At 67.9% G+C, this 108448-nt stretch carries 106 protein-coding genes, 1 tRNA gene and 3 pseudogenes; 64 read left to right on the top strand and 46 right to left on the bottom strand.

The window, feature by feature from the left end:
• Window positions 1-210 precede the first annotated feature (210 nt).
• The gene (locus tag ACTJJX_RS11470; protein ID WP_003103761.1) at window positions 211-1905 is read left to right on the top strand and encodes an NAD-dependent malic enzyme; all 1695 of its coding nucleotides are present in this window, start codon (window positions 211-213) and stop codon (window positions 1903-1905) included.
• A 117-nt stretch (window positions 1906-2022) separates the two neighbouring features.
• On the opposite strand, the gene ACTJJX_RS11465 is transcribed toward ACTJJX_RS11470, so the two are convergent.
• From ACTJJX_RS11465 to ACTJJX_RS11450, 4 genes are all read right to left on the bottom strand, one after another.
• Complete coding sequence (locus tag ACTJJX_RS11465) at window positions 2023-2481, bottom strand: NUDIX hydrolase (protein ID WP_003113894.1); 459 nt, start codon at window positions 2479-2481, stop codon at window positions 2023-2025.
• Window positions 2478-3020 (bottom strand): dihydrofolate reductase family protein, encoded by a 543-nt coding sequence (locus ACTJJX_RS11460; RefSeq protein ID WP_003119560.1) that lies wholly within the window; start codon window positions 3018-3020, stop codon window positions 2478-2480. Before ACTJJX_RS11460 ends, ACTJJX_RS11465 begins: the two co-directional genes overlap by 4 nt.
• 19 nt (window positions 3021-3039) lie before the next feature.
• On the bottom strand, window positions 3040-4368 hold the full coding sequence (locus ACTJJX_RS11455; RefSeq protein ID WP_003103754.1) for a mechanosensitive ion channel family protein: 1329 nt from the start codon (window positions 4366-4368) through the stop codon (window positions 3040-3042).
• A 167-nt stretch (window positions 4369-4535) separates the two neighbouring features.
• Entirely contained in the window at window positions 4536-5903 is a 1368-nt protein-coding gene (locus tag ACTJJX_RS11450; RefSeq protein WP_016852585.1) for an MFS transporter, read from the bottom strand.
• Between the two features lie 185 nt (window positions 5904-6088).
• On the opposite strand from ACTJJX_RS11450, the gene ACTJJX_RS11445 reads away from it, so the two are divergent.
• The gene (locus ACTJJX_RS11445) at window positions 6089-7429 is read left to right on the top strand and encodes a DEAD/DEAH box helicase (protein ID WP_016852586.1); all 1341 of its coding nucleotides are present in this window, start codon (window positions 6089-6091) and stop codon (window positions 7427-7429) included.
• 121 nt (window positions 7430-7550) lie between these two features.
• Here the strand turns inward: ACTJJX_RS11445 and ACTJJX_RS11440 are convergent, their stop codons facing one another.
• Window positions 7551-9266, bottom strand: coding sequence for an MFS transporter (locus tag ACTJJX_RS11440; protein WP_003103747.1), 1716 nt, complete (start codon window positions 9264-9266; stop codon window positions 7551-7553).
• A 216-nt stretch (window positions 9267-9482) separates the two neighbouring features.
• Here ACTJJX_RS11440 and ACTJJX_RS11435 point away from each other — a divergent pair, with 216 nt between their 5' ends.
• On the top strand, window positions 9483-10808 hold the full coding sequence (locus tag ACTJJX_RS11435) for a phospholipase (protein ID WP_003117534.1): 1326 nt from the start codon (window positions 9483-9485) through the stop codon (window positions 10806-10808).
• Window positions 10809-11395: 587 nt separating this feature from the next.
• On the opposite strand, the gene ACTJJX_RS11430 is transcribed toward ACTJJX_RS11435, so the two are convergent.
• The 5 genes from ACTJJX_RS11430 to ACTJJX_RS11410 form a co-directional block, all read right to left on the bottom strand.
• Entirely contained in the window at window positions 11396-11626 is a 231-nt protein-coding gene (locus tag ACTJJX_RS11430; protein WP_003091959.1) for a YheU family protein, read from the bottom strand.
• A gap of 51 nt (window positions 11627-11677) precedes the next feature.
• Window positions 11678-14434 carry a hybrid sensor histidine kinase/response regulator gene (locus tag ACTJJX_RS11425; RefSeq protein WP_016852587.1) on the bottom strand — a complete coding sequence of 919 codons (2757 nt, stop codon included), beginning with the start codon at window positions 14432-14434 and terminating at the stop codon, window positions 11678-11680.
• A 139-nt stretch (window positions 14435-14573) separates the two neighbouring features.
• A complete protein-coding gene (locus ACTJJX_RS11420) occupies window positions 14574-15770 on the bottom strand; it encodes an osmoprotectant NAGGN system M42 family peptidase (protein ID WP_003111432.1) in 1197 nt (398 codons plus the stop codon).
• Window positions 15767-17524 (bottom strand): N-acetylglutaminylglutamine synthetase, encoded by a 1758-nt coding sequence (ngg, locus tag ACTJJX_RS11415; protein ID WP_003111433.1) that lies wholly within the window; start codon window positions 17522-17524, stop codon window positions 15767-15769. Before ngg ends, ACTJJX_RS11420 begins: the two co-directional genes overlap by 4 nt.
• Window positions 17525-17564: 40 nt before the next feature.
• Window positions 17565-19334, bottom strand: coding sequence for an N-acetylglutaminylglutamine amidotransferase (locus ACTJJX_RS11410; protein ID WP_003106635.1), 1770 nt, complete (start codon window positions 19332-19334; stop codon window positions 17565-17567).
• A gap of 142 nt (window positions 19335-19476) precedes the next feature.
• Here ACTJJX_RS11410 and ACTJJX_RS11405 point away from each other — a divergent pair, with 142 nt between their 5' ends.
• A complete protein-coding gene (locus tag ACTJJX_RS11405) occupies window positions 19477-19950 on the top strand; it encodes a MarR family winged helix-turn-helix transcriptional regulator (protein WP_003091943.1) in 474 nt (157 codons plus the stop codon).
• Between the two features lie 154 nt (window positions 19951-20104).
• Here ACTJJX_RS11405 and ACTJJX_RS11400 read toward each other — a convergent pair whose 3' ends face one another.
• Together ACTJJX_RS11400 and mnmC are read right to left on the bottom strand one after the other, a co-directional pair.
• Entirely contained in the window at window positions 20105-20857 is a 753-nt protein-coding gene (locus ACTJJX_RS11400; protein WP_003117537.1) for a sulfite exporter TauE/SafE family protein, read from the bottom strand.
• Between the two features lie 100 nt (window positions 20858-20957).
• Window positions 20958-22911, bottom strand: a pseudogene (mnmC, locus tag ACTJJX_RS11395) (bifunctional tRNA (5-methylaminomethyl-2-thiouridine)(34)-methyltransferase MnmD/FAD-dependent 5-carboxymethylaminomethyl-2-thiouridine(34) oxidoreductase MnmC).
• Between mnmC and ACTJJX_RS11390 the strand changes: the two are divergent.
• From ACTJJX_RS11390 to ACTJJX_RS11375, 4 genes are all read left to right on the top strand, one after another.
• Window positions 22910-23029 (top strand): hypothetical protein, encoded by a 120-nt coding sequence (locus tag ACTJJX_RS11390; protein ID WP_003091936.1) that lies wholly within the window; start codon window positions 22910-22912, stop codon window positions 23027-23029. The pseudogene mnmC and the gene ACTJJX_RS11390 overlap by 2 nt on opposite strands.
• A gap of 25 nt (window positions 23030-23054) precedes the next feature.
• Window positions 23055-24545, top strand: coding sequence for a polyphosphate:AMP phosphotransferase (pap, locus tag ACTJJX_RS11385; protein WP_003102298.1), 1491 nt, complete (start codon window positions 23055-23057; stop codon window positions 24543-24545).
• Between the two features lie 152 nt (window positions 24546-24697).
• Window positions 24698-25882, top strand: a complete 1185-nt coding sequence (locus tag ACTJJX_RS11380; RefSeq protein WP_003114496.1) for a thiolase family protein — start codon at window positions 24698-24700, stop codon at window positions 25880-25882.
• A 128-nt stretch (window positions 25883-26010) separates the two neighbouring features.
• Window positions 26011-26676 carry a YceH family protein gene (locus ACTJJX_RS11375; protein WP_016852589.1) on the top strand — a complete coding sequence of 222 codons (666 nt, stop codon included), beginning with the start codon at window positions 26011-26013 and terminating at the stop codon, window positions 26674-26676.
• 209 nt (window positions 26677-26885) lie between these two features.
• On the opposite strand, the gene ACTJJX_RS11370 is transcribed toward ACTJJX_RS11375, so the two are convergent.
• Window positions 26886-28457, bottom strand: coding sequence for a malate:quinone oxidoreductase (locus tag ACTJJX_RS11370; RefSeq protein WP_003102300.1), 1572 nt, complete (start codon window positions 28455-28457; stop codon window positions 26886-26888).
• 202 nt (window positions 28458-28659) lie between these two features.
• On the bottom strand, window positions 28660-28869 hold the full coding sequence (locus ACTJJX_RS11365) for a DUF6316 family protein (RefSeq protein ID WP_003102301.1): 210 nt from the start codon (window positions 28867-28869) through the stop codon (window positions 28660-28662).
• Between the two features lie 205 nt (window positions 28870-29074).
• On the opposite strand from ACTJJX_RS11365, the gene ACTJJX_RS11360 reads away from it, so the two are divergent.
• The 10 genes from ACTJJX_RS11360 to ACTJJX_RS11315 all read left to right on the top strand — a co-directional run bounded on the left by ACTJJX_RS11360 (window position 29075) and on the right by ACTJJX_RS11315 (window position 37488).
• Entirely contained in the window at window positions 29075-29713 is a 639-nt protein-coding gene (locus tag ACTJJX_RS11360; RefSeq protein ID WP_003102302.1) for a peroxiredoxin, read from the top strand.
• Window positions 29714-29963: 250 nt separating this feature from the next.
• Window positions 29964-30965, top strand: coding sequence for an aliphatic sulfonate ABC transporter substrate-binding protein (locus ACTJJX_RS11355; protein WP_016852590.1), 1002 nt, complete (start codon window positions 29964-29966; stop codon window positions 30963-30965).
• A gap of 3 nt (window positions 30966-30968) precedes the next feature.
• The gene (locus ACTJJX_RS11350) at window positions 30969-31793 is read left to right on the top strand and encodes an ABC transporter permease (protein WP_003102304.1); all 825 of its coding nucleotides are present in this window, start codon (window positions 30969-30971) and stop codon (window positions 31791-31793) included.
• The gene (locus tag ACTJJX_RS11345; protein ID WP_003091922.1) at window positions 31790-32539 is read left to right on the top strand and encodes an ABC transporter ATP-binding protein; all 750 of its coding nucleotides are present in this window, start codon (window positions 31790-31792) and stop codon (window positions 32537-32539) included. The genes ACTJJX_RS11350 and ACTJJX_RS11345 overlap by 4 nt, the downstream gene beginning before the upstream one ends.
• Before the next feature lie 153 nt (window positions 32540-32692).
• Window positions 32693-33286, top strand: coding sequence for an NADPH-dependent FMN reductase (gene ssuE / locus ACTJJX_RS11340; protein ID WP_003091915.1), 594 nt, complete (start codon window positions 32693-32695; stop codon window positions 33284-33286).
• Between the two features lie 118 nt (window positions 33287-33404).
• On the top strand, window positions 33405-34376 hold the full coding sequence (locus ACTJJX_RS11335; protein WP_003091913.1) for a sulfonate ABC transporter substrate-binding protein: 972 nt from the start codon (window positions 33405-33407) through the stop codon (window positions 34374-34376).
• A 77-nt stretch (window positions 34377-34453) separates the two neighbouring features.
• Window positions 34454-35602, top strand: a complete 1149-nt coding sequence (gene ssuD / locus ACTJJX_RS11330) for an FMNH2-dependent alkanesulfonate monooxygenase (protein WP_003091910.1) — start codon at window positions 34454-34456, stop codon at window positions 35600-35602.
• A gap of 20 nt (window positions 35603-35622) precedes the next feature.
• On the top strand, window positions 35623-36411 hold the full coding sequence (gene ssuC, locus ACTJJX_RS11325) for an aliphatic sulfonate ABC transporter permease SsuC (RefSeq protein ID WP_003102309.1): 789 nt from the start codon (window positions 35623-35625) through the stop codon (window positions 36409-36411).
• The gene (ssuB, locus tag ACTJJX_RS11320) at window positions 36408-37232 is read left to right on the top strand and encodes an aliphatic sulfonates ABC transporter ATP-binding protein (protein WP_003102311.1); all 825 of its coding nucleotides are present in this window, start codon (window positions 36408-36410) and stop codon (window positions 37230-37232) included. Before ssuC ends, ssuB begins: the two co-directional genes overlap by 4 nt.
• Before the next feature lie 40 nt (window positions 37233-37272).
• Window positions 37273-37488, top strand: a complete 216-nt coding sequence (locus ACTJJX_RS11315; RefSeq protein WP_003091900.1) for a TOBE domain-containing protein — start codon at window positions 37273-37275, stop codon at window positions 37486-37488.
• Window positions 37489-37667: 179 nt separating this feature from the next.
• Here ACTJJX_RS11315 and ACTJJX_RS11310 read toward each other — a convergent pair whose 3' ends face one another.
• The 6 genes from ACTJJX_RS11310 to ACTJJX_RS11285 form a co-directional block, all read right to left on the bottom strand.
• Window positions 37668-38006 carry a HopJ type III effector protein gene (locus ACTJJX_RS11310; protein WP_003091899.1) on the bottom strand — a complete coding sequence of 113 codons (339 nt, stop codon included), beginning with the start codon at window positions 38004-38006 and terminating at the stop codon, window positions 37668-37670.
• Window positions 38007-38057: 51 nt separating this feature from the next.
• Window positions 38058-38369: a DUF1244 domain-containing protein gene (locus ACTJJX_RS11305; RefSeq protein WP_003091898.1), complete on the bottom strand. Its 312-nt coding sequence runs from the start codon at window positions 38367-38369 to the stop codon at window positions 38058-38060.
• A 128-nt stretch (window positions 38370-38497) separates the two neighbouring features.
• Window positions 38498-38869, bottom strand: a complete 372-nt coding sequence (gene folX / locus ACTJJX_RS11300) for a dihydroneopterin triphosphate 2'-epimerase (RefSeq protein WP_003091897.1) — start codon at window positions 38867-38869, stop codon at window positions 38498-38500.
• A 1-nt stretch (window position 38870) separates the two neighbouring features.
• A complete protein-coding gene (folE, locus tag ACTJJX_RS11295; protein ID WP_003091896.1) occupies window positions 38871-39431 on the bottom strand; it encodes a GTP cyclohydrolase I FolE in 561 nt (186 codons plus the stop codon).
• A gap of 17 nt (window positions 39432-39448) precedes the next feature.
• Window positions 39449-40153: a dihydromonapterin reductase gene (gene folM, locus ACTJJX_RS11290; protein WP_003091895.1), complete on the bottom strand. Its 705-nt coding sequence runs from the start codon at window positions 40151-40153 to the stop codon at window positions 39449-39451.
• Window positions 40154-40263: 110 nt separating this feature from the next.
• Complete coding sequence (locus tag ACTJJX_RS11285) at window positions 40264-40821, bottom strand: antibiotic biosynthesis monooxygenase (protein WP_003102317.1); 558 nt, start codon at window positions 40819-40821, stop codon at window positions 40264-40266.
• A 279-nt stretch (window positions 40822-41100) separates the two neighbouring features.
• On the opposite strand from ACTJJX_RS11285, the gene ACTJJX_RS11280 reads away from it, so the two are divergent.
• On the top strand, window positions 41101-41553 hold the full coding sequence (locus tag ACTJJX_RS11280) for a flavodoxin (RefSeq protein WP_003102319.1): 453 nt from the start codon (window positions 41101-41103) through the stop codon (window positions 41551-41553).
• 139 nt (window positions 41554-41692) lie between these two features.
• On the opposite strand, the gene ACTJJX_RS11275 is transcribed toward ACTJJX_RS11280, so the two are convergent.
• Window positions 41693-42586: a LysR family transcriptional regulator gene (locus ACTJJX_RS11275; protein WP_003114492.1), complete on the bottom strand. Its 894-nt coding sequence runs from the start codon at window positions 42584-42586 to the stop codon at window positions 41693-41695.
• Window positions 42587-42681: 95 nt separating this feature from the next.
• On the opposite strand from ACTJJX_RS11275, the gene ACTJJX_RS11270 reads away from it, so the two are divergent.
• From ACTJJX_RS11270 to ACTJJX_RS11240, 7 genes are all read left to right on the top strand, one after another.
• The gene (locus ACTJJX_RS11270; RefSeq protein ID WP_003091885.1) at window positions 42682-43071 is read left to right on the top strand and encodes a CidA/LrgA family protein; all 390 of its coding nucleotides are present in this window, start codon (window positions 42682-42684) and stop codon (window positions 43069-43071) included.
• The gene (locus ACTJJX_RS11265) at window positions 43058-43744 is read left to right on the top strand and encodes an LrgB family protein (RefSeq protein ID WP_003102323.1); all 687 of its coding nucleotides are present in this window, start codon (window positions 43058-43060) and stop codon (window positions 43742-43744) included. Before ACTJJX_RS11270 ends, ACTJJX_RS11265 begins: the two co-directional genes overlap by 14 nt.
• A 128-nt stretch (window positions 43745-43872) precedes the next feature.
• A complete protein-coding gene (locus ACTJJX_RS11260; protein WP_003114490.1) occupies window positions 43873-44652 on the top strand; it encodes a class II aldolase/adducin family protein in 780 nt (259 codons plus the stop codon).
• Window positions 44649-45545, top strand: a complete 897-nt coding sequence (locus tag ACTJJX_RS11255; protein WP_016852591.1) for an alpha/beta fold hydrolase — start codon at window positions 44649-44651, stop codon at window positions 45543-45545. The genes ACTJJX_RS11260 and ACTJJX_RS11255 overlap by 4 nt, the downstream gene beginning before the upstream one ends.
• 98 nt (window positions 45546-45643) lie before the next feature.
• Entirely contained in the window at window positions 45644-45937 is a 294-nt protein-coding gene (locus ACTJJX_RS11250; RefSeq protein WP_003111018.1) for a hypothetical protein, read from the top strand.
• Between the two features lie 115 nt (window positions 45938-46052).
• Window positions 46053-46964 carry an SDR family oxidoreductase gene (locus tag ACTJJX_RS11245; RefSeq protein WP_003102332.1) on the top strand — a complete coding sequence of 304 codons (912 nt, stop codon included), beginning with the start codon at window positions 46053-46055 and terminating at the stop codon, window positions 46962-46964.
• A gap of 116 nt (window positions 46965-47080) precedes the next feature.
• Window positions 47081-47851, top strand: coding sequence for a crotonase/enoyl-CoA hydratase family protein (locus ACTJJX_RS11240; protein ID WP_003091874.1), 771 nt, complete (start codon window positions 47081-47083; stop codon window positions 47849-47851).
• Between the two features lie 19 nt (window positions 47852-47870).
• Here the strand turns inward: ACTJJX_RS11240 and ACTJJX_RS11235 are convergent, their stop codons facing one another.
• The 3 genes from ACTJJX_RS11235 to ACTJJX_RS11225 all read right to left on the bottom strand — a co-directional run bounded on the left by ACTJJX_RS11235 (window position 47871) and on the right by ACTJJX_RS11225 (window position 50490).
• Window positions 47871-48215 carry a cupin domain-containing protein gene (locus tag ACTJJX_RS11235; RefSeq protein WP_003091873.1) on the bottom strand — a complete coding sequence of 115 codons (345 nt, stop codon included), beginning with the start codon at window positions 48213-48215 and terminating at the stop codon, window positions 47871-47873.
• Between the two features lie 34 nt (window positions 48216-48249).
• The gene (locus ACTJJX_RS11230) at window positions 48250-49656 is read right to left on the bottom strand and encodes an NAD(P)/FAD-dependent oxidoreductase (RefSeq protein WP_003102335.1); all 1407 of its coding nucleotides are present in this window, start codon (window positions 49654-49656) and stop codon (window positions 48250-48252) included.
• 90 nt (window positions 49657-49746) lie between these two features.
• A complete protein-coding gene (locus ACTJJX_RS11225; RefSeq protein WP_003119583.1) occupies window positions 49747-50490 on the bottom strand; it encodes an AraC family transcriptional regulator in 744 nt (247 codons plus the stop codon).
• A gap of 284 nt (window positions 50491-50774) precedes the next feature.
• On the opposite strand from ACTJJX_RS11225, the gene ACTJJX_RS11220 reads away from it, so the two are divergent.
• The 3 genes from ACTJJX_RS11220 (at window position 50775) to ACTJJX_RS11210 (ending at window position 56592) form a co-directional block, all read left to right on the top strand.
• On the top strand, window positions 50775-52532 hold the full coding sequence (locus tag ACTJJX_RS11220; protein ID WP_003102337.1) for a DUF1302 domain-containing protein: 1758 nt from the start codon (window positions 50775-50777) through the stop codon (window positions 52530-52532).
• A gap of 56 nt (window positions 52533-52588) precedes the next feature.
• On the top strand, window positions 52589-53959 hold the full coding sequence (locus ACTJJX_RS11215) for a DUF1329 domain-containing protein (protein ID WP_003102338.1): 1371 nt from the start codon (window positions 52589-52591) through the stop codon (window positions 53957-53959).
• A 149-nt stretch (window positions 53960-54108) separates the two neighbouring features.
• Window positions 54109-56592 (top strand): LuxR C-terminal-related transcriptional regulator, encoded by a 2484-nt coding sequence (locus ACTJJX_RS11210; protein WP_016852592.1) that lies wholly within the window; start codon window positions 54109-54111, stop codon window positions 56590-56592.
• Between the two features lie 6 nt (window positions 56593-56598).
• Here ACTJJX_RS11210 and ACTJJX_RS11205 read toward each other — a convergent pair whose 3' ends face one another.
• Window positions 56599-57411, bottom strand: a complete 813-nt coding sequence (locus ACTJJX_RS11205; RefSeq protein WP_003091860.1) for a SirB1 family protein — start codon at window positions 57409-57411, stop codon at window positions 56599-56601.
• 245 nt (window positions 57412-57656) lie between these two features.
• Here ACTJJX_RS11205 and ACTJJX_RS11200 point away from each other — a divergent pair, with 245 nt between their 5' ends.
• The 4 genes from ACTJJX_RS11200 to ACTJJX_RS11185 all read left to right on the top strand — a co-directional run bounded on the left by ACTJJX_RS11200 (window position 57657) and on the right by ACTJJX_RS11185 (window position 62045).
• Window positions 57657-58682: a Leu/Phe/Val dehydrogenase gene (locus ACTJJX_RS11200; protein ID WP_003091859.1), complete on the top strand. Its 1026-nt coding sequence runs from the start codon at window positions 57657-57659 to the stop codon at window positions 58680-58682.
• A gap of 141 nt (window positions 58683-58823) precedes the next feature.
• A complete protein-coding gene (gene pdhA, locus ACTJJX_RS11195) occupies window positions 58824-59921 on the top strand; it encodes a pyruvate dehydrogenase (acetyl-transferring) E1 component subunit alpha (protein WP_003106978.1) in 1098 nt (365 codons plus the stop codon).
• Entirely contained in the window at window positions 59914-60915 is a 1002-nt protein-coding gene (locus ACTJJX_RS11190) for an alpha-ketoacid dehydrogenase subunit beta (RefSeq protein WP_003106981.1), read from the top strand. Before pdhA ends, ACTJJX_RS11190 begins: the two co-directional genes overlap by 8 nt.
• A 17-nt stretch (window positions 60916-60932) precedes the next feature.
• On the top strand, window positions 60933-62045 hold the full coding sequence (locus ACTJJX_RS11185) for a dihydrolipoamide acetyltransferase family protein (protein ID WP_003138213.1): 1113 nt from the start codon (window positions 60933-60935) through the stop codon (window positions 62043-62045).
• Here the strand turns inward: ACTJJX_RS11185 and ACTJJX_RS11180 are convergent, their stop codons facing one another.
• The 3 genes from ACTJJX_RS11180 to ACTJJX_RS11170 all read right to left on the bottom strand — a co-directional run bounded on the left by ACTJJX_RS11180 (window position 62046) and on the right by ACTJJX_RS11170 (window position 63424).
• A complete protein-coding gene (locus tag ACTJJX_RS11180; protein ID WP_016852593.1) occupies window positions 62046-62444 on the bottom strand; it encodes a DUF2809 domain-containing protein in 399 nt (132 codons plus the stop codon). It abuts the gene before it with no gap.
• 93 nt (window positions 62445-62537) lie between these two features.
• Window positions 62538-63122 (bottom strand): hypothetical protein, encoded by a 585-nt coding sequence (locus ACTJJX_RS11175; protein ID WP_003122204.1) that lies wholly within the window; start codon window positions 63120-63122, stop codon window positions 62538-62540.
• 35 nt (window positions 63123-63157) lie between these two features.
• Complete coding sequence (locus ACTJJX_RS11170) at window positions 63158-63424, bottom strand: YebG family protein (RefSeq protein WP_003091854.1); 267 nt, start codon at window positions 63422-63424, stop codon at window positions 63158-63160.
• Between the two features lie 209 nt (window positions 63425-63633).
• On the opposite strand from ACTJJX_RS11170, the gene ACTJJX_RS11165 reads away from it, so the two are divergent.
• The 9 genes and pseudogenes from ACTJJX_RS11165 to ACTJJX_RS11125 all read left to right on the top strand — a co-directional run bounded on the left by ACTJJX_RS11165 (window position 63634) and on the right by ACTJJX_RS11125 (window position 74161).
• Window positions 63634-63903 carry a DUF2790 domain-containing protein gene (locus ACTJJX_RS11165; protein ID WP_003091850.1) on the top strand — a complete coding sequence of 90 codons (270 nt, stop codon included), beginning with the start codon at window positions 63634-63636 and terminating at the stop codon, window positions 63901-63903.
• Window positions 63904-64022: 119 nt separating this feature from the next.
• Window positions 64023-64242: pseudogene (locus tag ACTJJX_RS11160) on the top strand (hypothetical protein).
• A 76-nt stretch (window positions 64243-64318) separates the two neighbouring features.
• Window positions 64319-64834 carry an RNA polymerase sigma factor gene (locus ACTJJX_RS11155; RefSeq protein ID WP_016852594.1) on the top strand — a complete coding sequence of 172 codons (516 nt, stop codon included), beginning with the start codon at window positions 64319-64321 and terminating at the stop codon, window positions 64832-64834.
• Between the two features lie 64 nt (window positions 64835-64898).
• Window positions 64899-65885, top strand: coding sequence for a FecR family protein (locus ACTJJX_RS11150; RefSeq protein WP_003117553.1), 987 nt, complete (start codon window positions 64899-64901; stop codon window positions 65883-65885).
• A gap of 209 nt (window positions 65886-66094) precedes the next feature.
• On the top strand, window positions 66095-68770 hold the full coding sequence (hasR, locus tag ACTJJX_RS11145; protein WP_016852595.1) for a heme uptake receptor HasR: 2676 nt from the start codon (window positions 66095-66097) through the stop codon (window positions 68768-68770).
• 85 nt (window positions 68771-68855) lie between these two features.
• Entirely contained in the window at window positions 68856-69473 is a 618-nt protein-coding gene (hasA, locus tag ACTJJX_RS11140) for a heme acquisition protein HasA (protein ID WP_003091842.1), read from the top strand.
• Window positions 69474-69690: 217 nt separating this feature from the next.
• The gene (locus ACTJJX_RS11135) at window positions 69691-71481 is read left to right on the top strand and encodes a type I secretion system permease/ATPase (protein ID WP_016852596.1); all 1791 of its coding nucleotides are present in this window, start codon (window positions 69691-69693) and stop codon (window positions 71479-71481) included.
• Window positions 71478-72809, top strand: a complete 1332-nt coding sequence (locus ACTJJX_RS11130) for an HlyD family type I secretion periplasmic adaptor subunit (protein WP_003098666.1) — start codon at window positions 71478-71480, stop codon at window positions 72807-72809. The genes ACTJJX_RS11135 and ACTJJX_RS11130 overlap by 4 nt, the downstream gene beginning before the upstream one ends.
• The gene (locus ACTJJX_RS11125; RefSeq protein ID WP_003098667.1) at window positions 72806-74161 is read left to right on the top strand and encodes a TolC family outer membrane protein; all 1356 of its coding nucleotides are present in this window, start codon (window positions 72806-72808) and stop codon (window positions 74159-74161) included. The genes ACTJJX_RS11130 and ACTJJX_RS11125 overlap by 4 nt, the downstream gene beginning before the upstream one ends.
• Here ACTJJX_RS11125 and ACTJJX_RS11120 read toward each other — a convergent pair.
• On the bottom strand, window positions 74154-74441 hold the full coding sequence (locus tag ACTJJX_RS11120) for a DUF3509 domain-containing protein (protein WP_003098669.1): 288 nt from the start codon (window positions 74439-74441) through the stop codon (window positions 74154-74156). The genes ACTJJX_RS11125 and ACTJJX_RS11120 overlap by 8 nt on opposite strands.
• Before the next feature lie 174 nt (window positions 74442-74615).
• Between ACTJJX_RS11120 and ACTJJX_RS11115 the strand changes: the two are divergent.
• From ACTJJX_RS11115 to ACTJJX_RS11095, 5 genes and pseudogenes are all read left to right on the top strand, one after another.
• Window positions 74616-75092 (top strand): annotated as a pseudogene (locus ACTJJX_RS11115) (phosphate-starvation-inducible protein PsiE); the annotation flags it as partial.
• Between the two features lie 86 nt (window positions 75093-75178).
• A complete protein-coding gene (locus ACTJJX_RS11110; RefSeq protein ID WP_003091837.1) occupies window positions 75179-76150 on the top strand; it encodes an HlyD family secretion protein in 972 nt (323 codons plus the stop codon).
• 3 nt (window positions 76151-76153) lie between these two features.
• A complete protein-coding gene (locus tag ACTJJX_RS11105) occupies window positions 76154-77326 on the top strand; it encodes an ABC transporter permease (RefSeq protein ID WP_003098671.1) in 1173 nt (390 codons plus the stop codon).
• On the top strand, window positions 77323-78456 hold the full coding sequence (locus ACTJJX_RS11100) for an ABC transporter permease (protein WP_003098675.1): 1134 nt from the start codon (window positions 77323-77325) through the stop codon (window positions 78454-78456). Before ACTJJX_RS11105 ends, ACTJJX_RS11100 begins: the two co-directional genes overlap by 4 nt.
• Window positions 78457-78509: 53 nt before the next feature.
• On the top strand, window positions 78510-78851 hold the full coding sequence (locus tag ACTJJX_RS11095) for a YceK/YidQ family lipoprotein (protein WP_003098676.1): 342 nt from the start codon (window positions 78510-78512) through the stop codon (window positions 78849-78851).
• 1 nt (window position 78852) lies between these two features.
• Here ACTJJX_RS11095 and ACTJJX_RS11090 read toward each other — a convergent pair whose 3' ends face one another.
• A complete protein-coding gene (locus ACTJJX_RS11090) occupies window positions 78853-79779 on the bottom strand; it encodes a LysR family transcriptional regulator (protein ID WP_023082211.1) in 927 nt (308 codons plus the stop codon).
• A gap of 273 nt (window positions 79780-80052) precedes the next feature.
• On the opposite strand from ACTJJX_RS11090, the gene fpr reads away from it, so the two are divergent.
• Entirely contained in the window at window positions 80053-80829 is a 777-nt protein-coding gene (gene fpr / locus ACTJJX_RS11085) for a ferredoxin-NADP reductase (protein WP_003091832.1), read from the top strand.
• Window positions 80830-80911: 82 nt separating this feature from the next.
• On the opposite strand, the gene ACTJJX_RS11080 is transcribed toward fpr, so the two are convergent.
• The 7 genes from ACTJJX_RS11080 to ACTJJX_RS11050 all read right to left on the bottom strand — a co-directional run bounded on the left by ACTJJX_RS11080 (window position 80912) and on the right by ACTJJX_RS11050 (window position 89209).
• Entirely contained in the window at window positions 80912-81448 is a 537-nt protein-coding gene (locus ACTJJX_RS11080; RefSeq protein ID WP_003091829.1) for a nitrous oxide reductase accessory protein NosL, read from the bottom strand.
• 16 nt (window positions 81449-81464) lie between these two features.
• Entirely contained in the window at window positions 81465-82292 is an 828-nt protein-coding gene (locus ACTJJX_RS11075; RefSeq protein WP_003113110.1) for an ABC transporter permease, read from the bottom strand.
• Window positions 82283-83197 (bottom strand): ABC transporter ATP-binding protein, encoded by a 915-nt coding sequence (locus tag ACTJJX_RS11070; protein ID WP_003453169.1) that lies wholly within the window; start codon window positions 83195-83197, stop codon window positions 82283-82285. Before ACTJJX_RS11070 ends, ACTJJX_RS11075 begins: the two co-directional genes overlap by 10 nt.
• The gene (locus ACTJJX_RS11065; RefSeq protein ID WP_016852597.1) at window positions 83194-84480 is read right to left on the bottom strand and encodes a nitrous oxide reductase family maturation protein NosD; all 1287 of its coding nucleotides are present in this window, start codon (window positions 84478-84480) and stop codon (window positions 83194-83196) included. Before ACTJJX_RS11065 ends, ACTJJX_RS11070 begins: the two co-directional genes overlap by 4 nt.
• Window positions 84477-86387, bottom strand: a complete 1911-nt coding sequence (nosZ, locus tag ACTJJX_RS11060; protein WP_003098686.1) for a TAT-dependent nitrous-oxide reductase — start codon at window positions 86385-86387, stop codon at window positions 84477-84479. The genes ACTJJX_RS11065 and nosZ overlap by 4 nt, the downstream gene beginning before the upstream one ends.
• A 42-nt stretch (window positions 86388-86429) precedes the next feature.
• Window positions 86430-88577: a transcriptional regulator NosR gene (nosR, locus tag ACTJJX_RS11055; protein ID WP_016852598.1), complete on the bottom strand. Its 2148-nt coding sequence runs from the start codon at window positions 88575-88577 to the stop codon at window positions 86430-86432.
• 227 nt (window positions 88578-88804) lie between these two features.
• Window positions 88805-89209, bottom strand: coding sequence for a VOC family protein (locus ACTJJX_RS11050; protein ID WP_016852599.1), 405 nt, complete (start codon window positions 89207-89209; stop codon window positions 88805-88807).
• 60 nt (window positions 89210-89269) lie between these two features.
• Between ACTJJX_RS11050 and ACTJJX_RS11045 the strand changes: the two genes are divergently transcribed.
• Entirely contained in the window at window positions 89270-89572 is a 303-nt protein-coding gene (locus ACTJJX_RS11045; protein WP_003098690.1) for a putative quinol monooxygenase, read from the top strand.
• Window positions 89573-89578: 6 nt separating this feature from the next.
• On the opposite strand, the gene tsaA is transcribed toward ACTJJX_RS11045, so the two are convergent.
• From tsaA to amrZ, 4 genes are all read right to left on the bottom strand, one after another.
• Window positions 89579-90274 carry a tRNA (N6-threonylcarbamoyladenosine(37)-N6)-methyltransferase TrmO gene (tsaA, locus tag ACTJJX_RS11040; RefSeq protein WP_003113115.1) on the bottom strand — a complete coding sequence of 232 codons (696 nt, stop codon included), beginning with the start codon at window positions 90272-90274 and terminating at the stop codon, window positions 89579-89581.
• A 52-nt stretch (window positions 90275-90326) separates the two neighbouring features.
• Window positions 90327-91097 (bottom strand): 3-oxoacyl-ACP reductase RhlG, encoded by a 771-nt coding sequence (rhlG, locus tag ACTJJX_RS11035; protein ID WP_003117561.1) that lies wholly within the window; start codon window positions 91095-91097, stop codon window positions 90327-90329.
• A 97-nt stretch (window positions 91098-91194) separates the two neighbouring features.
• Entirely contained in the window at window positions 91195-91560 is a 366-nt protein-coding gene (locus ACTJJX_RS11030) for a DUF2784 domain-containing protein (RefSeq protein WP_004365945.1), read from the bottom strand.
• A 153-nt stretch (window positions 91561-91713) separates the two neighbouring features.
• Window positions 91714-92040, bottom strand: a complete 327-nt coding sequence (gene amrZ, locus ACTJJX_RS11025) for a transcriptional regulator AmrZ (RefSeq protein ID WP_003091802.1) — start codon at window positions 92038-92040, stop codon at window positions 91714-91716.
• A 360-nt stretch (window positions 92041-92400) separates the two neighbouring features.
• Here amrZ and phnC point away from each other — a divergent pair, with 360 nt between their 5' ends.
• The 13 genes from phnC (at window position 92401) to phnP (ending at window position 103025) form a co-directional block, all read left to right on the top strand.
• Window positions 92401-93237 (top strand): phosphonate ABC transporter ATP-binding protein, encoded by an 837-nt coding sequence (gene phnC / locus ACTJJX_RS11020; RefSeq protein WP_016852600.1) that lies wholly within the window; start codon window positions 92401-92403, stop codon window positions 93235-93237.
• Window positions 93238-93289: 52 nt separating this feature from the next.
• Complete coding sequence (gene phnD / locus ACTJJX_RS11015) at window positions 93290-94294, top strand: phosphonate ABC transporter substrate-binding protein (RefSeq protein WP_003113119.1); 1005 nt, start codon at window positions 93290-93292, stop codon at window positions 94292-94294.
• A 66-nt stretch (window positions 94295-94360) separates the two neighbouring features.
• Window positions 94361-95155, top strand: coding sequence for a phosphonate ABC transporter, permease protein PhnE (gene phnE / locus ACTJJX_RS11010; protein WP_003091793.1), 795 nt, complete (start codon window positions 94361-94363; stop codon window positions 95153-95155).
• A 20-nt stretch (window positions 95156-95175) separates the two neighbouring features.
• On the top strand, window positions 95176-95898 hold the full coding sequence (gene phnF, locus ACTJJX_RS11005; RefSeq protein ID WP_003091792.1) for a phosphonate metabolism transcriptional regulator PhnF: 723 nt from the start codon (window positions 95176-95178) through the stop codon (window positions 95896-95898).
• Between the two features lie 9 nt (window positions 95899-95907).
• Entirely contained in the window at window positions 95908-96366 is a 459-nt protein-coding gene (gene phnG, locus ACTJJX_RS11000; protein ID WP_003098697.1) for a phosphonate C-P lyase system protein PhnG, read from the top strand.
• The gene (gene phnH / locus ACTJJX_RS10995; RefSeq protein ID WP_016852601.1) at window positions 96366-96995 is read left to right on the top strand and encodes a phosphonate C-P lyase system protein PhnH; all 630 of its coding nucleotides are present in this window, start codon (window positions 96366-96368) and stop codon (window positions 96993-96995) included. Before phnG ends, phnH begins: the two co-directional genes overlap by 1 nt.
• On the top strand, window positions 96995-98095 hold the full coding sequence (locus ACTJJX_RS10990) for a carbon-phosphorus lyase complex subunit PhnI (protein WP_003098699.1): 1101 nt from the start codon (window positions 96995-96997) through the stop codon (window positions 98093-98095). Before phnH ends, ACTJJX_RS10990 begins: the two co-directional genes overlap by 1 nt.
• Entirely contained in the window at window positions 98092-98976 is an 885-nt protein-coding gene (locus tag ACTJJX_RS10985) for an alpha-D-ribose 1-methylphosphonate 5-phosphate C-P-lyase PhnJ (protein WP_003098700.1), read from the top strand. Before ACTJJX_RS10990 ends, ACTJJX_RS10985 begins: the two co-directional genes overlap by 4 nt.
• The gene (phnK, locus tag ACTJJX_RS10980) at window positions 98973-99788 is read left to right on the top strand and encodes a phosphonate C-P lyase system protein PhnK (RefSeq protein ID WP_003098701.1); all 816 of its coding nucleotides are present in this window, start codon (window positions 98973-98975) and stop codon (window positions 99786-99788) included. Before ACTJJX_RS10985 ends, phnK begins: the two co-directional genes overlap by 4 nt.
• 49 nt (window positions 99789-99837) lie before the next feature.
• Window positions 99838-100554, top strand: a complete 717-nt coding sequence (gene phnL, locus ACTJJX_RS10975; RefSeq protein ID WP_003098702.1) for a phosphonate C-P lyase system protein PhnL — start codon at window positions 99838-99840, stop codon at window positions 100552-100554.
• Entirely contained in the window at window positions 100544-101707 is a 1164-nt protein-coding gene (locus tag ACTJJX_RS10970; protein ID WP_003091776.1) for an alpha-D-ribose 1-methylphosphonate 5-triphosphate diphosphatase, read from the top strand. The genes phnL and ACTJJX_RS10970 overlap by 11 nt, the downstream gene beginning before the upstream one ends.
• Complete coding sequence (phnN, locus tag ACTJJX_RS10965; RefSeq protein ID WP_003098703.1) at window positions 101707-102264, top strand: phosphonate metabolism protein/1,5-bisphosphokinase (PRPP-forming) PhnN; 558 nt, start codon at window positions 101707-101709, stop codon at window positions 102262-102264. Before ACTJJX_RS10970 ends, phnN begins: the two co-directional genes overlap by 1 nt.
• Window positions 102255-103025, top strand: a complete 771-nt coding sequence (gene phnP / locus ACTJJX_RS10960) for a phosphonate metabolism protein PhnP (protein WP_003122225.1) — start codon at window positions 102255-102257, stop codon at window positions 103023-103025. The genes phnN and phnP overlap by 10 nt, the downstream gene beginning before the upstream one ends.
• 38 nt (window positions 103026-103063) lie before the next feature.
• On the opposite strand, the gene ACTJJX_RS10955 is transcribed toward phnP, so the two are convergent.
• From ACTJJX_RS10955 to ACTJJX_RS10940, 4 genes are all read right to left on the bottom strand, one after another.
• Window positions 103064-103249 carry a PA3371 family protein gene (locus tag ACTJJX_RS10955; RefSeq protein WP_003098706.1) on the bottom strand — a complete coding sequence of 62 codons (186 nt, stop codon included), beginning with the start codon at window positions 103247-103249 and terminating at the stop codon, window positions 103064-103066.
• 51 nt (window positions 103250-103300) lie between these two features.
• Window positions 103301-103447: a hypothetical protein gene (locus tag ACTJJX_RS10950; protein ID WP_003091766.1), complete on the bottom strand. Its 147-nt coding sequence runs from the start codon at window positions 103445-103447 to the stop codon at window positions 103301-103303.
• An 89-nt stretch (window positions 103448-103536) separates the two neighbouring features.
• Window positions 103537-103815, bottom strand: coding sequence for a hypothetical protein (locus ACTJJX_RS10945; RefSeq protein WP_003113127.1), 279 nt, complete (start codon window positions 103813-103815; stop codon window positions 103537-103539).
• Window positions 103816-104007: 192 nt separating this feature from the next.
• The gene (locus ACTJJX_RS10940; protein WP_016852602.1) at window positions 104008-104526 is read right to left on the bottom strand and encodes a GNAT family N-acetyltransferase; all 519 of its coding nucleotides are present in this window, start codon (window positions 104524-104526) and stop codon (window positions 104008-104010) included.
• A gap of 119 nt (window positions 104527-104645) precedes the next feature.
• Between ACTJJX_RS10940 and ACTJJX_RS10935 the strand changes: the two genes are divergently transcribed.
• Window positions 104646-104722 (top strand) — tRNA-Arg (locus ACTJJX_RS10935).
• A gap of 1285 nt (window positions 104723-106007) precedes the next feature.
• Window positions 106008-106829 carry a DUF6531 domain-containing protein gene (locus ACTJJX_RS10930; RefSeq protein WP_440781970.1) on the top strand — a complete coding sequence of 274 codons (822 nt, stop codon included), beginning with the start codon at window positions 106008-106010 and terminating at the stop codon, window positions 106827-106829.
• Between the two features lie 224 nt (window positions 106830-107053).
• On the opposite strand, the gene ACTJJX_RS10925 is transcribed toward ACTJJX_RS10930, so the two are convergent.
• On the bottom strand, window positions 107054-108325 hold the full coding sequence (locus tag ACTJJX_RS10925; RefSeq protein WP_004423958.1) for an IS4-like element ISPa1635 family transposase: 1272 nt from the start codon (window positions 108323-108325) through the stop codon (window positions 107054-107056).
• Window positions 108326-108448 lie beyond the last annotated feature (123 nt).

Below are 108448 nucleotides of genomic sequence, written 5' to 3'. Positions count from 1 at the left end.
GCGGCTATTGTGACCTATTTTGACGCCGGCCTTCTGACCATTCGTCGAATGATCGGTTCCGGATGTGACGCGCCGGTTTCGCCGTGCAAGTGGCGATACTTGCGGGTCCGGCAATGACCTGTTGTTCGCCGTGGCCTTGGAAAGCCTCTGCGCCGGGGGTATGTTCGTGTTCCCCGTACCCGAGTGAAGCCCGTAGAAGCGAGTCCAGATATGACCGAAACAGCCAAGCGTCCCTTGTACGTTCCCCATGCCGGCCCATCGCTGCTGGAGATGCCGCTGCTGAACAAAGGCAGCGCGTTCAGTACCCAGGAACGCATCGATTTCAACCTGCAGGGCCTGCTGCCGCACAACATCGAGACCATCGAGGAGCAGACCGAGCGCGCCTACAGCCAGTACAACCTGTGCAACACCGATCTGGACCGCCACATCTTCCTGCGCTCGATCCAGGACAACAACGAGACCCTGTTCTTCCGCCTGCTCGAGGAGCACCTGGAAGAAATGATGCCGATCATCTACACCCCCACGGTCGGCCAGGCCTGCCAGGAGTTCTCGAAGATCTACCGGACCCACCGCGGCCTGTTCATCTCCTACCCGGACCGCGAGCGGATCGACGACATCCTGCGCAGCGCCACCAAGAACAACGTGAAGATCGTGGTGGTCACCGACAGCGAGCGGATCCTCGGCCTGGGCGACCAGGGCATCGGCGGGATGGGCATCCCGATCGGCAAGCTGTCCCTGTACACCGCCTGCGGCGGTATCAGCCCGGCCTACACCCTGCCGGTGGTGCTGGACGTAGGCACCAACAACCCGGACCTGCTCAACGACCCGATGTACATGGGCTGGCGCCACGAGCGGGTGAGCGGGGCGCAGTACGAGGAGTTCGTCGACCTGTTCATCCAGGCGATCAAGCGCCGCTGGCCCAACGTCCTGCTGCAATTCGAGGACTTCGCCCAGACCAATGCCATGCCGTTGCTGGAGCGCTACAAGGACGAGCTGTGCTGCTTCAACGACGACATCCAGGGCACCGCCGCGGTGGCCGTGGGCACCCTGCTGGCGGCTTGCAAGGCCAAGGGCGAGAAGCTCAGCGAGCAGACCGTGACCTTCGTCGGCGCCGGCTCCGCCGGTTGCGGCATCGCCGAACAGATCATCGCCGCCATGCAACTGGAGGGCCTGGACGAGGCCCAGGCGCGTCGGCGCATCTTCATGGTCGACCGCTGGGGCCTGCTCACCGACGACATGAGCAACCTGCTCGACTTCCAGCACCGCCTGGCGCAGAAACGCGCCGATCTCGGTGCCTGGGGCGGCCAGCAGGGCGACGACCTGGCGTTGCTGGAAGTGATCCGCAATGCCCGGCCGACGGTGCTGATCGGCGTCTCCGGGCAGCGCGGGCTGTTTTCCGAAGAGGTCATCCGTGAGCTGCACAGCCATTGCAAGCAGCCGCTGGTGATGCCGCTGTCCAACCCGACCTCGCGGGTCGAGGCGACTCCGCAGGAAATCCTCAACTGGACCGACGGCCAGGCGCTGGTCGCCACCGGTAGCCCGTTCCAACCGGTGCAGGTGGGCGACAAGCGGATTCCCATCGCCCAGTGCAACAACGCCTATATCTTCCCCGGCATCGGCCTGGGGGTGATCGCCGCGCGGGCCAACCGGGTCACCGAAGGCATGCTGATGGCCGCGGCCAACGCCCTGGCCAACTGCTCGCCGATCGTTACCCAGGGCGAGGGCGCCGTGTTGCCGGCGCTGGGCGACATCCGCGAGGTCAGCAAGCGCATCGCCGTCGCCGTGGCCAAGCAGGCCCAGGCCGAGGGCAAGGCCCTGCATACCAGCGACGAGGTACTGAACGACGCCATCGAGGCGAACTTCTGGTTCCCGCGCTACCGTGCCTACCGCCGGACTTCGTTCTGAGGCTCAGCCGCAGGCTGCGCACGGGGGAGAGGCGTTAACCGCCGATATTCCGCGCGATCGGTGCGAGAACGCGAAAAGGCCACGAGGTGGCCTTTTTCGTTGACGGTAGCGCTAGCGCTAGCGCACATGATCGGGGCGCGTCCGGTGTTCGGCCTGGGTTTCCGGGTTTTCCGCCGCGCGCCGCGCCAGGGCCGGCAGGACATGATCGCGCAGCAGCGGCGCGAGATTGTCCGGCTGCGCTTGGCCGGGGACCAGCCAGGCCAGTTCCTCCAGCTCCGCCTGCGCACAGACGGCGTGGGGCAAGCGGGCGACGTAGATATCGGCATCGACGCGGGTGTTCGCCTCGTTGGCCGCCGGGGCCTGGAAGCTGCCGAGGTGCTCGAAGGTCGAGGCGCCCATCGGCAGGCGCAGTTCCTCCAGCAGTTCGCGCTGTAGCGCGGCGAGGGGCGTTTCGCCCGGCTCGCGCTTGCCGCCCGGGAGCATGAAGGCCTGGGTGCCGCGCTTGCGCACCAGCAACAGGTTGCCCTGGTCGTCGAACAGGCAGGCGGCGGAAATGCTCAGCAGGTTGTCGGTCATTGCGGGTCGTCCTCGGCGATCACCTGGTAGCGCATCTGTACGATGCCGCTGTTGTAGCCATGTTGTTCCAGCAGTTGCAGGCGCCGCTCGCGGCCGCCGGCGAACAGCGGGATGCCGGCGCCGAGCAGCTGCGGAATGACGCTGACGATCACCTCGTCGAGCAGCCCGGCCGCCAGGCAACTACCGGCGAGGCTGCCGCCGCCGGCCAGCCAGACCCGCCGGCAGCCCTGTTCGCCGAGGCGTGCGAGGCCTTCCTGGGGCGTGCCATGGCGCAACTCGACGCCTTCCACCGCGCTCTCCCGGGGATTGCGGGTGAGCACCTGGCAGGGCTTGCCCGGATACGGCCAGTCGCCGAAGCCGCGCACGATATCGTAGGTGCCGCGGCCCATCAGCAGCCCGTCGATGCCCTGGTAGAAGCCGTTGTAGCCATGGTCGTTGCCGCCCTCGGCGAAACGGTCGAGCCAGTCGACGCTACCGTCGGGACGGGCGATGAAGCCGTCCAGGCTGGTGGCGACGTAGTAGATCAGGTGCGGTTTCATGGACGGCGCTCCCCTCGCTTCAGACAGTGGCTTCGTCGCTGCGGCTCGGTGCGGCCAACGCCTCGAACGAACGGGCCTCGGCGTCACGCCCTTCGAGCATGCCCTGCAGTCCCTGGCGCAGGTCCTGGCCGCTGGGTTGCTGGTAGGCGCCGAGGCCGAACTCCGGCATCACCGCCAGCAGGTAGTCGAACACGTCGCCCTGGATGCGCTCGTAGTCGACCCAGGCGGTGGTGCGGGTGAAGCAGTATATCTCCAGCGGGATGCCCTGGGCGGTCGGCTGCAACTGGCGGACCATGCAGGTCATGTGCGGATGGATGTCCGGATGGTTCTGCAGGTAGGCGAGGGCGTAGGCGCGGAACGTACCGATGTTGGTCAGCCGGCGGCGGTTGGCGGCCAGCGGGGCGACCCCGCCGTTGGCGGCATTCCACTCCTGCAACTCGGTCTGCTTGCGGGCCATGTATTCGGTGAGCAGGCGCACCTGGCTCAGGCGCCGCTCTTCCTTCTCGTCGAGGAAACGCACCTGGCTGGAGTCGACGTAGATCGCCCGCTTGATCCGCCGTCCGCCGGACTGCTGCATGCCGCGCCAGTTCTTGAACGACTCCGACATCAGGCGCCAGGTCGGCACCGAGACGATGGTCTTGTCGAAGTTCTGCACCTTCACGGTGTACAGGGTGATGTCCACCACGTCGCCGTCGGCGCCGACCTGCGGCATCTCGATCCAGTCGCCGACTCGCAGCATGTCGTTGCTGGTGAGCTGCACGCTGGCGACGAAGGACATCAGGGTGTCCTTGTAGACCAGCAGGAGGACCGCCGACATCGCGCCGAGGCCGGACAGCAGCAGGAGCGGCGAGCGGTCGATGATGATCGAGACGATGATGATCGCGCCGAACACGAACACGGCGATCTTCGCCAGTTGCACGTAGCCCTTGATCGAGCGGGTGCGGGCGTGCTCGGTACGCGCGTAGATGTCCAGCAGGGCATTCAGCAGCGCGGTGAGGGCGAGGATCAGGAACAGCACGGTGAAGGCCAGTGCCAGGTTGCCGAGGAAGTGCGCGGCCTTGTCCGGCATCTCCGGGATCCATGGCAGGCCGAATTGCACCAGCAGCGAGGGCGTGGTCTGCGCCAGGCGCTGGAACACCTTGTTGCGGATCAGGTCGCCGAGCCAGTGCAGCGCGGGCTGGCGGGCGAGCAGGTTGGCGGCGTAGAGGACGATGTAGCGGGCCACCCGGCCGAGGATCAGGGCGCCCACCAGCAGCAGGCCGAAGGCCAGGCCGGCGTGCAGGATAGGGTGTTGGTCGAGCGCCGACCAGTACCCGGAGAGCTGGTCGAGAAGGGATGTGGAGTCCATGGACAGGCGACTTCCTTTGTTGCGGGCGGGGGGGACGGGCCGGCCCCGCGGTTGAACGGACATCCCGACGCGGGGGCCGGGAACGCACAAAGGAACCAAGAGTGCCCCATCGGGCGCCGGATCGCATCCCCGACGTGTCTACAAAGGTTTTCCGCCGACGCGCGGGCTCAGCCGGCAAGCTCCTCCAGGGTGCGCCCGCGGGTCTCGATGCCGAAGGCCCAGACCACCAGGGCGGCGACGCCGAAACAGAGGGCGCCGAGGGTGAACACCCCGCCCTGGCCGGTGAGCGGCAGGACCAGCCCGGTGACCAGCGGGCCGAGCAGCGAGCCGATCCGCCCGACCGCCGAGGCGAAGCCCGAGCCGGTGGCGCGCGCGGAGGTCGGATAGAGTTCCGGGGTATAGGTGTAGAGCACCGCCCACATGCCGAACAGGAAGAACTGCATGGCCAGGCCGAAGCCGATCAGCAGTGCCAGGCTGCCGCCGAACACCGCGGTCTGGCCGTAGGCGTAGGCCATCGCGCCGCCGCCGAGGAGCATCAGCACGCAGCTCGGCTTGCGGCCCCAGCTTTCCACCAGCCAGGCCGCGCAGAGGAAGCCGGGTATCCCGGCCAGCGAAATCAGCACCGTGTAGTACACCGACTGGGTGACGGCGAAGCCGGATTGCTGGAGCAGCGTGCTGAGCCAGGAGGTCAGGCCGTAGAAACCGAGCAGGGCGAAGAACCACAGGCCCCAGACGGTCAGGGTGCGGCGCCGGTAGGCTGGCGACCAGAGTTCGGCGAAGGCGCTGAAGAAGCCCGGACGGCTGCGTTCCCGCTGCGGCTGGCGCAGCGGCGGCGGCAGTTCGGACAGGCCCAGCGAACGCATCACCCGTGTTTCTATGTCGCGCAATACCCGGTCCGCCTGTTCGCGCCGGCCGGCCTGCTCCAGCCAGCGCGGCGACTCGGGAATCAGGAAGCGGATGGCGAGGACGAACACCGCCGGCAGCGCCAGCACCAGGAAAATGCTGCGCCAGCCGGTCAGCGGCAGCAGGAAGTAGGACAGGCAGCCGGCAGCGACGAAGCCCAGCGGCCAGAAGCCGTCCATCAGCGCAATGTACTTGCCGCGGCGGCTGGCCGGGATCATCTCCGACAGCAGCGACTGGGCGATGGGAAACTCCATCCCCATGCCGATCCCCAGCAATACCCGGTAGAAGGTCAGGCTGTCGAGGTCGCCGGCGGTGGAGCACAGGTAGCTGGCCAGGCCCCAGAGCACGATGCTGGCCTGGAATACCGGCTTGCGCCCGAAGCGGTCGGCGAGCATGCCCGACAGGGCCGCGCCGATCACCATGCCGAAGAAGCTCGAGCTGGCCAGCAGCCCGGCCTGCGCCGAGTCGAGCCCGAACTCGGCTTTGATCGAGCCGAGCAGGAAGGTCATCATCGCCAGGTCCATCGAGTCGAAGAAGAACGCCAGCGCGATGATCACGAAGACCAGTCGGTGATACGGACTCAGCGGCAGCCGTTCGAGGCGTTCGGCGGCGGATGCGGGCGCGTCGGGCATGACCTGGTTCCTCTGGGCGGCGGGCGTCGAACGAGTCTGCGATCGCCGCCCGCGCCGTGCTTGCCTGGCGGCGACCCGGCGTCGAGCCGATTGCGACGCCGGCGCTGGCCGTCGCGCCGCGCGAATAAAGCCTGCGCGCCGGCGCGGCAACCGTTAGGCTATGCACCTGTCCATTTTCACGTGCAATGCCGAGGTTTCCCTTGTTCAGCCAATTTCCCCTCCACGAACGCCTGCTGAAGGCACTGGAAAGCCTGTCCTTCAGCGAGCCGACGCCGGTCCAGGCCGCGGCCATTCCCAAGGCGCTGGAGGGGCACGACCTGCGGGTCACGGCGCAGACCGGCAGCGGCAAGACCGCGGCCTTCCTGCTGCCGCTGCTGCACCGCCTGCTGGCCGAGGACAAGCCGCGCTCCCTGGCGCGCGCGCTGATCCTCCTGCCGACCCGCGAGCTGGCCCAGCAGACCCTCAAGGAAGTCGAGCGCTTCGCCCAGTTCACCTTCATCAAGGCCTGCCTGATCACTGGCGGCGAGGACTTCAAGGTGCAGGGCGCGCGCCTGCGCAAGAACCCGGAGATCATCATCGGCACCCCCGGCCGCCTGCTCGAGCAGCGCAACGCCGGCAACCTGCCGTTGCAGGACATCGAGGTGCTGGTGCTGGACGAGGCCGACCGCATGCTCGACATGGGCTTCGCCGACGACGTGCTGGCCCTGGCCAATGCCTGCCCGGCCGAGCGCCAGACCCTGCTGTTCTCCGCCACCCACAGCGGCGCCGGGTTGAACAAGGTGATCGCCGAGGTGCTGCGCGAGCCGCAAGTGCTGCGCCTGAACCAGGTCGGCGAGCTGAACGAGAATGTCCGCCAGCAGGTCATCACCGCCGACGACGTGGCGCACAAGGAACAGTTGCTGCAATGGCTGCTGAGCAACGAGACCTACACCAAGGCCATCGTCTTCACCAATACCCGGGTCTCCGCCGATCGCCTGACCGGGCGGCTGATCGCCAACCAGCACAAGGTCTTCGTCCTGCATGGCGAGAAGGACCAGAAGGACCGCAAGCTGGCCATCGAGCGCCTGAAGCAGGGCGCGGTGAAGATCCTCGTCGCCACCGACGTCGCCGCACGCGGCCTGGACGTCGAAGGCCTGGACCTGGTGATCAACTTCGACATGCCGCGCAGCGGCGACGAGTACGTGCACCGCATCGGCCGGACCGGTCGCGCCGGCGCCGAGGGCCTGGCGATCTCGCTGATCTGCCATGGCGACTGGAACCTGATGTCGAGCGTCGAACGCTACCTCAAGCAGAACTTCGAACGACGCAACATCAAGGAACTGAAGGCCGCCTACCAGGGGCCGAAGAAACTCAAGGCGTCGGGCAAGGCCGCCGGCAGCAAGAAGAAAAAGCAGGACAGGAAGGGCGCCGCCGCCAAGCCCGCGGCCAAGCGCAAGCCCGCCGCGCGGCCGAAGGCCGGGCCGTCGGCGGTGGTCAGCGCCGACGGCATGGCGCCGCTCAAGCGCAAGAAGCCGACGGCGGAGTGATCGCGCGCCGCCGACCGCTTCGGAGGGCGGATAACCGTTTGCGGTTATCCGCCGCGCCGGCGTTGGATGGCGGATAACGCCGCTGGCGCTGTCCGCCCCGGGGGACTGCCTGGCCCCGTTCTCAGCTCCCCGCCGTCGCGCCCGCCTCGTCGTTGGCCGGCGGCGTGGCACTCTTCACCAGCGGCGTATCGTAGCTGCTCGCCTCGTAGCTCACGCAATGGCGGATCTGCGGCGGACCGTCGCCGGCATGCAGGGCGGTGACGTTGTCGATGACGATCTTGTCGGCCAGGGTCATGCGGTCGAGCATGCGCAGGTGCTGGATCCAGTTGTCCACCAGGAACAGTTCCTGCCAGACCTCCGGGTTGCTCACGTCGCGGAACAGCGACCAGCGCTCCGCGCCGTTGCGCAGGCGCAGGCGGCGCAGCGGCTGGGCGGCGCGAACGAAGTCGCGGGTGCGCTCGGCGGGAATCCGGTATTCGATGGAGACCAGCACCATGCCCCGCCGCGTGTTGAAGACGAAGCTCGGCTGCCCGGGCATGCTCGCCGGCGCGCGGGAAATACTGGCGGCGTCCATTTCCGGCAGGCGCGAGTTGTACAGGAGGATCACCGAGGCCAGCAGCAGGCAGCCGGCGGCCAGCAGCGCGCCGTGCACGGTCATGGTCTCGGCGAGATGGCCCCAGAGGAACGAACCCAGCGCCAGGCCACCGTACAGCGCGGTCTGGTACAGCGCCAGGGCGCGCGCCTTGATCCAGTCGGGGACGAGGATCTGCACCGCCGAGTTGTAGGTGGCGAGGGCGCCGATCCAGCAGCCGCCACCGAGGATCAGCACCGGGAACAGGACCCAGAGGTTGTCCACCAGGCCGAGGGTCAGCAGGATCAGCGCCAGGGTGAAGCCGGCCAGGCTGATCAGCCGGCTGCTGCCGATCCGCTGGCGCAGACGCGAGACCTGGGTGCTGCCGAGGATCGCGCCGAGGCCGAGGGCGCCGAGCATGTAGCCGTAGATCGCCGCGTCGCCGTCCGGGTTGCGGTGCGCCAGCAGCGGCAGCAGGGCCCAGACCGCGCTGGCGGAGAGGCCGAAGGCGAAGGAGCGCATCATCACCAGGCGGGTGACGGTTGAGTACTGGGTGAAGCGCAGCGCCGCGGTGACGCCTTCGAGGATGCCTTCCGGCGGCAGGCTGCGCTTGGGCACGTCGCGCCGCCACTGCCAGATCGCCCAGATCAGGGCCATGTAGCAGAAGCTGTTGAACAGGAACACCCAGGCCGGTCCCACCGCGCTCAGCAGCAGGCCGCCGAGGGCCGGGCCGGCGGCGCGGGCGACGTTGTAGTTGACGCTGTTGAGCAGCACCGCGTCGCTGACCATGCGCGCCGGCACCTGCTCGTTGACCGCCGCCTGCCAGGCCGGGATGGTCACCGAGCCGCCGAGGGAGATCCAGAGGATGGAGATGATCAGCAGCACCGGGTCGAGGTAGCCGAGGAAGGCCAGCAGGGTGGCGAACATCGCTCCGGTCATCTCGAAGCTGAGCCCCCAGAGCATGATCTTGCGCCGGTCGTGGTTGTCGGCGATGACCCCGGAGAGGATCGACAGCAGCACCAGCGGCAGTGCCGCGGCGACCTGGATCATCGCCACCATCAGCGGGCTGGCGTGGGCGTCGGTGACCACCCAGGCGGCGGCCACCGACTGGGCCCAGGTGCCGAGGTTGGCGAACAGGTTGCAGATCCAGATGATGCGGAAGGCCTGGATCGAGAACGGCGCCCAGGTGCCGGTGCGTTCTGGCTTGGCCGCTTGGCCTTCGGGTTTGAGGGGCAGGTCGTGCTTGGGCGAAACGGACTGGAGCATCAGATGGGTGCCTTGTATCAGCGTGCCTGATGTCGGGAAAGTCTAGCCGCCTGGCGCCTGGGCGCCATTGATGGCGGTCATGGGGCCGGCCCGGCGTGGATAGACATTGGTCCGATGGCGCTATCGGAGAGTTCCGATGTCCAGGCAGGACAGTGCCCTGGGTGTCCCGCATTGGTAGGCTTGCCGGCACCGAGTCGAGACAAGAGCGAAAAGCCGATGAAGTTGCTGTTGCGTTGCCTGCTGCTGGGGGCGTGGGTCGTCTCGCCGAGCCTGTGGGCCTGGTCCAACCATACGGTGGGCAGCTACCTGGCATTGCGCGAGCTGGCGGCCATCCGCGAGGCGCCGGAAGTCGAGGTGGAGCCGCTGGAGGCGTTCCTCGCCGCCGAGCGCGGCGGACTGGCCGCCCTGCTGGACGAGCAGGAAGCCTACGCCCGAGCGCATATCGGCAACTACCCGGCGCGTCCGGACGCCCTGCGCTTCGCTGCCGAGGGCGAGGCCGGCGACTTGCGTCAGGCGTTCCTCGCGGCGCTGCGGGTCAACCCGGAGATCCGCCTGGCGCTGGCGCTCCAGCCGCTTCCCGGGCAGGACCAGCCGCAGCGCCCGCACCTCAAGCCACAGGAGGTGCTGGTGTTCCAGAACCTCTCGCCGTGGACCGCCTGGCGTTTCATCCGCCTGGAGCCCGGCGAGCGAGTCGCGCCCCTGGCAGTGCTGGCCACCGCCGCCGACGAACCGGACTACGGCCACGACATCAACCTGTTCAGCGACAACCCCGGCGAAGCCGGCCAGCGCTACGGCTTCGGCACCCAGCCATTCGGCGACCCGCGCTTCGAGTTCAGCTCCCAGGCGCCGTTCCACATGGGCTTCTATCACGAGGCGGCGGTGATCTACAGCGGCGCGCCGTTCCTCGCCCGGGCCTGGCCGGAATGGCGTGCCTACCAGTACTTCGGCCTGTCCCGCTTCGCCTTCGCCAACGGTCATCCCTACTGGGGCTACCGGTTCCTTGGCTGGGGCATGCACTACATCCAGGACATCACCCAGCCCTACCACTCCACGCCGCTGCCCGGTGCCAGCCTGGCGGCGATGCTACAGATGGAGGGCAAGGCATTGCTCGGCTACCCGGAGGAAAAGCAGGCGGCCATCGAGCGTGTCGCGAACCGCCATACCGCGGTGGAGAAATACCAGTTCGACTGGCTGCGCCAACTGCTCCGCGACGGCCGCCCGCAGCCGATGCTCGACGCCTACGCCGACACCCGCCGCGACGGTGCCTATCCGGCCTATTCGCCGACCTACTTGCGCGAGGTGGTGGCCGCCGAGTCGAACGCCCACGCCGCGGCCTTCGACGCCGCCATCGGCGAATGGCTGGCCGCCCGCCCGGCCTCCGCCGCGCAGGACTTCAGCGAGAGCAACCAGCCACGCCCCGAGGCCCACGACAATGCGGGGCTGAACGCGCAACTGATCGAGCTGATCGGGCATTTCGGCGCGCATAGCCGGAACATCGTCAGGGCGGCGTTGGAGACGGAGGAGGGTGGGGCGAAGGAGTGAGGGGGCGGCGGATAAGCGGCGGATAACCGCGAGCGGTTATTCGCCCTACGGAGCGGGGGCACTGTCCGGCGTTTCCGGGGCGTGTAGGGCGAATAACGCCATGGGCGTTATCCGCCGATGTCGCGGATAAGCGGCGGATAACCGCGAGCGGTTATTCGCCCTACGGAGCGGGGACGCTGTCCGGCGTTTCCGGGGTGTGCAGGGCGAATAACGCCATGGGCGATATCCGCCGATGTCGCGGATGAGCGGCGGATGACCGCGAGCGGTTATTCGCCCTACGGAGCTGGGGCGCAGTCCGGCTTTTTCGGGGTGTGTAGGGCGAATAACGCCATGGGCGTTATCCGCCGATGTCGCGGATGAGCGGCGGATGACCGCGAGCGGTTATTCGCCCTACGGAGCGGGGACGCTGTCCGGCGTTTCCGGGGTGTGTAGGGCGAATAACGCCATGGGCGTTATCCGCCGATGTCGCGGATGAGCGGCGGATGACCGCGAGCGGCTATTCGCCCTGCGGAGCAGGGGCGCTGTCCGGCGTTTCCGGGGTGTGCAGGGCGGCGAACCCGCCCCGCCAGGCGGGTCGATGCCGCGACTCAGTCGCGCAACAGCTCCGCAGGCACCTCGCTGCGCAACATCAACTGGCACTGCTGGCTCTCCGGGTCGAACAGGATCACCGCCTCGCCCCGCCGCAAGGCATGCCGGGCGCGTTCTACACGCACGTCCAGCGGGGTCTCGTCGCCATTGTCGGTGCCTTCGCGGGTGACGAAGTCTTCCAGCAGGTTGTTCAGGGTGTCGGCTTCGAGCAGGTCGTGGGGGATCAGCATTGGCGGTACTCCGGGATGGCGGCGAATGCTAGCGCGACGCATCGCGCACTGTCATGCCTGTCGCGAAGGCTGGCCGAGCAGGCGTTCGAGGGTGGCATAGAGTTCCGCCCGGTCCACCGGCTTGCCGAGGTAGGCGTCCATGCCAGCCTCGATTCCGGCCCGGCGGTGTTCGTCGAGGATGTGCGCGGTCAGGGCGACGATCGGTACGCGTGGCCAGCCCTGGGCACGCTCCTCCCGGCGGATCAGGCGGGTCGCCTCGAAGCCGTCCATTTCCGGCATCTCGCCATCCATCAGGATCAACTGGATGCCGTTCGGATCGCGCAGGTACTCGTCCAGCGCGAGCCGTCCGTTGCCGGCCAGGCGCACCGCGTAGCCGCGCTTGGCGAGGAAGCCGCGCACCACCAGCTGGTTCACCGGGTTGTCCTCGGCGACCAGGATGCATGGGGCGTCCAGGCGTTCGTCCGGGGCCGCCTCGCTGCTCCGCCCTGGCTGTCGGCGCCGCTCCCGGTACAGTTCCAGCAGGGCTTCGCGCAGGGCCTTCACCGCCACCGGCTGGGCCAGGGCCAGCAGGCGCAGGCCTTCGTGCGGCGGCAGGTCCTGGCAGTGCTGCGGCGGGCATAGCAGGAGGATGCGCTGGCCTTGCTCCAGTTGCGCATAGAGGGTGTCCAGCCAGATCGACGGCGGCCCCGGCCAGGGCGCCGCCAGGACCAGCAGGGGCGGTGCGCTGAAGTCCTCCAGGTAGGCGTTCAGCCGTCTCGGCTGCAGGCAGCGTTCGACCCGCAGCCCCCAACGCTCCAGCAATGCCTGCAGGCAGTCCAGGGTCAGGTTGTCCTCGCTGGCCAGCAGGGCCGGGCGGTGTTGCAGCAGTTGCGCCAGTTCATCCGCTTCGCCGGCGTCGAGGGCGGGGCTGAGCGGCAGGTCGACGCTGAACCGGGTGCCCTTGCCCGGCTCGCTGCTCACCTCGATGCGCCCGCCCATCATCTGCACCAGCTCCCGGCTGATCGCCAGGCCCAGGCCGCTGCCGCCGTAGCGGCGGGTGGTGCTGGAGTCGGCCTGGGAGAAGGATTCGAACAGGGTCTTCTGCGCCTGGGCGGATATCCCGATGCCGCTGTCGCTGACGCTGTACAGCAGGCGCTCGTGTCCGCCCTCGTCGAAGCGCCGCTGCACGCGCACGGCGACATGGCCTTCGGCGGTGAACTTGAGGGCATTGCTGAGCAGGTTCATCAGTACCTGGCGCAACCGCGTCGGGTCGCCGTTGAGGCGGCGCGGCACGCCCCTGTCCAGGCCGAGATGCAGGCGCAGGCGTTTTTCCACGGCCTGGGCGCTGAACAGCGCCAGGGTGTCGGAGAGCAGTTCCTCCAGGTCGAAGTCGATGCGCTCCAGGTGCAGCTTGCCGGACTCGATGCGAGCGTAGTCGAGGATATCGTTGATCACCGACATCAGCGCGCTGCCGGAGCTGGCGATGGTCTCCACGTAGGCCGCCTGGCCGCGGTCCAGCGGGGTGTCGCGGAGCAGTTGCAGCATGCCCAGCACGCCGTTCAGCGGGGTGCGAATCTCATGGCTCATCTTCGCCAGGAAGCGGCTCTTCGCCTCGTTCTCCACCCGCGCCTGCTCGGCCGCCTGGCGCGAGCGGAAGCCTTCCTCCTTGAGCGCATTGATGCGGTCGGCGAGGCCGATGGACAGGGTCACCAGTTCCACGGTCATGCCGATCTTGACCACGCTGCTGCCGAACAGGCCGAACAGTTCGAAGCCCAGCGAGGCGGCGGTGGTGACCAGGAACGACAGCAGCAGCGCGCCCCAGGCCAGGATGTAGTAGAGGCCGTAGCGCAGGCCCTGGCGCCAGACGTGGACGCCGGCCAGCAGCAGGCTGAGGGAGACCAGCATCACCGTCAGGCTGGCGAGGACGTTCCAGGCGCGCAGCCCCACCAGCGGCTCGCTGGCCAACAGGACCACGCAGGCCAGCAGCAGGCCGCGGAGGAAGCGGTCGAGGCGCGGGAAGTCGCGGCGGGTGTAGAGGTAGCCGCGGCTGAACTGGATCGACACCAGGCAGCTCAGGTACATCAGCAGGTAGATGCCGGCCGACTCCAGCGCCACGTGTCCGGGCAGCAGCTTGAACAGCAGGCCGTCGAAGCTGGCGGAAAACAGGCCGAGGCTGAGGTTGTACAGCAGGTACCAGGCATAGGTGGCCTCGCGTAGCGAGACGAAGAGGAACAGGTTGTAGCAGAACAACCCGAACAGCACCCCGTAGAAGGCCCCGTTGAAGCCCATCAGGGTTTCCTGGCTGGCCGCGCTGGCCGCGTAGGTGCTGAAGTACAGCGGCACGTAGACGGTGCTGGTGCTCTGCACGCGCAGCAGCAGGGTGCTCTCGCCGGGCGGCAGTCGCAGCGGGAACCAGAAGTTGCGCACTTGCACCGGGCGCTGGGAGAAGGCGAACAGGTCGCCGCTCTCCTGCTGTTCGATGCGCCCATCGGCGGTCAGCAGGTAGACCTTGAGGTCGTCCAGCAGCGGGTAGTTGATCTCCAGGAAACCGGCCAGGTCGGTGCCGTTGCGGTTGTCCAGGCGCACCCTGAACCACCAGGCTGCGGCGTTCTTGCCGAAGTTCGCGTGGTCGCCGCGCAGGGCGGCGAAGGCCTGCGCCGGCAAGGCGAGGATGTCGCCCAGACGCGCCTTGCCGCCGGCGTCGCGGTAGTACTCGGCGTACTCGCCCAGGGACAGGCGCAGGTCCTCTCCGTCCAGCGGCGCGGGCGGCTGCGCCCGGGCCGGCAGCGCGCAGCAGAGCAACAGCAGGACCAGGCAGAGTCGAGACATGCAACTACTCCATGGACACGAGTCGGCACGCATGATGCTACGGAGGAAACGAGACAGGCGAGGGAACCTGCCATCAGCCTAGCAGTTGGCTGGAGAGGAGGGCGGCCTCCCCNCCGGAGGCGGGGAGGCCGGCGCGGGCTCAGCCCTTGTCGCTGTTGTTGCTGCTGTCGAGCACTTCGTCCACCGGCGGGACGTGGGTGCAGCTTTCCATGTGCACCGGATGCTCGAGCTGCTTGTTGAAGCGTTCCAGCGAGGTTTCCCGGGGCTTGGCGTCGCTGGCGAAGACCGGCGGGCTGAGGATGTAGGCGGTGAGCAGCCGGCTCAGCGCGGCGAGACTGTCGATGTGCGTGCGCTCGTAGCCGTGGGTGGCGTCGCAGCCGAACGCCAGCAGCGCGGCGCGGGTGTCGTGGCCGGCGGCGATCGCCGACTGCGCGTCGCTGTGGTAGTAGCGGAACAGGTCGCGGCGCAGGGCGATGTCGTGGCGCTCGCCGAGCCGCAGCAGGTGCCGCGACAGATGGAAGTCGTAGGGCCCGCCGGAGTCCTGCATGGCCACGCTGACGCTGTGCTCGTTGGAATTCTGGCCTTCGGCCACCGGGGCGATGTCGATGCCGACGAACTCGCTGACGTCCCAGGGCAGGGCGCCGGCGGCGCCGGAGCCGACTTCCTCGGTGATGGTGAACAGCGGGTGGCAGTCGATCGGCGGCTCCTGGCCGCTTTCCTTGACCGCCTTCAGCGCCGCCAGCAGCGCCGCGACCCCGGCCTTGTCGTCCAGGTGGCGGGCGCTGATATGGCCGCTCTCGGTGAACTCCGGCAGCGGATCGAAGGCCACGTAGTCACCCACCGAGATGCCCAGGCTCTCGCTGTCGGCGCGACTGGCGGTATAGGCGTCGAGACGCAGCTCGATGTTGTCCCAACTGATCTTCAGGTTGTCCACCTCGGTATTGAAGGCGTGGCCCGAAGCCAGCAGCGGCAGCACGCTGCCACGGAACACGCCCTGTTCGGTGAACACCGTGACCCGGCTACCCTCGGCGAAGCGGCTCGACCAGCAGCCTACCGGGGCCAGGCCGAGGCGGCCGTTGGGCTTGATCTCGCGGACCAGCGCGCCGATCGTGTCGAGGTGCGCGGAAACCGCCCGGTCGGGGGTATTCAGGCGGCCCTGGAGGGTCGCCCGGATGGTTCCCCGGCGAGTCATCTCGAAGGGCACGCCAAGTTCGTCGAGCTGCTCGGCGACATAGCGCACGATGGTATCGGTGAAGCCGGTGGGGCTGGGGATGGCGAGCATCTCCAGCAGCACCCGTTGCAGGTAGTTGAGGTCCGGTTGTGGCAGAGGGGTCATGAAGGCACCTCGCGGCTGAGGGGGAAGAGAAGATCGACGAAGCGTTCGGCGGTCGGCTGCGGCTCGTGGTTGGCCAGGCCGGCGCGCTCGTTGGCTTCGATGATCACGTAGTCGGGCTGGTCGGCGGCCTCGACCAGGAAGTCCAGGCCCACCACCGGTATTTCCAGGGCCCGCGCGGCCTGGATTGCGGCCTCGCGGAGGGCCGGATGGAGGGCGTCGGTGACGTCCTCGAGGATGCCGCCGGTGTGCAGGTTGGCGGTGCGCCGCACGGCCAGGTGTTCGCCGCTGGGCAACACGTCGTCGTAGCCATAGCCGGCGGCCCGCAGGGTGCGCTCGGTCTCGTGGTCGAGCGGGATGCGGCTTTCCCCGCCGGTGGCGGCCTGGCGCCGGCGGCTCTGCGCCTCGATCAGCTCGCGGATGCTGTGCCGGCCGTCGCCGATCACCGCGGCGGGACGACGGATGGCGGCGGCCACCACCTCGTAGCCAATCACCAGCACGCGCAGGTCGTGGCCGGCGTGGTAGCTCTCCAGCAGCACGCGCGAATCGAAATGGCGGGCGGCCTCGATGGCCTCCTCGACCTCTTCCGCGGTGCGCAGGTCCACCGCCACGCCCTGGCCCTGCTCGCCGTCCACCGGCTTGACCACCAGCGAACCGTGCTCGGCGAGGAACGCGGCGTTTTCCTCCGCGCTGCCGGCCAGGCGCTGCTGTGGCTGGCGCAGGCCGGCGTGCTGCAGGGCGCGGTGGGTGAGGACCTTGTCCTGGCAGAGGGTCATGCTTACCGCCGTGGTCAGGTCGGAGAGCGATTCACGGCAGCGGATCTGCCGGCCGCCCTGGGTCAGGGTGAACAGGCCGCCCTCGGCGTCGTCGACGCGCACCTCGATGCCGCGCCGGTGGGCTTCGTCGACGATGATCCGGGCGTAGGGGTTGAGGTCTTCCTCCGGGCCGGGGCCGAGGAACAGCGACTGGTTGATGCCGTTCTTGCGCTTGATGGTGAAGGTCGCCAGTTCGCGGAAGCCGAGCTTGCGGTAGAGCGCCTTGGCCTGCTGGTTGTTGTGCAGCACCGAGAGGTCGAGGTAAGCCAGTTCGCGGCTCATGAAGTGCTCGACCAGGTGCCGTACCAGCGCCTCGCCGACGCCCGGCCGGCTGCATTGCGGGTCCACCGCCAGGCACCAGAGGCTGGAGCCGCCCTCCGGATCCTGGAACGCCTTGGCGTGGTTGAGGCCCATCACCGTGCCTACCGCGACGCCAGTGTCGGCGTCCTCGGCCAGCCAGTAGATCGGCCCGCCCTGGTGGCGCGGGCTGAGGCGCTCGGTCTGCACCGGAAGCATGCCGCGCGCCAGGTACAGGCGGTTGATCGCCGCCCAGTCCTCCTCGGTATGCACCCGGCGGATGCGGAAACCGCGTGGCGGACGGCGCGCCGGGCGGTAGTCGGTGAACCACAGGCGCAGGGTATCCGAGGGATCGAGGAAGAGCTGCTGCGGGGCGTGGGCCAGGACCTGCTGCGGCGCCGCCACGTAGAGCGCGATGTCGCGTTCGCCGGGGGCTTCCTGCAACAGGTCGCGGGCCAGTTCCTCGGCGTCCGGGTAGGTCTGCCCGATCAGCAGGCGGCCCCAGCCGCAGTGGATGCTCAGCGGTTTCTCGGTGGGCTCGCTGTGATCTTCGGCGAGACGCGCCTGGAGGCGTTCGTAGGTGGGCGCCTGGATACGTTGCAGGCGCTGGTTGTGCGGGTGAGGCAGATGCAAGTGGCCTTTCATGATCGCTCCTGGTTCGGGCCCCTGCGTTGGGGGCCCATTTTCAAAGTCCCTGTTCGCTGAGCCAGAGGTTGAGGGCGGCCAGCTGCCACAGCTTGGAGCCGCGCAGCGGTGTGAGGTCGCCGTCCGGATCGCTCAGCAGGCGATCGAATATCGCCGGCTGGAACAGGCCGCGGTCCTGGCTCGGGTCGAGCAGCAGTTCGCGTACCCATTCGCGGGTGCGGCCCTGCAAGTGCTTGAGGCCGGGCACCGGGAAGTAGCCCTTGGGCCGGTCGATGACTTCGCTGGGAATCACCTTGCGCGCGGCACCCTTGAGCACCTGCTTGCCGCCGTCGCCGAGCTTGAAGCGGGCGGGAATGCGCGCCGACAGCTCGGCCAGGCGGTAGTCGAGGAACGGCACGCGGGCTTCCAGGCCCCAGGCCATGGTCATGTTGTCGACCCGCTTGACCGGGTCGTCGACCAGCATGATCGTGCTATCCAGGCGCAGCGCCTTGTCCACCGCGGCCTCGGCGCCGGGGCTGGCGAAGTGGTCGCGGACGAAGCGCCCGGCGACGTCCTCGACGCGGAAGCGCTCGCCGACGGTGGCCAGGTATTCCTCGTGGTCGCGGTCGAAGAACGCCGCGCGGTACGCGGCGAAGGCGTCGTCGGCGCCATCCACCTTCGGATACCAGTGGTAGCCGGCGAACAGCTCGTCGGCGCCCTGGCCGCTCTGCACCACCTTGCAGTGCTTCGAGACTTCCCGCGCGAGCAGGTAGAAGGCGATGCAGTCGTGGCTGACCATCGGCTCGCTCATGGCGCGGAAGGCCGCCGGCAACTGCTCGATCACTTCGTGCTCGCCGATGCGCAGGCGATGGTGACGGGTGTGATAGCGCTCGGCGATCAGGTCGGAATACTGGAACTCGTCGCCGCGCTCGCCGCCGGCATCCTCGAAGCCGATGGAGAAGGTCAGCAGGTTGTCCACCCCGGCTTCGTGCAGCAGGCCCACCAGCAGGCTCGAATCGACCCCGCCGGAGAGCAGCACGCCGACCTCGCGGGCGGCGCGCTGGCGGATCGCCACCGCTTCGCGGAGGCCGTCGAGGACGCGCTCCTGCCAGTCGTCGAGCGTCAGCTCGCGCTCGTCCGGGCGTGGGCCGTAGTCCAGCGTCCACCAGGTGCGCTGCTCGCAGCTGCCGTCGAGGTCGACGCTCATCCAGGTCGCCGGCGGCAGCTTCTTCACGCCCTCCAGCAAGGTGTGCGGGGCGGGAACCACGGCGTGGAAGTTGAGGTAGAAATTCAGCGCCTGCGGATCGAGGTCGCTGGCGATGTCGCCGCCCTTGAGCAGGGCCGGCAGGCTCGAGGCGAAGCGTAGGCGCGAGCGGTCGAGGCTGTAGTAGAGCGGCTTGATGCCGAGTCGGTCACGGGCCAGGAACAGCCGCTGGCGATCGCGCTCCCAGACGGCGAAGGCGAACATCCCATTGAGCCGGGGCAATAAATCGGCGCCCCAGGCATGGTACCCCTTCAAGAGAACTTCGGTGTCGCCGCCGGAGAAGAACCGATAGCCAAGGCTTTCCAGTTCGCCACGCAGTTCGGGGTAGTTGTAGATGGCGCCATTGAACACCATGGCCAGGCCGAGATCGGGATCGATCATCGGTTGGCCGGAAGCTTCCGCCAGGTCCATGATCTTCAGCCGTCGATGTCCGAGGGCGATCGGACCCTGGGCGTGGAAGCCCCAGGCGTCGGGGCCGCGAGGGGCCAGGTGGTGGGTGATGCGTTCGACCGCTGCGAGGTCGGCTGCCTGGTTGTCGAAACGAAACTCTCCTGATATGCCGCACATATTCCTTACCGGTTCTCCGTTGGGGAAGTGGGTTGCGTACCCCTTCCGGGTACATGACTTACCTAACAGAGGACCGTTACAGTTGGAAGGAGTTCTATACGAATTTTCCGGGCCTATCAGGACCCTTAACGAAGAATTTATTATGGTTGAAAGTAATAAGACCGCTGCCGATACCTATTCGCTCGCTATTTTCCGCGCCATCCGCCGTCTCCAGCAGGCCGCCGAAATCCACTCCAAGCGTCTCAGCCGATACGGTGGCCTGACCCCGCTGCAATTGCTGATCCTGCATGTCCTGGCGGTGGAGGGAGAACTGACCGCGACGCAACTGGCCAAGCTGGTCAGCCTGTCCCAGGCATCGCTCTCCGGCGTGCTCGACCGCCTCGAAGGACGCGGCCTGCTCTATCGTCGGCGCGACGAACAGGACCGGCGCAAGTCCTGGCTGCACCTCGACCCGGCCGGCCACGAAGCCCTGGCGGAGGCGCCGCCGCTATTGCCGGAGTACGTGATCGAGCGCTTCGCCGCGTTGCCCGAGTGGGAGCGCCACGGCCTGCTGGCCGCGCTGCTGCGCGCGGCCGACCTGTTCGGCTTGCCGGAAGAGGACGTCGAAGAAGAGTGAGGGCGCCAGGTTCGCTACGAAAGACAGTCGCGTCGGCGGTCTTTACCTGGCGAACCTGCCGATGCCTGGTGGACAAGCGCGTTGTACGCCATGGCGTGACCTTCGCGTAGGGCGCATAACGCCGCTTCCCCGGTGCCCCGGCCGCCGAGGAAAGCTACCCGCCGTAGAGCTTCTGCGCCGCCAGGGAGAAGCTCACCGCCACCAGCATCAGCGCGAACAGGCGTTGCAGGGTCGGGCCGCCGAGGCGCTGCGCCAGCAGGTTGCCGCCGAGCACGCCGACCGCGCCGCCGGCGGCGAGGCCGCCGAGCAGCGGCAGCGGCGGGTGGGCGCCGGTCAGGTAGATCAGGAAGCCGCCGCCGGAGACCAGCGCGATCACCGCCATCGAGGTGGCGGTGGCGGCCATCATCGACAGCGGGGTGAACCAGAGTAGCCCCGGCACCACCAGGAAGCCGCCGCCCACGCCCATCAATCCCGACAGCAAGCCGACCGCCAGGCCGATGCCGAGCAGCGGCAGGCTCCGTGCCTGGTCGCTGGCCTCGCGTTTCATCCCGGCGCCGCGCCACATGCGCCAGGCCGACCAGAGCACCAGCAGGCAGAAGGCGACGATCAGCACGCCTTCCGGGACGAAGCGGCCGAGCCATTGGCCGACGGCGTTGCTCGGCAGGCCGGCCAGCGCCAGGACCAGCACCGGCCGCCAGGCCACCTGGCCCTGGCGCGCGCGCGGAATGGCGCCAATCAGCGCCGACAGGGCGACCGCGCCGAGGCTCACGCCGATGGCGTCGCGCAGCGGCAGGTGCAGGCTGAGCAGCAGGGGCAGGGCGACCAGCGAGCCGCCGGCGCCAGTGAGGCCGAGCAGCAGGCCGAGAACGGCGCCGATGCCCAGGGATTCGAAGAGCAGTACATCCATCGTCGATCAACTGTTTCCGCGGGTGAGCCAGCCGGTGGTCCGGTATGGCCTGCGCGTGCGGCAGGCCCGAAGGGTAGCGCAAATCGGTGCGCCCTGGGCTTCAGCCGCGCTGCCCGCGCACCAGGTCGCGGAGCAGGAAGCGGTTCGGGTGGCAGGCCTCGGCCACCGCGCGCGGCAGCGGCAGCGGCTCGCCGCAGATCCACGCCGCCAGCAGTTCGCCGGACAGCGGCGCACTGATCAGCCCGCGCGAGCCGTGGCCGCTGTTCAGGTACAGGCCTGGCAGCCAGGGGCAGGCACGCTCCGGCGCCTGGCGGGCGTCGCGGGCGAGCACCGCGTAGGCCTCGTCGAAGGCCGCGCGCTCGGCCAGCGGGCCTACCAGGGGCAGGTAGTCGGGGCTGGTGCAGCGGAATGCCGCGCGGCCTTCCAGGCGCTCCAGCGGCAGGTCGTCGGCGCCCAGGCGCTGCAACAGGTCGGGGGATATTTCCCGCAGCAGTTCGAGGTTGCCCTGGTGTTCGGCGAGGGTCGGCGCCAGGTCTTCGCTCTTGAAGTCGAAGCTGGCGCCGAGGGTGTGTTCGTCGCCACGCGGCGGTGCGACGTAGCCCTCGGCGCAGACCACGGTGCGCAGCGCCCGGCTTTGCGGGGTGGCCGGCAGGCGGGTGACCTGCCCGCGAATGCGCTTCAGCGGCAGCTCGGCGGCGGGCGGGAAGTCGCGGATGTCGGCGGCGGTGGCGAGGATCGCGAGTGGCGCGCGGGCCAGGCATTCGTCGCCGGCGTAGGCGCACCAGTCGTCGCCCTCGCGGCGCAAGCGTACTGCCCGGCCGCTCAGCAGGGTGATCCCGGGGGTGGCGGCCAGGGCCTGGCACAGCGCGGGCGGATGGACCCAGCCGGCTTCGGGATAGAACAGGCCGCCGGCGGGCAGGGCGACGCCGGCGAGGCGCTCGGCCTGCTCGCGCTCCAGGCCGTGCAGCAGGTCGGCGGGGAAGGCTGCGGCCAGTTGCGCCTGGCGTTGCGCTTCCTTGGCGTCGAAGGCCAGTTGCAGTACGCCGCAGGCATCCCAGTCGTGGCCGCGCCGCAGGCGTTCGAGCAGCCGGCGGGTATGGCCGAAGCCGCTGAGCACCAGGCGCGACAGCGGCGTGCCGTGGGCCGAGAGTTTCAGGTAGAGCACGCCTTGGGGGTTGCCCGAGGCTTCCCGGGCGAGGCCGGGATGGCGTTCGATCAGGGTCACCTGCCAGCCGCGCGCGGCGAGGCTGGCGGCGCTGGCGCAGCCGGCCAGGCCGCCGCCGACCACCAGTGCCGCGCGGCGCCCGGCGTGGGGCGCGGGGCGTGCGTACCAGGGCTTGCCGGCGTTCGCCGGCGGCCCCTGGTAGGTGCCGCTGAGCATCTCGCGCTTCTGTCCGTAGCCCGGTACCCGTTGCATGGCGAAACCGGCCTCGACCAGCCCGCGGCGAACGAAACCGGCGCTGGTGAAGGTGCCCAGGGTCGCCTGCGGCGCCGACAGTCGCGCCAGTTCGGCGAACAGTACGGGCGACCACATGTCCGGGTTCTTCGCCGGGGCGAAGCCATCGAGGAACCAGGCGTCGACCCGCGCGTCGAGCTGCGGCAGGCACTCCAGGGCATCGCCCAGCAGCAGGGTCAGGCCGACCCTTCCGCCCGCGAACGCCAGGCGCTGGAAGCCCGGGTGCACGGCAAGGTACTGGCCCAGCAGGGCCTCGCTCCAGGGCGCCAGTTCCGGCCATAGCGCCAGGGCGCGGCGCAGGTCGGCGGCGGCGAGGGGGAATTTCTCCACGCTGACGAACTCCAGGCGCGNCGACCCGCTCGAACAGCTGCCAGGCGCAGAGGAAGTTTAGTCCGGTGCCGAAGCCGGTCTCGCCGATACACAGCACCTCGCCGTCGCCCAGCGCGGCGAAGCGCTCGGCCAGGCGGTTGGTGGCGAGGAACACATGGCGCGTCTCGTTGAGCCCGGAATGCCGGGAAAAATATACGTCGCCGAAGGCGCGGGATAGCGGCTGGCCGTTTTCGTCCCAGTCGAGCTGGGCATGCTGGAAGTCGGACATGGCAGAACCTGAAAAAGCGGATGGCGCATTTTACGGGGCTTTGCCGGCCAGCGGCGAGGCGCTGCGCGAACATGCCGCGGCGCCGCGCAGACAGCCGCACGCCGATCCGCTACCTTGAAGGACTCAGGTTAAGGGAGACCTCCATGTTCGAATCCGCGGAAGTTGGCCACAGCATCGACAAGGACACCTACGAGAAGGCCGTCATCGAGTTGCGCGAAGCGCTGCTCGAGGCGCAGTTCGAGCTCAAGCAGCAGGCGCGCTTCCCGGTGATCATCCTGATCAACGGCATCGAGGGCGCCGGCAAGGGGGAGACGGTCAAGCTCCTCAACGAGTGGATGGACCCGCGCCTGATCGAAGTGCAGAGCTTCCTCCGTCCCTCCGACGAGGAACTGGAGCGGCCGCCGCAGTGGCGCTTCTGGCGGCGCCTGCCGCCCAAGGGGCGGACCGGTATCTTCTTCGGCAACTGGTACAGCCAGATGCTCTACGCGCGGGTCGAGGGGCATATCAAGGAGGCCAAGCTGGATCAGGCCATCGATGCCGCCGAACGCTTCGAGCGCATGCTCTGCGACGAAGGCGCGCTGCTCTTCAAGTTCTGGTTCCACCTCTCCAAGAAACAGCTCAAGGAACGCCTCAAGGCGCTGGAAAAGGACCCGCAGCACAGCTGGAAGCTCAGTCCGCTGGACTGGAAGCAGAGCGAGGTCTACGACCGCTTCGTGCATTACGGCGAGCGCGTGCTGCGCCGCACCAGCCGGGACTACGCGCCCTGGTACGTGGTGGAAGGCGTGGACGAGCGCTACCGCGCCCTGACCGTCGGTCGCATCCTCCTCGAAGGGTTGCAGGCCGCGCTGGCCACCAAGGAGCGCGCCAAGCGCCAGCCGCACGCCGCGCCGCTGGTGTCGAGCCTGGACAACCGCGGCCTGCTGGACTCCCTGGACCTGGGCCAGTACCTGGACAAGGACGCCTACAAGGAGCAGCTCGCCGCCGAGCAGGCCCGCCTGGCCGGGCTGATCCGCGACAAGCGCTTCCGCCAGCATTCGCTGGTCGCGGTGTTCGAGGGCAACGACGCGGCCGGCAAGGGCGGCGCCATCCGCCGTGTCACCGACGCGCTGGACCCGCGCCAGTACCATATCGTGCCGATCGCCGCGCCGACCGAAGAGGAGCGTGCGCAGCCCTATCTCTGGCGCTTCTGGCGGCACATTCCGGCGCGTCGCCAGTTCACCATCTTCGACCGTTCCTGGTACGGCCGCGTGCTGGTGGAGCGCATCGAGGGCTTCTGCGCACCGGCCGACTGGCTACGCGCCTATGGCGAGATCAATGACTTCGAGGAGCAGCTCAGCGAGTACGGGATCATCGTGGTGAAGTTCTGGCTGGCGATCGACAAGCAGACCCAGATGGAGCGCTTCAAGGAACGCGAGAAAACCCCCTACAAGCGCTACAAGATCACCGAGGAAGACTGGCGCAACCGCGACAAGTGGGACCAGTACGTGGACGCGGTGGGCGATATGGTCGACCGTACCAGCACCGAGATCGCGCCCTGGACCCTGGTCGAAGCCAACGACAAGCGCTTCGCCCGGGTCAAGGTGCTGCGCACCATCAACGACGCCATCGAGGCGGCGTACAAGAAGGACAAGTGAGGCCTGCCGGAATGCGGCGCCGTCCTCTCCAGGGGATGGCGACGCATACGCCGGATGAATGATCGGTGCCTCGCGCGATTGCCTCGCCTTATCCTCGCTCGATCCGGCCGCTGCCCCGGCGGCCGACCGACAATAACAGCGAGGGTACCCCCATGCGTGAAGTGGTGATCGTCGACAGCGTCCGGACCGGCCTGGCCAAGTCCTTCCGCGGCAAGTTCAACCTGACCCGGCCGGACGACATGGCCGCCCACTGCGTCGACGCGCTGCTGGCGCGCAACGACCTCGACCCGCTGCTGGTGGATGACTGCATCGTTGGCGCCGGCTCCAACGAAGGCGCCCAGGGCCACAACATCGGGCGCAACGTGGCGGTGCTCTCCGGCCTCGGCATCCAGGTGCCGGGGATGACCCTCAACCGCTACTGTTCCTCCGGCCTGCAGGCGATCGCCATCGCCGCCAACCAGATCGCTTCCGGTTGCAGCGAGGTGATCGTCGCCGGCGGCGTCGAGTCGATCACCCTGACCCTGAAGAGCGTCAACACCGACCACCTGGTGAACCCGCTGCTGCAAAGGGAGGTGCCGGGCATCTACTACCCCATGGGGCAGACCGCCGAGATCGTCGCCCGTCGCTACGGCATCACCCGCGAGGCCCAGGACGCCTACGCCCTGCAGAGCCAGCAGCGGATGGCGCGAGCCCAGGCGGACGGGCTGTTCGCCGACGAGATCGTGCCGATGACCACCCGCTACGCGGTGGAGGACAAGGCCAGCGGCGAGAAGCAGGTGCTCGACGGAGTGGTCGACCGCGACGACTGCAACCGCCCGGACACCACCCTCGAAGGCCTGGCCTCGCTGAAGCCGGCGTTCGCCGAGGACGGTTCGGTCACCGCCGGCAACGCCTCGCAACTCTCCGACGGCGCCTCGATGACCCTGCTGATGAGCCTGGAGAAAGCGCTGGCGCTGGGCCTGGAGCCGAAGGCCTTCTTCCGTGGCTTCACCGTGGCCGGCTGCGAGCCGGACGAAATGGGCATCGGTCCGGTGTTCTCGGTGCCGAAGCTGCTCAAGGCGAAGGGGCTGAAGATCGCCGACGTCGATCTCTGGGAACTCAACGAAGCCTTCGCCTCGCAGTGCCTGTACTGCCGCGACCGGCTGGAGATCGACAACGAGAAGTACAACGTCAATGGCGGCTCCATCGCCATCGGCCACCCGTTCGGCATGACCGGCTCGCGCCAGGTCGGTCATCTGGTCCGCGAACTGCACCGGCGCAACCTGCGCTACGGCGTGGTGACCATGTGCGTCGGCGGCGGCATGGGCGCCAGCGGGCTGTTCGAAGCCGTACGCTGAGCCCGTGCGCGACGGCGGGCCCCGCAGGTCGGGGCTCGCCTCATGGGTTTTATTTACATGACGCTCCGTGCCATCCCCGGCGACTCGCGCTAGGCTAGGCGCCTTTTTCCTTGCATAGGGATGTAGCGATGTCCACCGAGCCCAACTCGCCGTTCGTCGACGACCCGCTGAGCGCCGTCGATGCACGGGTTCTCGGCAGCCTCGTCGAGAAGCAGGCGACCACCCCGGAAACCTATCCGCTGACCCTCAATGCCCTGGTCCTCGCCTGCAACCAGAAGACCAGCCGCGATCCGGTGATGAACCTCACGCCCGGCCAGGTCGGCCAGAGCCTGCGCCAGCTCGAGGGGCGCGGCCTGGTCAGGCTGGTGATGGGCAGCCGCGCCGACCGCTGGGAGCACACCCTGGGCAAGGGCCTGGAATTGGTGGCGCCACAGGTGGCGCTGCTCGGCCTGCTGTTCCTGCGTGGTCCGCAGACCCTCAACGAACTGCTCACCCGCAGCAACCGCCTGCACGATTTCGACGACGTCGAGCAGATCCGCCACCACCTGGAACGCCTCGCCGGCCGTGGCCTGGCCGTGCACCTGGAGCGTCGCGCCGGGCAGCGCGAGGAGCGCTACATGCACCTGCTCGGCAGCCAGGCCGACCTCGAGGCCGCCGTGGAGGCGATGGGCAGCGACCCGGAACGCGCCGCGCCGGCCGCTCTGTCGGCCGATGCGGAAGCGCGGATCGCCGAGCTGGAGACGCGCCTGGCGGCGCTGGAGGAGCGCCTGGCCAGGCTCGAAGGAGGGGCGTGATATCGCGGGAGGGCGCAATCGGTGACATGCAGGTTCCGGCGGATAACCGCGAGCGGTTGTTCGCCCTACGGCCCGCAGTGACTTTGTGGGCGGCGCTGCCTGTCGGGTAGGGCGGATAANCCGCCGATGCGCCGCCCCGCAAGGCGAACGCCAACCCAAAAAAGCCCGGCTATTGCCGGGCTTTTTCATGCGCGCGCGTCGGTGGCCGATCAGGCCTCCGGCTGTACCGGCACGTGGATCAGTTGCAGGCGCTCGCTGCTCCAGGCACGGGTGCTGTTGGTCAGCTCGATGTCGTTGTTCAGCTTGCGCCCGTAAGACGGCACGATTTCCTTCAGGCGTGCCTGCCACTCGGGAGTAGCGACCTTGTCCTTGAAGGCCTTCTCCAGCACCGACAGCATGATCGGCGCGGCGGTCGAGGCGCCCGGCGAGGCGCCGAGCAGGGCGGCGACGGAGCCGTCGGCGGCGGTCACCACTTCGGTGCCGAATTGCAGTACGCCGCCTTTCTCGGCGTCCTTCTTGATGATCTGCACGCGCTGGCCGGCCTGCACCAGCTTCCAGTCCTCGTCGCGGGCTTCCGGGAAGTACTCGCGCAGCGAGGCCATGCGGTCGTCCTGGCTGAGCATCAACTGGCCGATCAGGTACTGGCTGAGATCGAAGTTGTCGATGCCGGCGTTGAACATCGGGCCGATGTTGCCGCTGGTCACCGAGCCCGGCAGGTCCCACAGCGAGCCGTTCTTCAGGAACTTGGTGGAGAAGGTGGCGAACGGACCGAACAGCAGAACCGGCTTGCCGTCGATCATGCGGGTGTCGAGGTGCGGCACCGACATCGGCGGCGAACCCACCGAAGCCTTGCCGTAGACCTTGGCCAGGTGGCGCTTGACCACGTCCGGGTTGGTGGTGGCGAGGAACGAACCGCCCACCGGGAAGCCGGCGTAGCCTTCGGCCTCGGGGATGCCGGACATCTGCAGCAGCTTCAGCGCGCCGCCGCCGGCGCCGATGAAGACGAACCTGGCCTTGACGCTGGTTTCCTTGTCGCCATTGGCCAGGTCGGCCATGGTCACGGTCCAGGTGTTGTCGTCGTTGCGCTTGAGGTCGCGGACCTCATGTTGCAGGCGCAGCTTGAAGGTGTCCTTGGCCGACAGCGAGCCCACCAGTTGGCGAGTGATCTCGCCGAAGTTGACGTCGGTGCCGATCGACATGCGCGTGGCGGCGATCTTCTGCCCCGGCTCGCGGCCTTCCATCACCAGCGGCACCCACTGCTTGATCTGCTCGGGGTCTTCCGAGTACTCCATGCCGCGGAACAGCGAGCTGTGCTGCAGGGCGGCGTGGCGCTTCTTGAGGAAGGCGACGTTGTCGTCGCCCCAGACGAAGCTCATGTGCGGGACGTTGTTGATGAACGACTTCGGATCGTTCAGCACCTTGCGGTCGACCTGGTAGGCCCAGAACTGCTTGGAGATCTCGAAGTTCTCGTTGATCGCCACCGCCTTGCTGATATCCATCGAGCCGTCCGCGGCCTCGCTGGTGTAGTTCAGTTCGCAGAACGCCGAGTGACCGGTGCCCGCGTTGTTCCAGCCGTTGGAGCTTTCTTCGGCGACCTTGTCCAGGCGCTCGACCATCTCGATGGTCCAGCCCGGTTCCAGTTCGTTCAGATAGGTACCCAGGGTGGCGCTCATGATGCCGCCACCGATCAGGAGCACGTCGACCGGTTTTTCCGATTCGACGCTGTTTTTGGAGCAACCCAGCACGCTGACGCACAAAAGCATCAATAAGATTTTTTTCATGGATTTACCGCTAGAAAACGTGGAGAAGCGTGGATACGCACGACATGGCAGGTATTCACCGGGTGAATGATACTGGAACTCACCCCCGATGTGAGTGCGTTCACATGCGGTGACATTTGCCTCGGCGTTCCGCCGAGAATACCTGCCTTCCCTTTCTTGAACGTTTCAGCCACCGGGAAATAAATTCAGCGCCTGTATCGTTTCAGCGGGAACCCGGCGCGTGGATTTCCGCCGATTGGCGCATCCTGCGGATATACGCGTCGATTTCCCGCTCCGCGTCGAAACGGGTGAAATAGGGACCTTCCAGGGTCCCTTCGCGGGTGGAGAAGAAGTACTGCCCATTCACCGAACTTATGCGATCGCTGCGAAAGCGGGTGGCCGGGGTGGGATCGGTGGAACGTTTCCCCAACATGACGGCGACTCCTCGATAGCGGGCCAAGGTGTTTTCAGTGTAGGCGGGGGTTGGCCGGGCGGCAGGCCGGCGGACGAAAGGAGACGGATTTCCAGGCGAAGGGTTGGGTATTCTATTTTTGGTTATAAGAAAATCTGAATTTATTCTTTTTAACGTCAGCCGGCCTTGGGCATAGTGGGCTCCAACACGAACAAGGAGTGACCCCATGAGCCTCAGACTCGGCGACATCGCCCCCGATTTCGAACAGGACTCCAGCGAAGGGCGCATCCGCCTCCACGAGTGGCTGGGCGACAGCTGGGGCGTGCTGTTCTCCCACCCCGCCGACTTCACCCCGGTGTGCACCACCGAGCTGGGTTTCACCGCCAAGCTCAAGGACCAGTTCGCCCAGCGCGGGGTCAAGGTCCTGGCGCTGTCGGTGGATCCGGTGGAGTCGCACCTGAAGTGGATCGACGATATCAACGAGACCCAGGACACCCGGGTCAATTTCCCGATCATCGCCGACGCCGACCGCAAGGTTTCCGAACTCTACGACCTGATCCACCCGAACGCCAACGACACGCTGACCGTGCGTTCGCTGTTCATCATCGACCCGAACAAGAAGGTGCGCCTGATCATCACCTACCCGGCGAGCACCGGGCGCAATTTCAACGAGATCCTCCGGGTGATCGATTCGCTGCAACTGACCGACGAGCACAAGGTCGCCACGCCAGCCAACTGGGAGGACGGCGACGAGGTGGTAATCGTGCCTTCGCTGAAGGACGAGGAAGAGATCAAGCGGCGTTTCCCCAAAGGCTACCGCGCGGTGAAGCCCTACCTGCGCCTGACGCCCCAGCCCAACCGCTGAGGCCGGATTCGTCCCGCCTGCATGGGCAGGCACGGCAGGCGGGACCTTTTATTCGACGGTGCGTGCCGTCATGCAACGCTGTTTAGCCACGAGCAGGGTTTTTGGCCGGTTTCGACCGGCCCTCTTTTTTATGTGCGCCAGCGCGTCGCCGCGACGCTTTTTATCCGCCATCCATTTCCGAAACCGGCTCTGACTTGCCCGCCAGACGGGGAGAAGGCTCGCTCATCCACCTCCTTCCAGGAGCAGACGCATGATCGCCGCTCTCCGTCGCTGCCGGGCCTGGCTGGCCCTGCTCGCCGTTCTTGCCGTGTTTCCCGCGGCAGAGGCCGTCGCCCCCGCTGAAATCCGTCTCGACTATGCCTACTACGCCCCCACCAGCCTGGCGCTCAGGAAGTTCGGCTGGCTGGAGAAAAGCCTGGACGGCAGCGGCACCCGGGTGCGCTGGGTGTTCAGCCAGGGCAGCAACCGTTCCCTGGAGTACCTCAACGCCGGCAGCGTCGATTTCGCCTCGACCGCCGGCCTCGCCGCGGTACTCGCGCGGGCCAACGGCAGCCCGGTACGTACCGTATACGTCGCCAGCCGCCCGGAGTGGACCGCGCTGCTGGTGCGCAAGGATTCGCCGATCCGCAGCCTCGCCGAGCTCAAGGGGCGCAAGGTGGCTGCCACCAAGGGCACCGATCCCTACCTGTTCCTGCTCCGCAGCCTGCACAGCGTGGGCCTGGACAAGAACGACCTGCGTATCGTCCACCTGCAGCATCCCGACGGCCGGGTAGCCCTGGAGAAGGGCCAGGTCGACGCCTGGGCCGGACTCGATCCACACATGGCGGCCAGCGAGTTGCAGGCCGGCTCGCGGCTGCTCTACCGCAACCTCGGCTTCAACAGCTACGGCGTGCTCAATGTCCGCGAGGATTTCGCCGAACGCCATCCGCAACTGATCCGCCAGGTGCTGGCGGCCTACGAGCAGGCGCGCCACTGGGTGATCGGGCATCCCGACGAGGCCGCGCAACTGCTTGCCGAGGAAGCCGGCCTGCCGCTGGAAGTGGCTCGCCTGCAACTGTCGCGCACCGATTTCAGCCAGCCGCTGCCGGGCGCCGAACAGGTCGCCGCGCTCAAGGCCGCGGCGCCGATCCTGGCGGACGAGCGCCTGGTGCGGCCGGGCGTGGACGTGCAGAAGGTGGTCGACGAACTGATCGCGCCGCAGTGGGCCGCCGAGGTCATCGGCGGCGCCCCGTTGGCACGCACGGAGCCCTGAGCCATGGTCAGCCAGAGCCTGCGACTGGCCCGGCGAGTCTCGCGCCGGGCGTGGCGACTGCGCGTGCCGGGCGCCTGGCGGGCCTGGGCCTTGCCGCTGCTGGCACTATCGTCGTGGGAGGCGCTGGTGCGCCTGGGCTGGCTGCCGGCCTACCAGATGCCGGCGCCGAGCGGCATCCTGCTGACCCTGGTGGAACTGGCTCGCGGCGAGCTGTGGGGGCATGTCGGCGCGAGCCTGGCGCGGGTCGCCGCCGGCTTCGCGATCGGCAGCGGCCTGGCCCTGGTGGTCGGTACCTGGGTCGGTCTCAGTCGTCGCGCCGAAGCCTACCTGGAGCCGAGCTTCCAGGCCCTGCGGGCGATCCCCAGCCTGGCCTGGGTGCCCCTGCTGCTGCTCTGGTTCGGCATCGACGAGACGCCGAAGATCGTCCTCATCGCCCTCGGCGCCTTCTTCCCGGTCTACCTCGCGCTGGTCGCCGGGGTACGCGGGGTCGATCGCAAGTGGGTGGAACTGGGGCGGCTCTACCGTTTGTCGCGCTTCGCCCTGGTCCGCCGCATCCTCCTTCCGGCGGCGCTGCCGAACCTGTTCACCGGCCTGCGCGGGGCGCTCAGCCTGAGCTGGATGTTCCTCGTCGCGGCGGAGCTGATCGCCGCTACCCAGGGCCTCGGCTACCTGCTCAGCGACGGTCGGGAAACCTCGCGTCCGGACTTGGTGATCGCCGCGATCCTGGTCCTGGCGGCCCTCGGCAAGCTCAGCGATGGCCTGCTCCGCTCGCTGGAGCGCCGGGCCCTGCGCTGGCGCGACAGCTTCGACGGGGAGGGTGGCGCATGAGCGGCCTGCTCGACCTGCTGGAGATTCGCAAGGCCTATGGCGATACGCGGGTGCTGGAGGGCGTGGCGCTGTCGCTGGCGCCCGGCGAGGTGGTCAGCCTGCTCGGCCCCAGTGGTTGCGGCAAGAGCACCCTGCTGCGGATCGCCGCCGGACTGGACGATGACTTCCAGGGCACTGTCGAACGCAACCCGATCCTCGGCTTCGGCCCGGACGGCGAGAACGGCCGCAGCGGCGGAATCGGCGTGGTGTTCCAGGAGCCGCGCCTGTTGCCCTGGCTGACGGTGGCGCAGAACGTCGGTTTCGCCGACGGCTGGCTGGAGGACGAGCACTGGGTCGAGCGCCTGCTCGCCGATGTCGGACTGGCCGGCTGCGGAGGATTGCTGCCCAAGCAACTGTCCGGCGGCATGGCGCAGCGCGCGGCGATCGCCCGCGGTCTCTACGGACGGCCGCAGGTGCTGTTGCTCGACGAGCCGTTCAGCGCGGTCGACGCCTTCACCCGCATGCGCCTCCAGGACCTGCTGCAGGACGTGGTGCAGAACTACGAGATCAGCGTCCTGCTGGTCACCCACGATCTCGACGAGGCGTTCTATCTCGCCGACCGCGTGCTGCTGATGGGCGGCCGTCCCGGACACATCCGCCGCGAGTTCCACGTACCGCTGGCGCGTCCCCGCGATCGCCGGGCGGTGGAGCTGGCCTACTTGCGCGGCGAGGCCCTGACCGAAATGCAGCGGGCGCACGTGCTCTGAGGCAAGACCCCGAACCGGGTTTTTATATGCTTTATGGAATAAATAAATGAATAAAAAACATTTATTGGAATATGAGGCCGCCTGTTAAGGTCTATGCAACTTGGTTAGCAAGCCAAACGAATATTCTGTTTTCCGGTTATAAGGAATCCCCCCATGCTCGTCGTTTCCATCGCCGGAAGTCCCAGCGTACGCTCCCGCTCCGGGGTGTTGCTGGAGCGTGCCAGGGACTGGCTGAGCCGTCGCGGCGTCGAGGTGGCCAGCCACCAGGTGCTGGATTTTCCCGCCGAAGACCTGCTGCGTGCCCGCCTCGACAGTCCGCCGGTACTGGCGCTGGCCGAGCAGATCGGCCGCGCCGACGGCCTGCTGGTCGCCACCCCGGTGTACAAGGCCTCGTTTTCCGGCGCGCTGAAGGTCCTGCTCGACCTGTTGCCCGAGCGCGCCCTGGAGCACAAGGTGGTGCTGCCGTTCGCTACCGGTGGCAGCAGTGCGCACATGCTGGCCGTGGACTATGCATTGAAGCCGGTCCTGGCCGCGCTCAAGGCCCAGGAGGTACTGCATGGCGTATTCGCCGTGGACAAGCAGATCGCCTACGCCACCGAGAGCGACCCGGCGCGCCTGGAACCGGTCCTCGAGCAGCGCCTGGAAAACGCCCTGGAAACCTTCCACCTGGCCCTCTCGCGACGGCCGCAGCCGATCGACCCGCAGTTGCTCAACGAGCGCCTGGTGAACGCCCGCTGGAGCATCTGATCCGTCCGCCGCCAGCGCACGCGCGCCGCGGCCCGATTGCACAACGCACACACGACGACCTCACTGTTCCGTCAACGGCGCGGCAGGTTCGGCACCCACAACGACAAAGGAGAGCGCCATGCGCACCATCGCTTTGCGTCGTGGACTGGCGGCCCTGCTGGTGGCGGCCCTGTCCTACGGCGTTCAGGCCGACGAGAAGTCGGCCAACACCCTGCGGATCGGCTACCAGAAATACGGCACCCTGGTCCTGCTCAAGGCCCGCGGCACCCTGGAGAAACGTCTCGCCGAAGACGGCGTGAAGGTGCAATGGACCGAGTTTCCCGGCGGCCCGCAACTGCTCGAGGGACTCAATGTCGGCAGCATCGACTTCGGCGTGACCGGGGAAACCCCGCCGGTCTTCGCCCAGGCCGCCGGCGCCGACCTGCTCTACGTGGCCTACGAACCGCCGGCGCCGACCAGCGAGGCGATCCTCCTGCCGAAGGACTCGCCGATTCGGTCGGTGGCCGAGCTGAAGGGCAGGAAAGTCGCCCTGAACAAGGGCTCCAACGTGCATTACCTGTTGGTCCGCGCCCTCGAGCAGGCCGGCCTGAAGTACAGCGACATCCAACCCGTCTACCTGCCGCCGGCCGACGCCCGCGCCGCCTTCGAGCGTCACAGCGTCGACGCCTGGGTGATCTGGGACCCCTACCAGGCCGCCGCCGAGAAGCAGTTGTCCGCGCGGGTCCTGGTGGATGGTCGCGAGCTGGTCGACAACCACCAGTTCTACCTCGCCACCCGGACTTACGCGCAACGGCATCCGCAGGTGCTCGACAAGCTGGTGGACGAGATCCGCGAGGTCGGTGATTGGTCGCGGGCCAACCCGCAGCAGGTGACCGAGCAGGTCGCGCCGCTGCTCGGGCTGCCCGCCGACATCACCCTTACCGCGGTGAAGCGCCAGGGTTACGGCGCGCAGTTGATCACCCCGGCGGTGGTCGAGGCGCAGCAGAAGATCGCCGACACCTTCACCCAGCTGAAGCTGATTCCCAAACCGCTGAGCATCAAGGACGTGATCTGGACGCCACCGGCCGGCAAGGTCGCCAGCGCACCCTGAGCCCGTACCGCCCACATACCGACACGATCATCGCGCGGCTACGCCACGCCGGCGCGCTCACCCTGGAGTCAATTGCGATGAGCCTCGAGATTTTCTGGTTCCTTCCCACCCACGGCGACGGCCACTACCTGGGCACCACCCAGGGCGCCCGTGCCGTCGACCACGGCTACCTGCAGCAGATCGCCCAGGCCGCCGACCGCCTGGGCTTCGGCGGCGTACTGATCCCCACCGGACGTTCCTGCGAGGACTCCTGGCTGGTCGCCGCCTCGCTGATCCCGGTAACCCAGCGCCTGAAGTTCCTCGTCGCGCTGCGTCCCGGGATCATTTCGCCGACCGTCGCCGCGCGCCAGGCGGCGACCCTGGACCGGCTGTCCAACGGCCGCGCGCTGTTCAACCTGGTCACCGGCGGCGATCCCGACGAACTGGCTGGCGACGGCCTGCACCTGAGCCACGCCGAACGCTACGAGGCGTCGGTCGAATTCACCCGCATCTGGCGTCGTGTGCTGGAGGGCGAGACCGTCGACTACGCCGGCAAGCACATCCAGGTGAAGGGCGCCAAACTGCTCTATCCGCCGTTGCAGCAGCCGCGTCCGCCGCTGTACTTCGGCGGCTCCTCGGAGGCCGCCCAGGACCTCGCCGCCGAGCAGGTCGAGTTGTACCTGACCTGGGGCGAGCCGCCGGCGGCGGTTGCCGAGAAGATCGCCCAGGTACGCGAGAAGGCCGCCCGCCAGGGCCGCCAGGTGCGCTTCGGGATCCGCCTGCATGTGATCGTCCGCGAGACCAGTGAGGAAGCCTGGCAGGCCGCCGATCGCCTGATCGCGCACCTCGACGACGACACCATCGCCCGCGCCCAGGCCTCCCTGGCGCGCTTCGACTCGGTCGGCCAGCAACGCATGGCCGCGCTGCACGGCGGTTCGCGCGACAACCTGGAAGTCAGCCCCAATCTCTGGGCCGGCGTCGGCCTGGTGCGCGGCGGCGCCGGCACCGCGCTGGTCGGCGACGGGCCGACGGTGGCGGCGCGGGTCAGGGAGTACGCCGAGCTGGGCATCGATACCTTCATCTTCTCCGGCTATCCGCACCTGGAAGAGTCCTACCGGGTCGCCGAACTGCTGTTCCCGCACCTCGACGTGCAGCGCCCGGCGCAGCCCGAGGGACGCGGCTATGTCAGCCCGTTCGGCGAGATGGTGGCCAACGACATCCTGCCCCGGCAGGCCGCGCAGAGTTGAGAGCGGTCGGAGCGAACGACATGAGCATTTCCAAACGACTGGCCGAGCGCCTGGCGCCCTGGGCGCTGCCGCTGGTCCTGCTGGCGGTGTGGCAGGCGGCGGTTGAGTTCGGCTGGCTGTCCAGCCGCATCCTCCCCGCGCCCAGCGCCGTACTCGAGGCCGGCTGGGCGCTGCTGCGCAGCGGCGAGATCTGGCAGCACCTGGCGATCAGCGGCTGGCGCGCGGCGATCGGCTTTCTCATCGGCGGCGCCATCGGCCTGGTGCTGGGCTTCGTCACCGGCCTGTCGAAGTGGGGCGAACGCTTCCTCGACAGTTCGGTGCAGATGATCCGCAACGTGCCGCACCTGGCGCTGATCCCGCTGGTGATCCTGTGGTTCGGCATCGACGAGTCGGCGAAGATCTTCCTGGTCGCCCTCGGCACGCTGTTCCCGATCTACCTGAACACCTACCACGGCATCCGCGGCATCGACCCCGGCCTGCTGGAGATGGCGCGCAGCTACGGGTTGTCCGGCTTCGCCCTGTTCCGCCAGGTGATCCTGCCCGGCGCGCTGCCGTCGATCCTGGTCGGGGTGCGCTTCGCCCTCGGCTTCATGTGGTTGACCCTGATCGTCGCCGAGACCATTTCCGCCAGCTCCGGCATCGGTTACCTGGCGATGAACGCCCGCGAGTTCCTGCAGACCGACGTGGTGGTCCTGGCGATCCTGCTCTATGCCGTCCTCGGCAAGCTCGCCGACCTCGCCGCCCGCGGCCTGGAACGCGTCTGGCTACGCTGGCACCCGGCCTACCAGGTCAAGGGAGGTGGCGCATGAATGCCCACAACGCCGCCCTTGGCGGCACTCCGCAGCGCCTCAAGCGCGGTATCCCGCTGGCCCTGCGCGGAGTGGCGCGGCGCTTCGGCGAGCGCGAGGTGCTCAAGGACATCGACCTGCTGGTTCCGGCCGGGCAGTTCGTCGCTATCGTTGGCCGCAGCGGCTGCGGCAAGAGCACCTTGCTGCGCCTACTGGCCGGCCTCGACCAGCCCAGCCGCGGCGAGTTGCTGGCCGGCTCGGCGGCGCTGGCCGAGGCCCGCGAGGACACCCGGCTGATGTTCCAGGACTCGCGCCTGCTGCCGTGGAAGCGGGTGATCGACAACGTCGGCCTTGGCCTGCGCGGCGACTGGCGGGCGAAGGCCCTGCAGGCGCTGCGGGCGGTCGGCCTGGCCGAGCGTGCCAACGAGTGGCCGGCGGCCCTGTCCGGCGGGCAGAAGCAGCGCGTCGCGCTGGCTCGCGCGCTGATCCACGAGCCGCGCCTGCTGTTGCTCGACGAGCCGCTCGGCGCGCTCGATGCGCTGACCCGGATCGAGATGCAGCAACTGATCGAAGGACTCTGGCGCGAACACGGTTTCACCGTCCTGCTGGTCACCCACGACGTCAGCGAGGCGGTGGCGGTGGCCGACCGGGTGATCCTCATCGAGGACGGCGAGATCGGCCTCGACCTGCCGGTGGAACTGCCCCGGCCGCGCTCGCGTGGCTCGGCGCGACTGGCCGCGCTGGAAGCCGAAGTGCTCAACCGGGTGCTGGCGCAGCCGGAGCTGCCGCCGCAACCCGAGCCCGTTTCACCCCTGCCCACGCAACTGCGCTGGGCGCTCTAAGCAACCATGCCTCGTTCCGAATCCCCCCAGGAGAAACGCCATGACCATCAAAGCCATCAACGTTCGTAACCAGTTCAAGGGCACCGTGAAGGAAATCATCGAAGGGCCGGTGCTCTCCGAGATCGACGTGCAGACCGCCGCCGGGATCGTCACTTCGGTGATCACCACGCGTTCGGTGAAGGAACTGGAGCTGGCCATCGGTAGCGAAGTGATCGCCTTCGTCAAGTCCACCGAGGTCTCCATCGCCAAGCTGTGACGCTGGCTGCGCCGCGCTTGCGGTGGCGAGAAGGGCGGGGACCCCGATGGGGCCCCGCCTTTTTTCGTCGCGTATCGGCAAGGCCGGCCGGTGGCGACGGCTGGCGTGGGTCGCTATGGAGCGGTCGGTAGGGCGAATAACCGCTCGCGGTTATCCGCCGTGGGGGCGACCGGGACTTCTCAGCCCCGGCGCGACAGGGGCTGGCGCTCGAAATGCACGCCGGCCAGGCCGGTCTGTTGCAGGGCGCGGATGTTGGCGTGGTCGTCGCCTTCCGGGTTGTCGCGCACCGCACGGTAGTGCTCGCCGAAGGCCAGCAGGGTTTCCTCGAGGCTGAGGCCTTCGAGGATGGCGAAGCCCAGGGTCTTGCAGGAACCTTCGTTCTGCCCGGCCGGGTTGCTCACGCTGCCGTTGTCGAAGGCGCTCGGCGTGTAGCTGTAGTGCTCGGCGATGAACGCCAGGGTGTCGGTGAACAGGTGGTGTTCGCTGCGCAGACGCGCGCGGAAGTCGGTCAGGGTCATCGAAACAGGCTCATGGTGTCTGGGGCAGGGTTGGCAAGGGGCCCGGTGGCCTCAGGCGTTGCCCTGGCTCTTGGCGAAGGCGGCCTGTTGTTCCGGGCTCGCTTCTTTCTGGTACTTGGCTTTCCACTCGGCATAGGGCATGCCGTAGATCTCTTCGCGGGCCTGGTCATTGCTGACTTCCACCCCGAGGTCGTCGGCGGCGGCCTTGTACCACTTGGACAGGCAGTTGCGGCAGAAACCGGCGAGGTTCATCAGGTCGATGTTCTGCACGTCCTTGCGGGTCTGCAAATGATGGACCAGGGTGCGGAAGGCGGCGGCTTCGAGTTCCAGGCGTTGCTGTTCGGTGAGGTTGGCTGCGGTCATGGCGGTGTTTCTCGACGATGGCTCGGGGCAGGGTGAAGGCACAGGGCCAGGTCCGGCGATGATAAGAGTTGGCGCGGCCGGCGGGCAACGCTTGTGCGCGTCTTCGCGCGGTTCGCTCGTCGGCCGCCTCAGCGATGGCCGGCGAGGGTGATCGAGACCGACTCGGCGAAGCGCAGCGCGTGCGGCTTGTCCACTTCCACCTCGGCGTAGCGCACCGCCGGGTTCTCCATCACCAGGTCGAGGATTTCCTGGGTCATCCGTTCGAGCAGGGCGAAGCGGTTCTCCTCGACGTGGCGGATGATCGCCTTGGTGATGGTGCGGTAGTTCAGCGCGTGCTCGATGTCGTTGACCTCTACGGCGTCCGCGGCCGGGTAGAGGATGGTCAGGTTGATCAGCACGTCCTGCTTGTTGAGGATTTCCTCCTCCTTGATCCCGATGAAGGTGCGCAGGCGCAGGTCCTTGACGCGGATTCGCGCCATTCCCGGTTCCAGTCGCGGCATGTCACTTGCTCCTTCCGATCAATTGCAGAAATTCCTGGCGGGTGGTGTTCGAGTCGCGGAACGCGCCGAGCATCACCGAGGTGAACATCTGCGAGTTCTGCTTCTCCACCCCGCGCATCATCATGCACATGTGCTGGGCCTCGATCACTACCGCCACGCCAGCGGCGCTGGTCACCTGGCGGACCGCCTCGGCGATCTGCCGGGTGAGGTTCTCCTGGATCTGCAGGCGGCGGGCGAACATGTCGACGATCCGCGCCACCTTCGACAGGCCGAGCACCTTGCCGGTGGGAATGTACGCCACATGAGCCTTGCCGATGAAGGGCAGGAGGTGGTGTTCGCACAGGGAGTACAGCTCGATGTCGCGGACGATGACCATTTCATCGTTGTCCGAGGCGAACAGCGCGCCGTTGACGATTTCCTCCAGGGTCTGGCCATAGCCGTGGCAGAGGTACTGCATGGCCTTGGCCGCGCGCTTCGGGGTGTCGAGCAGGCCTTCGCGCTGCGGGTCTTCGCCGAGACCGACGAGGATCTCCCGGTAATGCTGGGAAAGTGCTGGGTTCATAAGGGGTCCTTGGCGCCTCACTTGACGTGGCGGCCGCCGTTCACGGTCAGGGTGGTCCCGGTGACGTAGGGGTTGTCCAACAGGTAGCGAAGGCTCTGATAGATGACTTCCGGCCCCGGTTCGATGCCGAGGGCGGATTTCGCCAGGGTGCGGGCGCGGTATTCGGCGTCGTCCCCGTCGTTGAACATCACCAGTGCCGGTGAAATGGCGTTGACCTTGATCCTCGGCGCGAAGCGCGCGGCGAACGACAGGGTCAGGTTGTCCAGCCCGGCCTTGCTCGCGCAGTAGGCGATACGCCGGGCGCTGCCCTTGCGCGCCACGTCGTCGGTGAGGTGGACGATGTCGGCAGGCTGCGAGCGTTCCAGCAGCTCGGCGCAGTGCAGGTTGATCAGGTAGGGCGCGAGCATGTGCACGCTGAACAGTTGCTGGAACGCCTCGGCTTCGTGGCCGGGCGTCTCGGCGACCCAGTCCGAGGCGTTGTGGACGATCGCTCGCAGGCTGTCGGTATGCTGTCGGAGGGCCCCGATGAAGGCGAAGATGCCGGCCTCGCTGGCGAAGTCGGCGTGCAGGGTCAGCGCGCCGGCCTGGCGCAGTTCGTCCAGCGCCGGGCGTTCGCTGCGGTAGCTGACGATCACCGACTCGCCGTCGGCCAGCAGGCGGCGGGCGCAATGCAGGCCGACACGCTGGCTGGCGCCGGTGATCAGGATCGGGGCTGTCGCCATGGGACTCTCACAGCAGGCGAAGGGAATCGGATGGATGCAGGGTACCCGACTGAGCCAGTCGGGCAAAGCCTTGCGCTACGGCCCACCCCGCCGGGGTGGGCGGCAAGCCGTCAGTGCGCTTCCGGCAGGCTGGCGGCGCGCTGCGGGCGGCGGTGCAGCCAGGGGGCGAGCAGACGGCTGGAGAGAGGGATGAACCAGTAGGTCATCAACGGGGTGAGGACCAGGGTGCTGAGCAGCACCCGCGCGGCCAGCGACAGCTCGCCGAGGTAGGGGCCGGCGCCGAGGTTGAAGGCCAGCGAGACCGGGAAGAAAGCGAGCCAGATCGCCACGCTCTGCTTCCAGCGCGGCGGTTTGCGGTTGTCGTCGAACCAGGCGGCGAGTCCGTGGGCGCGGCGCTCGCGCGGTTCGTCGAAGAGTCCCTGGCCGCGTTCGAGCCAGGCCTGGCGCGAGGCGGAGTGGGCCCAGGCGGCGAGGGTGGCGTCGTCGGCGAAGCGAAAGATCATCTGGAATTCGTCTCCGCCGGCGGGCGGCGCCAGCGCCCCGGAGCCGAGGTAGCCGGGGAAGTCGGCGGCGAGGGCTTCGCCTTCGCGCTGCCAGGCGAGGAAGTCGCGGTAACGGCCGGCGGCGACGCGGCGGGCCACCAGCAGGGTAACGGGAGCGGTAGACATCGTGTATCTCCTGGAACGGTTGAGCGCGCTTCGTGGGCGCCCTCGGACAACGGCGCAGCGCCGGGGGTGGTGGGCTGCGTCGGAGGACAGGCAAGGATCGTTCCCGCCGTGGTGGCGAAGGTTCGCTGCCGTGTCTACGGCAGCGCGATGACATCTCGATGACAGGGCGCGCGCCGAAATGGTGCTTTTGCGGCCTGTCTGCATTGATTCGGTGCGTCCCGCTCGGCGAACGCATGCGGCATAATGCCCGGCTTACCCCTGTTGGCTTACGGAGTGTTCATGAAAGTCGCCATTCTCTCCGGCTCGGTCTACGGCACCGCCGAAGAAGTCGCCCGGCACGCCCAGAAATTGCTGTCCGCGGCCGGCCTCGAGGCCTCCCATCTGCCTCGCGCCAGCCTCGACGAACTCAAGGCCTTCGCCCCCGAGGCATTCCTGGTGGTGACCTCGACCACCGGCATGGGCGAACTGCCGGACAACCTGCAACCGCTGTACTACGCGATCCGCGACCAACTGCCGGCCTGGCACGGCCTGCCGGGTGGGGTCATCGGCCTGGGCGATTCGAGCTACGGCGACACGTTCTGCGGTGGCGGCGAGCAGGTTCGCGAACTGTTCGGCGAACTGGGCGTGCGCGAAGTGCTGCCGATGCTGCGCCTGGATGCCAGCGAAACCGTTACCCCCGAGACCGACGCCGAGCCTTGGCTGGCCGAGTTCGCCGCCGCCCTCAAGGGCTGATCCCGGGCGTACCCCGCCGAGGCGGCGGATAACCGCGTGGCGGTTATTCGCCCTGCACGGAGAAGGAGCAAACGGTAGGGCGAATAACGCCCCCAGGCGTTATCCGCCGTAGCCTCTGCCGAGCTGGCGGTTATTCGTCCTACGCCGGGCTTTCCTCCAGCGGCTGCTCGCGCAGCAGCTCCAGCCAGGCCTGCGCCGCCCGCGACAGGTAGCCGCCACGGCGCCAGATGAAGGCGATGTCCCAGCGCAGGTCCGGCTCCCTGAGCAGGACCCGCACCACTCCCGGGCGTTCGATCTCGCGAGCGATCACCCGTGGTAGCAGCACCACTCCCTGGTTGGCCGCCACCAGCGCGCCGAGGAAGTCGGCCTGGCCGCTGCGGCCGCCTTCGCGCGGGCTGAAGCCGGCCTCCAGGCAGGCGCGCAGCAGGCGGTCGTTGAGGGTGAAGCTCTGCTGGTAGAGCAGGAACGGGCTGTCCGCCAGTTCGCCGAGGGCGACGCTGGCGGCAGCGGCCTTGGGATGCCCGGCCGGCAGCAGCACGTCCAGCGGTTCGTTGCAGAACGGCTGGTAGTCGAAGCCGTCGTCCGCCGGGGTGAGGCTGCCGGCCAGTTCCAGCTCGCCGGCCAGCACCGCCTGCTCCATGGTCTTGCTGCCGCCTTCCACCAGGTGCACGGCGATGTTCGGATAGCGCCGCCGGTATTCGGCGAAGCGTTGGGCGAACAGCGCGTCGGCGCCGAGCAGCGGCAGGCCCAGGCGCAGTTCGCCGCGGTTGAGCTGGCTGAGGTCGTCCAGTTCGCTGAGCAGGTCGCGGCGCAGTCGCAACATCTCCTCGGCGCGGCGAAACACCACGGCGCCGGCGTCGGTCAGGCGCACGTGCGGCCCGTTGCGTTCCAATACCTGCACGCCAAGGCTCTGCTCCAGTTGGGCGACCTGCTTGCTGATGGTCGACTGGCTGGCGTGGCGGACCTGTGCCGCCTGGGTGAAGCTGCCCTGGCGGACCACTTCGACGAAGCTGCGGAGTTGACGGAATTCCATTCTGGAATGGCTCTCATGCGGACAATTCGCTTTGGGGATGATAGGCCGGGCCTTATCCTTTCTCCATCCCCGATTTCCCAGCCAAGGCCTTTCCCATGTTGCCCCCGCTCGTCCGCCGTCTGTCCCGCCTTGCCGCCGAACTGGCGGTACTCATCGCCTTCTGGTGGGCCGGCGGCTGGCTGGCGAAGGCCATCGGCCTGCCGCTGCCGGGCGGGGTGGTCGGCCTGGCGGCGCTGTTGCTGCTGTTCGCCAGCGGCCTGCTGCGTCCGGCCTGGCTGCAGGCCGGCGCCGGCCTGTTGCTGGCGGAGATGTTGCTGTTCTTCATCCCGGCGCTGATGAGCCTGCTCGACTACGGCGCGCTGCTACGCAGCGAGGGCTGGCGCATCCTCCTGGTGATCATGCTCAGCACCCTGCTGGTGATGCTGGTCACCGCGGTGTCGGTGGAGTGGATGTGCCGCTGGAGGGCGCGCCATGAGTCTCGATAAGCAAGCCCTGTTCTGGTTGGCGGCGACCGTCGGCGGCTACCTGCTGAGCCGCCAGCTGTACCGCCGGGTGAAGTGGTACTGGCTGTCGCCCATCGTGTTCGTCCCGGTGCTGCTCTATGCCCTGGCGATTCCCACCCATACCCGCTACGCCGACTACGCTCGCGACACCAATTGGCTGGTGGCGCTGCTCGGTCCGGCGACGGTGGCCTTCGCCATCCCGATCTGGCAGCAGCGCGAGCTGCTGATGCGCCACTGGCCGGCGCTGCTGGCCGGGATGTTCGCCGGCACCGCGGTGGCCATCGGCAGCTCCTGGGCGCTGGCCCAGGCCCTGGCGCTGGACGGCCAGGTCACGCTGTCGTTGCTGCCGCGCTCGATCACCACGCCGTTCGCCATGGAGATGTCCCACGACCTGGGTGGCGTGCCGGAACTGACCGCCGCCTTCGTGATGATCACCGGGGTGTTCGGCGCGGTGATCGGCGGCACCCTGCTGCGCGTCCTGCGCTTGCGCACGCCGCTGGCCCGCGGCGCGCTGTTCGGCGTCGGCGCGCACGGCGCCGGCACCAGTCGGGCCTACGAGTTCGGCGGCGAGGAAGGTTCGGCGGCCGGTCTGCTGATGGTTCTCACCGGGCTGTTCAACCTGCTGGTCGCACCCCTGGTCGCCCACTGCCTTTAGCCTGCGCGCATAGGCCGGCTGAATCCTCCGCCATTCAGCCGGCGCGCGAGTGTAAGCCCGGCGACAGTCGCCGGAGGAGGGCGGGGCTAGACTGCGGGCATCCGATAACGACAAAAGAGGATGCCGCCGTGACCGCCGTTCACTCCCTGCCCGCCGATGTGCAAGCCCAGGTCTCCGCCGCCGAATGGCAGACCCGCGTCGATCTCGCTGCCTGCTACCGGCTGGTCGCCCTGCACGGTTGGGACGACCTGATCTTCACCCACATCTCGGCCAAGGTGCCGGGCACCGAGGACTTCCTGATCAACCCGTTCGGCCTGATGTTCCACGAGATCACCGCCTCCAGCCTGGTGAAGGTGGATGCCAGCGGCAAGAAGCTGATGGACAGCCCCTACGAGATCAACCCGGCCGGCTACACCATCCATAGCGCGGTGCACGAGGTCCGCCACGACGTCGAGTGCGTGCTGCACACCCATACCGCCGCGGGGATCGCGGTGTCCTGCCAGAAGCAGGGCCTGTTGCCGCTGTCGCAGCAATCGTTGTTCGTGCTCTCCAGCCTGTCCTACCACGCCTACGAGGGCGTCGCCCTGAACCATGAGGAAAAGGCCCGCCTGCAGGCCGACCTGGGGGCCAGCAATTTCCTGATCCTGCCCAACCACGGCCTGCTCACCTGCGGCGGTTCCATCGCCGATACCTTCCTCATGATGTTCACCCTGCAACGCGCTTGCGAGGTACAGGTGATGGCGCAGAGCGGCGGCGCCGAGCTGATCCACATCCCGGGGCAGATCCTCGCCGGCGCGCGTGACATGATCGCCGGGGTGATGCGCAGCAAAACCGGCATGGGCGGCCAGCTCGCCTGGCCGGCGCTGCTGCGCAAGCTCGACCAGCAGAACCCGGGCTACCGCCAGTGACCGCGGCGCAGCCCGGCATTCCACTGGAGGCCTGGCGGAGGCGGGGTCGCACCCTGGATTTCAAGGGCTTCCCGATCCGCTACTGGGAAGCCGGGCAGGGTCGGCCGTTGCTGCTGATCCACGGTTTTCCCAGCGCCGCCTGGGACTGGCACTACCTCTGGGAGCCGCTGGCGCAGCGCTACCGCGTGCTGGTCTGCGACCTGCTCGGCTTCGGCGATTCGGCCAAGCCGCGCGCCCATCGCTACAGCCTGCTGGAGCAGGCCGACCTGCAACAGGCGCTGCTCGGCCGCCTGGGAATCGACGAGCCGCTGCACGTGCTGGCCCACGACTACGGCGACAGCGTCGCCCAGGAACTGCTCGCCCGCCATCACGAAGGCCGGCTGCGGCTCGCCTCCTGCGTGTTCCTCAATGGTGGGCTGTTCCCGGAAACGCACCGCCCGGTGCTCAGCCAGAAGCTGTTGCTGAGCCCGTTGGGCGGGCTGTTCGGCCGGCTGTTCGACCGCCGCGCCCTGGCGCGCAACTTCGCCAAGGTCTTCGGCCCGCGCAGCCAGCCCGGCGAGACCGAGCTGGATGCCTTCTGGAGCCTGATCGAAAGCAACCAGGGGCAGCGGGTGATGCATCGCCTGATCCGCTACATCGTCGACCGCCGCGAGCAGCGTGAGCGCTGGGTGGCGGCGTTGCAGCACGGCGGGGTGCCGTTGCGGGTGATCGACGGAGCCGTCGACCCGATCTCCGGGGCGCACATGGTCGAGCGCTACCGGCAACTGGTCGCCGATGCCGACTGCGTGCTGCTCGATGGCATCGGCCATTATCCGCAGATCGAAGCGCCGGCGGCGGTGCTCGAACATTACCTGGCGTTTCGCGCCCGACTGGATGATTCAGAGTTTTCTTAAGCGAGTTTGAGATTGCAGCAAGTGCCATCGCGCAAGGATCGGGGCTAGGGTGCTGGCGCCTCGCTGGACGAGGCGTTTCGTCACCCATGGAGGTCTCCATGCACGATCCCGTTTCTCCCTTGCGCGTGTTCGACGAGGGCTCCTGGTTGTTCCGCCAGATGGTGCAGGCGCAGCCGTTCATCCGCCAGTCCGGGATGGTCCTCGCCGAACTCGGCCTGCTGCTGGCGCTCGGGCTCGGCTACCTGTGCTGGCAGGAAGGCAGTCGCTGGTACGCCGTCGGCGCCGGCCTCGCGTTGCTCGGCAGCCTGCTGCTGGTGGTGGTCCGGCACAACTATGACTGGTGGCTGTTCAAGCTCGGCCCGCGTGGCCGGCTGTACATTCCGTTCGACTGAAGCGGAACATCCCGCTGCCTTATCGGGCGCCATTCATGGCGGCGCGAAGCCTTGTCCCCGCCGGCGGGCTGGCCGACACTCGGGCAATCCTTCCTACTGCCCTGGAGTCCCGAACATGAGCGATGCCCTGCGTTTCGACGACCAAGTCGTGATCGTCACCGGAGCCGGCGGCGGCCTTGGCCGCGCCCACGCCCTGCTGTTCGCGAAGCATGGCGCCCAGGTGGTGGTCAACGACCTCGGCGGCAGCACCCATGGCGAAGGCGCCAGTGCCTCGGCGGCGGACAAGGTGGTGGCGGAGATCCGTGCCGCCGGCGGCACCGCGGTGGCCAACCACGACTCGGTCACGGACGGCGGCAGGATCGTGGAGAACGCGCTGGACGCCTTCGGTCGCGTCGACGTGGTGGTCAACAATGCCGGCATCCTGCGTGACAAGACCTTCCACAAGATGGAGGACGCCGACTGGGACCTGGTCTACCAGGTGCATGTCGAAGGCGCCTACAAGGTCACTCGCGCCGCCTGGCCGCACTTGCGCGAGCAGGCCTACGGGCGGGTGGTGTTCACCTCCTCGACCTCGGGCATCTACGGCAACTTCGGCCAGAGCAACTACGGCATGGCCAAGCTCGGCCTCTACGGCCTGACCCGCACCCTGGCCCTGGAAGGGCGCAAGAACAATATCCTGGTCAACGCCATCGCCCCCACCGGCGGTACGCGGATGACCGAGGGGCTGATCCCGCCGCAGGTCTTCGAGCAGCTCAAGCCGGAGCTGGTCAGCCCGCTGGTGGTCTACCTCGGCAGCTCGGCCTGCGAGGATACCTCGGGGCTCTATGAGGTCGGCGGTGGCTGGATCGGCAAGGTACGCTGGGAACGCAGCCTGGGCTTCGGCTTCGATCCGAAGGCCGGCTTCGACGCCGAGGATGTGGCCGCGCACTGGCAGCAGATCTGCGACTTCGAGAACGCCGCGCACCCGGCGGACAACGTCGAGGCGCTCCGTGAAATGATGGCCAACCTGCAGAAGCACGCGCTCTGAGACGCCCGGCGGATGCGGCGCGGCCGCGGGAAAAGGACTAAGGTGAAGACCGGCTGACGCCGGTCTTCTGCCATCCGGCCGGTGTCTTTTTTCGCTTTTTCCGCAGGGAGTCTGTCATGAGTGTCATCGTCGAACGCAACGGCCCGGTCACCACCCTGGTCATCGCTCGCCCGGAGCGGCGCAATGCGGTGGACCGGCCGACCGCCCAGGCCCTGGCCGACGCCCTGCGCGAGTTCGAAGCGGACGATACGGCGCGGGTCGCGGTACTCACCGGCAGCGGCGGCAATTTCTGCGCCGGCGCCGACCTGGCGGCGGTGGCCGAGGATGGCGAGCGGCGCAATCGCCTGGAGGCGGAGGGCGACGGACCGATGGGGCCGAGCCGCATGCAGCTCGGCAAGCCGCTGATCGCCGCCATCGAAGGTTATGCGGTGGCCGGCGGGCTGGAGCTGGCGCTGCTCGCCGACCTGCGGGTGATGGCCGAGGACGCTATCTGCGGAGTGTTCTGCCGGCGTTTCGGGGTGCCGCTGATCGATGGCGGCAGCGTGCGCCTGCCACGGATCGTCGGGCAGGGCCGGGCGCTCGACCTGATCCTCACCGGGCGTCCGGTGAAGGCCGACGAAGCGTTGCAGATCGGCCTGGCCAACCGGGTGGTGCCGAGCGGTTCGGCGCGAGCCGAGGCCGAGGAGCTGGCGGCGGAACTCGCCGCCTTCCCGCAGACCTGCATGCTCGCCGATCGCGCCAGCGTATACGCGCAGTGGGAACTGTCCTTCGACGTGGCCCTGGCCAACGAATTCCAGGGCGGGCTGGCGGTGATCGAGAGCGGCGAGACCCTGGAGGGCGCGCAGCGCTTCAAGGACGGCGAGGGGCGCCACGGGCGCTTCGAGTGACGCCGTCGCGCCGCCCGGGCTAGCGGTGGATGATCACGTAGCTCTTGCGCACGGTTTCCTGCACATCCCACACGCCAAGACTGTTCTCCGGCAGCAGCAGGGCATCGCCGGCCTCGATGCGGATGGTCTCGCCGCCGTCCGGGGTGAAGGTGCAGCGGCCTTGCAGGAAGTGGCAGAACTCCTGCTCGACGATCTGCCGCCGCCAGCGTCCGGGGGTGCATTCCCAGATGCCGGTTTCCACCTGGTCGGTGCGCTCCACGGCGTAGGCGCGGGTCTGCGCGACCGGCTCGCCAAGGGGCACCGCGACCGGGCTGGCGGCGCCAAGATCGGCGCCGGCGGTATTTTTCAGAAGGGTCAGGGCCATGCGGTTTTTCCTCTGTGGGAGGTGGAGGGGATTCTCAGCGCATCAGGCTTTCCATGCCGGCCGCGAGGGTTTGCGCCAGGCTGCGGCGCCAGGGCGCGCTGTGCGGGTCGGCAAGGACCCGGTCCTCATGGACGAAACTGCGGATGATCGCGTTGTAGCCGAGCCAGCGGCAGGGTTCCGGTTCCCAGCGGGCCAGGCTGTCCAGCGGACGCTCGCCCAGCACCCAGGGCTGCCGCAGCAGCTCGCTGTCCTCACCGAGGATCAGCGCGGCCAGGGTGCGGCCGCCGAGGTTGCTGGCGCCGACCCCTTCGCCGCCGTAGCCGCCGGAGAGGGCGATGCCACTGGCGCGGTCGAGCAACATGTGCGGGCGGAAGCGCCGGGCCATGCCGAGGTTGCCGCCCCAGGTGTGGCTGATCCTGGCGTCCTTGAGCAGCGGGAAGAGTTCGCCGAACAGGTAGCGACGCAGGCCGACTTCCTCGTCGTCGAGGCTGAAGTCGCTGCGCAGCTTGCCGCCGAAGCGGTAGCCGCCCCGCGCGCCGAAGGCCAGGCGGTCGTCGGCGGTGCGCTGGCCGTAGGTGACCTGGCGGCTGAATTCGCTGAAGGCCTGGCCGCGCTCCAGGCCGATCTCCGCCCAGACCGACGACGGCAGCGGCTCGGTGGCCACCAGCAGACTCTGCACCGGCAACTGGTAGTGGCCCAGCGGCGGCAGGCTGGCGGCGTAGCCTTCCACTGCCGGTACGATCCATTCGGCGCGCAGTTCGCCGCGCTCGGTGCGCAGCAGGCCGCGTTGCCAGTGCAGCACCCGGCTCTTCTCGAACAGCCGCACGCCCAGGCGCTCCACCGCGCGGGCCAGGCCGCGCGCGAGCCTGGCCGGCTGGATGGTGGCGCAGTGCGGCGAATGGATCGCCCCGTAGCTGCCGGGGATGCGCAACTGCTGGTCGAGTTCCTGCGGCGTCAGCCAGCGGTAGTCGCTTTCGTCCAGGCCTTCGGCATAGAGATCATGCAGATAGGCGCGCAGGCGGCGTTCCTGTTCCGGGTAGCGCGCCGCGCAGTAGAGCACGCCGCCCTTGCGGTAGTCGCAGTCGATGCCTTCCTCTTGCAGCACCCGCGCGACTTCGTCGGGAATCCCGTGCAGCAGGTCGTAGCCGGCCCGGCGCCGCTCCGGCGGCAAGCCGGCGAGCAGGCCGTCCTCGCCGAGCAGGTTGCCCATCAGCCAGCCGCCGTTGCGCCCCGAGGCGCCGAAGCCGGCGGTTTCTGCCTCGACGATGGCGACGCGCAACTGCGGCGCCCGGCGCTTCAGGTAATAGGCGGTCCAGAGGCCGGTGTAGCCGGCGCCGACGATGGCCACGTCGACCTCGAGGGATTCTTCCAGGGACGGGCGCGCTTCGAGCGGATCGTCCAGTTGATTCATCCACAGGCTGAGGTGGCGCCAGGCCGACATAGAGGGCTCCATAGCGAGAGGGAAGGGGGAATGCGGCGAGAGTAGGAAGATGCCGTGCGCCTGTCGTGCGCGCGGGTCCGCTGGGAAATCTCAGCGGCGCGACGACAGGCGCTTCAGGTATTCGCGCGGAGACTGGCCGGTGTGCTGGCGGAAGCAGCGGTAGAAGGCCGACAGCGAATTGAAGCCGGCGGCGAAGGCCAGTTCGTCGACCCGTCCGGGCAGCTCGCCGGAAAGCTGGCCGAGCAGGTGTTGCAGGCGGGTCTGGTTGACGTACTGGTAGAAGCTCAGGCCGAGCACCTGGTTGAGCAGGTAGGAAATCTGGTTGCGCGTATAGCCGGTGGCATTGGCCACCTGGGTCAGGTCCAGGTCCGGATCGAGATAGGGCTGGGCCTGCTGGAAGTAGTGCTCCAGGTCGCGTGCCAGCAGGCTCAGCTGCTTGGCCGAAAGCCCCAGGCGGCTGGCCGGCGGCCGGCCGTCGCCGCCGGCCTGGGCTCCGCCGCCGCTTTCGTGGACCAGCGAGGCGTATTCGTTGATGCGCCAGATCAGGCCGTCGCGCACGGTGATCGCCTCGCTGGCGCGGAACGAAGCCAGGCGGCCGCTGAGGGTCACCCGCAGGCGGTACTGGATGAAGGCGGTATCGCCGTCGAAGCGGATACGGTCGGTGTGCTCCAGCGACTCGTCGGGGCCCTTGGGCATGGTCGCCTCGACGTACTCGCGGAGATCGGCCAGGCGCATCCGGCGGTTCTGGAAGAAGTCGTTGTATTCGACCTCGGGATGATAGAGCGCCATCACCGCGTCGATGTCGCGGTGCTTCCAGCTGAGGTGATAACGCATGACCGTTTCGCGGGTGGCGTCGGCGAGATCGCGGTCGGCGGGAATGGTCTGTTCGGGCTGCATGCAGCGAAGGATGCCATCGCCGCCGCCGGCGGAACAGTGCCGCGCTGTCATCCATGCACTGGATGACGGCGTATCCATCCTGCATATGGCGTTCGCCGAGGCGCTTTCCAGGGCCCCTGTTCACTCTTTCGGGGGACAACCGGAATACCTCCTTGGTGCGCTTACCGCCGTTCGGGCCGCTGGGTAGGGTGTAGCCACCTCGACCCTGTCAGGAGAGCCGCATGACAACAACAAAAAGGCGCGGAATCTTCCCTCTGCACGCACTCGCTGCGGCCACAGCCCTGGGTTGCGCCACCCAGGCCTCGGCCGTGTCATTCAACATCGGGGAGATCGAAGGGCAATTCGACTCGTCGCTGTCGGTGGGGGCCAGTTGGTCCATGCGTTCCGCCGACAAGGACTACATCGGCACCCGCAACGGCGGCCACGCCTCGTCGCAGACCTCCGACGACGGCCGGCTGAACTTCAAGAAGGGCGAAACCTTCTCGAAGATCTTCAAGGGCATCCACGATCTCGAACTCAAGTACGGCGACACCGGCGCGTTCTTCCGTGGCAAGTACTGGTACGACTTCGAGCTGAAGGACGAACACCGCCTGCTCTACGACATCGACGACCACAATCGCAAGGAGGGCGCCAAGTCCTCCGGGGCGCAGCTGCTCGATGCCTTCCTCTACCACAACTACAGCATCGGCGACCTGCCCGGCAGCGTGCGGGTCGGCAAGCAGGTGGTGAGCTGGGGCGAGAGCACGTTCATCCAGAACTCGATCAACAGCATCAACCCGATGGACGTCGCCGCGTTCCGCCGGCCCGGCGCGGAGATCAAGGAAGGCCTGATCCCGGTGAACATGCTCTACCTGTCCCAGGGCATCAGCGACGCGCTGACCGTCGAAGGCTTCTACCAGTTGGAGTGGGACCAGACGGTGATCGACAACTGCGGCACCTTCTTCTCCACCACCGACGTGGTCGCCGATGGCTGCGAGCGGATGGTCTATGCCGGCAGCGACTTCGACCCGAACCCGGCTAACGGCTACCGCTATCTGCCGCGCGCCGGCGATCGCGATGCCCGCGACAGCGGCCAGTGGGGCCTGGCCCTGCGTTGGTACGCGGCGGAGCTGAACGACACCGAGTTCGGCCTGTACGCGATGAACTACCACAGTCGCAACCCGTACTACAGTGTGATCGCCGGCAACGGCCTGGCCACCTCCGACCCGGTCACCGGGCGCTCCACCGGCTATTACTTCATCGACTATCCCGAGGACATCCGCCTCTACGGCCTGAGCTTCCAGACCAACATCGGCAGCACCTCGGTGGCCGGCGAGCTGAGCTACCGGCCGAACATGCCGCTACAAATCAACAGCACCGACATGTCGATCGCCGCGATCTACCCGACCACCCTGTTCGGCAACCCGATCTACGACAGCGGCTTCGCCACCCCGCGCGCCGGCGAGGTGATCAACGGCTACGTGCGCAAGCCGGTGACCCAGGCACAGGTGACCGTCACCCAGTTCTTCGACCGGGTACTGGCGGCCGACCGCCTGACCGTGGTCGGCGAAGTCGGCTACAACCACCTCAGCGGGGTCGACGGCGACGACCTGCGCTACGGCCGCGACGCCATCTACGGCATCGGCGAACTGCCGAACAACGCCTTGTGCACCGGCGCGCTCAACGTGGCCAACCCGCAGGAGTGCAACAGCCACGGCTTCTACACCCGCAACTCGTGGGGCTATCGCCTGCGCGGGATCCTCGAATATCCCAACGTGTTCGCCGGGGTCAACCTGAAGCCGAACCTGGCCTGGTCGCACGACGTCGAGGGCTACGGGCCGAACTTCAGCGAGGGCGCCAAGGCCGTCAGCGTCGGCCTCGATGCCGACTACCAGAACACCTATACCGCCAGCATCAGCTACACCGACTTCTTCGGCGGCAACTACAACCCGATCAACGACCGCGACTTCCTCGCGGTGAGCTTCGGGGTGAACTTCTGAGGTCCGCCGCCCCTCGGGGCGGCCGCTTTCGCGGATACGAACAAGGATAACGACGCATGAAAACAGCACGACTCCTGTCCTCCGGGGCGCTGGCCCTCAGCCTGCTGGCCGGTTCGGTGACGGCGGCGGTTTCGCCCGACGAGGCCGCCAAGCTCGGCAGCAGCCTGACCCCCATCGGCGCGCAGAAGGAAGGCAACGCCGACGGCAGCATCCCGGCCTGGACCGGCGGCCTCGCGGCCAGCGCCGGCAAGGTCGATGGCAAGGGCTTCCTTTCCGATCCCTTTGCCGACGAGAAGCCGCTGTTCACCATCACCGCGCAGAACGTCGAGCAATACAAGGACAAGCTCTCCGACGGCCAGTTGGCGATGTTCAAGCGCTACCCGGAAACCTACCGGATCCCGGTGTACAAGACCCATCGCACGGTGGCCCTGCCGGCCGAGATCGACGAGGCGGTCAAGCAGAGCGCGCTGAACGTGCAGCCGATCAACGACGGCAACGGCCTGTCGAATTTCGAGAAGAGCCGCTACTACGCCTTCCCGATTCCGAAGAACGGCGTCGAAGTGCTCTGGAACCACATCACCCGCTACCGCGGCGGCAACCTCAAGCGCACCATCGTCCAGGCCACCCCGCAGACCAACGGCAGCTTCACGCCGATCCGCTTCGAGGAGTCGGTGGCATTCCCGCAGAACATGCCCGACCTCGACCAGAGCAAGGCGGCCAACATCCTCACCTTCTTCAAGCAGCAGGTGACCGCGCCGGCGCGCCTGGCGGGCAACGTGCTGCTGGTCCACGAGACCCTCGACCAGGTCAAGGAGCCGCGCCTGGCCTGGGTCTACAACGCCGGCCAGCGCCGCGTGCGGCGCGCCCCGCAGGTGGCCTACGATGGCCCGGGCACCGCCGCCGACGGCCTGCGCACCTCGGATAACTTCGACATGTTCTCCGGCGCCCCGGACCGCTACGACTGGAAGCTGGTCGGCAAGCGCGAGATGTACATCCCCTACAACGCCTACAAGCTCAACGACCCGACCCTGAAGTACGGCGACATCATCAAGGCCGGGCACATCAACCAGGACCTGACCCGCTACGAGCTGCACCGGGTGTGGGAAGTGGTCGGCACGGTGAAGCCGGGCGAGCGGCACATCTACGCCAAGCGCCACATGTACATCGACGAGGACAGCTGGCAGATCGCCCTGGTCGACCACTACGACGGTCGCGGCCAGCTCTGGCGGGTCGGCGAGGGCCACGCGCAGTACCACTACGACCAGAAGGTCGCCGGCTACACCCTGGAGGCGCTCTACGACGTGATCGCCGGTCGCTACCTGGCGCTGGGCATGAACAACGAGGAGAAGCGCGGCTACGAGTTCGGCTTCAAGGCCTCGTCCGCCGACTACACGCCGGCCGCCCTGCGCAACGCCGGGGTACGCTGAGTCCCGGCCAGTCGCGACGAGCGTGGCGGCTTGTGCCGACGCGCTCGTTCGTTATGACGGCCCATCACCCGGCGCAATCATCGTTCAGCAGCGGGGCAGGCGCGGTCTAGGCTCCCGGCAAGGCGCTTCGACAGAACAAGAGCACTGCCATGACCGAGCCGACCGAGCTGCCCGCCGCCTTGCCGCGGCTGCCGCCGCAGCACCTGCCGCGGCCCCGTTTGCACCAGCCGCTGCTGCGCGGCGAATGCCGCCTGCGACTGCTCTGCGCGCCCGCCGGCAGCGGCAAGACCGTCCTCCTCGGAGAATGCGCGCGGCGGGCGCCGCCTGGCGTGCAGGTGGTCTGGCTGGCGCTGGGCGGGGAAGCGCTGGACCCCGCGACCTTCCGCCGCCGCCTGGCCGGCGCCCTCGGCTTGCCCGAGGACAGCGACGAAGCGCAACTGTGCCGGCGGCTGCGCAACGCTTCCGCGCTGTGGCTGCTGCTCGACGATTACCCACGGCACCCCGACCCCGCCCTCGACGCCTGCCTCGATCGCCTGTTGAGCGCGGCCTCGCCACGGGTGGGCTGGTGGCTGGCGAGCCGGCGGCGGCCGCAGTGCAACCTGGCGCGGTTGCTGCTGGAAGGGGAGTTGCTGGAGGTCGACGGCGGCCTGCTGGCGTTCGATGCCGACGAGGTCGCCGAACTGCTCCGCCTGCACGGGCGCAGCGCCGATGCCGCTACGGCCGGGACACTGCTGGAACGCAGCGGCGGTTGGTGCGCCGCGTTGCGCTTGCGCCTGCTGGTCGGCGAAGAGACGGCCGGACCGTTGTTGCAGGAATACCTCCAGCACGAGTTGCTCGACGAGCTGCCGCCGCCGCTGGCCGACGCCGCGCGTGCCCTGGCCTGGCTGCCGCAAGTCGGTCCGGAGCTGTTCCGCCGGCTGTTCGAGGAGCTGCCCCACGGGCTGGACGACCTGTTGGCGCGGGGCTTCCCCCTGCTGGCCGATGCGAACCAGCGCTACAGCCTGCCGCCGGCGATCCGCGAGGCCTGGCGCGAAGCGCCACAGCGCCCGCAGCGGGACTTCCACCGGGAAGCCTGCGAATGGTTCGCCGAACACGGCGAGACCCGCGAGGCGGTCGACCAGGCGCTGGCCGCCGACGAACCGGAAACCGCCGCCGGATTGTTGCAGAAGCTCACCGAGGAGCAATTGCTGCACGGCCACAACATCGGCATGGTCCTGGCCCTGCGCGACGAACTGCCGGCGGCGCTGCTGGCCAGCACGCCGCGCCTGGTGATCCTGAATGCCTGGACGCTGCTCTACGCCGGACGCCTGGCCGAAGCCGAGGACTGCATCGGCCAGTTGGCGCGCTTCCTGCCGATGCCCTCGGCGTCCCGCCAGCGGGTGCTGCTGGCGCAATGGCAGGGCTTGTTCGGGATCCTCCTGCACTGCCGCGGCGAGCGCGGCGCCGCCGACTACCTGCGCGAGGCGCTGGAGCAACTGCCGGAGGACGCCTGGTCGCAGGGACTGATCTGCCGCTCGGCGCTGATGCAACTGGCGATGATCGAGGGGCGGATGGACCAGGCGCGGTTGATCGGCCGCGATGCCTTGCGCCTGGCGCGCGAGCACGACAGCCTGATCTTCGAGGCGCTGATCGAACTGGAGCGGGCGCAGTGGCTGGAGCAGCGCGGCGAACTGCTGCGCGCGGAAGGCGTCCTCGATCGCGCCCAGCGCTACCTGGAGGACCTCGGCCAGCAGGGCAGCCCGATGCTCGGCCGGATCGCCCTGCGCCGCGCGCGCCTGTGCCTGCAGCAGGGCCGCGAGGTCGAGGCCGGGCACTGGTATCGGCTGGGGCTGGAGCAGGCACGGGAGAATCTCGATCCCTGGGTGCTCTACGGCTACCTGGGACTGGCCTTGCTGGAAGCCGGGCAGGGCGACCTGGACGCGGCGTTCAACCGCCTGCTGGAGGTCGAGCGGCTGATGCAGCAGCGCCATGTCCCCGATCCGCTGTATCGCGGCGCGCTGCTGCTGGTCAGCTCCGCCCTGACCCTGCAGCAGGGAAGGCCGGCGCAGGCGCGGGAGATCCTGCTGCGGGTCCGCGCCTACTTCCAGCCGGGACGGGCGCGCCTGTCGCCGCCCTCCGAACCGGAGCTGGAAGCGCGGGTAGAGCACCAATTGGCACTGGCCGAACTCTACAGCGGCGAGGCAGCCGCCGCCGAAGCGCGGCTGCGTGGGCTGCTCGCCATTCTCGAGGCGCAGGGGCGGCAGACGCTGCTTTGCGAAGTGCGCATGGGTATCGCCGAGTGCCAGTTCCTCTCCGGACAATTGCCCCAGGCCCAGCAGACCCTGCGCAGTGGCCTGGAGCTGGCGGAGCGGCTAGGCCTGCAACTGCCGCAGCGGCGACTGCGGGATCGCCAGCCGCAACTGTTCGCCGCCCTGCCGGGGGAAGAAGAGGAGGGGCTCAGTCCGCTCAGTTGTCGGGAGCTGGCGGTGCTCGGCCTGATCGCCCAGGGCTGCTCCAACCAGGAGATCGGCGAGCAACTGTTCATTTCCCTGCACACGGTGAAGACCCACGCCCGGCGGATCAACGGCAAGCTCGGGGTGGCCCGTCGGACCCAGGCGGTGGCGCGGGCCAAGGCCCTCGGCCTGCTCGCCTGAGCGGCCTCAGTGCAGGGCGCGGCCGGTCGGCGGGGCGAGTTCGCCCAGGCGCTGGCCGAGGCGCAGTTGCTCGGTGGGATCGTCGCTGAGCAAGAGCGCGCGCTCCAGGTCGTAGCGTTCCGCCTGCGGGCAATCCAGTTGCCGATAGAGGCCCGCGCGGGCCTCGTGGTCGGCGGCGCCCACCGGGCCGAGTTCGATCACCCGCTGGGCATCCTTCAGCGCGGCCAGCGGCTCGCCGGCGGCGCTGTGCAGTTGTCGCAGGTTGCGCGACAGACGCTGGAGGATTTCCCCGGGAGAGGCCTGCTTCAGGTAGGCGGCTTGCAGCTCGCTCTTCGGCCCCTGCAGGCGCAGCAGCAGTTCGCGGCAGTCGGTGGGATAGAGGCGCCGTCCGGTGGCCGGGTCGAGCAGATGGTCGGCCTGCGGCACGCGCAGCAGGAAGCGTCCCGGGAAGTTCACTCCGACCAGCGGAATGTCCAGCCGCCGCGCCAGTTCCATGGCCACCAGCGCCAGCGACAACGGCTGTCCCTGGCGCCGCTGCAGCACCAGCGGGAGCAGGGCCGAGCGCGGTTGCAGGGGGAAGTCGTCGTCTTCGCAGAAACCCTGTTCGCTCATTCGCCGCAGCAACCCCTGGGCGCGCTCGCTGGCCGAGGCGCGGTCGTCCAGGCTGGCGCCGATCTGCCGGACGAGTTCGTCGAGCTCGCGCAGGGCGTGGGCGGGCGAATACGCCGGGAGGTGCTCCGCGGCGATCCACAGGGCCGCCTCGAACAGCGCTGGCGGTTCCTGGGCGAGACAATCGAGGCAGGCTTGACGCGGGTCCATGGCTTTCCTCCTGGTGCGCCTGGATCGCTGCGGACGGGCCGTTCGGAGCACGCCGGGGCCGGTTTCGAGCGGGCGGACCCCAAGGTTGTAACCGTCCGCCGAAGCTTCGTCCAGTACCCGGCACGGCGAGCGCCGCGGCCTGGTCGTCGGCCTTGCGGGCGTTTCGCCGACGCCTGCCTATACTGAAGGTGCCGGGCGGCAACGGCCCGGCCCGGACAACAAGCAGCAAGCAGGGGAGCCCCAGCATGTTCGACATGATGGACGCGGCCCGGCTCGAGGGTCTCCACCTCGCCCAAGACCCGGCCACGGGACTCAAGGCCATTATCGCCATCCACAGCACGCGACTCGGCCCGGCACTGGGTGGTTGTCGCTACCTGCCTTACCCCAACGACGAAGCCGCCATCGGCGACGCCATCCGCCTGGCCCAGGGCATGAGCTACAAGGCGGCCCTGGCCGGGCTGGAGCAGGGCGGCGGCAAGGCGGTGATCATCCGCCCGCCGCACCTGGACAATCGCGGCGCGCTGTTCGAGGCCTTCGGGCGCTTCATCGAAAGCCTCGGCGGACGCTACATCACTGCGGTGGACAGCGGTACCTCCAGCGCCGACATGGACTGCATCGCCCAGCAGACCCGCCACGTCACCAGCACCACCCAGGCCGGCGACCCCTCGCCGCATACCGCCCTCGGCGTGTTCGCCGGGATTCGCGCCAGCGCCCAGGCGCGCCTCGGCAGCGACGACCTGGAAGGCTTGCGGGTCGCGGTGCAGGGGCTCGGCCACGTCGGCTACGCATTGGCCGAGCAACTGGCGGCGGTCGGCGCCGAGTTGCTGGTCTGCGACCTCGATCCCGGCCGGGTGCAACTGGCGGTCGAGCAGCTCGGCGCCCATCCGCTGGCGCCGGAGGCATTGCTCTCCACCCCATGCGACATCCTCGCGCCCTGCGGGCTGGGCGGCGTGCTCACCAGCCAGAGCGTCAGCCAGTTGCGCTGCGCGGCGGTGGCCGGGGCGGCGAACAACCAGTTGGAGCGGCCGGAGGTCGCCGACGAGCTGGAGGCGCGCGGCATCCTCTATGCGCCGGACTACGTGATCAACTCCGGCGGCCTGATCTACGTCGCCCTCAAGCACCGCGGCGCCGACCCGCACAGCATCACCGCGCACCTGGCGCGGATTCCCGCGCGGCTCACCGAGATCTATGCCCATGCCCAGGCCGACCACCAGTCGCCGGCGCGGATCGCCGACCGTCTGGCGGAACGGATTCTCTACGGCCCGCAGTGACGGGCCGGCGTTTCCGGCGAGGCCGCCAGCGGGCCTCGCCAGCGGCAGTGCGGGCCACCCCCGCCGCGCCGCGCGTGCACGCCGCCACCCGCGGCGCGACCCTGAGCGGCACGCCTACCCGGCGTGCGGAGGAGGTTTGCGATGGTTCACAACCGGATCGACCCGCCTTTCACCCGCTACCTCGACAGCGACGGTCGGCCCCTCGGCGAGTTGCCCGCCTGGGCCGGCGACAGCGATGCGCTGGTCGGCCTCTACCGGCAGATGCTCCTGACCCGCCTGTTCGACCAGAAGGCGGTGGCCCTCCAGCGTACCGGGCGGATCGGCACCTATGCGCCAACCCTCGGCCAGGAAGCCATCGGCGTGGCCATCGGCAGCCAGATGCGCGCCGAGGACGTGCTGGTGCCGTATTACCGCGATACCGCCGTGCAATTGATGCGCGGCGTGCGCATGGAGGACATCCTCCTCTACTGGGGCGGCGACGAGCGCGGCAGCGACTACGCCGAACCGCTGGCGGCGCAGGACTTTCCCATTTGCGTGCCGATCGCCACCCAGGCCCTGCATGCCTGCGGGGTCGCCTCGGCGTTCCGCATCCGCGGCGAGCACCGGGTGGCGGTGACCACCTGCGGCGACGGCGCCACCAGCAAGGGCGATTTCCTCGAGGCGCTGAACGTGGCGGGCGCCTGGCAGTTGCCGGTGCTCTTCGTGGTCAACAACAACCAGTGGGCGATCTCGGTGCCGCGGCGCATCCAGTGCGGCGCGCCGACCCTGGCGGAGAAGGCGGTGGGTGCCGGCTTCCCCGGCGAACAGGTGGACGGCAACGACGTGCTGGCGGTCGCCGAACGCGTCCGCGCGGCCCTGGAGCGCGCGCGCCAGGGCAAGGGGCCGACCCTGCTGGAGTGCATCAGCTATCGCCTCTGCGACCACACCACGGCCGACGACGCCAGCCGCTACCGTTCCGCCGAGGAGGTCAACCAGGCCTGGCGCGAGGAGCCGATCAAGCGCCTGCGCGCCTTCCTCGCCGGCCGCGGCCAGTGGGACGAGGAGCGCGAGCAGGCGCTGGTGGGCGAGTGCCAGGCGCGGGTGCAGGAGGCGGTGGAGCGTTTCGAGACGTTCGCCGCGCAGGCGCCGCAGGCACTGTTCGAGCATGTCTACGCGCGCTGGCCGGCGGTCCTGGAGGAGCAGCGCGAGCAATTGCTGGAGCGCGCCGCGCGGCGGCAGGGAGGGGCCGAACATGAATGAGCGCAACGGCGAAGCGAAACGCCTGGCCCTTCTGGAGGCGGTCAACCTGGCGTTGCACCGGGCCATGGCCGAGGACGAGACGGTGGTGGTGCTGGGCGAAGACGTCGGGGTCAACGGCGGGGTGTTTCGCGCCACCCTCGGCCTGCGCGAGCGCTTCGGCTTCAAGCGGGTGCTGGATACGCCGCTGGCGGAGAACATGATCGCCGGACTGTCCATCGGCATGGCCGCCCAGGGCCTGAAGCCGGTGATGGAGATCCAGTTCATGGGCTTCATCTACGCCGCCATGGAGCAACTGGTGTCCCATGCCAGCCGCCTGCGCAATCGCACCCGCGGCCGCCTGGCCTGCCCGTTGGTGCTGCGCACGCCGATGGGCGCGGGGATCCGCGCGCCGGAGCACCACAGCGAGGCGACCGAGGCGATGTTCGCGCACATCCCCGGCGTCCGCGTGCTGGTGCCGTCGTCGCCGGCGCGGGCCTACGGCCTGCTCCTGGCGGCGATCGACGATCCCGATCCGGTGATCTTCCTCGAGCCGACCCGGCTCTACCGGATGAACCCGCAGCCGCTGGCGGACGACGCCCGGCGCCTGCCGCTGGACAGTTGCTTCACCCTTCGCGAAGGCGGCGACCTGACCCTGGTCAGCTGGGGCGCCAGCGTCCACGAGACCCAGCAGGCCGCCGAGCGCCTGGCGCAGCGCGGCATCGAGGCCGAAGTGATCGACGTCGCCTGCCTCAAGCCGCTCGACCTCGACACCCTCGAAGCCTCGGTGCGCAAGACCGGTCGCTGCGTGATCGTCCATGAGGCGCCGAAGAGTGGCGGCCTCGGCGGGGAAATCGCCGCGAGCCTCTACGAGCGTGTCCTGTTCGACCTGCGGGCGCCGATCCAGCGGGTCGCCGCGGCCGATATCCCGCCGCCGCTGTACCGCTTGGAAGCGCTGTACATGCCCGCCGTGGAGGACATCCTGGCGGCCTGCGACACCGTGCTCGGCTACGCCTGAGCCAAGGGGAGACGACCATGAAGCACTTCAAGCTGCCCGACCTGGGCGAGGGCCTGCAGGAAGCGGAAATCGTCGAATGGCACGTCAAGGCCGGCGACAGCGTGCGCGCCGACCAGCGCCTGGTCTCGGTGGAAACCGCCAAGGCGCTGGTGGACATCCCTGCGCCCTACGATGGGGTGGTGGGCAAGCTGTTCGGCGCCGAGGGCGACATCCTCCACGTCGGCGAACCGCTGGTGGGCTTCGAGGGCGAGGAGGCGGACGCCGGTACCGTGGTGGGGCGCCTGGAGGGCGGCGGTAGCGCCCTGGAGGACCGTTTCTTCATCGGCGCCGCACCGTCCACCCGCGAACACCTGGCACCGCGCGCGACCCCGGCGGTGCGCCAGTTCGCCCGCCAGCAGGGCGTCGAACTGGCCGGCCTGAGCGGCTCCGGCCCGGATGGCCTGATCACCCGCGCCGACGTCGAGGCCGCCGCCCAGGGCGCCCGCGAACGCTTCGGCGGCGAGCGCTTGCGCGGGGTACGGCGGAGCATGGCGCTGAACATGGCGCGCTCGCATGCCGAGGTGGTGCCGGTGACGATCTACGGCGACGCCGACCTGCATCGCTGGAAGACCGCACGCGACCCGTTGATCCGCCTGGCCCAGGCGCTGGCCGAGGCCTGTCGCGCCGAGCCGACCCTCAACGCCTGGTTCGATGGCGCCTCGTTGTCGCTGAAACTGCATGAGCGGCTCGACCTGGGGATCGCCGTGGACACCCCGGACGGCCTGTTCGTGCCGGTGCTGCGCGACGTCGGTGCGCGTTCGGCGGAGGACCTGCGCGCCGGTATGCGGCGCCTGCGCGAAGACGTCCAGGCACGCTCGATCCCGCCGGCGGAAATGCTCGGCGCGACCCTGACCCTATCCAACTTCGGCACCCTGTTCGGCCGCTACGCCAACCCCGTGGTGGTGCCGCCGCAGGTGGCCATCCTCGGCGCCGGCGGCATCCGCGACGAAGTAGTGGCCTGGCGCGGCGAGATGGCGATCCACCCGATCCTGCCGCTCTCGCTGAGCTTCGATCACCGCGCGGCCACCGGTGGCGAGGCGGCGCGTTTCCTCAAGGTACTGGTGAACGCCCTGGAGCAGCCCGACGGCTGATCAGCGCCGGCGCTCCAGCCACCATGCCAGCAGCGCGCCGAGGGCATAGGCGAGCAGGTCGAAGCCGTCGGCGGTGCTACCGAGAACGATGCGCAGCACGGGACTGGAAAATTGCCAATGCAGTTGCGCCGCCAGGTACTGGCCCAGTTCCAGCAGCGCGCCGACGGCAAAGGCGGCGGATGCCAGCCAGGCGGCCGGCGCCCTGAGCGCGCTGCCCATCAGGTAGTAGAGCCAGACCACCGCCAGCAGGTCGCCGCCGAAGCTGCGTATCCAGCCCCAATGCCGGCCCAGGGTGGCGAGCAGGACCAGCAGGCCGAACAGCAGCATTGCCAGCAGCAGGCTGCGCCGGTCCAGGCGCCAGCGTCGGGAGCGGACGGGGGAGGCGGGGAGAGCGGGCATGGGACCTTCCTGGTCGATGGGGCTGCCGGGCGTTGTACGGCAAGCGCCAGTTTCCGGCAAGCCGGGCGCGGGTCGGACAAGCGCCGCGCGGACTCAGCGGCGTCGCAGGCTGGCGAGCAGTTGTTCGACGAAGGCGTCGCTGCCGGAGCTGTCGAGGTAGTGCACCTGGGGACCATCGAGCAGGTAGAGCGCGTGGTAGGGCTTGCCGGCCTGGCTGCCGCGCAGGCGATAGACCTCGGTGCCGGCCACGCGGTAGCGGCTGGCGCTGGCGCGCCGGTCGCACAGGCCGAGGGCCTGGCGCTGCGCCTGGAGACGCTCGCGCTCGGCGTCGGGCAGGCCGTCCAGCGGCAGGGCTCCGAACAGCAGGCGAACCTGTCGCGGAAGGTCGAGCCGTTCGCCCTCGTCCGCGCCCATCTCGTTGCCTTCGAGCAGGCGGTGGGCGAGGTAGTGACCCTCGGCGTAGCGGGCGATCAGCAGGTCGCCGCTGTGCAGCAGAGTGGCGGGGGCCCGTTGCAGGTCGAGTTGCAGCCTGCCGGCGCCGCCCAGGGCCAGGACCTGCGCGGCGCCGGCAGAGGCTGCCGGTGTCTCGGCGTCCGTGGCCCGGAACGGGCAGGCGAGGGCAGGGGCACCGGCGAGGCCGAGGAGGACGCACAGCAGGCCGGCAAGTTGTCGCGGCATGTTTCGGCTCCTTGCGCTTTGCTTGCAGCGGCGGCTCATTCGTCCGCGGCGTTTTCCTCGAACAGTTCGTTGAGGGCGTCCGGCTGGTTCTTGAAGGCGCGGGCGAAGGCGTCGCGGTTCTTCGCCATGAAGATGCCGAGTTCTTCCACCTGTTCCTCCTTCAGCGACGGCACCGCCTTCTGCAGCACCTCGGCCAGCGTTTCCGCCAGCTCCAGCATCTTGTCGTAACGATCGGCTTCAGCCTTGTCCATGAACAAACGCTCCTGATCCCGGCTGCTGCGGTACACCACTTCGACGGCCATTCATCACCTCTGTGCCTTCTGAGTCGGAAGGTTGCTTTGACTGGTTATTCATACAGTATATGGCGTCTTGCCGTCCGTGGATAGCGCCAGGATTGCCGGCGCATTGCCGGGGCGGTCGTCGTCTGACAGAAATGTCACGCCGGGCTCATGAGCCTGACAGTCTCCGCAGCGTAGTTTCAGGCTGAACGTTCTACCAAGGAGACATCCTCATGAGAGTGATCCCGTTGGCACTTGTCGCGCTGCTCGGCCTGGCGCCGCTGGCCCAGGCGCAGCAGCAGCCCTACGGACCCAACCCGGACTCGAAATCGCTCCGCCAGCACTACGTGGAAGGGCGCCTGGACATCGCCCGGGTGATCTACAAGACCGACCTGTGGAGCGCCTGTGGGATCGTCCCGGCGCGCCTGGTCTACGAGGACTCGCAGGGCGAGCGGCATACCGTCGAGTACAAGGCCTGGGGCAGCGGTTGCAGCGGCAATTGAGTGAACCCGGCGCGGCACGGGCCGCGCCGGGTTTTCCTCGGCTCCCGCGCTTCTGCTAAGGTTGCGCGCCTGCCGCCCGTTGCGCGGCGCATACCTTCCGCCCCGCAAGGATGCCCGGCATGCAAGACTTCGGTTTCGCCCTTCTGCTCATCGGCTACGTCTGGTCCGTGGCCAGCGGCGGTCGCCGTTCGATCCCCCTGCGCATTGCTCTGCCTGCTGCTGTTTCCGCTGGCGCAACTGGCCTTCGCCATCAACGACGCGCCGATGCGCCCGCCGCTGGCGCTGGCGGCCCTTGGCGCGGGCCTGGCCTACCTCGGCGGCGGCTCGGTGTTCGGCTGAGCCCGGCATCTCACAAGAATACGATTGAAAATCATTATCATAAAAAATATGCTGCTGCCCTTCTGAAAGGACGTGGGTGGATGCGCCGTTGGCGGAGCAGGATCTCAAGGCACTGTTTCTCAGGCATGCCCGGCAGTTGCAGTCGTATCTGTTGCGCAAGACCCGCGATCCGCACCTGGCGGCGGACCTTGCGCAGGAGAGCTTCCTGCGCCTGGCCGAGCAGCGGCACAAGGAGCCGATCGAGCATGTCGACGCCTATCTCTACCGCACCGCGCACAACCTCACCATCGACCATTACCGGCAGGAACGGCGGCGCCGCACCGAGACCCGGCCCAACGACGACCTCGCCGGGTTCGTCGCCGACCAGCCCGGCCCCGAGGAGTCCGCGGTGGATGCCGATGCGCTTGCCCGCCTGCGCGAGATAGTCGCCGAACTGCCGCCGCGCACCCGTGAGATCTTCCGTCTCAACCGTCTGGAGGGGCTGACCCATGCCGAGGTGGCGAGACGCCTGGAAGTCTCCGATAGCTCGGTGCAGAAGCACCTGACCCGCGCCCTGGCCCATGTGATGCAGGCACTCGAGGATTCCCGCTGAATGGATTACCGAGTCTTGCCGGTTCGCGCGTCTGAACCTCTATAACGACCAACGAGAGCCGCACGTGAACAGCCCCCAGGAACAACAGCAGATCCGCCAGCAGGCCGCCGAATGGGCGATCCGCCTGGACGGCGGCGACCTCGACCGGTCCCGGCGCGAAGCGCTGGACGGCTGGCTGGCGGCCGACCCCCGGCACCCGGCCGCGCTGGCGCTGGCGCAACGGACCTGGAAACAGCTGGGATCGCTGGCCGAACCGCGGACGATGGTTCAGACGCCGGTCGCCAACGCGCCGCGCCGCGCCGGGGGGCGGCGCAAGGGCTGGCGCGGCTGGGCCGCGGCGGCGGCGGTGCTGCTGGCCCTGGGCAGCGCCTGGAACGAACGCGACGCCGGCGTGAGCTGGCTGGCCGACCACGCCACCGGCAAGGGCGAGGTACGCATCCTGCGGCTGGTGGATGGCAGCGAGGTCGAGCTGGACGCACAGAGTGCCATCGATGTCGCCTACGACAGCCGCGAGCGACGGGTGCGCCTGCTCGAAGGCAGCGCGATCTTCCGCGCCGCCCCGCGTGCGGGGCGGGAGACACGGCCCTTCGTGGTGGAAAGCGCCGGCGGCAGCACTCGCGCGCTGGGTACTCGGTTCCTGGTCAGCCGCAACGAGGACGGCAGCGTCCAGGTCGGGGTGCTCGAACACCGCGTCGCGGTGGCCCTGGCGCATCCGCGCACGGGGACCGTCGGGCGCCGCGAGCTGGGCGAGGGCGAGAGCCTGCGCTACAGCGCGGAGGGCGGCGTCGAGGCGCCGCTGGGCGGTCGCCTCGACGACCTGACCAGTTGGCGGCGCGGCCTGCTGGTCTTCGACGAGCAGCCGCTGGGCGAGGTGGTGGCGCGGCTCAATCGCTACCGGCCGGGGCATTTGCTGGTGGCTCCCGGTGCGTTGGCGCAGCGGCGGGTCAGCGGGGTATTCCGGGTCGCCGACCTGGAGGCCTCGTTGCAGTCGATCAGCGATGAGCTGGGAGTGCGCAGCCTGGGCCTGGCGGGAGTGACGCTGCTGTACTGAGCGGCGCGATCGCTTCCGAGAGCCTCGACCACGGGCCGGGCAGTCGCCCCGCGCGCTTGTTCCGGCAGGGGCCGGGAAGCGCATTTTCGAGCCGTGGATCCCGCCGGCGAAAAATTTTCTCGATTTCCGTTACTGACTTTCCCTGCCTCCATCGTTCTCTTAACGAGACTGATTCTTATTACACAAAACGATGGAGTGTAGGCGCTGTCATGAAACATCGTGGATGGAGTGCCGTGCGAGGCGGTCGCAAGGGGGCGCAACTGGCCCTGGGGCTGGGCCTGGTCCTGCTGGGAACGGCCGCGCTACCGCTGCATGCGCAAGACGGGGCGGACTCGGCGAGCCAGCAGCAGACCGCGCTGCGCCGGGTCCGGCTGGACATCCCGGCACAACCGCTGAACCGCGCCCTGCTGCGATTCGCCGAGCAGGCCGGGGTCCAGGTGTTCTTCGACAGCCAGCGTTTCGCCGGTCTCGGCAGCGCGGCGGTGCACGGCGAATACGTGCTGGCCGACGGCCTGAGCCAGATGCTCCAGGGCAGCCCGGTGGAATACCGCTTCTCCGGCAAGGACCAATTGAGCCTGATCCGCGTCAGCCAGGACGACCTGGTGCAGATGTCGCCCTCGGTGATCTCCGCCGCGCGTCCGGACGACTGGGTCTACCAGACGCCGCATTCGGTCAGCGTGATCGGCCGCGAGCAGATCGAGCGCAACCCGCCGCGGCATGCCGCCGACATGCTCGAGGAAACCCCCGGGGTGTACTCCTCGGTGAGCCAGCAGGACCCCGGCCTGTCGGTGAACATCCGTGGCATCCAGGACTACGGGCGGGTCAACATGTCGGTCGACGGCATGCGCCAGAACTACCAGCAGAGCGGCCACCAGCAGCGCAACGGGACGCTCTACGTCGATCCCGAGCTGCTCAGCGAGGTGGTCATCGACAAGGGCGCCAGCTCGGCCATGGGCGGCGCCGGGGTGATCGGCGGGATCGCCAACTTCCGCACCCTGGAGGCCCGCGACCTGGTCAGGCCGGGCAAGCAGGTCGGTGGCCGGGTGCGCCTCACCAGCGGCCTGGGCGGCGACGCCAATGGCACCCACTTCATCGGCAGCGCGGCCTTCGCCATCGGCACCGAGGTCTGGGACATGCTGGTCGCCGCCAGCGAGCGCCACCTGGGCGACTACGACCCGGGGACCAAGGGCAGCATTGGCGAGCTGCGCACCGGCGCCTGGTTCAATCCCGAGGCCGGGCAGCGGGTCAAGCATTCGCCGGTGGCCTACTCCGGCTACGTGATGCGCTCGCGACTGGCCAAGCTTGGCGTCGCCCTGCCGCAGGAGCAGCGCCTGCAGTTCAGCTACCTGACCACCCAGGTGTCCTACGACGACGCCAACATGCTCAACACCGAGAACCAGGCGCTCTGGGAAAAGCTCGGCAGCAGCGACGTGCGTGCGCAGAACTTCGCCATCGACTACGGCTACGCGCCGGACAACCCGTTGGTGGACTTCAAGGCCAAGCTCTACTACGTCGACAACCGCAACCGCCAGCAGACCCTGCAACGCGGTATCACCCCCGGCTACTCGATCACCTACCAGACCGACACCTACGGCGCGCAGGCGCAGAACACCTCGACCTTCGCTCTCGACGATCTCTCCACGCTGCGCGCCAACTATGGCCTGGAGTTCTTCTACGACAAGGTGCGGCCGGACTCCAGCCAGCCGCGGGCGAGCACCTCGGCGGTCGGCTTCCCTGCGGCCGAAGGCATGACCCCCAAGGGCGACCGCGCCCTCGGTAGCCTGTTCGCCCGTCTCGACTACGACTACGACGACTGGCTCAACCTCAACGCCGGGCTGCGTTACGACCGCTACCGCCTGCGCGGCGACACCGGCTTCAACGCGCGCACCTTCATCCTTGGCACCACCCGGCAGACCGACATGCCGCTGCAATACGCCGTCGACCGCGAGGAGGGGCGCTTCTCGCCGACCTTCGGCCTGTCGGTCAAGCCCGGCGTCGACTGGTTGCAGTTGTTCGCCACCTACGGCAAGGGCTGGCGCCCGCCGGCGGTGACCGAGAGCCTGATCACCGGCCGCCCCCACGGCGGCGGCGCGGAAAACATGTACCCCAACCCGTTCCTCAGTCCGGAGCGCTCGAAGGCCTGGGAAGTCGGTTTCAACGTGCTGAAGGAGAACCTCTGGTTCAGCGACGACCGCCTGGGCCTGAAGGTCGCCTACTTCGACACCCGGGTCGACGACTTCATCTTCATGGGCATGGGCATGCAGCCGCCGGGCTACGGCATGGCCGGGATCGGCAACAGCGCCTACGTCAACAACCTCGACAGCACGCGCTTCCGTGGCGTCGAGTACCAGCTCGACTACGATGCCGGGCTGGCCTACGGGCAGCTCTCCTACACGCACATGATCGGCAGCAACGACTTCTGTTCGAAGACCGCCTGGCTCGGTGGCGTCACCCAGACGGTGAAGGGCAGCGGTCGCCGCCCGCCGGTGATCGACATGCGGCCGGACGAGCAGGCCAACGCCGCCACCCATTGCAGCGCGGTGCTCGGCTCCGCCGAACACATGCCGATGGACCGCGGCTCGCTGACCCTGGGCATGCGCTTCTTCGACCGCAGGCTGGACGTCGGCGCCCGTGCCCGCTACAGCGAAGGCTACTCGGTGGCTGGCGGCGCCACGGTGTCGCAGGCCGGCGTGTACCCGGCGGACTGGAAGGAATACACCGTCTACGACCTGTACGGCAGCTACCGGGTGAGCGATGAACTGACCCTGCGCCTGGCCATGGAGAACGTCACCGACCGCGCCTACCTGGTGCCGCTGGGCGACGTGCTGGCCTTCACCCTCGGTCGCGGGCGGACCCTGCAAGGCACCCTCGAATACCAGTTCTGACCCCCGTTTTGCCCAGTGAAGGGCAAAACCGGAGCGGGCATCCGTGCGCTCCGGCATTCACCACTCGTTGAATTGGAGTTTTGGCATGAGCATTTCGATTTCCTACAGCACCACCTACAGCGGCTGGACCGTAGCGGATTACCTGGCGGACTGGTCGGCCTACTTCGGCGACGTCAACCATCGTCCGGGCCAGGTGGTGGACGGCAGCAATACCGGCGGCTTCAACCCCGGTCCGTTCGACGGCAGCCAGTACGCGCTGAAGAGCACCGCCAGCGACGCGGCCTTCATCGCCGGCGGCGACCTCCACTACACCCTGTTCAGCAACCCCAGCCACACCCTGTGGGGCAAGCTGGACAGCATCGCCCTCGGCGACACCCTGACCGGCGGCGCCTCCAGCGGTGGCTACGCCCTGGACAGCCAGGAGGTGAGCTTCAGCAACCTGGGCCTGGATTCGCCGATCGCCCAGGGCCGCGACGGCACCGTGCACAAGGTGGTCTACGGCCTGATGAGCGGTGACAGCAGCGCCCTGCAGGGGCAGATCGACGCGCTGCTGAAAGCGGTCGACCCGAGCCTGTCGATCAACTCCACCTTCGACCAGTTGGCCGCGGCCGGCGTCGCCCATGCCACCCCGGCTGCGGCAGCGGCGGAAATCGGCGTGGTCGGCGTGCAGGAGCTGCCGCACGACCTGGCCCTGGCGGCCTGAGCAACTGTCCACGATAGCGTTCGTGGACTGCTTGCGCTAAAGGCCGGAGAGGAGTTGGCGCTCCTCTCCGGCGCACGAACCGCCGTCGCTGCGCCTCGCACCCGTGGCGACGGCGGCCCCCGGATTGTTCCTCCGCCGGCCGTGCCCGGCAAGTGGAGACTGCCGCAATGTCCTCCGGGCCCGCTCGCGGCCCGGACACCCACAGGACCCGACTCCGATGAAGCTCCGGCCGGCCTCGCCGCGCAATGAAATCCTCGCCACCCTCGGCCGCTTCCGCCCGGCGCTGCGCAGCGTCGCGCTGTTCACCGCGGTGATCAACCTGCTGATGCTGGCGCCGTCGCTGTACATGCTGCAGGTCTACGACCGGGTGCTCGGCTCCGGCAACCACATGACCCTGCTGATGCTGACCCTCATGGTGCTCGGCCTCTACCTGCTGCTCGGCGCCCTGGAGTGGGTGCGCAGCCTGGTGGTGATCCGCCTTGGCGGCCAGCTCGACATGCAACTCAACCAGCGCATCTACGACGCCTCGTTCCGCGCCAGCCTGGAGCGCGGCGAGCAGGCCGTCGGGCAGGCGCTGAACGACCTGACCAGCCTGCGCCAGTTCCTCACCGGCAACGCCCTGTTCGCCTTCTTCGACGCGCCCTGGTTCCCGCTCTACCTGCTGGTGATCTTCCTCTTCAGTCCCTGGCTCGGCCTGCTCGCCCTGGTTGGGGCGCTGCTGCTGGTGCTGCTTGCCTGGGTCAACGAAAGCCGCTCGCGCGAACCGCTGGCCGAGGCCGGGCAACTGTCGATCCTCGCCACCCAGCAGGCCTCGGCCAACCTGCGCCAGGCGGAAACCCTGGCGGCAATGGGCATGTTGCCGGCCATGCGCGCGCGCTGGTTCGCCCAGCACCAGGCCTTCCTTGCCCGGCAGAACCTCGGCAGCGAGCGCAGCGCGGCGATCGGCGCGACCTCCAAGGGCGTGCGCCTGGCCCAGCAGTCGCTGGTGCTCGGCCTCGGCGCCTGGCTGGCGGTGGAAGGCCTGATCACCCCGGGGATGATGATCGCCGGCTCGATCCTGATGGGCCGCGTGCTCAGCCCCATCGACCAGTTGATCGCGGTCTGGCGCCAGTGGAGCGGCGCGCGGCAGGCCTACCAGCGACTGGCGCGGCTGCTCGAGGAGAATCCGCCGGCCGCCCTAGGCATGCCGCTACCGGCGCCGCGCGGCGCGTTGCGCGTCGAGCGGCTCTGCGCGGCCGCGCCGGGACGCGAGCAGGCATTGTTGCAGGACCTCGGTTTCGCCCTGGAGCCTGGCGAAGCGCTCGGCGTGATCGGGCCGTCCGGTTCCGGCAAGTCGACCCTGGCGCGCTTGCTGGTGGGCGCCTGGCAGCCGCTGTCCGGCGCGGTGCGCCTGGACGGCGCCGACCTGCGGCAGTGGAGTGCGGCGGCACTGGGGCCGCACATCGGCTACCTGGCCCAGGACGTGCAACTGTTCGCCGGCAGCATCGCCGAGAACATCGCGCGCTTCGCCGAGGTGGATGCCGAGAAGGTGGTGGCGGCGGCGCGCCTGGCCGGCGTGCACGACCTGGTGCTGCGCCTGCCGCAGGGCTACGACACGCGCCTTGGCGACGGCGGCGCCGGACTCTCCGGCGGCCAGCGCCAGCGCATCGGCCTGGCCCGCGCGCTGTACGGGCGACCGGCGCTGATCGTGCTCGACGAACCCAATGCCAGCCTCGACGAGGCGGGTGAGGCGGCCCTGGCCGAGGCCATCGCGGCGATGCGCCGGCACGGCAGCAGCCTGGTGCTGGTCACCCACAAGCCGGCGGTGCTGGCGCTGACCGACAAGCTGTTGTTGCTGCATGGCGGGCGCCTGCAGCGTTTCGGCGCGACCGCCGAGGTGCTTGCCAGCGCCTCGCCGCCGGCCGCTGCGGCCCCGGCGCCGACACGGCCGACGCCGGCGTTCGGTTTCGGCTACCGGCCGGGACCGGGGATGCCGGTCGGCGGTGTGCCGGGAGGAGCGGCGCGATGAGCGGGCAGGCGCGGTTGCGCGAAGTCGGCGCCGGCGGCGCGGCGCTGGAACTGGACGAGAAGCGTTTTTCCCGGCTCGGCTGGGGGCTGGTGCTGCTCGGCTTCGTCGGCTTTCTCCTGTGGGCCGGGTTGGCCCCGCTGGACAAGGGTGTCGGGGTCTCCGGCACGGTGATGGTGGCCGGTAGCCGCAAGGCCGTGCAGCACCCTACCGGCGGCCTGGTCAGGCACATCCGCGTGCACGAAGGCGAGCGGGTTGAGGCAGGACAGGTGCTGCTGGAGATGGACGCTACCCAGGCCCGGGCCCAGGCCGATGGCCTGTTCGCCCAGTACCTGGCGGCGCTGGCGAGTCTGGCGCGGCTGAGCGCCGAGCGCGATGAAAAGGCGCGGATCGAGTTTCCCGCCGAGCTGCTGGCGCTGGACGACCCGCGCCTGCCGACCTTGCTGGAACAGCAGCGGCAGTTGCACGACAGCCGTCGGCGGGCGCTGCGCCTGGAACTCGATGGTCTCGCCGAGACGGTCGCCGGCAGCCAGGCGCAACTGGACGGCCTGCAAGCCGCGCTGCGCAGCAAGGAGCAGCAGCGCGCCGCCCTCGAGGAACAGTTGCGCGGCCTGCGCCAACTGGCCAGCGAGGGCTACGTGCCGCGCAACCGCCTGCTCGACAGCGAGCGCCTGCTGGCCCAGGTCAACGGCGAGATCGCCGGCGACCTCGGCAGCCTCGGCAGTACCCGCCGGCAGATCCTCGAACTGCGCCTGCGCATGGCCCAGCGGCGGGAGAAGTTCCAGGAAGAGGTGCGCGCCAGCCTGGCCGACGCCCAGGTGCGCGCCGAGGAGTTGCGCAATCGCCTGGCCAGCGCGCGCTTCGACCTGGCCAACAGCGAGGTACGGGCGCCGGTCGCCGGCCTGGTGGTCGGCCAGGAAGTGTTCACCGAGGGCGGCGTGATCGCGCCCGGCCAGCAACTGATGGAAATCCTCCCGGAGCGCCAGCCGCTGCTGGTGGACGCTCGGCTGCCGGTGGAGATGGTCGACAAGGTCCGCGTCGGCCTGCCGGTGGAGCTGATGTTCAGCGCCTTCAACCAGAGCACTACGCCGCGGGTGGAGGGCGAAGTGACCCTGGTTTCGGCCGACCGCCTGCTGGACGAGCGCAGCGAGGCGCCGTACTACCGGGTGCGCATCCGCGTAGGGGAGGAGGGCGTACGTCGCCTGGCCGGCCTGGAGATCCGCCCGGGGATGCCGGTGGAGGCCTTCGTCCGCAGCGGCGAGCGCTCGCTGCTGAACTACCTGTTCAAGCCGCTGGCCGACCGTACCCACCTGGCGCTGGGGGAAGAATGAATCGCCTGCGAGCCTGCCTGCTGTCCTCCGTGCTGCTTTCGGCCTCTTCGGCCCAGGCGCTGGGCCTGCTGGACGCCTACCAACTGGCGGTGCGCCACGACCCGACCTTCCAGGCGGCGCTCCACGAGCGCCGCGCTGGCAGCGAAAACCGCGCCATCGGCCGTGCCGGCCTGCTGCCGAGCCTGCGCTACGACTACAACAAGGCGCGCAACGACTCCACCGTCAGCCAGGGCGACGCCCGCGTCGAGCGCGACTATCGCAGCTACGCCTCGACCCTCAGCCTGGAGCAGCCGCTGTTCGACTACGAGGCCTACGCGCGCTACCGCCAGGGCGAGGCCCAGGCGCTGTTCGCCGACGAACAGTTCCGCGGGCGCAGCCAGGAGCTGGCGGTGCGCCTGTTCGCCGCCTACAGCGAAACCCTGTTCGCCCGCGAGCAGGTGCTCCTGGCCGAGGCCCAGCGGCGCGCCCTGGAAACCCAGCTGGCGTTCAACCAGCGTGCCTTCGAGGAAGGCGAGGGCACCCGCACCGACCTGCTGGAGACCCGCGCCCGGCTGAGCCTGACCCGCGCCGAGGAGATCGCCGCCGGCGATCGTGCGGCGGCGGCGCGGCGTACGCTGGAAGCGATGCTCGGGCAGGCACTGGAGGATCGCGAACTGGCCGCGCCCATCGAGCGTTTCCCGGCGTTGCGCCTGCAACCGGCGACCTTCGAGGGCTGGCGCCAGGTGGCCCTGCAACGCAGCGCCGAGCTGGGCGCCCAGCGCTATGCGCTGGAGGCGGCGGCCTACGAGGTGGAGCGCAATCGTGCCGGCCACCTGCCCAGGCTCAGCCTCTACGCCAGCAGCAGCAAGACGCACTCGGCTTCGGAAAGCACCTACGAGCAGAAATACGACACCGACAGTGTCGGCCTGCGTCTCAGCCTGCCGCTGTTCGAGGGCGGGCGGGTGTCGGCGGCGACCCGCCAGGCCGGCGACAAGTACGCCCAGGCCCAGGCCGAGCTGGATGCCCAGGTGGCCAGTGTGATCAATGACCTGCACAGCCAGTTCGACCTGACCGCCAGCAGCCTGGCCAAGGTGCGTGCCTATGAGATGGCGGTGGCGGCGGCGCGCGAACAGGTGACGGCGACGCGGCGCAGCGTCGCCGGCGGGGAGCGGGTCAATCGCGACGTGCTGGACGCCGAACAGCAGTTCTACGGCGCCCGCCGCGACCTGGCGGAAGCGCGCTACGCCTACCTCAACGCCTGGCTGCGCCTGCGCCAGCTGGCGGGGGTGCTGGAAGACCGCGACCTGGCGGTGCTGGCCGCCTATTTCGGCGCCGGCGAAGGACGCGCGCAGGTCGCCGCTGCCATCAGATAGCTATCGGCCAGCGTGCCTTGCCTTGGGTCATCTCCTGCAACAGTTGCGGCGCGCTGGTGCCGTTTTCGATGGCGATGCCGAAGCGGATGCTCTCGATCATCCGCTGCAACTGTTCCAGGTCATGCAGTTGCGCCGGTCGGATCAGGCGCTTGGCGGCGACCCCGCGTTCGTTGGAGAGGGTGAGGACGATGCTGCCGTCCGGCCGCTCCAGGCTGAGGTTGACCCGGTACTCGGCCTGGAAGGCCTCGGTGAGGAGCTGGAAAGGGCTGCTGTCGGTCATGGCGGACCACCTGAATGCTGTCGTGCTGGTTGGGACTGGGTGCCGCCCGGAAAGTTCTTTGTCACCGCCGGGCTGTACCCTGCGCCGACGTGCGGACGTCTATCTGCGCACGTGCCTTGGCCTGGGCCTTGCACGCTTCGGGCCAGGTGGCCGTCGTCTTTGTCGGGAGAAGCTATGAAACAGAATTGGGCCGAGCGCCTGCGCGCAAGTATGCACCACCAGGCGGAGAGCCTCGGCAACCTGCTGGTGGAGGCGTTCCACTACCTGGCCCTGTTCGCCATCGGCGCCACGGTGTTCTGGGCGGCGGGCGCGGCCTTCCTGGGGATGGTGAACAAGGGGCATGCGTCGATCGACGACATCCTCCTGCTGTTCATCTACCTCGAGCTGGGCGCGATGGTCGGTATCTACTTCAAGACCAACCACATGCCGGTACGCTTCCTGATCTACGTGGCGATGACCGCGCTGACCCGCCTGATGATCGCCGACATCCAGCACAACCATACGCCGGACGATGGCATCATCCTGGTCTCGGTGGCGTTGCTCCTGCTGGCGCTGGCGATCCTGGTGGTGCGCTTCGCCTCGGCGCGCTTCCCTTCGGCGAAGTCCGACGGCGCCGCCGCGCGGCGGGTGGCGAGCGAGGACGCCGAAGGGGNNNNCGCTTCCGCCCGGCGCGCCGGCCAGCGCAACGGCCTGGCAATGTACTACCATCGCCCGGTCGTGTTCAGGAAGCCTGCCCCATGAAGGGATGGAAACTCTTTACCCCGTTGCTGATCCTCGCGATCGTCGCCATCACCCTCTACCTGCGCCTGCACAATCCGCCCCTGCTGTTGCAGGGCGAGGCGGACGCCACCAACGTCATCGTTTCCTCCAAGGCCAAGGGCCGGGTCCAGGTGCTGCACGTGCGGCGCGGCGACGAGGTGAAGCAGGGCGACCTGCTGATCAGCCTCGACAGCCCCGAGCTGGAAGCCCAGCTCGATGCCCTGCACGCGGCGCGCAACCAGGCCCAGGCGCAGCTCGACGAGTCGCTCCACGGTACCCGCGAGGAGAGCATCCGCGCGCTCAAGGCCAGCCTGGCACAGGCCGAGGCCGAGTTGCGCAACGCCGAGTCGGATTTCCAGCGCAACCAGCAGATGGTCGAGCGCGGCTTCCTCTCGCGGACCCAGTTCGACCTCTCGCGGCGTGAGCGCGATGTCGCCCGCGACCGCGTCGCCGAGGCGCGGGCCAATCTCGACGAAGGCCTCAAGGGCGACCGCGAGGAGCGCCGCCAGGCGTTGCAGGCCGCGGTGCGCCGGGCCGACGCGCAGATCGCCGAGCTTCAGGCGCAGATCGACGACCTGCAGGTGCGCGCGCCGGTCAACGGCGAGGTCGGGCCGATCCCCGCCGAACAGGGCGAACTGATCAACGCCTACAGTCCGCTGCTGACGCTGGTGCGGCTGGACGACAGCTACTTCGTCTTCAACCTGCGCGAGGACATCCTGGCCAAGGTGCGCAAGGGCGACCGCATCGTCATGCAGGTGCCCGGCCTGGGCGGCGCCGAGGTCGAGACCGAGCTGCGCTACATCGCCCCGCTGGGCGATTTCTCGACCAGGCGCGCGACCCGCGCCACCGGCGATTTCGACCTGAAGACCTTCGAGACCCGCTTCTACCCGTTGCAGCCGACACCCGGCCTGCGCCCGGGCATGAGCGCGTTGTGGCGCTGGACGAACTGAGCGATGGCGTGGGCCGCGCTGAAGCGCAACGCCAGCCGTTTCGTCCAGGCGTTCAACACCGAGACGCGGATCGCCTGCCGCAGCTGGACCATCCACTGGCTCGGCTGGTGCTGGCCGCTGCTGCTGTTCGGCGTGATCAGCGGCGTCTACCAGGCCGGTACCCTGCTGGACATGCCGCTGGCGGTGATCGACAAGGACCATAGCCAACTGTCGCGCAAGTTGATCCGCGAACTCGACGCGACCTCCCACGCCCAGGTGATTACCGTTCCCGCCGGCGTCCAGGAGGGGCTCGACGCGATCCGTCGGGCCGATGCCTACGCCTTGCTCTACATCCCGCCGGACTTCGAGGCCGACGTGCTCGGCGGGCGCGCGCCGAAGGCCGAGCTGTACTACAACGCGCTGCTGTATTCGGCCGGCTATGCCGCCACCCAGGACTTCTCGGCGCTGGTCGCCAGCCTCAACGGCGAATTGCGTCCGCGCCTGGCCGCCGGGATGCCGGCGGCGCTGCCGCACCTGGCGAGCATCAGCGTGTCCTACGACAGCCTGTTCAATGCCAGCGGCAACTACATCTATTACCAGCAGTTCGCCGCCATCGTGCACCTGCTACAGCTGTTCGTGATCGTCACCATGGTCCATGTGCTGGCCCGCGAGGCGCCGGAACTGCGCGCCTCCTCGCCGCACATCCTGCGGGCCAAGGCCCTCGGCGTACGCCTGGTGGGCAAACTGGCGCCCTACACACTGCTGTTCACCGCGCTGCTGATGCTGGAAATCTTCCTGCTGGTGGCGTTCTCCGGCGCGCGCATCAACGGCAGCCCGCTGGCGATGCTGATGATCACGCTGTTCTACGTGATTGCCGCGCAGAGCGTCGGGTTGGTGCTGTTCGTCTTCACCGCCAACCGCTTCACCGCCTATTCGCTGGTGGGCATGCTGATCGGCGTTGCCCAGACCTACTCGGGAGTGCTGATCCCGGAACTGGCGATGCCGACCCTGGCGCGGGTGATCGCCGAGGCCGAGCCGCTGACCCACACCCTGCACGGCCTGTTCGACCAGTTCCTGCGCCAGGCGCCGCCCAGTTCGGCGCTCTACACCTGCGCCAAGCTGGCGCTGTACCCGCTGATCGCCTACATGATCGCCAAGATGCGCCTGCGCAGCCGCCTGGACCTGAGCCCGATATGAAGAACTACCTGCAGATCCTCCGGGAAACCCTGAAGGCCATGCTGTCCAAGCCGATGTGGCTGATGGTCGTGGCCTCGGTGTGCATCACCTCGCTGCCGTACATGAACCACACCGCCCTCGACCTGCCGGTGGCGGTGGTCGACGAGGACCACAGCGACGTGTCGCGCGAGCTGGTCCGGCTGCTCGATTCGGCGCCGAAGGTCGCCGTGGTCGGCTACGACAGCCTGCCGCAGGCCAAGCGCGACCTGGCCTGGCGCGAGCTGTATGCGATCATCGTGATCCCGCTGAACTTCGAGAAGCGCCTGCTGCGCGGCGAGGCGCTGGTGATCCCGTACTTCGGCGATGCCACCAACCGCATGGCCAACGGCCAGATCCAGCAGGACATCTCGGCGGTCTACAGCGCGCTGACCAACCGCTACAACGCTGCCCTGCTGGAACGCGAAGGCTTCACCGCGACCCAGGCGCAGGTGGTGCTGAGCCCGCTGGTAGGGCAATTGACCGACCTGTTCAACCCCGGCATCAGCTTCGCCGCCATCGTCCTTCCGGGGTTGCTGTCGCTGATCCTGCAACACAGCCTGCTGCTCGGCTGCACCCGCGGCAACATCATGCTGCGCGGCGGCACCCCGCGCTACATGCGCCAGCCGCTGTCGACCCGCTTCGGCCGCTACAGCGCGCAACTGCTGATCTGGACCGTGCTGGCGATGCTCTTCTACGTGATCTGGCCGCACCTGCTGGGCTATCGCCAGTCGGCCTCGTTCTTCATGCTGCTGGGGATCGTCCTGCCGTTCCTGATCGCGGTGATCGCCCTCAGCGAGTTCATCGCCGAGCTGCTGCCCACCGAGGAATCGGTGTACCTGACCATGACCTTCATCACCCTGCCGCTGTTCTACATGGCCGGCTACAGCTGGCCGGAACAGGCCATGCCGGACTGGGTACGCTGGCTGGCCGACGCGATCCCCTCGACCTGGGCGATTCGCGCCATCGCCGAGATGAACCAGATGGACCTGCCGCTGCGCGAAGTCAGCGACCATGCCCTGGTGCTGCTGGGCATGGCCGCCACCTATGCGTTGCTGGGTACGCTGCTGTACCAGTACCGCAACTGGCGCTGGGACAACGTCAAGGGTTGGTGAAGCAGCGCAAGGCCGGCCATACTCGGCTGGCGTTCGCACAGGGAGATGAAGGAATGTTTCGTTCGGGGCTTTCTTTGCTGGTGCTTCTGGGGCTCGCCACGCTCGGCGGGTGCGGTTCCGTCAACACGCTGGTGCGCGACGACGCCAGCGCCGCCCACGACCTGCGCCTGAAGGCGACCGCCTGCACCAGCCTGCCGCGGGTGTACAGCGGGGTCAGCTACACCTTCTGCCGGCTCAACGTGAAGACCGGGTCGCCGGTGGCGCCGGCGCAAGCCGACGGCATCCTCGAGGTGCTGGCCCTCGACTTCGCGCTGTCCGGGGTGATCGACACCCTCGCGCTGCCCTATACCTCGTACCGCCAGTACCGCGACGGCAACCTGTCCCTGGCCAACTGAGTCAGGGAATCAGCGGCAGCACGATCTCGTCGCTGCGGCTGATCCCGGCGGTCTCGCTGCGGCACAGGTCGAGGAACTCGCGCATGGTCGCGGTCTGGTACTTCTGCTTGTGCCAGATGAAGTAGAACTGCCGGCGCAGGTCCAGGCCGGGCGTTTCCACCGGCACCAGGCTGCCGCGGCGGAAAGCGTCGCGCAGGGCCAGGCGGGAAATGCAGCCGATGCCCAGGCCGGACTCCACGGCACGCTTGATCGCCTCGGTGTGCTCCAGCTCCAGGCGGATGTTCAGCGGCCGCGGGTGATGACGCATGGCCTGGTCGAAGGTCAGGCGGGTGCCGGAGCCCTGCTCGCGGAGGATCCAGGCCTCCCGCGTCAGCCGTTCCAGGTCGGCGCCGCCCCGCCGCGTCAGCGGATGCTGGGGGGCGCAGAACACCACCAGTTCGTCCTCCATCCAGGGTTGCACCTCGATGTCCGGATGCCGGCAGTCGCCCTCGATCAGGCCCAGGTCCAGCTCGTAGTGGGCGACCTGCTGCACCACCTGGGCGGTGTTGTGCACGTGCAGGCGCACCCGGCAGTCCGGCTGGCGCTGCATGAAGGCGCCGATCAGCAGCGTGGCCAGGTAGTTGCCGATGGTCAGGGTGGCACCGAGGTCGAGGGAGCCGAAGGCGGTCTTGCCGTTGAGCAGGTTCTCGATTTCCTCGCCGCGGTCGAGCAGCGCCACCGCCTGCGGCAGCAGTTGGCGGCCGAGGGCATTGAGGGTCAGGCGCTTGCCGGCGCGGTCGAACAGCTTGCAGTCGAACTGCCGCTCCAGCTCGCCGAGCGAGGTGCTGGTCGCCGACTGCGACAGCGACAGCCCCTCGGCGGCACGGGAGACGCTCTCCTGCTGGGCCACGGCGACGAACACCTCGAGCTGGCGGAGGGTGAATTTCATCCAGGCTTCCTCGTCTAGAGCGAAAGGCCCCGCGACATTTTGCCGTTCCGTCGGCGGGGTTGGCTCGGTTATCCTTGCGCCCCGTCCGCGGGAGCGATGGGAGCCCTCGGCGGCCGGCGGCCGACCGATATCGTGTTATCCCATATCCATATTCTGGATAAGCATTATCCAGACAATTCATTTTGCGGATATTTTGGCAACCGATAAAATGCCGCGCAACTGCGTCACGTCTGCTGCTGTTGGTGTGCGCCCGCGTTTTCCTAGGAGTCTTTGATGAGCAATCTGTACACCGAGCGCGTTCTCAGCGTGCACCACTGGAACGACACCCTGTTCAGCTTCAAGACCACCCGCAACCCGGGTCTGCGCTTCAAGACCGGCCAGTTCGTGATGATCGGCCTGGAAGTCGACGGTCGTCCGCTGATGCGCGCCTACAGCATTGCCAGCCCGAACTACGAAGAGCACCTGGAGTTCTTCAGCATCAAGGTCCCGGACGGCCCGCTGACCTCGCGCCTGCAGCACCTGAAGGAAGGCGACGAGCTGATGGTCAGCCGCAAGCCGACCGGCACCCTGGTGCACGACGACCTGCTGCCCGGCAAGCACCTCTACCTGCTCAGCACCGGCACCGGCATGGCGCCCTTCCTCAGCGTGATCCAGGACCCGGAAACCTACGAGCGCTACGAGAAGGTGATCCTGGTCCACGGCGTGCGCTGGGTCAGCGAACTGGCCTACGCCGACTTCATCACCAAGGTCCTGCCGGAACACGAGTACTTCGGCGACCAGGTGAAAGAGAAGCTGATCTACTACCCGCTGGTGACCCGGGAGCCGTTCCGCAACCAGGGCCGCCAGACCGACCTGATGCGCAGCGGCAAGCTGTTCGAGGACATCGGCCTGCCGCCGATGAACCCGCAGGACGACCGTGCGATGATCTGTGGCAGCCCGAGCATGCTGGAAGAGACCAGCGCCGTGCTCGATAGCTTCGGCCTGAAGATCTCGCCGCGCATGGGCGAGCCGGGCGACTACCTGATCGAGCGCGCCTTCGTCGAGAAGTAGGCCTCCGCCGCGCCTCGTCGCACCAGGCGAAGAAAGCCCCTGCCGTATCCGCGGCAGGGGCTTTCTGCTTTCCGGCCCCCGCTCAGTGCGCCGGGTGCCGGTGCGGGTGGTCGCCGCCCACGCCTTGCAGCACCGCCTGGTCGATCTCGTCGAAGCGCAGTACCCGGCCGCCTTCCTCGGCCGCCAGGCGCGTCGCGGCCTCTTCGTCGGCGAACGAGGCGAGGGTGGCGCCCATGCCGCCCGGCCGCTGGATGCCGACCACGTAGTAGGCGCGGGTGGCGTCGATCAGGCGGGCATCGTCGGGGTGCCGCCAGTCTGCCTGGCTCATGTCGTGGACATACAGGCGCGCCTGGCCCTGGCGGTTTTCCGGTTGCAGCCACCAGCCGAACAGTTCGGCGGTGGAGCAGAACTTGCGCACCGCGCCGGGAAGCACCGCCTCGCCCTTGGGACCGGGCATTTCCTCGATGAGCATGCCGCAGACGTGGCATTCGTCGCCGCTGGCGATCGGCACCGGGCCGAGTGCCGTGGCGTCGTCCCGCGACGCATCGCAGCCGGCCAGCAGCAGGCCGAGCAGGAGCGTGCCGAGCAGAGGGCGCAGGGGGAGGGTATGACGTTGCATGGCGGAACCTCGTGAGTCAGATGGGGCGGCGGCGGAACAGGCCGTGGGCCAGCGCCAGGGCAGCGCCGGCCCAGAGGGCCAGGGCCAGCCAGAGGGCGCTGGCGGACACCGGCAGGTCGCTGGCCAGGGGAACCACCCCGCCGGCGGCGGCTGCGTCGAAGCCGGACAGGTTGATCAGCCGGTAGAGGTCGGTCGGGTTGAGCAGCAACAGCCAGGGCAGCAGCCGCGGGCTCAGGTGACCCTGGCTGAGGACCAGGATCGCCAGCAGGGCCAGGTCGAACAGCAGGACGAAGAAGAACCACAGGCCGAGCGCCTGCCCGGCGGCGCTGGATTTCTCGCTGGCGCGGCTGCTCAGGGCGTAGGCCAGGGCGAGGAACACGCAGCCGAGCAGCAGCGAGGAACCCATGAAGCGGCCGAAGGCGCCCAGCAGGATGGCCGCCTCGACCTCCGGCACCAGCGCGAGGATCGCCAGCGCCGCGCTGCCGAAGCCGATCAGGGTGGCCAGGGCGAGGATCAGGCCGTGACCGAGGAACTTGCCGAGCAGCAACTGGCCGCGCCCCAGCGGGTAGGTCAGGAGCAGCAGCAGGGTGCCGCCTTCCTCCTCGCCGACGATGGCGTCGTAGGCCAGCAGCAGGGCGATCAGCGGCATCAGGAAGGTGGCCAGGCTGGTCAGGCTGGCGACCGTCGCCGGCACCGAGGTGAAGCCGACCTGGCCGGCCGCGGCGGCGCCGAACCAGGCGATGCCCACCGAGAGCAGGGCGAACAGCAGGCTGATCGCCAGCAGCCAGCGATTGCGCAGGCCGTCGGCCAGTTCCTTGCGGGCGATGGTCCAGACTACGGGCATGGCGTGGCTCCGGCGGGGGCGGGGGACATGTGGTGGCGATAGAGGTCCTCCAGCGACGGCGGCAGGATTTCCAGGTCGAACTCGCGCGCGGCCAGCAGCGCTTCCAGCACGCCGTCGCGCTCGGCATCGTCCAGCAGTACCTCGATGCGCTGGTCGTCCAGTCTCCGCGCCGCCAGGCCGGCCCGGTGCCAGCGTTCGAGCCACTGCGGGTTATGCGGGCTGGCCAGGCGCACGCGGGTCGGCAGAGCCGCCTTGCGGCGCAATTCGGCGAGGCTGCCGGCCACTTGCAGGCGGCCGCCGGCGAGAATCGCGGCGCGGTCGATGTGCGTCTCGACGCCGGGCAGCACATGGGAGCAAAGGACGATCCCGATGCCCTGGCCGCGCAGGCGGTCGAGCAATTGGTAGAGCTCGACGGTGGCCAGCGGGTCGAGGCCCACCGTCGGTTCGTCGAGCAGCAGCAGGCGCGGTTCGCCGAGCAGCGCCTGGGCCAGGCCGAGGCGCTGGCGCATGCCCTTCGAGTAGGTTTTCAGGCGCCGCCTGGCGGCATGGCCGAGGCCGACCTGTTCCAGTAGGCGCGCGGCTTCGGCCGGCGCCACGCCCTTGAGGCGGGCGAAGTGGCGCAGGGTTTCCGCGCCGCTGAGCTGCGGGTAGAAGGTCACGTTCTCCGGCAGGTAGCCGAGCTGGCGGCGCGCCTCCAGGCTCCTCGCATCGTGGCCGAGGACCCGCACGCGGCCTTCGCTGGGGGCCAGCAGGCCGAGGACCAGCTTGATGGTGGTGGTCTTGCCGGCGCCGTTGTGGCCGAGCAGGCCGAGCACCTCGCCGGGCTCCAGGCGCAGGTCGAGCCCGCTCAGGGCGGTGAGGGCGCCGTAGCGCAGGGTCGCGCCGTCGATCTCGACCAGGCTCATGGCCTCGGCTCCGCGGCGGGCATCCGCATCAGCGGATGGCTGTCGCGCACGCCGGGCGAGCGCACCACCGGGAAGGCGCGCTGGACCCAGCGCAGCAGCTCGATGCTCGGGCTGTTCAACAGCAGGCGTACCTGCGGGTACAGCCAGATCAGCCGGTCGACGTTGTCGTTGGGCTCGTAGGCGACGTCGCCGAGACCGTCGTCGTCGCGGTCCCAGCCCAGGTAGTCGCTCCAGTAGTTGCCGCGGCCGTCGGCGGACCACTCCTGCTCGCGGCTGGCGACGTACTTGACCTGCTGGCGGTTGCCTATGAAGGCGTTGCCGGCGATGCGATTGTCCTCCGAGCCGGCGGTGAGGTGGATGCCCAGGGCGCTGTCGGCGAAGCTGTTGCCTTCGATGCGGTTGAACAGCGAGTTGTAGATGAACAGCGCCTTGCCCTCGGCGCCGGAAATCATCGCGTCGCCGGTGCTGCCGCTGCGCACGCCCTCGACGCGGTTGCCGGCCAGGGTCGAGTAGGTGATGTAGTTCATCAGGATGCCGTAGTTCTCGTCGTCGATGGAGCGGTTGCCGGTCACGGTCAGCTTGCGGCTCTGCATCAGCGCGTAGCCGGTGCGGGTGCGCCGGGTCAGGTTGTCGGTCACCCGGCTGTTGTGGGTGAACATGTAGTGCACGCCGTAGCGCAGCTCCTCGAAGCGGTTGGCTTCGATGCTGCTGTCGTTGGAAGTGTCGATGTAGACCCCGTCGCGGGTGTGGCTGACCCGGTTGCCGCGGACCAGGGCGTCCTTCACCGCATAGAGGTGGATACCGTTGCCGCGATCCTGGGAGCGCACGCTTTCGTCGCCCTCGATGCGGTTGTCGAGCACCTGCGCGCCCGCCGTGGCGTCAAGCCAGACGCCGAAGCCCGCGCCGCGCAGGTCGTTGCCGCGGATCACGGCGCCGCTGGCGGCCTTGCCGACGAAGATCGCGGCGTCGAGTTCGGTCAGGTTGGGCCCCCAGTTGCGCAGCCGGCAGCCCTCGACGGTGATCCCGGGGCTGGTCAGGGTCAGCAGACTGCCGTGGCCGCCGCCGTCCAGTTCGGCGCCGGCCTCGCAGCGCAGGTGCAGCGGCCGGTCGATGACGAAGTTGCCGGCGTAGCGGCCCGCCGCCAGGCTCCAGCGGCCATCGCCGTCGGCCCGCAGCGGCAGGCCGTCGACCGGCTCCGCGCGGGCCGTGGCGAGGCCGAGCAGGAGCAGGGCGAGGAGCGGCCCCGCCCGGCGCCCGGCCAGCGACCGCGCTGCGTGGATCAAGCCTTTTCCACCAGCATCCGCCCGCACATTTCCATGTGCAGGGCGTGGCAGAACCAGCTGCAGTAGTACCAGTGCACCCCGGGCTTATCGGCGACGAAGGTGATCGACGAGGTCTGTTGCGGGCTGATCTCCATGCAGACGCCGTGGTTGACCATGACGAAGCCGTGGGTCACGTCCTCGATCTCGTCGAGGTTGGTGATGGTCACGGTGACTTCGTCGCCCTGCTTCACCTTGAACTCGGTGAGGCCGAAGGAGGGCGCCATCGAGACCATGTAGACGCGGACCTTGTTGCCCTCGCGGATGACCTTGTTGTCCTTCATCAGGTCGATGCCGTCCTTTTCCGCGCGCTTGACCGTCTCGGCGAAGAACGGGTCCTTGCGGTCCCAGATCTTGCGGGTCTTGATCTGGTCGCGGCGGGCGAGGATGCAATCGTGCGGTTCGGCGAAGGTCGGGCCGTCGTGGACCAGCTTCATTTCCTCGCCGGAAATGTCGATCAACTGGTCGTTCTCCGGGTGCAGAGGACCGGTGGGCAGGAAGCGGTCCTTGGAGAACTTGCTGAGCACCACGATCCACTTGCCGTCGGCTTCGCTGGTCTCGCACAGGGTGGCGTGGTTGTGCCCCGGCTGGTACTGCACGTCGAGCTTCTGGCGGATGTAGTCGACCTTCTCGCCCTTGTAGGCGCGCACCGCGTCGGCCAGGTTCCACTTCACCAACTGGCTGTCGATGAACAGCGTGGTATAGGCGTTGCCTCGGCCATCGAAAGTGGTGTGCAGCGGGCCGAGGCCCAGTTCCGGCTCGCCCACCACCACGTCGCGCGGGTCCGCCAGCTTGCCGGCGAACAGGTCGCCGAGGCGCTCGATGGCGATCATGGTGCAGGTCGGCGAGAGCTTGCCGTTGGCGATGAAGTACTTGCCGTCCGGCGAGGTGTTCAGCCCGTGGGGGTTCTTCGGTACCGGGATGTAGCGGGTCACCGGGCTGTCCTTGCCGTCCTTGCGCCGGCCGTCGACCACCGGCACCTTCGAGTCGCCGAGGGTGACGAAGCGCTTCGCCTTGATCTCGGCCTCGATGCGCGGGATGTCGAACACCACCACCCAGTCGCGCTCGTTGCGCATCATGCCGCCGAGGTCGACGGCCTTCTCCGAGTTGTAGCAGGTGGAGGCGGCGAACCTGCCGCTGTAGTCCATGTCGGTGTTGTCGAGGTTGCCGTCGACGATCACCTGCCAGGCCACTTCCATGGTCTCGGCGTCGATGGCGTTGTACAGGGTGAAGGCGTTGTCGCCGGAAAGGTCGAAGGTCGAGCCGTCGTTGGGATGGGGGATGATGAACTCGGCGTTGCAGAACACGTAGCGGGTATGCGGCACCTTTTGCAGGCGCAGGCCGTGGATCGCCTGGACGTTGGGAATGGTGACGATGCGGTCGCATTTCATGACGTCCAGGCGGATGCGCGCGACCCGGCTGTTGGCCTTGTCGTTGATGAACAGGTACTTGCCGTCGTACTTGCCGTCGGTCATCGAGATGTGCGGATGGTGGCAGTCGCCGTTGAGGAAGCGCGCGCTGTCGCCGAGGACCCGCTTGCTCTCGTTGGTCAGGCCCCAGCCGGTGGCCGAGTCGACGTTGAACACCGGTATGCGCATCAGCTCGCGCATCGACGGCACGCCGAGCACGCGTACTTCGCCGGAATGTCCGCCGCTCCAGAACCCGTAGTACTCATCCAGTTCGCCGGGGGCGACCTCGGCCTTGCTGCGCTCGCCCTTGCCCGCGGCCCGGGCCTCGCGGCCGACCACCGCGCTGCCCAGGGCGCTGGCGCCAACCAGGGCGGCGGCTCCGGTCAGCGCCGAGGCGCCGAGGAAGCCGCGGCGGTTCAGGCCGTGGGTTTCTTCGTGGGGGCTTTTCGTGTCGTCGCTCATCTCGTGTCGTCCTCAAGGGCAGTCAGGGGAAAGGGAGCCAGGTCAGAGGTTCTCCGCGGGTATCCGCGCGTTGTCCGCCGGCGCGCTCTTCGCGCGCTTCTTGCGCTTGTTCACCAGCGGCGGGCACTTGTCCTGGTCGTGGTAGGTCATCTGGCAGTCGAGGCAGTAGTGGCATTCGTTGGCCTCGATGCGGCCGTCGGGATGGATCGCCTGGATCTCGCATTCGCGGGCACAGAGCTGGCAGGGCCTGCCGCATTCCGCGCGGCGCTTGAGCCAGTCGAACAGGCGCGCCTTGGCCGGGATCGCCAGGGCCGCGCCCAGCGGGCAGAGGTAGCGGCAATAGACCTTGCGGGTGAACAGGTTGACCACCAGCAGCGCGACGGCGTAGGCGACGAACCACCACTGGCGGTCGAAGCCGAGGGTGATGGTGGTCTTGAACGGCTCCACCTCCGCGGCCTGCTCGGCCAGCGCCAGGGATTCCAGGGAGAGACCGAAGAGCACCAGCAGGATGATGTACTTGATCGCCCAGAGCCGCTCGTGCACGGCGAACGGCACCTGGAACTGCGGCACGCGGAGCTTGCGCGCGAGTTCGTTGAGCAGTTCCTGTAGCGCACCGAACGGGCACAGCCAGCCGCAGAACACGCCGCGGCCCCAGAGCAGCAGGCTGGCTGCGGTGAAGGTCCAGAGGATGAACAGCAGCGGGTCGCTGAGGAACAGCTCCCAGCGGAAGCCTTCGAACAGCGCGTGGACGAAGGTCAGCACGTTGACCACCGATAGCTGGCCGAGGCTGTACCAGCCCAGGTAGACCAGGGTGAACGCCAGGTAGCCGGTGCGCAGTCGCTGCATCAGGCGCGGCCGTCGCACCAGGCGGTCCTGGAGGAAGAGGATCGCCAGGAGCAGGACGAGGGCGGTACAGAGCACCCCGACCTGGAAACTCTTCTGGTACCAGACCCGCAGCCACAGCGGCCGGGCAGCCTCTTCCAGGGCGGCCAGTTCCTCGGCCGTTGGCTGCGGCCGCTCCAGGTATTCCTCGGGCGTCTGGCAGGCCAGCTCGAAGCTGGTGAATACCCCCGCCACCGGGCCGGTCTGGCGCCGCACGAGCAACTCCAGGGTCCAGGGCGAGCCCGGATCGAAACGCTGGCTGGCGCGGGCGACGAAGATCGCCATCTCGCGGAACTCCGGCATGCCTTCGGCGTAGACGTCCGACAGGCGCTGGTAGTCGAGGTCGCGGAAGCTGATGATGTCGCCGAACTGGCGCAGTTGGACCCGATCGAAGATGCCACCGCGCACGTAGCCGGAACCCTTGAAGGAATACTCGCCGTCGCCGAGCACGACGAAGGCGTATTCGCCTGGCTTCAGCGACGCCATCAGTTCGCGGTACTGGTTGTCGCCGAGCAGGCTGCGGCCCACCGCGGGAGGGTTGAGCAGGGCGCTGTAGAGATCGATGAACGGCTCGTCGCGGTGCGCCGCGTCGGCTTCGCCGATGCCTTCGGCCTCGCTGCCCTTGAAGGCGTCGTCGATCTGCCCGCGACTCAACTGCAGGCGGCGGATCGCACCGTTGCCGAGCAATTCGCTCCAGCTCGCCGTCGCTGCCGGTTGCTGGCGCACCTGCGCCGGCTTGGGCCGCACATTGCCGCGGTCCTCGATCAGGCCGAGGGAAACCGCCACCGTATGTGCGGCGCGCATGACGATCTCGTTGACCACCATCACCGTCACCGTGGCGCCGCTCACCGCGTCGACGGTAACCGCCTGCGGGTCGCTGGAGCGGCCGACCACCACCCGCTGGTCGGCGCGCACGCCGTCGTACCTGGCGCTGAAGGCGTGCAGCTTCTCTTCCGGGATGCCGATCAGCAGGATCGGTTCGTGGTGTTCGAGGACGTAGGCGTCGCGGATAACCGCCTGCGGATCGAGGATCACCTGCAGGTTGATCGGCTTGCCGGAGTAAGCCGGGATGTCGGTGACGCTGAGGGTCTGGAAGGCGTAGCCGAGGGTTTCCTCGCCCTTGCTCAGGCGGCGTACGCCGTAGTCGCCTTCGGGGTCGCCGATCCGCTCGACCGCGGGGAATACCTGGGCGATGCGCAGGCGCTCCAAATCGCTGAGTTCGGCACCCTGGGCGGCGAGGCCGACCAGCAGGAGCATCCAGGCGAAGACACACCGCCACGATCCGGCGGAAAAACGAAGGGCGCGCATAGGTTCCATCTACTACTGGCTACCGGCGAAAAAAGGGACGCCGCGCTGCGGTGGGGTCTGCGCCTGGCGGTGGAATCGCTTCCGTTGCCGGATGCTAGGAGGAGCGGGGGCGGAACGCGCTTGATGAAAGTCAAGAAGTGGAGATGAGGAACAAGCGAGGTTGCTGGCACTCAGTGTACCGAGTCGCCCCTCTCCCTTCAGGGAGAGGGGAGAGGGCTGCCCGAGGCTCAGGCCAGGCGTTGCCCGGATACCGCTGGATGGTACAGCGGCTGCACCTTGTTGCCCGCCGGGTCGAGCAGGTGGAAGCTGCGCGCGCCGTCGCCGTGGTCGAAGGGTTGGTCGAGCAGGGTCACGCCCAGCGCCTTCAGGTAACGGTACCAGGCCTCCAGTTCCTCCACGCTGTCGACGACGAAGCCGTAGTGATCCATGGTCTGCAGGCCGTTGCTGGCAGCGTGGGCGCGGCCGAGGGAAAGGTTGTCGTTGCCGCAGGTGAGATACACCAGGTCTTCGTTGGCGCGGTTCAGCACTTCCATGCCCAGCACGTCGACATAGAAGCGCTCGCATTCTTCCAGGTTGGGCACCAGCAGGGCGAGGTGACGCAGGCCGTTGAGGCGGGCAGGGCGGTCGGACATGGGCTTGCTTCCTTTTTTGTATACAATAATTTTGTAAATCTAAAACAAAAGGAAGTTTCCGTGTACTGCATCTTTATCAAGACCCGCCTCAGGCCCGGCTGCGCCGAGGCTTTCATCGATGCCATCCAGGTCAACGCCGCCGCTTCCGTGTCCACCGAGCCCGGCTGCCTGGTGTTCGACGTTTCCCGCGACCGACAGGACCCTGACCTGGTCTATCTCTACGAGGTCTATCGCGATGACGCGGCCTACGAGGCGCACACCCGCACCGCGCATTTCCGCGACAGCCGGCCGTTGGTCGAGCCGCTGATCCTCGAACAGGAAGTCTTCGAAAGCGACGCGCTGGCGCTCAATCCGCTGCGCTGAGAAGGCTCAGTCGCCGCCGGCGACGTCCAGCACGCGGATCAGGTCCGGGCGCGGGTAGTGCCAATGCACGTCGAGGTCCCACAGGCGCACCCCGTAGCGGCGCCCGGGCTCCGGCTTCTGGTAGGCCGGACGTGGGTCCTGGGCCAGGCATTGCTCGATCAGCTCGGCTACCGGCTGCCGCAACCGCTGGCCGTGCTCATGGGCCTGGCGCCGCGCCTGCTCGCTCCACTCCACGGCGATGCCCGGCGGCGGCGCGTCGGCGATGCCGTTGCGGGCGTCGGCCACGGCGTCGGCGTAGGGTACGTAGGGCTTGATATCGAGTACCGGGGTGCCGTCGAGCAGGTCGATTCCGGACAGCCACAGGCGCCCCGCTTCGAAGCCCTCCAGGCGCACCACCGACTGGCCGATGCCGTTCGGCCGATGGGTGGCGCGGGTGGCGAAGACTCCCAGCGAGCGGTTGCCGCCCAGGCGCGGCGGGCGCACCTTCAGTCGCGGCTTGTCTTCCAGGGCCTGGTGGAAGAGGAACAGCAGCCAGACATGGCTGACCTGCTCCAGGCCTTCCAGCGCTTCCACCTGGTCGAACGGCGGCAGCAGTTCCAGGGTCCCCCGCGCCGCCGGCGCGAGCAGCGGCTGGCGCGGGATGGCGAACTTCTCCATGAAGCAGGAGCGGATGTAGCCGATGGGAGAAACGCTGTGGGTCATGGCGGGACGAGGCGAGCGGTCGGGGGCGTCATGTTACCCGGATTGGCGGCGCTCAGAGATGAAAACCGCCGTCGATGGGGATCACGTTGCCGGTCATGTAGGCGCCGGCGGTGCCGGCCAGGCTGATCGCCAGCGCCGCCATCTCCTCCGGGCGACCCCAGCGGCCCATGGGAATCGACGCGCTGTCCGCCTCCAGTGCCTGCGGGTCATTGGCGATGTGACGGGTCATGCGGCTCGGAAAGCGTCCGGGAGCGATCACATTGACATTGATGTGCTCGCCGACCAGTTCCTTCGCCAGCATCCGCGACAGTTGATGCAGCGCGGCCTTGCTCGGCCCGTAGGCATAGGCTTGTTCGCCCATGGCGCTGATGCCCGCCACCGAGCCGATGTTGATCACCCGCGCCGGGTTCTCCGCGCTGGCCGAGCGGCGCAGCAGCGGCAGCAGTTGCTGGATGCAGGAAAACACCGAGGTGACATTGAGCTGCATGACCTTTTCCCAGCCGGACACCGGATAGCTTTCCAGCGCTGCGCCCCAACTGGTGCCGGCGTTGTTCACCAGGATATCCAGCCGCGCGCTGAGTCCGCCGAGCGCCTCCGCCAGGCGCCGGGCACCGGCTTCGCTGGAAAGGTCGGCGGGGATCGCCTGGCAGTCGCCGTAGGCCGAGAGGCGTGTGGCGGTGTCGGCGCAGGCCTCTGCGTCACGTGCGCAGATGAAGACGCGGGCGCCGGCTTCGAGAAGACCCTGGGCGATCATCTGGCCGATGCCGCGGCTGCCGCCGGTGACCAGGGCGACGCGACCGGCGAGACTGAAATAGGGATGCATGGGAATGACTCCGGGCTGGGCAGGGGAGACCAGCCTACGATTCGCCTCGCTGCCGGCGCAGCATTATCCAGGTACGGAATGACGTGGCATCCGTGGCTCAGCGGCTACCGCGGCGATGCAACAGATACAGGTAGACGATCAGGTTGAGCAGCAGAACGATGGCGCCAAGGATCCACTGCACCGCCGGGGTCAGGCCGGCGGGATAGATCAGCGGCAACAGGTAGTGCTCGACGAAGCCGCCGCTGTAGCCGGCGTCCCCGGCGGCCCGGCGCAGACGATTCTCCAGCGGGGTCAGCGGACAGGGCAGGCCGAGAAACTCCACCGCGCAGCCCCAGGCCACCGCCGGCAGGTGCAGCCAGGCCAGGCGTGGCCAGCGCAACGGCAGCAGGCCGCCGAACAGGACGAACAGGATGAAGCCCAGGTGCAGCCAGACCAGGGCATCGGCGGCCAGGCGATAGCTCATTCGGCTCTCCCTCGTGGCGTTGGAGGGATAACGCCACCGCTACAGGGGCCGGCGGATAACCGCCTTGCGGTTACTCGCCCATGGTTTGGCCATCCATAAAGAAAAAGCCGGCGAATGCCGGCCATTTCAAGCGCTACGCGTGGGCTTCGGCGCTCAGGCCTGGGCCAGCTCCGCATCGTGTGCGATCAGGGCGACCAGCGCGTTCTGCTGACGGTGGGTCAGCTGGCGGAAACGCTGCAGCAGCTCGCGCTCGTGCAGGCTGAGTTCCGGGCTGTCCAGGCGAACACCGAGATTGTCTTGCAGCGCCCCTTCCTGGAGCAGGCTCTGCTCGAGTCGGGCGATGATCTCGGAGTTCATGCTGCGGTGATGGCTGCGAGCGACTTCTGCGATCTGCTCACGCATGCCCTCGGGCAGACGAACGACGAATTTGTCAGCGGTACGGCTGGAGTAGGTAGGAGTTGCCTGTTTCAGTGGGCGCATACATTGAACCTGTAGAGTCAGGGAAAAGCGGTGCCGAGGAAGCGTTCATTGTTCTCGGGCCTATGACCACGATTTCCGCTAGCCGTTCAGTCTGTTATTTCGGAAACAACAATTAGTTGACGTCAATTGTGCGTTGCGTGCCGGCGTTTTGCCAGTACCAGCTATCTGAAATGCGAGCGATTCAGCAAAAGCCTAGTTTTTTACTGGGGGTTGGATGATGGCCTTCTGACCACCGGTCGTTCAAGGGATTGTCACTCGACTGTCATCGTCACTTCACCGGGCTGACACAGTCTCCTTCTATCTTGGTCTACACCAGATGGCGCCGCTGGCGTCTTCGTGCAACCGATTGGAGGGAGAACGATGAGCGCGGTGATCCGTGTCGACAGCCTGAACAAGACCTTTGCCCGCAAGCAGGCGCTTTTCAACCTGAGGCTGGAGATCCAGGCGGGCGAGATGGTGGCGTTGATCGGTGCATCCGGCTCCGGCAAATCCACGCTCCTGCGTCACGTCGCCGGGCTCGCCCGCTGCGACCGCGACAACGGCGGCAGCATCGACGTGCTGGGTCGCCGCCTGCAGGCGTCCGGCCGCCTGAGCGGCGAAGTGCGTCGCCTGCGCGCCGACATCGGCTACATCTTCCAGCAGTTCAACCTGGTCAACCGCCTCAGCGTGCTGGACAACGTCCTGCTCGGCTTCCTCGGTCGCATGCCGCGCTGGCGCGGTTCGCTGGGGCTGTTCAGCGCCGAGCAGAAGCGCCAGGCCCTGGAAGCGCTGGCGCGGGTCGGCCTGGCCGATTTCGCCGGGCAGCGCGCCTCGACCCTTTCCGGCGGCCAGCAGCAGCGCGTGGCCATCGCCCGCGCCCTGACCCAGAAGGCCGAGGTGATTCTCGCCGACGAACCGATCGCCTCGCTCGACCCGGAGTCGGCGCGCAAGGTGATGGACATCCTCGCCGATATCAACCGCCACGACGGCAAGACCGTGGTGGTGACCCTGCATCAGGTCGACTACGCGTTGCGCTATTGCCCGCGCGCGGTGGCCCTGAAGGGCGGCCGGATCCTCTTCGACGGCAGCAGCGAGCACCTTTCCGAAGGCTTCCTCAACGAACTCTACGGCGCCGAAGGGGACACCCCGCTGCTGTTTTCCGACCGTGCCCGGCGAGGGGCGGTGAGCCAGCCGGAACTGACCCTCGCGCGCGCCTGACGTCATTCGAACCGCATAAAAAACCGCCAAACCCTGCCCAGGAGTTCTCTCCATGTTGAAACGCTTCAGTCGTGTGCTCGCGGCTTCCGCCCTGCTCGCCGGCTCCCTTGCCGGGATGGCGCACGCCGACCAGCCGGTGATCAATTTCGGGATCATCTCCACCGAGTCGTCGCAGAACCTCAAGAGCATCTGGGAACCCTTCCTCAAGGACATGAGCCAGCAGACCGGCTACCAGGTGAAGGCCTTCTTCGCCCCCGACTACGCCGGGATCATCCAGGGCATGCGTTTCGACAAGGTCGACATCGCCTGGTACGGCAACAAGGCCGCCATGGAAGCGGTGGATCGCGCCCACGGCGAGATCTTCGCCCAGACCGTCGCCGCCAGTGGCGCGCCGGGCTACTGGAGCCTGCTGATCGCCAACAAGGACAGCAAGATCGACAGCCTCGAGGACATGCTGGCGAACGCCAAGAGCCTGACCTTCGGCAACGGCGATCCGAACTCCACGTCCGGCTACCTGGTGCCCGGCTACTACGTGTTCGCCAAGAACAACGTCGACCCGGTCAAGGCCTTCAAGCGCACCCTCAATTCCAGCCATGAGGTCAACGCACTGGCGGTGGCCAACAAGCAGGTCGACGTCGCCACCTTCAATACCGAGGGCATGGAGCGCCTGGAATTGACCCAGCCGGAGAAGGCCAGGCAGCTCAAGGTGATCTGGAAGTCGCCGCTGATCCCGGGCGACCCGCTGGTGTGGCGCAACAACCTGAGCGACGAGCAGAAGAACAAGCTGCGCGACTTCTTCTTCAAGTACGGCGCCAACGCCGAGCAGAAGAAGGTCCTCGCCGACCTGCAATGGTCGAAGTTCCAGCCCTCCGACGACGACCAGTTGCTGCCGATCCGCCAGCTCGAGCTGTTCAAGCAGCGCACCGACGTGGCGAACAACGCCAACCTCGGCGCCGAGGAGAAGGCCGCCAAGCTGAAGGCCCTCGACGAGGAGCTGGCCAAGCTGGAGAAACGCATGGCCGAGCGCGAGCAGAAAACCGCCGCCAACGCCGGCTGATCCACCCCGGGCGCGGCCGGCGCCGCGCCCACCCGATTCGCCAATACCGCTGTCGAGATTCCCGATATGAGCACTCTGAGCACCACCGCCGCGGCGGCCGCCACCGGCAAGCCATCCTGGGGACGCCTGGTCGGCTGGGGCCTGTTCCTCGCCATCCTCGCCTGGTCCTGGAAGGGCGCGGAAATGAACCCGGCCGTGCTGTTCCGCGACGCCGGCAACATGGCGACCTTCGCCGCCGACTTCTTCCCGCCGGACTTCGGCAACTGGAAGCTCTACCTCAGCGAGATGCTGGTCACCGTGCAGATCGCCCTCTGGGGCACGGTGCTGGCGATCGTCTGCGCCATCCCGCTGTCGATCCTGGCTTCCGAGAACATCGTGCCCTGGTGGGTCTACCAGCCGGTGCGGCGGGTGATGGATGCCTGCCGTTCGATCAACGAGATGGTCTTCGCCATGCTCTTCGTGGTCGCCGTCGGCCTGGGCCCGTTCGCCGGCGTGCTGGCGCTGTTCATCAGTACCACCGGGGTGCTCGCCAAGCTCTTCGCCGAGGCGGTCGAGGCGATCGACCCCGGTCCGGTCGAAGGCGTCCGCGCCACCGGTGCCAGCGCCCTGCAGGAGGTCATCTTCGGGGTCATCCCGCAGGTCCTGCCGCTGTGGATCTCCTATTCGCTGTACCGCTTCGAGTCCAACGTACGTTCCGCCACCGTGGTCGGGATGGTCGGCGCCGGCGGCATCGGCGTGATCCTCTGGGAGGCCATCCGCGGCTTCCAGTTCGGCCAGACCTGCGCCGTGCTGATCGTGATCATCGTGGTGGTGAGCCTGATCGACGTTCTGTCACAACGCCTGCGCAAGCTGTTCATCTGACGACGCGAGGAGGGCGCCTGGTGCGCCCTTTCCAAACCATGCACTTGTCTAGACAAAGCGAACCGCTGTACCGCGAACTGGCCGAACGGCTGCGCCAGGAACTGCTGGCCTACCGCCCCGGCGACTACCTGCCCGGCGAGATCCAGCTGGCCCAGCGCTTCGCGGTGAACCGCCATACCCTGCGCAGGGCGCTCGACGAACTGGTGCTCGAAGGCCGCGTGCTGCGGCGCCAGGGCAAGGGCACCCAGGTCCTGGAGGCGCCGACGATCTACCCGATGGGCGCCGCCAACGCCTACACCGAGTCGCTCTCGGCCCAGGGCCACCGGGTCGAGGCCCGGCTGCTGGAGGCGCGCCAGCGCCCGGCCGGCGCCGCCGAGGCCACCCACCTGGGGATCGGCGAGGGCGGGCGGGTGCTGGAACTGACCACCCTGCGTTACCTCGACGGCCAGCCAGTGAGCCTGATCCGCCATTGCTACGCCGTTTCCCGCAGCGAGCTGCTCGCCGACTACCAGGGCGGTTCGCTGCGTCGCTACCTGGCCGACAAAGGCCTGCCGCTGACCCGCACCTACAGCCTGATCGGTGCGCGCCTGCCCAACCGCGAGGAGGCGGCGCGCCTGCTGATGCCCCGCCATGCGCCGTTGCTCACCGTCCTCACCCTGTCCCGCGACCGTACCGGCCAACCGGTGGAACTGGCCCAGTCGATCAGCCGCGCCGATCGCTTCCAGTACCAGGTCGCCCCCTAGGAGAAGCCCATGACCGCCTTGCATTCCGATCCCACCATCGCCGCACGACAGCGCTGGATGGGCGTGCTCGCCCGCGCCCGTCGCGAGGAGCTGGACGCCCATGCGGACGCCCTGCGCGATGCCGACTATCACCTGCTGCGCGCCGCCGAGACCGGCATGACCCTGGTGCGCGGACGCATGGGCGGCACCGGCAGCCCGTTCAACCTCGGCGAGATGACCGTGACCCGCTGCGTGGTGCGGCTCGGTGACGGACGCACCGGCTACAGCTATGTCGCCGGGCGCGACAAGCGCCACGCCGAACTGGCCGCCCTGGCCGACGCGCACCTGCAGGGCGCCGACGCGGCGGCCTGGCAGGCGCGCCTGATCGAACCGCTGGCCCGCACCCAGGCCGAGCGCCGCGCCGCCCAGGAGGCGGAAATCGCCACTACCAAGGTGGAGTTCTTCACCCTGGTCCGAGGAGAAGATTGATGACCAGCGTTTCGCTTCCCAGCCCGGCGGATACCGCCGCGCTATTGCAACCGGCGTTCCAGGACCCGGTCCTGGATGCCCAGCGGAGTTTCCGCGCGGCGCTCAAGGCCCTCGCCGAACCGGGGCTGGTGCGCAACCTCGACCGCGCACCGGCGCTGGCCGCGTTGCAACCGGCCAGCTACGCGCTGTGCCTGAGCTTCCTCGACTCCGACACCCCGCTGTGGCTGGCGCCGGGTCTCGACAGCCCGACGTTGCGCGCCAACCTGGCCTTCCATTGCGGCTGCCCGATCGTCGCCGAGCGTGAGCAGGCGCTGTTCGCTTTGCTCGACGAAGGCGAGCTGGACGACCTGAGCGGCTTCGACAGCGGCAGCGACCGTTATCCGGACCAGTCCTGCACCCTGCTGATCCAGCTCGCCGGCCTCGATGGCGGCGCCTCGCTGGAGTGGCGCGGACCGGGCATCGCCGAAGTGCGCCAGGTGGCGTTGCCGGTGAGCGCCGGGTTCTGGGCACAGCGCGCCGCACGCACCGAATTCCCCAGGGGCCTGGATGCCTTCTTCGCCGCCGGCGAGCGCATCCTCGGCCTGCCACGCAGTACCCGGGTCAGCGAACCCGTCGAGGAGGTGGCCTGATGTACGTAGCCGTCAAGGGTGGCGAGAAGGCCATCGACAACGCCCATCGCCTGCTGGCGCGCAAGCGCCGCGGCGATACCGCGCTGCCGGAGCTGTCGGTGGAGCAGATCCGCCAGCAGATGCCGCTGGCCGTGTCGCGGGTGATGACCGAGGGTTCGCTGTACGACGAGCAACTGGCGGCACTGGCGATCAAGCAGGCGGCCGGCGACCTGATGGAAGCGATCTTCCTTCTCCGCGCCTACCGCACCACGCTGCCGCGCTTCGCCGCCAGCCTGCCGCTGGACACCGCCGGGATGCGTCTGCAACGACGTATCTCGGCGACCTACAAGGACCTGCCGGGCGGGCAACTGCTCGGTCCGACCTTCGACTATACCCATCGCCTGCTCGACTTCAGCCTGCTCGCCGAGGGCGACTACCCCGGCCCCGAAGTGGAGCGGGGCGCGTCCCTGGAGCCTTGTCCGCGCGTGCTCGGCCTGCTCGACCGGGAAGGCCTGATGACGCCGGAGTACGAGCTGCCCGGCGCGGTGCCGGATATCACCCGCGAGCCGCTCGACTTCCCCACCGGCCGCGCCCAGCGCCTGCAGGCCCTGGCCCGCGGCGACGAGGGCTTCCTTCTCGCCCTGGGCTATTCGACCCAGCGCGGCTACGGCCGCAACCATCCGTTCGCCGGGGAGATCCGCATCGGCGCCTGCGAGGTCTGGCTGGAGCCCGAGGAACTCGGCTTCGCGGTGCCGGTGGGCGAGATCGAGGTCACCGAGTGCGAGATGGTCAACCAGTTCGTCGGTTCCCGCGAGGAGCTGCCGCAATTCACCCGTGGCTACGGCCTGGCCTTCGGCTACGCCGAGCGCAAGGCGATGGGCATGGCCCTGGTCGACCGCGCCCTGCGCGCCGAGGAATACGGCGAGGAGGTGGTGTCGCCGGCGCAGCAGGAAGAGTTCGTCCTGATGCACTGCGACAACGTCGAGGCCGGCGGCTTCGTCTCGCACCTGAAGCTGCCGCACTACGTCGATTTCCAGTCCGAGCTGGAGCTGATTCGCAAGCTGCGTCGTCCCGGCGTCGCCGAATCCGCGCAACCCACTGACCAGGAGAAGCGCGCATGAGCCTTTCCCCGCAAGCCAGCGCCGCGCCGGAGCAGGGCTACAACTTCGCCTACCTCGACGAGCAGACCAAGCGCATGATCCGCCGCGGCCTGCTCAAGGCGGTGGCGATCCCCGGCTACCAGGTGCCCTTCGGCGGCCGCGAGATGCCGCTGCCCTACGGCTGGGGCACCGGCGGCATGCAGGTGACCGCGGCCATCCTCGGTGCCGACGACGTGCTCAAGGTGATCGACCAGGGCGCCGACGACACCACCAACGCGGTATCCATCCGGCGTTTCTTCGCCCGCACCGCCGGGGTCGCCACCACCGAACGGACCCCGGAGGCGACGGTGATCCAGACCCGCCACCGGATACCGGAAACCGCCCTGAGCGGCGAGCAGATCATGGTCTACCAGGTGCCGATCCCCGAGCCGCTGCGCTTCATCGAGCCTTCCGAGGCGGAGACCCGGACCATGCATGCGCTCGACGACTACGGGGTGATGCACGTGAAGCTCTACGAGGACATCGCCACCTTCGGCCATATCGCCACCAGCTATGCCTACCCGGTGACGGTGGACGAGCGCTACGTGATGGATCCCTCGCCAATTCCCAAGTTCGACAACCCCAAGCTGGACATGAGCCCGGCGCTGATGCTGTTCGGCGCCGGTCGCGAGAAACGCCTGTACGCGGTACCGCCGTTCACCCGGGTGGCGAGCCTGGACTTCGAGGACCACCCCTTCGAAGTCCAGCGCTGGGAGGAAAGCTGCGCCTTCTGCGGCAGCCACGAGTCCTACCTGGACGAACTGATCGTCGACGACCGTGGCGGAAAGCGCTTCGTCTGTTCCGACACCGATTACTGCACGCAGCGGCGTGCCTGCCAGGAAGAAGGGGAGGACGCGCAATGAACGCGGTCTGCGAATCCATCGATGCGAACCTCGACGCGCGCGACCGGCCGCTGCTCTCGGTGCGTGGCCTGACCCGCCTGTACGGGCCGGAAAAGGGCTGCCAGGAGGTCGACTTCGATCTCTACCCCGGCGAGGTGCTGGGCATCGTCGGTGAGTCCGGCTCGGGCAAGTCGACCCTGCTCTCGTTGCTCTCCGGGCGCTGCCCGCCGGACGCCGGCACGGTCGCCTACCGCGACGACGGCGACCGCTGGCTGGACCTCTACGCCGCCAGCGAAGCCGAGCGGCGCACCCTGCTGCGCACCGAGTGGGGCTTCGTCGAGCAGAACCCGCGCGACGGCCTGCGCATGGGCGTGTCCGCCGGCGCCAACATCGGCGAACGGCTGATGGCCCAGGGCGTGCGCCACTACGGTCGGCTGCGCCAGGCCGGGCTGGACTGGCTGGAACAGGTGGAGATCGATCCGCTGCGCATCGACGACCTGCCGCGAACCTTTTCCGGCGGCATGCAGCAGCGCCTGCAGATCGCCCGCAACCTGGTCTCGGCGCCACGCCTGGTGTTCATGGACGAACCCACCGGCGGCCTCGACGTGTCGGTGCAGGCGCGCCTGCTCGACCTGCTGCGCGGCCTGGTGCGCGAGCTGGACCTGGCGGTGGTGATCGTCACCCACGACCTGGCGGTGGCGCGCCTGCTCGCCGACCGCCTGATGGTCATGCGCCGTTCGCGGGTGGTGGAAGCCGGTCTCACCGACCAGATTCTCGACGACCCGCAGCATCCGTACACGCAATTGCTGGTGTCGTCGGTCCTGCAACCCTGAGCCGAAGCGTCGGCGCCGGTCCGCGCGACGGGCGCCCGGAGAAGTAGCGATGAACAACCTGATCGAGGTCCGCGACCTCAGCAAGACCTTCACCCTGCACCAGCAACAGGGCGTAGTGCTCAATGTGCTGCGCGGGCTCAACTTCAATGTCGCCGGTGGCGAATGCCTGGTGCTCCACGGACGCTCCGGCGCCGGCAAGAGCACCCTGCTGCGCACGCTCTACGGCAACTACCTGCCGGCCGGCGGCAGCATCCGCCTGCGCCACGCCGGCGACTGGTTGGAACTGGTCGGCGCCGAGCCTCGCGAGGTGCTCGCCGTGCGTCGCCAGACCCTCGGCTACGTCAGCCAGTTCCTGCGGGTGATCCCGCGGGTGGCGACCCTCGACGTGGTCATGGAGCCGGCCCTGGCCCGTGGCTGGAGCCGCGACAGCGCCGAACTGCGGGCGCGCAGCCTGCTGGCCCGGCTGAACATCCCGGAACGCCTCTGGCAACTGGCGCCGGGTACCTTTTCCGGCGGCGAGCAGCAACGCGTCAACATTGCCCGCGGCTTCATGGTCGAGTGGCCGATCCTGCTGCTCGACGAGCCGACCGCGTCCCTCGACGAAGCCAACCGCCAGGTAGTGCTGGAGCTGATCGGCGAAGCCAAGGCCGCTGGCGCCGCGTTGATCGGCATCTTCCACGACCGCGCCGCCCGCGAGGCGGTGGCCAGCCGCTACCTGGACATGAGCCAGGAGCTTTCCCGCCAGGAGCAAGCCCATGTCGTCTGAACGCGTTCTCAGCAATGCCCGGGTAGTCAGCGCCGAGCGGGTCTTCGTCGGCAGCGTGCTGCTGCGCGACGGCCTGATCGCCGCGGTCGACGAAGGCCGCAGCCACCTGGCCGGGGCCGAGGACCTGGGGGGCGACTACCTGCTGCCCGGTCTGGTCGAGCTGCACACCGACAACCTGGAGAAGCACATGACCCCGCGTCCCGGCGTCGACTGGCCATCGGCCTCGGCGGTGCTGGCGCACGACGCGCAGATCGTCGCCGCGGGAATCACCACGGTGTTCGACGCGCTGTCCATCGGCGACGTCAACCCCAAGGGCAAGCGCATGCAGCAGTTGCCGAAGATGCTCGAGGCCATCGGCGAGGCCGCCGCCAGCGGCGACGCGCGCGCCGACCATCGCCTGCACCTGCGTTGCGAGGTCAGCCATCCGCAGACGCTGGAGGTGTTCCGCGAACTGGTCGAGCATCCGCTGGTGCAACTGGTCTCGGTGATGGACCACGCCCCCGGCCAGCGCCAGTTCGCCAGGCTGGAGAAGTACCGCGAGTACTACCAGGGCAAGTACCACCTGAGCGATGCCGAGATGGACGCCTTCATCGTCGAGCAGGTAGCCAACTCCGAGCGCTACAGCGACGCCGCCCGTGCGGCCATCGTCGATGTCTGCCAGGGACGCGGCCTGTCGGTGGCCAGCCATGACGACGCGACCCTCGCGCATGTCCGCGAGTCGGCCGGCTACGGCATGGCCATCGCCGAGTTCCCGACCACCGTGGAGGCCGCCAGGGCCAGCCACGAGCACGGCCTGCAGGTGCTGATGGGCGCGCCCAACGTGGTCCGCGGCGGTTCCCACTCGGGCAACGTGGCGGCGGCGCAACTGGCGGGAATCGGCGTGCTGGATATCCTTTCCAGCGACTACTATCCGGCCAGCCTGCTGCATGCGGCCTTGCTGCTCGCCGGCGAGCACAGCGAGTATGATGCGATCCGCTACGACCTGCCGCGCGCGGTGGCGATGGTCAGCCGTACCCCGGCGCTGGCCGCCGGGCTGACCGATCGTGGCGAAATCCGCGTCGGCCTGCGCGCCGATCTGCTGCAGGCGCGGGCGCTCGGCAACAACCAGCCGGTGGTGCGTCAGGTCTGGCGCGGCGGGCAGAGAGTGTTCTGATGACAGGCAGACTGATTTATCTGATGGGGCCTTCCGGCTCGGGCAAGGACAGCCTGTTGCAGGCCGCGCGCGAGCCCCTGGCGCTGCGCGGCTGCCGTATCGTGCGGCGGGTGATCACGCGCTCCGCGGAAGCGGTGGGGGAGGACGCCCAGGCGGTGACTCCGGCGCAGTTCGACACCCTCGAGCGGGCCTCGGCGTTCGCCATGAGCTGGCGCGCCAACGGCCTTTGCTATGGCATTCCGGTGCAGATCGACGAGTGGCTGGCGCAGGGCTACGACGTGCTGGTGAACGGCTCGCGCGGCTACCTGGCGCAGGCCCGCCGGCGCTATCCGGATCTGCTCGCGGTCCTGCTCGGGGTGAAACCCGAGGTGCTGCGCCAGCGCCTGCTGGCGCGCGGCCGGGAAAGCCCCGAGGAAATCGAGGCGCGCCTGGCGCGTAACGCCGAGTTCGCCGCCGGCCTGGAGGGCCCGCTGTTCCAACTGGACAACTCCGGTGATCTCGACGACACGCTACGCACCCTCCTGGCTCGTCTCGGCAGCGACCGCGCATGCGCCTGACCCTGCTCGGCACCGGCGACGCCCGCCAGGTGCCGGTCTACGGTTGCGATTGCCCGGCCTGTCGCAACGCCCGCGCCGACGCCGGCCTGCGTCGCCGTCCCTGTAGCGCGCTGCTGGAGTGCGCCGGCCAGCGTTGGCTGATCGACAGCGGCCTGGTCGATCTCTGCGAGCGCTTCCCGCCCCATAGCCTCGATGGCATCCTCCAGACCCATTACCACGCCGACCACGCCCAGGGCCTGCTGCACCTGCGCTGGGGCCAGGGTCTGGTGATCCCGGTGCACGGCCCGGCTGACCCGGAGGGCCTCGCCGACCTCTACAAGCATCCGGGCATCCTCGATTTCAGCCAGCCCTTCGGCGCCTTCGAGCGGCGCCAGTGGGGCGCGCTGGCGGCGACCGCGTTGCCGCTGGTCCACTCGAAGCCAACCTTCGGCTACTTGCTGGAGGGGGCTTCCGAGGAGGGAACGATACGGCGCCTGGCCTACCTCACCGATACCGTCGGGCTGCCGGCGGACAGCGCCTCGCGATTGCTCGCGGCGCCGCTGGACCTGCTGGTGCTGGACTGCTCGATGCCGCCGCAGGAGCGGCCGCCGCGCAACCACAACGACCTCACGCGGGCATTGGAGTGCATCGAATCGCTGCGTCCCCGGCGGGCCGTGTTGACTCACGTCGGGCATACGCTGGACGCCTGGCTGCTGGACCACCCCGCTGCGTTGCCCGAAGGGGTGGAACTGGCGCGCGACGGCGTGTGCCTGCCGCTGTGAGCGACGCTGTAGCGCCCGGCAAAGCGCTGCGGGCGAAATCAGTCCAGGCTTGGATCGAAGCGGATTCGCCGACCTACCACCAGTGCAAACAGCAGCCATGCGCCGGAAATGCCCAGCAGACCCCAGGCGCACCAGGCGAGGAGGGTGGCCTCGGGCGGCAGGCTCAGCGCCAGGATCGCGCTGGCGATCACTACGAACAGAAGAATGACGGCGGATCGTGACATGGTTTCGCTCCCGGAGCCCTCTCCGTCGGGCTCGCTGTTCCTTGTGCCGGCTCAGTGGCGCCGAGGTTCCGTGGCGCCCTTGTCGCTCAGCGGAAGCTTCGCTGGATATTCGTCTCCTCCGCGCTCTATCAGCCAGAGCAGCCCGTAGACGCCGACCGAAAGGGCCAGGGCGGTCAGCGGCAAAGCCAGGATCCACATGTTCTTTCTCCCTTTCCGCTCGCCAGCATCCCGGGGACCTGTGCGGCGGTGTAGCGTCGTTGGATGCCGGACTCCCGGCGCTTGCTTCGTCAGAATGTCCAGGCCTGTTCGTCGGCCGCGGTCACCAGCGCCGTGCCGCGCTCGTCCTCGCCTACGGTGACGATGCGCGGGGATTCGTCGGGCGCCTGGATCACCAGTTGTTGCGCAGCGGGTGCCCACTGCGGCGTTGCGTTGCTGTCCAGCACTACCGGCCTTTCGCCGTTGCGTTCCTGCGTCCTGTCCTCGTCGCCCAGTGCGCTGTTCTGGAAGACTACGAGAGCCAGCAGGGAAAGAAGTCCGGTGCCGACCAGGTTGCGTGAGCTGCTCATGTTCACCTCCATTTCGTAGCTTTGCCAGGCAGATGGCCAAGGTTTGATCCTGAGGGTCTTGTAGCAGCGGTTGTGCCAACTTTTTTCTATAAAAAATCCTTTTAAATCAATGAATTATATATGTGCCCGAGACTCTCTCGCATGCACTTTGCACGGATGGGCATTTTACCGGTTGCAAAATGCATGATGATGTCAGCCCAGTTGCAGCGCCAGGCTTACGCCGTGGCTGGTGAACCCTAGCGGGGCATAGAAGCGCTGCGCGGTTTCCCGGTCCTGGTGGCTGGAAAGCGCCAGTTTGTAGCAGCCCCAACTGCGCGCGCGCTCCACGGCCCGGCCGATCAGTTCGCGGCCTACGCCCTGGCCGCGGGCGTGGCGGTCGACCACCATGTCTTCGAGAATCGCCGAGCGGGCGAAATCGTGCGCCAGGTGTTCGATCAGATGCAGGGTGCAGGTGCCGAGCAGGCGCTCGCCGCGCTCGGCCACCAGGGTGACCCGGTCGCCGTGCGGTCGTTGCAGCTGGATGGCCAGCAACGCCGGGTCCGGGCGCGGATCGGCGCTACCGAGTTGCTGTAGCAGCAACGACAGGCGCGGCGCGTCGTGCTCGCTGGCGATCCGCACGTCGAAGCTGGCGAAGGGGGAGTCCGGTATCCGCGGCTGGCGCGGGGCGTCCGGCAGGTCCTGTGCGGCGGGAATGGCGACGGTCTGGTTCATGCTGCACCTCCAGGGTTGCGGAAAATTATGCGCAGCCTTGGTGGCAGTGGCATGACAAACGCTTTCTCTGCCGTTAACATGCCGCCCGGACGCGGCGCACCGCTCGCCATGTCCGGCGTGTCCCGGTAGCTCAATTGGATAGAGCATCCCCCTCCTAAGGGGAAGGTTGGAGGTTCGACCCCTCTCCGGGACGCCAAATATATCGGGCACTTACCGCACATCGCTTCTCCCGGGCCAGTTCTTTGTCAGGGCATGGAGGGTGCAGTAAGCCTACAAAGAAAGCCTCGTCCTGAATCGCTCAGACGGGGCTTTTCCATGCCGGCCAGCTCAAATGTCTGTCGTCAGCGCCAGCAGGACAACCGGGTGGCCTGCGCCGCTCCCGGTAAGCTCGATCCTCGCTTTCCCTTCTCATCGCGACCTTCGCGCGCGTTCTTAATCCTCCGAATACCCTACCAAGCGCATCGCTGGATGCAGCTTCGAGATCTTTCACCTTCATCGAGAGCACGTCCTCATTGTGGTTTTCCGGGCAGTTCTAGCCTAGTGCCATTACGTCGAGGTTTGGGCTCGATGTGATGGTGTGCCTAAGGGCGGTGCCGGCAGATCGCATCCAGGCGAATGAGGTGCTGGAGATAGGCGGAATTTTCCGCCGATCAGGAGGGGCCAGAAACTTTCCGGACTCTGGCCGGAGAGGGAGTGCGGAATCATTGCAGATCCTGGCCAAGCCATGCCGGAAAATTTTCCGGTATATGGCGGGAAAGTCTCCGGCACATGCGACGGGCACGCTTTTGTACCGTATCGGGTGGGATCCCTCGGCGACTGGTCTGGCAAGGTAGGTTTTTCTCACTTTCCCCCATTAGTAGTGGTCGTGATCTGTGGTGCCTGACTGTCTCCTCAAAATTGTGGGCACGGTCGCGCGACCCTCTCCTGAAAATTCAGGAATTTCGTCCCCAGCTCAAAAGAACGTTTTGCGTCCTTTAGCCTGGGCGAGATACCGGGAGTTTTCCTGCATTGCAGGAGATCCGAACTGGCGATTTTCCGGTTTTGCCGGGGTGTCGTTTCATCGTCCTTGGGCATAGCGGGACGGTATCCTCATTGGCCGTCCTCCATTGGAGTTTTTGCCGCCGGCGGTGGCCGCAAGGCAGGCCGACTGCGCCACCTCGTCCGAGGTCGGTAGATTCCTGGCTTAATCACCTTGGCCGCGTGCTTGCTCCCGTCTGGCTCACGGACAGAAATTTGCGTAAACGCCGTCGGTTCTTAAGACTGGCTCACGGAATACAGTGAACATCTATACGAAACTCGACTGCCGGATATGATCGGCACTGGATTTGGGGCGAATAGTAAGCCGGGTAGATGATCGAGGGGGCTTCACTGCGAACCGGAAGTGGCAGGAAACGAAGCTTTTTGTGGCCCAGGAGAAAGGATAAATGAGGACTAAGGCAAGTCTATTAGCTCAGGGGAGGCTACGTTCTGTAACGCGTTTAATGTTCACGTTGTTCTTCGCCCAGAGCGCTAATGCTGAACTTTATCAATGGAAAATTAGCATACCAGGGGAACCTACAGCCTTCTTTCCATCCTATGCGGCGGCGTGCCAGTACTACTTCGATAATACATCGAAAAACTGGCTAAAAAAAATTGAGAAAATGAATCCCAAGTGGGTTCAATGCAATGTTTCGGGTACTGGCGGGATTACTTGGCAGACCTCGGGAGCTACCTTGATCGGCAACAGCTGCCCACTAGGGGCTGAGCTTAATAACGAGACAGGAAGCTGCGATTGCCGCCCCGGTTACGAAATGAATGACGGTGGCTGTAAGCTTCCAGATAAAAATGGCCCCGACAAGGGGGCTCCGCCGCCGGAGGGTTGCGCAGGAAACCCGGTCAACATCACCAATGGCAACAAATATCAGGTCGAGCATGACTTAATAACCCCGATTCCGCTTGCCCGACACTACAATGGCCTGGACGGATTATGGCGTCATTCGTTCTCTGCGCGCATAACACGCAAGGATGATAGCTACCTACTTTACCGCGAAGACGGAAAGGTTTCGGAGTTCAGTGGGGCCGGGAGAGATCTAACTTCCCTCACGGATCTGGGAAAGCTTAGCCGACTAGCAGGAAGATTTTTCTATACCTCGGAGCTCAACGAAACTATAGAGTTTGACCCGTATGGAAAACTCGCCAGGCTCAAGACCAAGGAGGGTCGAAAGTATCGTGTAGAGCGAGGCGCTAATCTTACGATTAGCGACGAACGTGGCAACAAACTCGTTCTCTCGGAGGGAGCCAACCATCCAATGTCATCAACCTAAGCTGCAGCCCTGCCCAAGGCAAGCCCCCCGAAGCAGCCAGCCGCCATGGCCGTCGGGCGATGACCAGGCCTCTGCCGCTCAATCAGGCGGTCTAGCTGGGCTGGCGGTGATGTGATCATCGTCTGTTCCGGCTGTCTAGGCGAGATTTCTCGTCCTCCGGACGAGCCTATGCCGACCGCTTGTGGCCAGCTTTTTTTGCACGGAGGTTGGGCGGTGGTGTTTCTTCAGCGCGTCGGTTTGTAGCCCTCACAACCTCGGCTGGCTGCGCGTTTGCGTTGGCGCGCAAAGCTACGGCCTGAGCGTACGGCACTGAGGCTTTTAGCCATCAAGGCCAGCACATTGCTCAGCCCCTGAGCACAGTGCCGCACCAGCAGCTCGACCAGGGTATTTTTGAGCCGTGACACGCCTTGGGTGAAGTTGACTTTCCATCGCAGCTTGCGACCTTTGTGGCGCTGTTCGATGACCGGCTGTAGCAGGTGCTGCATCAACAGCGCCAGGTTCTTCAACAGTTGAGCGGCATGAAAGTCCTGCTTTACAGCGGTCACGCTGCGGCCGCTGAAGTTGTCCAGCGTCAGGGTTTGTTTGAGGCGACGGAAGTCGGTTTCGATGCCCCAGCGGCGGTGGTAAAGCTCGGCAAACACCTCAGCGGGAAAGGCTTCTCGATCCAGCAGCGAGGTCAGCAATACTTCGCTTTCGCCGTTGGCCAACTCGACCCGGATCAGTCTCAGCTCGATCTGGCTGGCAGGATCAACGCCAGCCTCGGAGCAGAACAGACGTGCTTCAGGATGGTTGGCCACGAAAAGCTGTGTGTCTTCAACTTGGCCAGAGTGTAGAAACGCTTTGACCTGGGCGTTATAGCCACAGGGCAGGCGCATCAGAAAGTGCCGCTGTTGCTGCGCGAACAGCGCGAATAACCAGTGCCCAGGGTAACCACGGTCAAACAGCGTCAGGCTGTCAGCCGGCAGGTGCTCAAGGTGCAGATGGGCACAGTCGCGCTCACCGACTGTCAGGGGCACGATCAGGCTATGCAAGGTTTGACCGTCAGCGACTTCGTAGAGTGTGGACAAGCGAGCCATGGGAAAGCCAGAGTGACTGCCAAAGAAGGTCGCCATGGTCGACTCCAGGGGTAAATGCACGGTCGAGCCATCCACCGCGAGCACCCTCAGCCCACGCCACTTCTGACGCAGCCCGAAGCAGTCAATTTGTTGCTGCAGGAGGCGATTGAGACTTTCAAATACCTCGGGGTTGAGCTTTTTGCGCGCTTTGCAGAAGGCCTGCGCAGTGACCATTTGCGTCTCAGTCGACGCCTGATTGAGTACGCGATAGAACTGATCGAGTTCGGTTTGCAGGGCCGTGCGCGGCTGATTGAGCAGGAACAGGACGAGGTTCTTGAAGGTGAGCTGGCGTCGGCGGGTAAAGTCTTGAGGATTCTGGCGGTGGGCGGCGATGAAGGCGGGACAATCGAGCGGGCTGGTTATTTTTTGTACAATTTTCAAGCCAGGGTTTGGCTGGCGGTGTCAAGCGATGCGGTATAGGTAGTCAAAAGGGCTTCTCCCATGCACTGATTTGAGCGCTAATTATATGATATTTATGGATAATTTCCAAAGTTGATGACATTG

It is taken from the genome of Pseudomonas sp. 22490, assembly GCF_052044465.1.
In the GTDB taxonomy this organism is placed as follows: Bacteria; Pseudomonadota; Gammaproteobacteria; order Pseudomonadales; family Pseudomonadaceae; genus Pseudomonas; species Pseudomonas aeruginosa.
The sequence above is the reverse complement of the archived record's forward strand: the minus strand, read 5'-3'. Positions and strand labels throughout refer to the sequence as shown.

What these genes read in the sequence shown, in the direction of transcription:
- folM (WP_003091895.1), bottom strand. Translation starts at nt 40,153, where the DNA reads ATGGCGACAGCCCCGATCCTGATCACCGGCGCCAGCCAGCGTGTCGGC.
- ACTJJX_RS11400 (WP_003117537.1), bottom strand. Translation starts at nt 20,857, where the DNA reads ATGGATGTACTGCTCTTCGAATCCCTGGGCATCGGCGCCGTTCTCGGC.
- amrZ (WP_003091802.1), bottom strand. Translation starts at nt 92,040, where the DNA reads ATGCGCCCACTGAAACAGGCAACTCCTACCTACTCCAGCCGTACCGCT.
- ACTJJX_RS11275 (WP_003114492.1), bottom strand. Translation starts at nt 42,586, where the DNA reads ATGGAATTCCGTCAACTCCGCAGCTTCGTCGAAGTGGTCCGCCAGGGC.
- ACTJJX_RS11370 (WP_003102300.1), bottom strand. Translation starts at nt 28,457, where the DNA reads ATGAAAAAAATCTTATTGATGCTTTTGTGCGTCAGCGTGCTGGGTTGC.
- ACTJJX_RS11245 (WP_003102332.1), top strand. Translation starts at nt 46,053, where the DNA reads ATGAGCGATGCCCTGCGTTTCGACGACCAAGTCGTGATCGTCACCGGA.
- ACTJJX_RS11120 (WP_003098669.1), bottom strand. Translation starts at nt 74,441, where the DNA reads ATGACCGACAGCAGCCCTTTCCAGCTCCTCACCGAGGCCTTCCAGGCC.
- ACTJJX_RS11135 (WP_016852596.1), top strand. Translation starts at nt 69,691, where the DNA reads ATGAAGCTCCGGCCGGCCTCGCCGCGCAATGAAATCCTCGCCACCCTC.
- nosZ (WP_003098686.1), bottom strand. Translation starts at nt 86,387, where the DNA reads ATGAGCGACGACACGAAAAGCCCCCACGAAGAAACCCACGGCCTGAAC.
- phnL (WP_003098702.1), top strand. Translation starts at nt 99,838, where the DNA reads ATGAACAACCTGATCGAGGTCCGCGACCTCAGCAAGACCTTCACCCTG.
- ACTJJX_RS11425 (WP_016852587.1), bottom strand. Translation starts at nt 14,434, where the DNA reads ATGTCTCGACTCTGCCTGGTCCTGCTGTTGCTCTGCTGCGCGCTGCCG.
- ACTJJX_RS11090 (WP_023082211.1), bottom strand. Translation starts at nt 79,779, where the DNA reads ATGAAATTCACCCTCCGCCAGCTCGAGGTGTTCGTCGCCGTGGCCCAG.
- ACTJJX_RS11175 (WP_003122204.1), bottom strand. Translation starts at nt 63,122, where the DNA reads ATGCCGCGACAACTTGCCGGCCTGCTGTGCGTCCTCCTCGGCCTCGCC.
- ACTJJX_RS11220 (WP_003102337.1), top strand. Translation starts at nt 50,775, where the DNA reads ATGACAACAACAAAAAGGCGCGGAATCTTCCCTCTGCACGCACTCGCT.
- ssuB (WP_003102311.1), top strand. Translation starts at nt 36,408, where the DNA reads ATGAATGCCCACAACGCCGCCCTTGGCGGCACTCCGCAGCGCCTCAAG.
- ACTJJX_RS11165 (WP_003091850.1), top strand. Translation starts at nt 63,634, where the DNA reads ATGAGAGTGATCCCGTTGGCACTTGTCGCGCTGCTCGGCCTGGCGCCG.
- fpr (WP_003091832.1), top strand. Translation starts at nt 80,053, where the DNA reads ATGAGCAATCTGTACACCGAGCGCGTTCTCAGCGTGCACCACTGGAAC.
- ngg (WP_003111433.1), bottom strand. Translation starts at nt 17,524, where the DNA reads ATGAAAGGCCACTTGCATCTGCCTCACCCGCACAACCAGCGCCTGCAA.
- pdhA (WP_003106978.1), top strand. Translation starts at nt 58,824, where the DNA reads ATGGTTCACAACCGGATCGACCCGCCTTTCACCCGCTACCTCGACAGC.
- ACTJJX_RS11440 (WP_003103747.1), bottom strand. Translation starts at nt 9,266, where the DNA reads ATGCTCCAGTCCGTTTCGCCCAAGCACGACCTGCCCCTCAAACCCGAA.
- ACTJJX_RS11130 (WP_003098666.1), top strand. Translation starts at nt 71,478, where the DNA reads ATGAGCGGGCAGGCGCGGTTGCGCGAAGTCGGCGCCGGCGGCGCGGCG.
- ACTJJX_RS11075 (WP_003113110.1), bottom strand. Translation starts at nt 82,292, where the DNA reads ATGCCCGTAGTCTGGACCATCGCCCGCAAGGAACTGGCCGACGGCCTG.
- tsaA (WP_003113115.1), bottom strand. Translation starts at nt 90,274, where the DNA reads ATGACCCACAGCGTTTCTCCCATCGGCTACATCCGCTCCTGCTTCATG.
- ACTJJX_RS11100 (WP_003098675.1), top strand. Translation starts at nt 77,323, where the DNA reads ATGAAGAACTACCTGCAGATCCTCCGGGAAACCCTGAAGGCCATGCTG.
- ACTJJX_RS11465 (WP_003113894.1), bottom strand. Translation starts at nt 2,481, where the DNA reads ATGACCGACAACCTGCTGAGCATTTCCGCCGCCTGCCTGTTCGACGAC.
- ACTJJX_RS11180 (WP_016852593.1), bottom strand. Translation starts at nt 62,444, where the DNA reads ATGCCCGCTCTCCCCGCCTCCCCCGTCCGCTCCCGACGCTGGCGCCTG.
- rhlG (WP_003117561.1), bottom strand. Translation starts at nt 91,097, where the DNA reads ATGCATCCCTATTTCAGTCTCGCCGGTCGCGTCGCCCTGGTCACCGGC.
- phnH (WP_016852601.1), top strand. Translation starts at nt 96,366, where the DNA reads ATGACCAGCGTTTCGCTTCCCAGCCCGGCGGATACCGCCGCGCTATTG.
- ACTJJX_RS11270 (WP_003091885.1), top strand. Translation starts at nt 42,682, where the DNA reads ATGTTGCCCCCGCTCGTCCGCCGTCTGTCCCGCCTTGCCGCCGAACTG.
- phnD (WP_003113119.1), top strand. Translation starts at nt 93,290, where the DNA reads ATGTTGAAACGCTTCAGTCGTGTGCTCGCGGCTTCCGCCCTGCTCGCC.
- ACTJJX_RS11265 (WP_003102323.1), top strand. Translation starts at nt 43,058, where the DNA reads ATGAGTCTCGATAAGCAAGCCCTGTTCTGGTTGGCGGCGACCGTCGGC.
- ACTJJX_RS11345 (WP_003091922.1), top strand. Translation starts at nt 31,790, where the DNA reads ATGAGCGGCCTGCTCGACCTGCTGGAGATTCGCAAGGCCTATGGCGAT.
- ACTJJX_RS11410 (WP_003106635.1), bottom strand. Translation starts at nt 19,334, where the DNA reads ATGTGCGGCATATCAGGAGAGTTTCGTTTCGACAACCAGGCAGCCGAC.
- ACTJJX_RS11080 (WP_003091829.1), bottom strand. Translation starts at nt 81,448, where the DNA reads ATGCAACGTCATACCCTCCCCCTGCGCCCTCTGCTCGGCACGCTCCTG.
- ACTJJX_RS11210 (WP_016852592.1), top strand. Translation starts at nt 54,109, where the DNA reads ATGACCGAGCCGACCGAGCTGCCCGCCGCCTTGCCGCGGCTGCCGCCG.
- ACTJJX_RS11310 (WP_003091899.1), bottom strand. Translation starts at nt 38,006, where the DNA reads ATGACCCTGACCGACTTCCGCGCGCGTCTGCGCAGCGAACACCACCTG.
- ACTJJX_RS10955 (WP_003098706.1), bottom strand. Translation starts at nt 103,249, where the DNA reads ATGTCACGATCCGCCGTCATTCTTCTGTTCGTAGTGATCGCCAGCGCG.
- phnP (WP_003122225.1), top strand. Translation starts at nt 102,255, where the DNA reads ATGCGCCTGACCCTGCTCGGCACCGGCGACGCCCGCCAGGTGCCGGTC.
- ACTJJX_RS11435 (WP_003117534.1), top strand. Translation starts at nt 9,483, where the DNA reads ATGAAGTTGCTGTTGCGTTGCCTGCTGCTGGGGGCGTGGGTCGTCTCG.
- ACTJJX_RS11185 (WP_003138213.1), top strand. Translation starts at nt 60,933, where the DNA reads ATGAAGCACTTCAAGCTGCCCGACCTGGGCGAGGGCCTGCAGGAAGCG.
- ACTJJX_RS11225 (WP_003119583.1), bottom strand. Translation starts at nt 50,490, where the DNA reads ATGCGTTATCACCTCAGCTGGAAGCACCGCGACATCGACGCGGTGATG.
- ACTJJX_RS11190 (WP_003106981.1), top strand. Translation starts at nt 59,914, where the DNA reads ATGAATGAGCGCAACGGCGAAGCGAAACGCCTGGCCCTTCTGGAGGCG.
- ACTJJX_RS11355 (WP_016852590.1), top strand. Translation starts at nt 29,964, where the DNA reads ATGATCGCCGCTCTCCGTCGCTGCCGGGCCTGGCTGGCCCTGCTCGCC.
- ACTJJX_RS11365 (WP_003102301.1), bottom strand. Translation starts at nt 28,869, where the DNA reads ATGTTGGGGAAACGTTCCACCGATCCCACCCCGGCCACCCGCTTTCGC.
- ACTJJX_RS10985 (WP_003098700.1), top strand. Translation starts at nt 98,092, where the DNA reads ATGAGCCTTTCCCCGCAAGCCAGCGCCGCGCCGGAGCAGGGCTACAAC.
- phnG (WP_003098697.1), top strand. Translation starts at nt 95,908, where the DNA reads ATGACCGCCTTGCATTCCGATCCCACCATCGCCGCACGACAGCGCTGG.
- ACTJJX_RS11460 (WP_003119560.1), bottom strand. Translation starts at nt 3,020, where the DNA reads ATGAAACCGCACCTGATCTACTACGTCGCCACCAGCCTGGACGGCTTC.
- ACTJJX_RS10950 (WP_003091766.1), bottom strand. Translation starts at nt 103,447, where the DNA reads ATGTGGATCCTGGCTTTGCCGCTGACCGCCCTGGCCCTTTCGGTCGGC.
- ACTJJX_RS11230 (WP_003102335.1), bottom strand. Translation starts at nt 49,656, where the DNA reads ATGTCGGCCTGGCGCCACCTCAGCCTGTGGATGAATCAACTGGACGAT.
- folX (WP_003091897.1), bottom strand. Translation starts at nt 38,869, where the DNA reads ATGCCGCGACTGGAACCGGGAATGGCGCGAATCCGCGTCAAGGACCTG.
- ACTJJX_RS11450 (WP_016852585.1), bottom strand. Translation starts at nt 5,903, where the DNA reads ATGCCCGACGCGCCCGCATCCGCCGCCGAACGCCTCGAACGGCTGCCG.
- ACTJJX_RS11110 (WP_003091837.1), top strand. Translation starts at nt 75,179, where the DNA reads ATGAAGGGATGGAAACTCTTTACCCCGTTGCTGATCCTCGCGATCGTC.
- ACTJJX_RS11105 (WP_003098671.1), top strand. Translation starts at nt 76,154, where the DNA reads ATGGCGTGGGCCGCGCTGAAGCGCAACGCCAGCCGTTTCGTCCAGGCG.
- ACTJJX_RS11405 (WP_003091943.1), top strand. Translation starts at nt 19,477, where the DNA reads ATGGTTGAAAGTAATAAGACCGCTGCCGATACCTATTCGCTCGCTATT.
- ACTJJX_RS11095 (WP_003098676.1), top strand. Translation starts at nt 78,510, where the DNA reads ATGTTTCGTTCGGGGCTTTCTTTGCTGGTGCTTCTGGGGCTCGCCACG.
- ACTJJX_RS11200 (WP_003091859.1), top strand. Translation starts at nt 57,657, where the DNA reads ATGTTCGACATGATGGACGCGGCCCGGCTCGAGGGTCTCCACCTCGCC.
- ACTJJX_RS11430 (WP_003091959.1), bottom strand. Translation starts at nt 11,626, where the DNA reads ATGCTGATCCCCCACGACCTGCTCGAAGCCGACACCCTGAACAACCTG.
- ACTJJX_RS11360 (WP_003102302.1), top strand. Translation starts at nt 29,075, where the DNA reads ATGAGCCTCAGACTCGGCGACATCGCCCCCGATTTCGAACAGGACTCC.
- ACTJJX_RS11455 (WP_003103754.1), bottom strand. Translation starts at nt 4,368, where the DNA reads ATGGACTCCACATCCCTTCTCGACCAGCTCTCCGGGTACTGGTCGGCG.
- ACTJJX_RS11050 (WP_016852599.1), bottom strand. Translation starts at nt 89,209, where the DNA reads ATGTCCGACCGCCCTGCCCGCCTCAACGGCCTGCGTCACCTCGCCCTG.
- ACTJJX_RS11240 (WP_003091874.1), top strand. Translation starts at nt 47,081, where the DNA reads ATGAGTGTCATCGTCGAACGCAACGGCCCGGTCACCACCCTGGTCATC.
- phnE (WP_003091793.1), top strand. Translation starts at nt 94,361, where the DNA reads ATGAGCACTCTGAGCACCACCGCCGCGGCGGCCGCCACCGGCAAGCCA.
- hasA (WP_003091842.1), top strand. Translation starts at nt 68,856, where the DNA reads ATGAGCATTTCGATTTCCTACAGCACCACCTACAGCGGCTGGACCGTA.
- phnC (WP_016852600.1), top strand. Translation starts at nt 92,401, where the DNA reads ATGAGCGCGGTGATCCGTGTCGACAGCCTGAACAAGACCTTTGCCCGC.
- ACTJJX_RS11070 (WP_003453169.1), bottom strand. Translation starts at nt 83,197, where the DNA reads ATGAGCCTGGTCGAGATCGACGGCGCGACCCTGCGCTACGGCGCCCTC.
- ssuC (WP_003102309.1), top strand. Translation starts at nt 35,623, where the DNA reads ATGAGCATTTCCAAACGACTGGCCGAGCGCCTGGCGCCCTGGGCGCTG.
- hasR (WP_016852595.1), top strand. Translation starts at nt 66,095, where the DNA reads ATGAAACATCGTGGATGGAGTGCCGTGCGAGGCGGTCGCAAGGGGGCG.
- ACTJJX_RS10990 (WP_003098699.1), top strand. Translation starts at nt 96,995, where the DNA reads ATGTACGTAGCCGTCAAGGGTGGCGAGAAGGCCATCGACAACGCCCAT.
- ssuE (WP_003091915.1), top strand. Translation starts at nt 32,693, where the DNA reads ATGCTCGTCGTTTCCATCGCCGGAAGTCCCAGCGTACGCTCCCGCTCC.
- ACTJJX_RS11380 (WP_003114496.1), top strand. Translation starts at nt 24,698, where the DNA reads ATGCGTGAAGTGGTGATCGTCGACAGCGTCCGGACCGGCCTGGCCAAG.
- ACTJJX_RS11250 (WP_003111018.1), top strand. Translation starts at nt 45,644, where the DNA reads ATGCACGATCCCGTTTCTCCCTTGCGCGTGTTCGACGAGGGCTCCTGG.
- ACTJJX_RS11375 (WP_016852589.1), top strand. Translation starts at nt 26,011, where the DNA reads ATGTCCACCGAGCCCAACTCGCCGTTCGTCGACGACCCGCTGAGCGCC.
- ACTJJX_RS11280 (WP_003102319.1), top strand. Translation starts at nt 41,101, where the DNA reads ATGAAAGTCGCCATTCTCTCCGGCTCGGTCTACGGCACCGCCGAAGAA.
- pap (WP_003102298.1), top strand. Translation starts at nt 23,055, where the DNA reads ATGTTCGAATCCGCGGAAGTTGGCCACAGCATCGACAAGGACACCTAC.
- ACTJJX_RS11445 (WP_016852586.1), top strand. Translation starts at nt 6,089, where the DNA reads ATGCCGAGGTTTCCCTTGTTCAGCCAATTTCCCCTCCACGAACGCCTG.
- ACTJJX_RS10940 (WP_016852602.1), bottom strand. Translation starts at nt 104,526, where the DNA reads ATGAACCAGACCGTCGCCATTCCCGCCGCACAGGACCTGCCGGACGCC.
- folE (WP_003091896.1), bottom strand. Translation starts at nt 39,431, where the DNA reads ATGAACCCAGCACTTTCCCAGCATTACCGGGAGATCCTCGTCGGTCTC.
- ACTJJX_RS11125 (WP_003098667.1), top strand. Translation starts at nt 72,806, where the DNA reads ATGAATCGCCTGCGAGCCTGCCTGCTGTCCTCCGTGCTGCTTTCGGCC.
- ACTJJX_RS11335 (WP_003091913.1), top strand. Translation starts at nt 33,405, where the DNA reads ATGCGCACCATCGCTTTGCGTCGTGGACTGGCGGCCCTGCTGGTGGCG.
- ACTJJX_RS10970 (WP_003091776.1), top strand. Translation starts at nt 100,544, where the DNA reads ATGTCGTCTGAACGCGTTCTCAGCAATGCCCGGGTAGTCAGCGCCGAG.
- ACTJJX_RS11170 (WP_003091854.1), bottom strand. Translation starts at nt 63,424, where the DNA reads ATGGCCGTCGAAGTGGTGTACCGCAGCAGCCGGGATCAGGAGCGTTTG.
- ACTJJX_RS11470 (WP_003103761.1), top strand. Translation starts at nt 211, where the DNA reads ATGACCGAAACAGCCAAGCGTCCCTTGTACGTTCCCCATGCCGGCCCA.
- nosR (WP_016852598.1), bottom strand. Translation starts at nt 88,577, where the DNA reads ATGCGCGCCCTTCGTTTTTCCGCCGGATCGTGGCGGTGTGTCTTCGCC.
- phnN (WP_003098703.1), top strand. Translation starts at nt 101,707, where the DNA reads ATGACAGGCAGACTGATTTATCTGATGGGGCCTTCCGGCTCGGGCAAG.
- ACTJJX_RS10945 (WP_003113127.1), bottom strand. Translation starts at nt 103,815, where the DNA reads ATGAGCAGCTCACGCAACCTGGTCGGCACCGGACTTCTTTCCCTGCTG.
- ACTJJX_RS11305 (WP_003091898.1), bottom strand. Translation starts at nt 38,369, where the DNA reads ATGACCGCAGCCAACCTCACCGAACAGCAACGCCTGGAACTCGAAGCC.
- ACTJJX_RS11215 (WP_003102338.1), top strand. Translation starts at nt 52,589, where the DNA reads ATGAAAACAGCACGACTCCTGTCCTCCGGGGCGCTGGCCCTCAGCCTG.
- ACTJJX_RS11235 (WP_003091873.1), bottom strand. Translation starts at nt 48,215, where the DNA reads ATGGCCCTGACCCTTCTGAAAAATACCGCCGGCGCCGATCTTGGCGCC.
- ACTJJX_RS11350 (WP_003102304.1), top strand. Translation starts at nt 30,969, where the DNA reads ATGGTCAGCCAGAGCCTGCGACTGGCCCGGCGAGTCTCGCGCCGGGCG.
- ACTJJX_RS11205 (WP_003091860.1), bottom strand. Translation starts at nt 57,411, where the DNA reads ATGGACCCGCGTCAAGCCTGCCTCGATTGTCTCGCCCAGGAACCGCCA.
- ACTJJX_RS11285 (WP_003102317.1), bottom strand. Translation starts at nt 40,821, where the DNA reads ATGTCTACCGCTCCCGTTACCCTGCTGGTGGCCCGCCGCGTCGCCGCC.
- ACTJJX_RS11315 (WP_003091900.1), top strand. Translation starts at nt 37,273, where the DNA reads ATGACCATCAAAGCCATCAACGTTCGTAACCAGTTCAAGGGCACCGTG.
- ssuD (WP_003091910.1), top strand. Translation starts at nt 34,454, where the DNA reads ATGAGCCTCGAGATTTTCTGGTTCCTTCCCACCCACGGCGACGGCCAC.
- ACTJJX_RS11420 (WP_003111432.1), bottom strand. Translation starts at nt 15,770, where the DNA reads ATGACCCCTCTGCCACAACCGGACCTCAACTACCTGCAACGGGTGCTG.
- ACTJJX_RS11030 (WP_004365945.1), bottom strand. Translation starts at nt 91,560, where the DNA reads ATGAGCTATCGCCTGGCCGCCGATGCCCTGGTCTGGCTGCACCTGGGC.
- phnK (WP_003098701.1), top strand. Translation starts at nt 98,973, where the DNA reads ATGAACGCGGTCTGCGAATCCATCGATGCGAACCTCGACGCGCGCGAC.
- ACTJJX_RS11390 (WP_003091936.1), top strand. Translation starts at nt 22,910, where the DNA reads ATGGCAGAACCTGAAAAAGCGGATGGCGCATTTTACGGGGCTTTGCCG.
- ACTJJX_RS10930 (WP_440781970.1), top strand. Translation starts at nt 106,008, where the DNA reads ATGTTCACGTTGTTCTTCGCCCAGAGCGCTAATGCTGAACTTTATCAA.